The organism is Lysobacter sp. Root76 (assembly GCF_001428685.1).
Taxonomy (GTDB): Bacteria; Pseudomonadota; Gammaproteobacteria; order Xanthomonadales; family Xanthomonadaceae; genus Lysobacter.
Genome location: NZ_LMIK01000004.1, coordinates 295,065 through 406,476 on the forward strand (window position 1 = coordinate 295,065; position 111,412 = coordinate 406,476).

The window sequence follows — 111,412 nt, forward strand, 5'->3', positions numbered from 1 at the left end:
ATAGCGCTGCCCGAGCTGGGCGTAGGCCGCGTCGAACAGATTGCGGTTCTTGCGGTACTCGCCCTGCGCGGTGCTGATCCGCTGAACGAAGTCCGGACGCGCCGCATCGGTGTAGCCGTCGACCTGAAGCAGGCCGCAGATCGAGGCGATCTCGCGCTCGTACTTGTCCAGCGGCTCGATCAGGCTGCCGGTCATGCGCTGCGAGCCGAGCAGGCCGTACTTGTGCACGAATTTCTTCTTGCGCTCCAAGTCGTCCCAGGCTTCCTGTTGATGGGTCGCCGCGACCAGCCGGTAGAACGGGTCGATGACCACGTCGCTGCCCAGCTGCTTCTTGATCCGCTCCAGCTCGTCGAGCTGGCGGCTGCTCAGTCCGCCGCTGGTGTCGGCGGTCTTCTGGATGGTCTCCAGCACTTGCTGGCGGGCACGCAGCTCCTGGCGCTTCTTCAGCTCGCGCTCGCCCAGGTCAACCAGCAGGATACGTTTCATGACGGTTCTCTCGCGTTGGTAACAAAATGGGTGGAGCCGGAATGGCTGGAGCCGGATTGGACGGAGTCGAGTCGGCTGGGATGGGCGCGGCGCACGGCGTTACGCTGGTCCGCCGCGGCGCCCGCGTGCTTGCGGGACTTGCTGTTGTGTCGTTTGCTCGCCATGGGGCTCTCCTCGGCAGCGTTGCGTGGTGCGTGTGTGATGAGTGGGTCAGGCCGCGGCCAGCGCGGGTGGAACATCGGTGGACTCGTCGCCTTCCTCGCGGATCGCGCGGTCGATGCGCGCGTCCAGGGCCTGCAGCGCGGCCAGCGCGTCGACGACGCCATGACCGCAGCCTTCGACGCCGGCGCTGGCGAACGGGCGCGCGCTCTCGATCAGCACTTCGCGGGTTTCGGCGCTGTCCAGCGGCCAGGCCCGGCGCTGCGAGCGCGAAGCGAGCAGGCCGCAGATCGCGGCGACGAACGGCGAGGCGAAACTGGTGCCGCTGGCGGTCTGGTATCCCTCCAGGCCGCAGGTGAGGATGTCGCGGCCCGGCGCGCAGACCGCGACGTGCTCGCCGCGGGTGCTGAAGCTGGACGGACGGCGCTGGCTGTCGATCGCGCCGACCGCGATCACGCCTTCGTGGGCCGCCGGGTAGTACTTCTCGGTGAGGCCGGAATTGCCGCTGGCCGCGACCAGGATCACGCCGCGCGCCAGGGCGTAGCGCACGATCTCTTCGTGCGGCTTCGGCGCGTCGGCGCCCAGCGCCGACTCGGGCGTGCCGAAGCTCATGTTGATCACTTTCACGCCCAGGTCGATCAGGCGCTTCATGCCCGCGTCGATATTGTCCAGCGCGCCGACGCCGAAACGGCGCTCGTCCGCGCCCACCGCCGCGCCGAGCACGCGCACCGGGGTCAGGCCGCAAGCGCCGGCGCCGCCGGGCGGAATATCGTGGCCGCGCGCGACCAGGATCCCGGCGCAACCGGTACCGTGGCCGACTTCGTCCTGCGGACGCTCGCCGCGACGGCGGTAGTCGCCGACCAGGGTCAGTCCTCCGACCGCGGCCGGATCCAGATCGACGCTGTCGAAGCCGGCGCGCAGCCGCGACGAGAGTTCCGCGTGCTGGATCGCGACGCCGGTATCGGCCAGGCCGATCACGGTGGCCGGATCGCCGGGTTCGTAGGCCAGCGCCTGCGGCAGCCGGATCAGTTCGCGCGCCCAGGCGCGGCGCGTGTCGGCTGCGCCGCCTTCGCCGGGCGCGTCGAAGGGCGCGCGGCATAGATGATCGGCGCCGATGCGCTCGACCGTGGGCAGTTCCGCCAGCGCCTGCAGCAGCGCCGCGGCACCGGCGGGGTCGCGCAGTTCGATGCGCAGCACGCGCGCGACGCCGCTGATCTGTTCGACATCGTCGAAGCGACGCGCGCCCGCGACCGCGCGTTCGCTGCGCGGCGTGCGTGCGCTGTGCAGGCGCGCGACCCGGAACGCGCCGGCGTGATGGCGCAGCAGGCGGTCGATCGCGCCGCCGTCGATGTGCTCGGCGATCGGAGTGCCGTACTGGGTGCAGGCGCGCAGGCCGGGCACGTGCTCGGGCACTTCGCCCAGGCGCAGGGTCACCAGCAGCCGGCCGGGAACCCGCGGCGACCAGGCGGCGTTCATGGCCGGCCTCCGTTCGCGTCTTCGCTCCAGCGACCGAGATGGCCTTCGGTCAGCCGCACGTGCGCGACTTCGCCGCCGCCGAAATCGAGTTCGGCATCGCAACCGAGCTGGCTGGCCAGCGGCGCCAGCACCAGGCGGCCGTCGTCGCTCTCGACCACCGGCACCGCCTCGCCCGCGGCGCGCACCAGCGGCAGGCGCCCGGCGCGCAGGGCCGGCGCGCTCAGGTGCACGCGCTGGGTGGCGCGCGCATCGTGCTCGTCGCCGCGCTCGACCCGGGTCACGCGCGGCGCGGCGGCGCTCATCAGCGCCTGCTGCAGCCGGTTGACCGGCATCCGCGACAGGCGCGAGATCACGTCGGTTCCGGCGCTTTGCTTGAGTTCGTTGAGCTGGGTGATGGTGCGCACGCCGATGCGCTCGAGCCGGCGCTGGTCGTCTTCGCTGATCGAATCGCCGAGCGCCTCGCGCAGATTGAACTTCGGGTCCTCGGCTTTGAAGTCGATCGCGTTCTCTTCGATCATCGGTTTGGTGATCGTGGTCAGGGCGAGCTTGATCGTGCTGGCTTCGGATTCGCCGGGGCCGGCCGGGCGCAGGTAGACGTCGTCGTCGATCATCTGCACGAAGGCGCGCAGGTCCATCGACACTTCCTTGACCGCGAAGGTCAGCGGCATCTTGCCGACGCGGGCCTTGATCGCCATCGCCGCCTGGGCCTTGTCCAACTGCTCGGTCAGGGCCTGGATGAACAGGTCGAAGGGCACGCCGCTGTCGCGCAGCAGGGCCGGCATCTGCGCGCTCATGGCTGGCCTCCGCCGCAACTCCAGCTCACGGTCAGGCGCGACGGCATCGCGTTCCAGGCGTTGACCTCGCGGCTGCGCGGCAGGTCGGCCAGCAGCACGCAGCCGCCGTCGCGCAGGATCGGCCGCAGTTCCAGCGGCAGCGTCATCTCGACGTTGGCCAGCTGCACCTGCACCGGCAGACCGCGCGCTTCTGTCGCGATCAGGCCGTCATGCAGTTCGTCCAGCAGTTGCGAGAGCTCGCGCAGCATCACACGCCTCCCTCCGGTGCCGTTGTCGGTGCCGGCGTGGCAGCGGGTGCCGCAGCCGGCACGGCCGCACGCATCGCCGGCGAGTGCCGCTGCACCAAGGCGATCTTGGCCGCATCGGCCAATCGTTCCAGCGGCAGGGTTTCGCTGACGAAATTGAGCTTGACCTCGCCGAACAGATCGGCGCGGACGTTGGATTCGTTCTGGGCGTTGACCGCGACCGTCGACACCATGGTCGAGCTCTGGCCGCTGTAGCTCATCGCGCCGCGCTCGCCCCAGTTGTTGACCGACTGCGGGTCGGCGCCGACCGCGTAGCCGACCTTGGCCGCATCCTGGGCCGCGGCACGGAACATCACCTTGCTGGTGATGCTGCCGTCGCGCACCACGACCCGGCTCATGCCGAGCATGACCATGGTCGCGAGCAGTTGCTGGCGCTCGCCGCCGACCTTGAGCCGGACCTGCGGAAGCACGCGCTGCTCCAGCACTTCGGTGCTCAGTTCCTCGCCGTCGACGCCGTACTCGCTCAGCCACGCCGGCATCAGGCCCTCGGCGCGCGGCGCCAGCTGCGGCTCGCTGCGTTCGCCGCCGTCGGGCAGCAGCAGCTGCACTTCGCCGGGATAGCGGGTGGCGAGCCAGTCGCGCGCCTGATTGGGGCTGACGTTCTCTTCGGTGAACTGATCCAAGGTCTTGGCCACCGCCGCGACCAGGCTGGAGTAGCTCTCCATCTGCCGGATCGAGGCATCGACGATGGCGTCGAAAGTGCCGTGCACGAGCTGGGCCACGAAGCCCGGGAAGTCGATCTCGTTGACCATCGCACCGGCGCGGCGGGCGATGGTCTCGGTGGCCTGCGGCTTGGGCGCAGCCGCTGGCGTCGCAACTGCGCCGCCTGCGGCCGGCGCATCGGCCAGCGCGCGCGCGGGCGACGGCGCCCCGTTCCTGGGCGGAAAGATCCTGCCGCGAGTGCCGTTGTGCTCGGACACGGTGCGATCCTCAGGCCGTCGTCACCCAGCGGTTCTCGCGCTCGTAGCGGCCGTCGCCGAGCAGGCGCAATTCGATCCGCGCCGCCGGACTGCCCTGTGCGAGCCCACTGAACCGGTAATCGATGCTCAGCTTCAGCGCCGCGACGCTGCCGACATCGGCGGCGTCCTCGATGCGCGCGGTCGCTTCCACGCCGTAGGCCAGATTGGCCGGCAGGCCGGCGACGACGCGGACGTCGCCGACCGAACCCTGCGAGGCGCGGAAATCGACCGTGATCGGCAGCGGCGAGGACTGGCCTTCGATCGCCGGCCATTCGCCGAGCTCGATGCGCACCTCCAAGGCCGCGGCCGAACTCACGCTCGGCGAAAACAGCGCCGGCGACTTCAGGCCTTCGAGCTGGTCCAGGGCCCAGCGGCAGGCGCCGGCGCTGCCGCGCAGCACGTTCATGCGCGTGCCGGCGACGCGGCTGGGCTCGATCGGCTCGCGGGTTTCGCCCGACGCGCTGGCATCGCTGCCGCTGTCCAGCGCCCGCACCGGCGACGGCGGACGCGCCAGCCGCAGACCGCCGCCGTAGCCCAGCGATTGCGCGCTGGGGCTCGGCGCTTCGGGCGGCAGGTACAGCACGCGCCAGTTGCCGTAGTCGGGTTCGGCCATGTTGCCGAAGTCGGCGGCGAAGTCGGCGAACGGCAGCCAGTCTTCGTAGCCGTTGTTGGCCGGATGGAAGTCGATCGGATCGGCGTCGAAAGCGACGCGGGTGTCCCAGGGATTGAGCACCTTGACCTGCACCGAGGCCGGATCCTCGAGGTTGCCGCGGATGCCGGCGATCACCACCGCATGCGGCGCGCCCACGATCACCACCCACAAGGCGCCGCAGTCGCGCAGCCACTGCGCCCATTGGCTGGGCGTGTTGTAGACGCTGGCGTTGGACGGATGCGGGATCACGACGAAGCCGTAGCGGTCGCGCACGGCATTGAGCAGATCCCAGCCGTAGGAACTGGCGAGCGAGCCGCCGACCTGGTTGGCCAGGGTCTCGGGCGTGTACGAAGCGTTGCGTCGCCACGACAGCAGCATCGCCATCGACGCGGCCCAGCAGGCGTCCTTGTTCGGCTGCGGAACCAGCACCACCGGATAGTCGGCGCCGCCGCCGGACAGCGCGCGCACCGGACGCCCGCCGCCGAGCGCGAACGTGGTCGCGCGGCCTTCGATCCAGTCGATCTTGGTCGGGGTGATGAAACAGCCTCGGTTGAGTCCCTGCGCCGCCGGCTGGCCGGTGACGTGGACCGCGCAGACCTGGGCCTTGAGCTGGCCGCTGCTGCGATCCAGATGGTAGACCGGCGAACCGCTGGCGCCATGCAGGGTCAGGATCGGGTACTCGATCACCTCGCCGTTGCTTTGCGAAGCCGCATAGCCGCCGTGCAGGTGCTGCTTGTCGCCGTCGATCGCCGCGGTGAGCTCGGGCACCGCGTCGGACGCGCCGGAGTAACCGCAGACCACGATCGGCAGGCGATCGGACGGGGTCGCGTTGAGGAATTCGAAGTACTGCCCGTTGGGCGCGGCGATCGGCACGTTCTCGATCACCGCCAGATCGTTCTCCCAGTTGCCCGTGCCGGTGTAGCGCGGCGCGATCCGCCACGACGAACTGGGCAGGGTGCATTCGCCGAACGGCTTGACCCCGGCACCGTTCTGGCCCGGCACCACGGTCACGTTGACCTTGTTGTGCAGGTTGTGGGCGCAGGTGAGGATGCGGTTGGGGCCGATGTAGAAGCCGGTACCGCCCCAGCCGTTGCCTGCGCTGTCTGTCATCAGCAACTGGCAGATCGCCGAATGCGGGAACGCGCGGGTGTCTTCGACGCCGACGAACCATTCCTCGCGCGCCAAGCTGAAGGCGTCGTCCTGGCAGGTCAGCGCGCTCATCGGGTTGGAGGGGTCGTAGTACGGGGTGATGATTTCCTGCGCGGTCGCGTAGGCGCGACCGGGCAGGGCGAGCGCGGTCGCGCGCCCACGCCCGCGCAAGCCCTGCGTGGTCGGCGCAGGCGCGGCGGCCGCGGCCGCGGCGCGCACGCAGTCCATGTAGTGGTCCCAGTTCCACAGTCGGCTCGGGCAATCGTGGTTGTCGCGCGGCGACGCTTCCTGGTGGCCGACGATGTGCTCGCGATCGATCGGCAGGCCGTATTGCGCGCACAGCCAGGCGACCAGCGCCGACGACGCCTGGTACTGCTCTTCGGTCGGGTCCAGGCCGCGCTTGTTGGCGACGTGCTCGATGCCGATGCCGTGGGTGTTGGCGCTGCTGGCATGCCAGGCCACGTCGTTGTTGCGCACCATCTGCACGACTTCGCCGTCGCGGCCGATCACGTAGTGGGCGCTGACAGTGATGTGCTCGTTGCGCGAGTTGCGCTGGTCGGGGTTCTGGAACCAGCCGATGGTGCCGCTGATGCGCGAGCCGCCGTCGGTGATGTGGATGACGATGCGGTCGACCGTGCGCTGGGTGCGCATGCTGCGGTAGTTGCCGGTGTAGGCAGGGGCGAAACGGCTGGCGCCCGGGTACTCGGCGGTCGGCGCGTCGAACGCGCGCGCCTGCCGGTACGACTGCTCGGCGGCCACGGTCTCGTCCGGGATCGCCTCGCTGATGCCCTTGTTGTCCTGCTCGTCGTCTTCCAGCGCGAATGCGCGGGTCTGCCCGCGCCTGCTGCCGGGCATGCCCAGGGCGAAGGTGGTGGCGCGGCCTTCGATCCAGTCGATCTTGCTGGGGGTGATGAAGCAGCCGCGATTGAGCCCCTGCGCGGCCGGTTCGCCGCTGACATGGACCGCGCAGATCAGCGCCTTGAGCCCGCCGCCGCGGTCGGACAGTGTGTAGACCGGCGAACCGCTGGCGCCCATCAGCGACAGGATCGGATAGTCGATGGTCTCGGGATTGGGCTGCTCGCGCACGTAACCGCCGTGCAGGTGCTGCTTGTCGCCGTCGATGATCGTGTCCAGCTCCGGCACCGCGCGCGAGGCCGCGGAATAGCCGCAGACCACGATCGGCAGGCGGTCCGAGGGCGTCGCCTGCAGGAACTCGAAGTACTGGCCATTGGGCGCGGCCAGCGGAACGTTATCGATCACCGCCAGGTCGTTGTTCCAGTCGCCGTCGCCCGTATAGCGCGGCGCGATCCGCCAGGACGAGGACTGCACGGTGCATTGCCCATAGGGACGCCCGCTCGCGCCGTTGCGGCCGGGGACGATCTGCACGCTGCTCATGCCGTGCAGGTTATGGGCGCAGGTCAGGATGCGGTTGTGGCCGATGTAGAAGCCGGTGCCCTGGTAGCCGGATCCGTCGGGACCGGTGATCAGCAGCTGGCAGATAGCCGAATGCGGATACAGCGAGGTGTTCGGCACGCCGGCGAACCACTCCTCGCGCGCCAGGCTGAAGGCGTCGGCCTGGCAGCTCAGCGCGGTGGACGGATCGGCGGGGTCGTAGAACGGGGTGATGATCTCCTGCGCGCGCGCATGGACCTTGCCGCCGCCCAATGCCTGCGCACGCGGCGCGGCGCGACTGGCGAGCGAGAACGAGATGCCGAAACCCGCGGCCTCCTGGGCGATCCACTGGCGCTTGGCCGCGGTGATCCGGCAGCCCAGGTTGGTGGTGGCCGAATGCGCGGCCACGTGCACGCCGACCATGTGCGCGCGCGGGAAGGTGCCGCCTTCGATCCAGTACACCGGCGAGCCGCTGGCGCCGCCCAGGGTCTGCAGGTCGTAGTCGAAGGTTTCGTCGGTGGGCAGGCTGCGAATGTAACCGCCGTGCATGTGCTGCTTGTTCGGGTCGATGTTGTCGTTGACCCATTGCTCGATCGCGTCGTTGGCGTACCAGCGCGCGGAATAGCCGCAGACCACCACGCCCTCGGGACGCGACTGGGTCAATTCCTCGACCAGGTCGAAGGTGCGGTCGGCCGGCACCGCGTTGGCGGCCGGCACGCGGATCACCGCCATGTCGAAGTCGCTGTTGCCGGCGCTGTAGGACGGATGCTTGCGGCAGTCGGCCGCGGCGACGCGGAAGCGGCCGAAGGGTTCGGTGGCCGTGCTCACGCCGACACCGTTCTTGCCCGGCACGATGATCAGTTCGCTCTGTCCGTCGACCACATGCGCGGCGGTCAGCAGCAGGCAGGGGCCGATGAAGAACGCGCTGCCGTGCAGCGCCCCTTCTTCGCTGCCGTCGGGCCTGCGCACCTGGCAGATCGCCGAGTGCGGCGGCACGGCGGTGTCGGTCACGCCGAGGAACCACATCGCGCTGCTCAGGAAGAACCCGATCTGGCTGGTCAGGGCGTCGAACCAGTTGCTCGGCTGATAGTACGAGGACACCAGCAGCGAACGCGGATTCGGCGTCGGGGTGCGGTGCGTGGGAGCGTCGTAGCGCTGGCTGTAGCGTGCATAGGACTGCGCGGTCGCGGGCGCGGCATCGCCCGGCGCGGCGGCGATCGGGGCGCTCCCGTCGATCGGTGCGGCGCCGTTGCCGTTGCTGGCCGGCGCGGGCGCGGGGGACGCCGCGGGCGCGGGGCCCTGCTGCCACAGATCGTCGGAGTAGCCGTCGCTGTACGGCGCCGGTTCCACCGGCGCGGCCGCGTGCGCGCCGCCGTTGCCGTTGCTGCGGCCGTTGCCGTTGGTCTTGATCGTCGCGGCCGTGTCGAGCGCGTCGCCGCCCCAGGCCAGGCCGCCGTTGGCGGCGACACCGTAACTCGACACCGCGTCCAGGCGCGCCGTGCGCCGCAGGCCGCGTTCGGTCAGGCCGCTGAGGTTGACGTACATGTTGCCGGCGTCGGGAATCTTCACCGATACCGGGCGGCTGCGATCGCCCTCGTTGTAGGTCGCCAAGCCGAAATACAGGCGCGGCTGGCCGACGAAGCGCGCGACCACGCTCGGCGGCACCAGGTAGACCGCGTCGCCGCGGCGCGCGCCGCTGCCCAGCACGCGGCTGGAGTAGAAGTTGCTGGCCGTGCGCCGGGCGCGATTCTCGGCCTTGAGCAGGTCCGGGTCGGTGGCCAGGCCGATCTCGAACAGCGGGTTTTCGCTGCGGACCGTGAAGCCCAGCACGCTGAAGCGATCGTCGATCGATTCGCGGTTGGCTCGGATGAGTGCCATGACTGACTCCTAGCGACGCTTGCGTTCACTGATGGAAGAAGCCGCGACATCGCGACGTTCGATCGCCGGCGCGCGAGCATCCAGCGCCAGTTCGATCGGCGTTCCGCCGACGTCGTTGATGACCGAAGAAATTCGTTCCCAGAACCGTTGTTGGGCGTCGATGCCGATGCCTTCCAGGTGCGGCTTCATGAACTCGACCACCGATTCGAGATGGCGGAAGAACGCGCGCTGGCCGGACTGGACGTGCTCGACCGAACCGCGCCATTCGGCGACGGCGGCCTCGGCTTCGCCGCGCTCGCACCAGACGCGAACGATGAAGACGGCGGTACGGTCCTCGAGCAGTGCCATTGCGACGGTGCCCCTGCGGAAACGCTTGCGGCCGAGGCTGCACCGGCGCCGTCACCGCGGCATCACCGGTGGATCACGGGTGAATCACGCGATCGTCGGGGCGTGTGATGTGGCGGTGATGCGGGTGAGAGGGCATGGGGCCGCCGCCGGCTTCGGTAGTAGGCGCAGTGATGAGCGCCGCGAAGAGGGGCGAATGCGGCTGCGTGATCCGATAGCTGCGCGGCCGATGGGATGGCGATCGCGACTTACGTCGCTCCCACACGGAGCAGGGCAGATATCGCGTAGTCGACCGGGTCACAGTCCGGGCTGCGTCGCTCCCACTGTAGGAGCGACGTAAGTCGCGATCGGTACAGGCAGGTCTTCAACCAGTCCTCAACGGGCGCCCTTGCGGCCAAGCTCCCGCCCTCTCATCGCTCCAGAAACTGCAGACTCAACTGCAGCTGCGCATCCGCCGTGGCCAGACTGCGCCGCGCCGCATCGATCAATCCATAAGCGCGCATGCCCTCGTCGGCAATCATCGCCGCATATGCGGGCGCCGGCGCCGGCACCATCGGCTGGACCGCGTAGCCTACGGCGCCCTGCGCCGGCCACGGCGGCGACGCCGCCTCGCTGCCGATCGCGCTCTGGGCGATGCTCTGGTACAGGGCCATGGTCTCGCGCATCGGTTGGATCGCAAGCTCGCGCCGCAGCAGTTCGCGGCAATGCTCGAACTGGCGCAGAGCCTGCGCGCGCTGGCCGCTGAGCACGAGCAGCTGCATCAGATCGCGGTGCACATCCTCGCGCAGCGCATCGCTGTCCAGAATCGCCTGCGCATGCACGATGCCCTCGGCATAGTCGCGCCGGATCGTCGCCAGCTGCACCAGCCGCCCTAGCGCGTTCAGATAGTTGCGGCGGTGCTTCTCGCGTTCGCGCAGGGCCCAGTCGTCGGTAACGTCGAGCAGGATATCGGAGGTGTACATCGCCACGCCGCGGCGCAGGCCGTCGATGTCGGCGTCGCTGAGGCGTTCGGGCGCGCGGCTCAGGCCGGGCGTGACCAGGCGCTCGAACTCGTCCACGTCCAGCCACACCGCCGCCGGCCCGTTCAGCCCAATCGCGCCGCGCCGGTCGCAGACGATCAGGTCACCGTGCTTCAGCGGCGGTTTCTCGACCAAACGCCGCAGACGCCAAAGGGCGGTGTTGAACGAACCGGCGGTGGACGAGGACGAACGCTCGGGCCACAGGCTGGCGAGCAGTTCGGAACGGCTGAAGTAGCGGCCGCGGCCCAGGGCCAGGTAGGCGAGCAGACTCGCGCAGCGGCCGGCGATGGCGACGGCTTCGGAGGGCGCGCCGCCGCTGGCGATCGACAGCGATCCGAACAGGCAGATCCTGAACATCCCGATGCTCCGTGCTGGGCCGGCGCGACGCGCGCGGCGAGGATGGATCCGGACCGTCCCCCGTGCCCGACACCGTGGCGGCGGTATCGACGGCAACGCCGCGGAGCCAGGTCCGCGGCGCCCGACCTGTTTCGCATATCCGCCCACCGGCTGAGAAGTGCGCGCGCCGGCTGTCCTGGGACAGCCGCACTAGCCGTTAGCTGTAGCCGTAAGCCGTGATGGCCTGCCCACCGCCAGGAAAGCGATACCGGACAAGATTGGGCAAGAATCGCTTGCCGGTAAGCCGCGGCGGGCCAGGGACCGGGCGGCGCGACCAGGATGTCGACCGAAGGAGTGCTGCGTGAGTGCGTTGTCGCTGAGGATCCGCAAAGCCAGAGCGCTGGCTGCGTTGTCGCAAGCCGAACTCGCCCGCCGCATCGGCGTCAAGCGCAGCGCGGTCACCCAATGGGAGCACCCCGCCGGCACCACGCCCAGCGTCGAGCACCTGATCCAGATCGCCCAGGAAACCGTGCTGAGCTTCGAATGGCTGGCGACCGGGCGCGGCCCGAGCCGCTGCGAAGGCGCCGAACTGGCGCCGGCGGTGCTCGTCGACGACTACGCGCGCGACGAACACGAGAGCGAGGCGCTGTCGCATTTCCGCCGGCTGTCGGGCAGCCGGCGGCGGATGGCGCTGGAGATTCTGCAGATCCTCGGCCGCTAGCGTTCAGAACGCCGGCAGCACGGCGCCGCGGTACTTGGTCTGGATGAACACCTTGACCACCGGGCTGGTCAGCGCGGCGGCGAGCTTCTGCACCCGCGGATCGTTGATGTTGTCCGGGCGCGCGACCAGGAAATTGACGTAGGGCGAATTGCGGTCTTCGATGGTCAGCGCATCGCGGGTCGGATCCAGGCCGGCGTCGAGCGCGTAGTTGGTGTTGATCATGGCCAGGTCGACCTGGTCGAGCACGCGCGGCAGCATCGCCGAATCGAGTTCGCGGAAGGCCAGCTTCTTCGGGTTGTCGACGATGTCGCGCAGGGTCGCCAGCGGATCGGCGGGATCGCGCAGTTTGATCACCCCGGCCTTGTGCAACAGGATCAGGGCGCGGCTGTTGTTGCTGGGATCGTTCGGGATGGCGACGTCGGCGCCGGCCGGCAGCGCGTCCAGCGATTTGTAGCGGCGCGAGTAGGCGCCGAAGGGTTCGATGTGCACCCCGACCACCGTGGTCAGCTGGGTGCCGCGGGTACGGTTGTAAGCGTCCAGGTAGGGCTCGGTCTGGAAGTAGTTCACATCGAGCAGCTTCTGCGCGACCTGGTCGTTGGGCTGCACGTAGTCGTTGAACACGCGCACTTCCAGCTTCACGCCCTGCTTGGCCAGGATCGGCTTGACCACCTCGAGGATCTCCGCATGCGGCACTGCGGTCGCGGCCACGGTCAGCGTGTCGGCGGGCGCCTGATTGCCGGCGCAGCCGGCGAGCGCGGCCAACGCGAACGAGTACAGGGCGAGTTTCTTCATCGAGGGGATTCCGGAGGGGGATTGGGTGCCGCGGCTTCAGCGGCGACTGAAGCGTGCGACCAGGCGGTCGCCGACGCTTTGCAGCGCCTGGACCAGAATCAACAGCAAGATCACCGTGACCAAGGCGACATCGCCGTGCGAGCGCAGGTAGCCGTCGCGATAGGCCAGATCGCCCAGGCCGCCGGAACCGATCGCGCCGCCCATGGCGGTGTAGCCGATCAGGGCGATGGTGGTGACGGTGGCGCCGGCGATCAGGCCCGGCAAGGCTTCGGGCAGCAGCACGCGCAGCACGATCTGGCGGGTGTTCGCGCCCATCGCCAGGCTGGCCTCGATCACGCCGCGCTCGACCTCGCGCAGTGCGGTCTCGACCAGGCGCGCGTAGAACGGCGCGGCGCCGACCACCAGCGGCAGGATCGCGCCTCGCACCCCCAGCGACGTGCCCATCGCCGCCAGCGTCAGCGGAATCATCGCGATCATCAAGATGATGAAAGGTACCGAGCGCAGCAGATTGACCAGCAACGACAGCGCGCCGTAGAGCTTGGGCCGCGCGTGCAATTGGCGCGGCGCAGTGAGGAACAGCAGCACGCCGAGCGGCAGGCCGATCAGCAAGGTCAGCGGCAAGGCGCCGGCGAGCATCAGCAAGGTGTCGCCGCCGGCCTGGGCGATCTCGGCCCACTTGGCCGCGTCCAGGTGCGGGAACCACGCCCCGACGACCGCCCAGTTCATCGGCGCAGTTCCTCGACGTGCACGCCGGCGCGCGCGAACGCGGCCATGGCCAGTTCGGCGTCGCCGCCGACCAGCGACACGGTGAGCTGACCGTAGGGCGTGTCCTTGATCCGGTCGATACGGCCGGCCAGGATGTTGTAATCGACGCCGGACTCGCGCGCGACGCGGCCCAGCAACGGCTCGTAGGTTTTCTCGCCGAGGAAGGTCAGGCGCAGGACGCGGCCGGGCACCTGCGCCAAGTCGCGGTGCAGCTCGCCTTCGTCGACGTGCTCGGCCTCGGCGACGAAACGGCGCGTGGTCGGATGGCGCGGATGCAGGAAGACCTCGCTGACAGGACCGCTCTCGACCAGCGCGCCGGCGTCGAGCACGGCGACGCGGTCGCAGACGCGGCGGATCACTTCCATCTCGTGGGTGATCAGGACGATGGTCAGGCCGAGTTCGCGGTTGATGCCCGACAGCAGTTGCAGCACCGATGCGGTGGTCTGCGGGTCCAGCGCGCTGGTGGCTTCGTCGCAGAGCAGGATCTTGGGCCCGGTGGCGAGCGCGCGCGCGATGCCGACGCGCTGCTTCTGGCCGCCCGACAGCTGCGCCGGATACTTGTGCGCCTGTTCGCTCAGGCCAACCCGCGCCAACAGTTCATCGACGCGCTTGGCGACGTCCGCGCTGGAGGCGCCGGCGAGTTCGAGCGGGAACGCGATGTTGGCTGCGACCGTCTTCGACGACAGCAGGTTGAAGTGCTGGAAAATCATGCCGACGCGCCGGCGCAAACCGCGCAGACCATCGGCGTCCAGTGCGCCCACGTCCTCGCCGTCGACCTGGATACGGCCGCCGCTGGCCCTTTCGAGCCGGTTGATCAAGCGCAGCAGCGTGGACTTGCCGGCGCCGGAATGGCCGATGATGCCGAACACTTCGCCGGCCTCGATGCGCAGGTCGAGCGGAAGCAGCGCGGGCGTGTCCCTGCCAGCGATCCGGTACGACTTGCTGGCCTGCTGGAATTCGATCACGGAAGCTGGGGTTGAGGACGCCGGGCTCAAGCGTACCGCGTGGCGACGGTCGCCGTCGCGCACGCCGACGCATGAGCGCAGAACGATTCGTCAGTAGCGGCCGGCGCCGCCTTGTTCGCGCAGCGGTACGCGGGCGATCAAGCGCCCGCGGCCTGCGACGGTTCCAGCCCGGCGATCTGGCGCAGGGCGCGCTCGAACAGTTCCACCGGCTGGCCGCCCTGGATCAGATGGCGGTCGTTGATGATCACCGACGGTACCGCGCTGATGCCCTGGCTCTGATAGTGGCGTTCCTGCGCGCGCACTTCGTCGGCGTATTCCTGCGAGGCCAGTACCTGGCGCGCACGCGTCGCGTCCAGGCCGACCGCAGCGGCGACCTCGGCCAGGGTCTCGTGCGCGGACACGTCGCGGCCCTCGGTGAAGTAAGCGCGCAGCAGGGCATGCTTGAGCGCGCGTTCGTAGTCGCCGCCCTCGAGCGCGGCCCAATGCAGCAGGCGGTGGGCATCGAAGGTGTTGTAGATGCGGTTGCGCAGGTTGAACTCGAAGCCCAGCGCGGCGCCGCGCTGACGCAAGGCTTCGCGGTTCTGCGCGAGCTGCGCCGGGGTCGAGCCGTACTTCTCGATCAGGTGCTCGTCGATGTCCTGGCCTTGCGGGTCCATCTGCGGGTTGAGTTCGAACGGCTGGAAGTGCAGTTCGACCGCGACCTCGTCGCCCACGCGCGCGATCGCCTGCTCCAGCGACTTCAGCCCGACCGCGCACCAGGGGCAGGAAACGTCGGAAACGAAATCGATCTTGATCGGCTGGGACATGGGGGCACCGTGGGGATGCGGCCGGAACGCGGCCTCGATCGGTCCAAGATGCGGCGCAACATCCTGCCGATCAACCGCGCGAGGCGGTCATGGGTGGGCCGCTGCGTTCCAGCGGTGGTCCGCTGGCGCCGTTCAATCCAGCGCCAGGCCCAGGATGCGGTCGTCGTAGTCGCGGCCGCCGACCTTGAAGCGGCGGGTGCCCAGGGCGCGGAAACCGCAGCGCTCGTAGAAGCCGATCGCCGCGGCATTGCCCTCGTACACGCCCAGCAGCAGGCGTTTCGCGCCGGCGCTGCGCGCGTGCGCGACGGCAGCGGCGAGCAGGCGCTTGCCCCAGCCGCCGCCGTGGAAACGGCTCAGCAGATAGATGCGCTTGAGTTCGAGATCGCCGGGATCGATATCGGCCAAGGGCAACTGCGCCGGTGCGACCACCGCGTAGCCCACCGGCGCTTCGCCGGGCGCGGCCTCGGCCAGCCACAGCGCGCTGGCGGGATCGTCGAGCCAGGCGCGGTACACCGCCGCGGCATGCGCGTTCGCGCAGTGCTGGACGATGTCGGCGCCGCCGAGGATGCCGGCGAAGGTTTCCAGGAACGTGGCCTGGCCCACCAGCGCCAGCGCGGCTTCGTCGCCGGCGACGCAGTTGCGGAGTCGGAGGTCGTGGCTCATGCGGGGATGCGCAGACGCATCGCCGCTCCCTCCGTCGCGGGAGAGAGCGGCGACGTGGCCTTACTTGCGTTCGCCAGCGGTGGCGTCGCGCGCGGCGCGGAACTCCGAATCCTGGCTCCAGTTCGGCCAGCGCTTGGAGTTGGCCAGGCCGTTGCCCAGCGTGTACAGCAGTTCCAGATCGCGGGCCATGCCGGTGAAGGTCCAGCTGGCTTCCCACTGGTCGGCCGGCTGGTGGTAGCGGTCGGCGGTGTAGGCCTGCTGCGCGGCCTCGCCGGCAGCGCGGCCGCCCTCGACCTTGTCGTCGCCGGAACCGAACGAGATCGCCGGCACGCCGCGCTTGGCGAACGGGAAGTGATCGGAGCGGAAGAAGTGGCCGGCCTCGGGCTTGGCATCGGTGACGTAGCTGAGGTTCCAGCGCTGGCCGAGCGCGATCAGCTCGTCCAGCAATTCCTGCTTGGCGCTGCCGGAGGTGGTGAAGTCGCGCGAAGGGCCGGTCGGGTCGAGCGCGTCGGTGTTGATCACCGCCACGGTCTTGGCCAGCGGGTACAGCGGCTTGGACGAGTAGTACTCCGAACCCAGCAGGCCCTTTTCCTCGGCGGTCACCGCCAGGAACACCACCGAACGCTGCGGCTTGGGACCATGGGCGAAAGCGCGGCCCATCTCGATCAGCGCAGCGGTGCCGGTCGCATTGTCGACCGCGCCGTTATAGATCTTGTCGCCCTTGGCATCCGGCGCGCCCACGCCCAGGTGGTCCCAGTGCGCGCTGTAGATGACGGTCTCGTCCGGGCGCTGGGCGCCGTCGACGCGGCCAACGATGTTCTGCGAGGTGATGACTTCGCTCTTGACCGCGTAGTTCGCCGACAAGCTCGCGCCCTTGAGTTCGACCGGCTTGAAGTCGCGCGTCTGCGCCTGGCGCTTGAGCGCTTCGAAATCCAGGCCGGAACGCTTGAACAGGTCGACGGCGAAATCGCGCTGGATCCAGCCTTCCATGGTCGGGTGGGTCGCGCCCGGACGGTCGCGGACCACGTCGAACATGGTGTTGGTGTTGGAATTCTTGACCGTGGCCCAGCCGTAGGAGGCCGGATCGGTCTCGTGCACGATCAGCAGGCCGAGCGCGCCCTGGCGCGCGGCTTCTTCGTACTTGTAGGTCCAGCGGCCGTAGTAGGTCATGGCCTTGCCGCCGAAGTCGCCCTGCCCGCTCTCGAAGTCGGGGTCGTTGATCAGCACGACCGCGATCTTGCCCTTGAGGTCGACGCCCTTGAAGTCGTCCCAGTTGCGCTCCGGCGCCTTGATGCCGTAACCGGCGAACACCAGCGGCGCGTTCGCGATCGACACCGACTTGGAACCGTCGAGCGCGGCGCGCACGGCGATCTCGCCGCCCTGGGTCAATGCCTGCGACTTGCCGTCCACCGCCACCGACAGGGTCGGCACGCCTTCGATCTGCGAACGCGTCAGCGGCACCGCCTGGGTCCAGGCGCGCTTGCCGTCTTTGAGGTCGCCGCCCGGTTTCAGGCCCGCGGCCTTCATCTGCGCGACCACGTAGTCGACGGTCTTGGTCTCGCCGGCGGTGGCCGGACCGCGACCTTCGAACTCGTCCGAGGACAAGGTCTTGACCTCGTCGGACAAACGCTGGGGATCGAACTTCGGGGCTTCGGCCGCCAGGGCCGCGGACACCGACAGGGACAGCAAGGACGCAACCAGCAGTTTCATGGACGGGACGCCTGTGACCAAAGTGCGGCCGATACTAGTTGAGCGCGGATCGGCCGGTCCAGCGGCGGAAGTCAGGGTTGCAGGCCCCGGCTTTGCACTTTGTGTCGTTTCGGTGGCCGGCGCCTGGAACTGTGCGTTGTCCTGGCGCGGCTGCCGCGCATTCATCTTGTCGGGCACACTGTCGCCTCCGACGCTGCGGCCACGACCGCAGCGTCGCCCCTCCCCCTGTAGCGCCCGCCGACCGCCGCGTGAGCCCCGCCGCTCGCCGCAGCACCGCATTTCACAGACGCCGCACCGTCGCGGCCGGCCCGCGCACCCCGATGGCTGCACCGCAATGAACCCCGCTGCCCGCAACACGACCTCCCATCCCACCGCCCGGTGCGCGCGATGAGCGCGACCGCCTACGTCGCCCCGGCTCAGCGCTCGCGTTCGCTGTGGCAGGGCCGCGGCCTGATCCTGGCCGGCATCGTGCTGTCCGCGTTCACCCTGCGCACCGCGGTGACTTCGCTGACGCCGCTGCTGGACAGCCTCGGCCGCGACTTCGGCTTCGGTCCGACCATGACCGGCGTGTTCGGCATGGTGCCGACCGCGGCGTTCGCGGCATTCGGCGTACTCACGCCGGCGATCGCGCACCGCCTCGGTCTGGAACGCGCGGCACTGTCGGCGATGGCGCTGGCCGCGCTGGGCCTGCTCGCCCGCGCATTCGCCGGCGACACCTGGCAGTTGCTGGTCGCCTCGGCGGTGGCGCTGTCGGGCATGGGCATCGGCAACGTGGTGCTGCCGCCGCTGGTGAAGCGCTATTTCGCCGATCGCGTCGGCGCGGTGAGTTCGCTCTACATCACCGTGCTGCAGTTGGGCACGATCCTGCCGGCGCTGGCGGCGGTGCCGCTGGCGCAGGCCGCGGGCTGGCGCACATCGCTGGGGTCGTGGTCGCTGGTCGCGGTGGCCGCGGCATTGCCGTGGATCGCGACGCTGTGGATGGAACGCTACGGCCGCTCGGCGCAAGCGCGCGCGCTGAGCGAGGCGCACGACCACGCCGTCACCGGCGCGGACGAAGCGCCGGAATTGAGCGCACCCGCGCCGCGCGGCCGGCCCTGGCGCTCGTCGGTGGCCTGGGGCATGGCGCTGATGTTCGGCATGACCTCGCTGATCACCTATTCGATGTTCACTTGGCTGCCCAAGCTGCTGGTCGAAGCCGGCGGCAGTCCGGCGCTGGGCGGCAGCATGGTCGCGCTGTTCTCGACCCTGGGCCTGATCGCGGCGCTGGCGCTGCCGGCGCTGGCGGTGCGCATCGCCAATCCGTTCCCGGTGGTGCTGGCCTGTGTGGTCATGTACCTGGGCGGCTTCGCCGGGCTGCTGTGGGCGCCGATGTCGCTGACCCTGCTCTGGGTGGCGATGCTGGGCCTGGGCCCGAGCACCTTCCCCTTGTCGCTGACCTTGATCAACCTGCGCACGCGCACCCAGGCCGGTTCGGCCGCGCTCTCGGGTTTCATGCAGGGGCTGGGTTACAGCATCAGCTGCATCGGACCGCTGCTGTTCGGCTGGCTGCACGAGCGCAGTCACGGCTGGCTGCTGCCGTTCGGTTTCCTGACCCTGTGCCTGGTGGTGCTGACGATCGGCGGTTATCTCGCCTGCCGGCCGCGCATGCTCGAGGACAGCTGGTAAACGCAACGGGGAAACGCGTCCGGCGACGCGACGCTTCGCAAAAACACGACGGGATCGCGCCGCGATGCGGCGCGATCCGGGTCGGCCTTAGTCCTTGTCGGCGCCGATCACGCGCCCGGTCTTGGGATCGATCTTGAGTTCGACGTCGCGGCCGGCCGGATCGTCGGCCTCGGCGTTCCAGATGCCGTCCTCGTAATCGACGTCGTGCACATTGGTGTAACCGGCCACGGCCAGGTGCGCGCGCACGTCGGCTTCGCTGAGGTTGGCGACCTGCTCGTCCGGAAACACGCGGCCGGTCTTGGGATCCAGGCGCACGTCCACGCGGTTGCCTTCGGCGCTGCGCGCGTCGGCCTTCCAGACGCCGTCGCGGAACTTGATGTCGTTGACGTGGGTATAGCCCTGGTCGGTCAGCGTGGCGCGCACCTGTGCTTCGGTCAGTGCATCCTGCGCCTGCACGGCGCCGGATACGGCCAGCGCGAACGCGAACGCAGCGCCGCTCAGTACGGTGACTCGCTTCATGACAACCTCCTGTGGGGACGGTGTCCGAGTCTTGTCACACGCACGCCAACCGACGGTGAACATCGCCCATTCAGTCGCGCTGCTTCACGACGCATGCACGCGACGCTAACGAAGGCATCGCGCGAACGTGAATTCGATCGCGACAGCGCGGTATCGCGAGCGCCTATTTTTCGACCGGATATACCGAGGCGATCGGGCAGCTGATCCGCGACAGCGCGCCGCCGCTGCGCGCGATGCCTTCGCCGGCGCGCATTTCCGGCACCACCGCGACCACGTCGCCGGGATTGCCGCAGACGGCGCTGATACCCATGCCCGAACGCAGTTCGATGGTGGTGGCATCGAACAATTCCGGGCAGCTGTGCGCGAGTTCGACCCGGTAGTAGCGATGGCCACCGGAGCGCTGCGGCGAGACTTCCACCACCAGGCCCTTGCCGTCCTCGTTCCAGCCGCGCATGTAACGCGGGTTGAGGCAGTACGACACCGAGCCGCCGAAGCCACGGCGCTTTTCGGCGCGCACCTCGACCGTGTCCAGCGTGGCGACATCGCCGTGGCGGCGGTGACTGGCCAGCGCCAGCGCGGCGTAGTCCTTGGCATCGATCTCGGCGACCGCGGCCACCGGGCACAGACGCTGCCCGCTGCGCACGTACTCGTTGCCGGTGCCGCAGACCCAGCCCTCGCGCGCGAGCACGCTGGCCTGCGCATCCGCGCCCGCGGCCGGGCACTCCTCTTTCAGATCGACGCGAAAACGGCGGCCGTCGTTCTGCAGTACCGCCAGGGTGCGCTCCGACGCCTGCCGCACTTCGCCCATCGCGCGCGCGTCCAGGCAATGCGCCGCGGGCGCGGGTGCGCGCGTGGACGCGGCCGCCGCGGTGACGGCACAGATTGCGGTGGCGAGGAAAACAGCGGCAGGCAGGCGCATCGCGATTCCGTGTCGTGAGCCGGCGCGCTCCGCCGGCTTCCGGATTAGACGCGAATTGCGGCGACCGGCGCCAGCGCGCGCGTCGCCCGCCTTTCGGACAGACGCGCCGGACGGTGCCGGCCGCCCGTCGGATTTAAATGTCGATCGTCATGAATATTGCTAGCATCGCCCGACCAGGCCCGTACGCGGTCCGGCGGAGCCCAGCCATGAAAGTCAGCCGCGAACAGGCCGCCGAAAACCGCGCACGCATCGTCGGCGCCGCCGCCCGGCTGTTCCGCGAACGCGGCTACGACGGCATCGGCATCGCCGAACTGATGCAGAACGCCGGCCTCACCCACGGCGGCTTCTACGGCCATTTCGACTCCAAGCAGGACCTGATGGCGCAGGCCTGCGAGCACGCCGTGAGCGGGTCTCTGGCCTACTGGACCCAGCTGATCGAGCGCGATCCCATGCACGCCCTGCGGAACATCGCCGCCGCCTACCTGTCCACCGCGCACCGCGACCAGCCCGGGCGCGGCTGCACCTTCGCCGCCTTGGGCGCCGACGCCGCACGCCTGCAGCCGCCGGTGCGGCGCAGCCTGGGGCGGGCGCTGAGTTCTTACCTGGAACTGCTGACGCCGCTGCTGCCGGGCCGCAGCCGCGCCGCGCGTCGCGAGCGCGCGCTGGCGACCCTGGCCAGCCTGGTCGGCGCGCTGGTGCTGGCGCGCGCGGTCGACGATCCGGGCCTGTCGCAGGAAGTGCTGCAGGCGGTATCGGCTTCCATCCCCTCCCGCTGACATCCCCACTATCGGAAACCCCCGTGATGACCGTGAATGTGTTCGAACTCGAAACCCTGCGCGGCCTCAACGGCCTGGACACCCTGCGCGCCCTGCTCGCCGCCGGCCGCCCGCCGCCGATCGGCGAGACCCTGGGCTTCATCCTCACCGAGGTCGACGAAGGACGCGCGGTGTTCGCCGGCACGCCCGGCCCGCACGCGTACAACCCCTTGGGCGTGATCCACGGCGGCTACGCCGCGACCCTGCTCGACTCGGCCTGCGGCTGCGCCGCGCACAGCGCACTCAGCGCCGAGCAGGCCTATACGACGCTGGAGCTCAAGATCGCCTATCACCGCGCCATGACCTCCGACACCGGTCCGGTGCGCGCCGAAGCCAAACTGCTGTCGATCGGCAAGCGCGTCGCCTTCGCCGAGGGCAAGCTCACCGATGCCCAGGGCCGCCTGTACGCCTCGGCGACTTCGACCCTGCTGGTGTTCGAACGCAAGGCCTGAACGAGGATCGCGCATGCACACCGACACCCCCGACGACGGCCTGTACCTGGACGACCTCGCGGTCGGCCAGCGATTCGAAACCGCCACCTGCACCGTCAGCGAAGCGCAGATCAAAGCCTTCGCGCGCGAGTTCGACCCGCAGCCCTTCCATCTCGACGACGAAGCCGCGCGCGCAAGCCTGTTCGAAGGCCTGGCCGCGAGCGGCTGGCACACCGCGGCGATCACCATGCGCCTGCTGGTCGATCGGGGCATACCCGCAGGCGGCCTGATCGGCGCCGGCGCCGAGATCGCCTGGCCGCGCCCGACCCGGCCGGGCGATACCCTGCAGGTGCACAGCGAGATCGTCGAAGTCGCGGCGTCGCGTTCGCGTCCGGACCGCGGCCTGGTCGTGGTCCGCAACGAGACCCGCAACCAGCGCGGCGAAGTCGTGCAAGCCTTCACCGGCAAGCTGATCGTGTTCCGACGTCCGAATGCCGCCGCGTAGGCGACGACGCCCGCAGCGGATTTGCGCCGAACCGTGCCTTGCGGCCATGGCGCGCAGCGTCGGCGCGCGCTAACGTCCGCGGGTCGCACACGCCGGAACCGCCATGCAGGACCTGACCCAAGGCTCCATCCCCAAGCACGTCGTGCGGATGGCCGCGCCGATCATGATCGGCATGCTGTTCCAGACCCTGTATTTCCTGATCGATCTGTACTTCGTCGCGCGCCTGGGCGATGCCGCGATCGCCGGCGTCGGCGCGGCCGGCAACGTGCAGTTCATCGTGATGGCGCTGACCCAGATCCTGGGCGTGGGCACGATGGCGCTGATCTCGCACGCGGTCGGGCGCAAGGACCGCGAGGACGCCAACCTGGTGTTCAACCAGAGCCTGCTGCTGGCGCTGACCTGCACCGCGGTCACCCTGGTCGGCGGCTACGCGCTCGGCGGCGCCTATATGCGCACGCTCGGCGCCGATGCGGCGACCACCCAGGCCGGCATCGATTACCTCTACTGGTTCCTGCCCGGCCTGGCGCTGCAGTTCGCCCAGATCGCGATGGGTTCGGCGCTGCGCGGCACCGGCATCGCCAAGCCGACCATGGTCGTGCAGATGCTGACCGTGGTCCTCAACGCGATCCTGGCGCCGGTGCTGATCGCCGGCTGGCTGACCGGCAAGCCGATGGGCGTGGCCGGCGCGGGCCTGGCGACCTCGATCTCGGTCGCCGCGGGCGTGGTGATGATGGCGCTGTACTTCGCGCGCCTGGAAAAGTATGTCGGCTTCGACCCCAGCCAGTTCCACGCCCGGCTCGCGGTGTGGAAGCGCATCCTGCGCATCGGCCTGCCACCGGGCGGCGAGTTCGCGCTGATGTTCGTCTACATGGCGGTGATCTATTGGGTGATCCGCGGCTTCGGCGCCGAGGCCCAGGCCGGTTTCGGCATCGGCCAGCGGGTGATGCAGGCGATCTTCCTGCCGGCGATGGCGGTGGCCTTCGCGACCGCTCCGGTGGCCGGTCAGAACGTCGGCGCGCGCCGGCCCGAGCGGGTGCGCGCGACCTTCCAGGCCGCGGTCGCGATCGGCACCGTGCTGATGCTGGGCCTGACCGCGCTGTGCCAGTGGCGGCCGGACTGGCTGGTCGGCGCCTTCACCCAGGAAACCACGGTGATCGCGGTCGCGGTGCAGTTCCTGAGCATCATTTCCCTGAACTTCGTCGCCTCGGGGCTGATCTTCACCTGCTCGGGCATGTTCCAGGCCCTGGGCAACACCCTGCCCGCCTTTCTCAGCAGCGCCAGCCGCCTGCTGACCTTCGTGGTGCCGGCGGTGTGGCTGTCGAGCCAACCGGGCTTCGAGCTGCACCAACTGTGGCTGGTGTCGGTGGCCTCGGTGACCCTGCAGGCCATCCTCAGCGCGGTATTGCTGCTGCGCGCGCTGCGCCGGGCCACGGTCACGATGACGGCGGCCGCGCCGGCTTGAGTCGCGCGCCGGCCTGAGTCACAAGCTGGACAGCGCCCAGGCCAGGACCCCAGAAAACAAAAAACCCGGCCGAGGCCGGGTTTTTCGTTTCGGATCGCGCCCGGAGGCGCGGCCCGATAAGCGGTTCAGACCGCCTGCACCGATTCAGCCTGCAGGCCCTTCTGGCCCTGGGTGACGGTGAAGGAGACCTTCTGGCCTTCCTGCAGGCTCTTGAAGCCCTGCGACTCGATCGCGCGGAAGTGCACGAACACGTCTTCGCCGTTCTCACGGCTGATGAAGCCGAAGCCCTTGGCATCGTTGAACCACTTGACCGTACCGAATTCACGGTTCGACATTTTGCTTGCTCCTTGAAACGTAATGGGAATTGCCGCCTAAGCGGCCGTGATGCTGGTTGCAAGGAGGAAGCCAGGTGCAACGATGGGCGGATCTGGGATCTACGGCATCGGGCCACGGTTCATGGTGACCCTTGACGAACACAGCACTCGATACCCTAGTTCGCTCCTGAGCGGATTGCAATACCTTCGCCGTAAAATTTGTCGCCCGTTCAGCTGAACAGGGACGGGAAGCACCGTTTCCGCGCCCTCCACCCCACTCAGAGCGGGCTTGCGTACCATCTGGGGCACCACCGCCGTCCGGAGCCCGCGATGACCGCCTTCGACCTGACCCCGCCCAGCGACGCCCAGCGACACGAACTCACCGAAGGCCTGAGCGGGGAGGAGCGCGAGGTGCTGCTGCACCACGGCACCGAGGCCCCGTTCTGCGGGGTGTTCCTCGACAACAAGCTCGACGGAGTCTACACCTGCCGGTTCTGCGGCTTGCCGCTGTTCCGCTCCAGCACCAAGTTCGACTCCGGCACCGGCTGGCCCAGCTTCTTCGCCCCCTACGACCCGGCGCACGTCAGGGTGGTGCGCGACACCAGCTACGGCATGGTCCGCGAGGAGATCGTCTGCGCGCGCTGCGGCAGCCACCTCGGCCATGTGTTCCCGGACGGCCCGCCGCCGACCGGCGAGCGCCACTGCCTGAATTCGGTCTCGCTGGCCTTCAGCCGCAACGGCGAGGCCCTGCCCGATCCGCTCCAGCGCGGCGGCGCCGAGGCCGATCCGGCGGGCTGAGCCGGGCCTGCCGCCGGCTCAGAACGCGTCGCTGCCCGGCCGCGCCTCGATCCCGAGCGCGGTCGCCAGCATCTGCAGGCCCTCGTCGTCGCGGCGCAGCGCGATCCAGCCGGCATAGCTGTCGCCGCCGGTGTTCCAGGTCCACAGGGTGTAGCCGTGCTCGCGCAGGCGGTCGTGCGCGGTCGCCATCAGCGCCGGGATGTCGGTGCCGTCCAGGAACTCCGGATCGGCGGTGTCGTCGGTACCCCAGTCGATGCGCAGGTTCCAGCGCGCGGCCAGCTCGTTGATGCTGTCGATGAAGGATTCGCTGTCCTTCCAGTCGACGTAGTAGCCGGCCTTCCAGTCGATCGCGTCCTTGATCAGCCATATCGGCTCGTCGGTTTCGCCGCCGGCCTCGTTCAGCGCCTCGCGGTAGTCGGCGAACTGCTGCAGCGCCGATTCCTCGTCGCCGGGGTTGATCAGCAGCAACAGCTGCCAGACCAGGGCTTCGGATCCGGCTTCGTCGAGGTCGCTGTCGTAACCGTCGCCGTAATCGTCGCCGTCGTAGTCGTCGTCGGGTGCGTTCATGGGCGCGTCGCGTCGGGTGGGGGCGGGCAGGATGAGGCTTGGCCGCGGCCTTGGAAAGCCGGGCCGCGCCTGCCCGGATTCTGCGAGGTCGGCGGCGCCGGGTCCACCGCGCTTCACCTGCGCTTGCGCGGTGCGCGACTAGAGTCGGCGCATACCGACCGAGGCCGCCGCCATGTCCCGCAACGCCGACCATGTCTATTCCGCGCCCGCCGACATCGCCCGCCTGGAAGCGCGCATCGCCAGCCTGCGCGACGACGCCCGAGTCGAACTGAGCCTGCACGACGGCCGCGTGCTGCGCGGCGTGGTCGCGGCCCTGCCGAGCCTGCAGTCGTTCTACGGCCCGGGCGACGTCGAAGGTCTGAACGGGGTGCTGCGGCTGGAAGAGCCGCTAGGCGGCGACGCCAGCCGCGTGCACGACCTGTGGCTGGACGAGATCGACGCGATCCGGCCGCTGACCGCGCTCGAGCTGCAGCGACCGGCCTGAGGCGACCGCGGCCGGCGCGGCGCGTATCCTGTGCAGCCGGCGCCGCCCCGTGCGCGCCGCGATCCCAGCCCGCGCCCTGCGCCGGTACCACCTGCCTCAGCGATGCCGACGATGACCGATACCCCGCCCGACCGCCTGTCCAACGACCCGCGCAGCCCCTTCCACGACGATTCCCTGCTCGAGCGCGGCATCGGCATCCGCTTCAACGGCCAGGAGCGCCACAACGTCGAGGAATACTGCGTCAGCGAAGGCTGGGTGCGGGTGCCGGTGGGCAAGGCCCTGGACCGTCGCGGCAATCCGATGACGGTCAAGGTCAAGGGCGAAGTGGTCGCCTACTTCCTGACGCCGGCGAAGGAATAAGTCCGTACGCGACCGCCCTGCCGGGGCGGTGGCGAGCGCGACGGCCGCGTTGGGCGGCCGTGCGCGGTGTTTCCGGATTGCGCCGCGGACGCTGGTTTCGCGGTTGCGGCTTACGCCGCTCCTATCCTAAAGCGCCGCAGCCTCGCGCGAACCTCAGCGCGATTCGACCGCCGCCGCGCGCTTGCCCAGTCCCAGCGCGTAATACAGCACCACCAGCAGGATCAGGAAGGCCGGGCCCACGAACAGGGCGATGCGGGTGTCGGGGAAGTAGGCCATCAGGCCGACCACCAGCACCAGGAAAGCCAGCGCGATCCAGGTGCCGACCGGATACAGCGGCATCTTGAACTCCAGGCCGTCGCGCTGCGCCGGGCTCAGGCCGGCGCGGAACTTGCGGTGCGACAGCAGGATCACCGCCCAGGTCCAGATCGCGCCGAAGGTCGAGATCGAGGTCACCCAGACGAACACCTTCTCCGGCACCAGGTAGTTCAGCAGCACGCCGAACAGCAGCACCGTCACCGACACCAGCACCGCCTTGCGCGGCACGCCGCCGGCCGAGGTCTGGGCGAAGGTGCGCGGCGCCTGGCCCTGCAGGCCCAGGTTGTAGAGCATGCGCGCGGTGCTGAAGATGCCGCTGTTGCACGACGACAGCGCCGCGGTCAGGACCACGAAGTTGATGATGCCGGCGGCTTCGCGGATGCCCAGGCGCTCGAAAGTCATCACGAACGGGCTGCCGGTGGTACCCAGCTCGTTCCAGGGATAGATCGACAGGATCACGAACAGCGCGCCGACGTAGAAGATCACGATCCGCCAGAACACCGAGTTGATCGCGTCCGGGATCGACTTCTTCGGGTTCGCGGCCTCGCCCGCGGTCAGGCCGATCATCTCCACGCCCAGGTAGGCGAACATCACCATCTGCAGCGACATCAGCACGCCCTTGGCGCCGTTGGGGAAGAAGCCCCCGTGCGACCACAGGTTGGAGATGCCGGTGGCGACGCCGTGGTTGCCGAAGCCGAACACGATCATGCCCAGGCCGCCGACGATCATCAGCACGATGGTCACGACCTTGATCATCGCGAACCAGAATTCGAACTCGCCGTAGGCGCGCACCGCGATCAGGTTGACCGAGCCCATCGCCGCCAATGCCGCCAGCGCCCAGGCCCACTGCGGCGTGCCCGGGAACCAGATCTGCATATAGATGCCGACCGCGGTGATCTCGGCCACGCAGGTCACCAGCCACAGGAACCAGTAGTTCCAGCCGGTGAGGTAGCCCGACAGCGGGCCCAGGTAGTCCTGCGCGTAGCGGCTGAACGAGCCGGCGACCGGGTTGTGCACGGCCATCTCGCCCAGCGCGCGCATGATGATGAAGATCGCCGCGCCGCCGAGCAGGTAGGCGAGCAGGATGCCGGGACCGGCCAGCTTGATCGCGTTGGCCGAGCCCAGGAACAGGCCGACGCCGATCGCGGCGCCCAGCGCCATCAGGCGGATATGGCGCTCGCCCAGGCCGCGATGTAGGTCTTGCGGTTCGCTCTGCATTGCCACGGTCTCCTGGCCACGCGCCGGGCGCGGGCCTGCGGTTGCGCGGCGCGGCGCGCCGACTGCTCGCAACCCTACGCGATGCCGGCCCGCAGGTGTAGGGGCGGCGGCCGCGTTTCCGCCCCGCCCCGCCCGGCGCCGCGTCCCGATCCGCGTCCCGATCCGCGTCAACCGGCGCCGCGCTCCTGCGTTGTCATGACGGACCCCGAGGGAGAGCGCGGCATGGGCACTCGCGAAAGCGTGAGCGCGGTCAATCGTTTCGGCCTGGGCGCGGCGCCGGGCCAGTTGGCGCGGATCGCCGACCCGCGCGGCTGGCTGCACGCGCAGTTGCGCGGCGACGGCGCGCAGGCGCAGTTCGCCGACCTGCCCACCAGCCTGGACTACGTCCGCCGCGAGGCCGACTACTACCGCGAACGCCGGGCCGCGCGCCGCCAGGGCGAGGGCGCCGATGAGGTCGCCAATTTCGGCCAGCGCTTCCGCGACGACCAACTGCGCGAGTTCGGCCGCCGCTACCGGGTCGCGGTCGCCAGCGAACGCGGCTTCGTCGAGCGCCTGGTGCGGTTCTGGTCCAACCATTTCGCGATCTCGATCGACAAGCGCGCCGCCTCCCTGTACGCCGCGCCGATGGAGCGCGAGGCGATCCGCCCGCACCTGCTGTCGCGCTACGCCGATCTGCTGATCGCGGTCGAATCGCACCCGGGCATGCTGCGCTACCTCGACAACGTGCGCTCGGTCGGCGGCGATTCGCCTTATGCGCAGCGCGCGCGCCGGCGCATGGCGCGCGCGGACGCGCAGGCGCCCAAGCGCGAGGTCGGCCTGAACGAAAACCTCGCGCGCGAGATCCTGGAGCTGCACACCCTCGGCGTCGACGGCGGCTACGCCCAGGCCGACGTGACCGAGCTGGCGCGCGCGATCACCGGCTGGGGCGTGCCCCTGCCGCGCGAACTCGCGGCCGGCGACGCGCGTTCGGCGTTCGTGTTCCGCGCCGCCGCGCACGAAGGCGGCGCGCGCAGCGTGATCGGGCGCCGCTATACCGAGGGCGGACTGGAACAGGGCCGCGCGATCCTGAGCGACCTGGCGGTGCATCCGTCCACCGCGCGCCATCTGTCGTACAAGCTTGCCCGCCATTTCGTCGGCGACGCGCCGGCGCCGGCGCTGGTCGCGCGCCTGAGCGCGGCCTGGCAGCGCAGCGGCGGCGACCTGCCCACCGTCTATGCGGCCCTGATCGACGCGCCCGAGGCCTGGAGCGAGGACGCGCGCAAGTTCAAGACGCCGGACGATTTCGTGGTGTCGGCGCTGCGCGTCAGCGGCGCCACCCCAGGCGAGAAACCGCGCGCGCTGATCGGCCTGCTCGCACGCATGGGCCAACCGCCGTTCACCCCGCGCTCGCCCGCCGGCTACGCCGACGAGGCCGCCGAATGGAGCGGACCGGACGCCTTGTGGAAACGCGTGCAGGCCGCGCAGAGCCTGTCCGAGTCCGCGCCCGAGGTCCGCGTGGACGCACTCGCGACCGCCCGCGAGGTGTTCGCCGATCGTGCCGACGCCGACACCCTGGACGCACTGCGGCGCGCCGAATCCCCGCGCGACGGACTGGCGCTGCTGTTCGCCAGCCCTGCCTTCCAATGGAGAAGCTGAGATGAGACTGAGCCGACGCCATTTCATCGGAGCGGCCGGCGCGGTCACCGCGCTCAGCCTGTGGCCGGGCCTGAGCGCGAGCGCCGCCTCCGCCGACACCCGCCTGCTGGTGGTGCTGCTGCGCGGCGGCGTCGACGGCCTGCATGTGCTGCCGCCGCGCGACGACGCGGCCTACGCGCGCCTGCGTGGCGCCTTGGTCCCGCAGGATGCGCGCCCACTGAACGGCGACTTCGCCCTGCACCCCTCGCTGGCGTTCGCGCACACGCTGTACGGCCGCGGGGAACTGCTGCCGGTGCTCGCGATCGCGCCGCCGTATCGCCAGCGCTCGCATTTCGAAGCCCAGGACTGCCTGGAGAACGGCACCGCCAGCGCCAGCGGCGCCGCCACCGGCTGGCTCAACCGCTGCGCCGAATCCCTGCGCGGCGGCGAAGCGCTGTCGGTGACCGCGGTGATGCCGCTGATCATGCGCGGCCCCGGCGCCGTCACGACCTGGTCGCCGCCGTTGCCCGAGGACGTCAATCCGATCCTGCTGCAGCGTCTGCAGCCGCTGTACGCGGCCGACCCGCGCCTGTCGGGCGCGTTCGCGCGCGCGCTCGACAACGCATCAGGAAACCAGGGCACCGGCATGGCCGCCGGAAACGCGCGCGGCGGCCGCTTGCCGCAGGCCATGGCGGCGGCGGCGAAGTTCATGGCCGCCGCCGATGGCCCGCGTCTGGGCTTCGTCGAGGATTCGGGCTGGGACACCCACAGCAACCAGGCCGCGGTGCTGACGCGCAAGCTCGGCGAACTCGATGCCGGCCTGCGCGCCTTCCAGGACGGCGCCGCGCCGATCTGGGAGCGCACGGTCGTTGCGATCGTCAGCGAGTTCGGCCGCACCGCCGCGGTCAACGGCACCGCCGGCACCGACCACGGCACCGGCGGCCTGGCGCTGCTGGCCGGTGGCGCGGTCAAGGGCGGCCGCATCGCCGGCGACTGGCCGGGACTGGCGCCCGGCGCGCTCAACGAAGGCCGCGACCTGCGCGCGACCAGCGACCTGCGCGGCCTGTTCAAAGGCCTGTTGGCCGCGCACCTGCGGGTGCCCGAGAACGCGCTGGAAAACCACGTGTTCCCGGACAGCCGCGCGGTGCGGGCGATGGATGGTCTGCTGACCTAAGCCGCCGCCGCGACGGCGGCGGCGATCAGATCCAGTACAGCAGCAGGATCACCACCAGCAGGTACAGCGCCACCGCGATGCCGCCCAGCAGGACGCTGCCGCCGCCGAAGTACAGGAACACCGCGTAGCCCAGCGCCGACAGCGCCGCCAGCAGTCCGACCCACACGAACGCGCACAGGGTGGACACCACAGCGAGCAGCGCGTTCTTGCTCTTGGCCGCCTCGAAGGTGCGCAGACTAGAACGGTCGCCGTCGACCACGTAGGCGCCGATCGCGCCGAGCTTGGCCGGATCGTCGACCGCCACGCCGGTGGAATGCGCGCCGCGCGAGTACTCCAGGTTGTCCACCGCCGCGGTCATGCCGGACGCGGCGAAGCCGTCGAAACCGGCGCCGCCGAGATCCAGCAGCCCCTTGCGGTTGTCGAGCCGGAAAAGATCCGCCAGCTGCTGGAACATCTTGGGGAAGATCGCCACCACCCAGTCGCGGGTGGCGACCACGTTGACCACGCTCTCGACCCGGCCGGCATCGACCAGCTCGACCCAGGGATAGCCGTACGGCATGACGCTGCCGGCGAAGAACACCCGCCGCACCCGCACCGTCACATAACGCAGCAGCGCGCTGGCCAAGATGTAGGTGCCGTTGCTATGGCCGACGTAGTCCATCGACTCGGCGTTCGGATAACGCGCCAGGTGTTCGGTGTAGCGGTCCATGAAATCGCGCACGTTGCGCTGGCGGTCGAAGGGCAGCAGGAAGCGCGCCATCGGGAAGCGGCCGTACTTGGCACTGAACACCGCGACCTTCTCGCCGCTGGTCTCGTAGCGGCGCCGGACCTCGTCGCGGACCTTGTCGGTCCACTCGCCCAGGTCGCGGATGCCGTGCATGACGTAGACCAGGCGGGTGACGTCGCGGTCTTCCTTGAACTCGACCAGGTCCGGTTCGAGCTCGTCGAGCTTGCCCAGCAGCGCCAGCGCGATCGCCTTGCGGCGTTGTTCGACTGCCTGGCCGCCGGCCGCCTCCAGCGCACCGCCGATTTCCGCGTGCCCGGTCTGCGCCAGGGTCTTGAACACGGTGCCGGCGGTGGCGACCAGGTCCTGGCCGTCCTCCTTGGACACCACGTCGTCCTCGCTGCCGATGATCTGGATCACCTGCGGAAAATGCAGCTGCCCCTGCAGCACCGCTTCGGAGCGGGCCAGGCGCACCCACTGCACGCGCGTGTCGGCGATGAAGGGCGAGCCGCGATGCATGGCCGAGATCAGCCGACCGATCCCCAGGGAATGGCCGACGACCTGGCACAGGCGGATATAGAGGTAGGTCGGCCAGGACATCAGCGCGGGGCGCGGCTCCACGCTCCAACCGCGATTCATGCCCGCCAGCAGAACCAGGCGCTCGGTCCTGTCCACCCATTCGCGCTTGCCGCGGCGGCCGTAGGCGCCGCGATCCTGCTCCTCGCCGTAACCCCACACCAGCGCTTTGCGCAGCAGCGAGGCGCCGGCGCTGTAGCCGATCAGGATCACGCGCCGGTACCCGCCGCGCTTGCATTCGGCGTGGATGCCCTGCTCGATCACGTCGGCGATCGCCAGCGCGTCGGCGTTGCTGGTGTAGCCGCGCACCCAGCCGCCGCGATAGTCGACGATCAGGCGGTCCGCGTCCGGCAGGGTCTGTGCGATCAGATCCAGCGCGCCGCCGAAATTCCGCAGGCCGGGCATGCCGTGCACGGCGACGACCAGGGTGTCGGCTGGGCCGGACGCGGCCGGTTGCAGGCTCAACACGGTGTCGAGCGGTCGCACCAGCCAGCCGGCGATCATGCGCACGCCGAACCAGAACAGGCCGAGCACCGCCAGCAGGCTCAGGCCCGGCCACACCATCGACCACAGGTTCAGCACTACGTGCATGTCCGCCCCTCCTCCCTAAGGACTCGCGCAACCGGGACCGTGGTTCAGCCCCGTCCTCCCACCACCAGGCTCTTGTCCTGATTGCCGTCGCGGTAGGCGATGGTCAGCGTGGCGGCGCGGGCGCGGCCGTCGTTGACCGAAGCCGGCAGTTCGCTGGCGAGCAGACTGGCCGCCGCGCGGATCAGGACGGTCTGCTCGAACACGCCGCGCAGCATCGCGAAGTTGTCGTCGAAGTCGTTCCAGTCGCCGCGCACGTCCAGCAGGTCGGTCATGCGTGTCGCGCCGCTGCGCAGGCGTTCCCAGCGGTTCCAGAAGCGACGATGCTCGATATCCGAGCGCAGCAGCACCTGGTAGACGGTCCACGGCGTTTCGCCGATCGACTCCTGCCCGGCCAGGCCGCCGCCGTAATCGCGCAGGCTCATGGCGATCAGTTGCTTGAGCGCGGTGCCGCTGGCGTCCGGGCGGCGGCGGTAGCCCTCGAACAGCGGCGCATAGACCGCTTCGCGGCTGGCGCAGCTCGCGCGCGCCGATTGCTTGGCGTACCAGGGCAGCGCGCGCGCCACGTGGCGCGCCCAGGCCGCGTCGTCGGCCTGGGCGAACACCCGCATGGCCTGGCGCAGGCCGTGGTCGCTGAGCATCAGGCTCAGGCGCGGCTTGCACTCGCCGGCGGCGCCGAGCACGCCGTGCAGCTGCGCGTGCAGCGCCGGCGCCGCGGCCGCATCGATCACGCCCCACAGCACCGCGTCGTCGACCACCCGCGGCAGTTCGCTCGCGGTCTTGATCCGGCTCTCCTCCCACCACAGCTGCAGGCCGCACTTGAAGTCGCGCGCAGCGGTCTGTTGCGGCGCGCGCGCCTCCTCCAGGTCGGCTTTGAAGGTAGCGCCGTAGTCGGTATTCCAGGTGTTGGCGTTGGCGCTGTACTGGGTGCTGCCCAGATAGGCGCGGGTCAGCGCTTCCCCGGCCGGCGACACATAGCGGCGGCTGACGAAACGGTCCTTGCGCTCCTGCTTGCTCTTGAGGTTGAACCAGGTGCCGACGCCGAGGCTGAAACCCCAGGCGCGCACGCGCTCGACGGTCTTCTGGTGCAGGTAGAAGTCCAGCGCATAGCCGGAGCCGCCGTAGTTCAGCACGCGGGCGAAGTCGAAGGCCAGCAGCGCGCCGTGCAGGCGCGACAGCGCCTCTTCCGACAATGTGGCTTCGAGCAGCGAAGCCTCGCTGGCCAGGCGCGTGTACTCGTAGGTGAAGCCCAGGGCGACCTTGGTCTTGGCGATCTGGGCGATGCGCTCGCTGAGCAGCGCGGTGAGTTCCTGCAGCTTCTTCTTCAGCGGCTGCAGCGGGTTCAGGTCTTCCAGGCCGAAGCGCTCGGCCAGCGCGGTGACGATGGGCTGGTATTGCTCGGGGATCCGGTCCAGCGAGGTCGCATCGTCGATCGCCTTCAAGGCGGCGGTCGGCGCATCGAGCACGCCGGCCATGACCGAGCTCAGCACCTTCTCCACCGCGGCGGGGTCGGCGAACTCGATCTGGACGCCGGCCTTGGCCTCGAAACGATCGTCGTGGACCACGCTCTTGCGCAGCGCGACCCGGAACGCGCGCTCGCCGGAGGCCTTTTCGCGCACGAAACACAGGCTGAAATCGTCGTCGACGGTGGCGGTGAAGCTGGCACCGGCGCTGGCGCCGATGTTGACCAGGAAGGCACCGGTCTGGCTGGCGCCGAGCACGTCGGCCAGGCCGTGCAGCGACGTCGAGAAGATGTCCGACCAGCTCACGCTGAGGGTGGCGGTGAGTTTGCCGCGCGCCTTCAGCGCGACCGCTTCGCCGACCTCCAGCGTGGCGATGTCGGACGCGGACAGGACGCTGGCGATTTCGTCGATGTCGGACAGGATCGCGTCGCCGATGCGGTCGCCGGCGTCGTGGCGCTTGTAGCAAAGCAGGCGCAGCGAGCGATCGCCGGCGATGCTGCCGCCGGCGGTGCCGATCTTGCCGGTGGCCTTGGCCGTCGCGGAGGCGGCCAGCGAATACTTGAGCCAGGCGCTGCCCGCCTGGAACGCGAGCTGCGGGCGCCAGTCGGTGGTCGCCTTGGCCGGATCGGACGCGTCGGCGCGGCTGCCGATCACGCCGTCTTCGTCGGCGTCGTCGGCGCTGTTGTACAGGTGGATCGCGGCCGCGGCGGAGGCGCCGAATACCGCCTTGATGCTGCCGCTCTGCGCGGTGGTGTCCACGCCCTTGGCGTAGTCCAGCAGTTCGGTCTTGACCGATGAATCCTTGAGCGGCTTGGCGGCGACGCCGGCCAGCTTCTCGACCAGATCGGGAATCGCGATCTTGCTCATTGACGGCCTGTCCTTGCGGTCGGGTAGGAGTACGTCCGGACCTCTGTCCGGGAGACGGTAAGCGCGGGCGCCGGACGCTTCCCCAGCGGGCCGACTGTGACCGAGTATCCACCGATTCCGTGGCCGCTGTCACCGAGCGTGCGCAACCCATGTCGTCGCGCCGACGGCCGCCGCGCGCGGCGACCGCCAGCGAGGATCATGCGCGTCGCGTTCGCACACCGGCCTCCTGCAAGCGCTGCAGGTAGTAGTCCGGTTCGATCAGGGTATCGGGGAAGTACAGTCCCGGCGCGACCGGCGCGCCACCGGCCAGACCCAGCAGACGCTCGACGCCGAGCGCGATGCTCAGCGCGGTCAGCGGCGCCTGCCCGGCCGGGTGCACCAGCTCGTGGCGCACGCGCAAGGGCTCGCCGTCGTGGCCGGTGCCTTCGATCGAGATCGCGATTTCGGTCGAGTACGCTTCGCCGCGGCGGCGACTGGCGGTAACGCCCAGGCCCATGTCGAGGCGGATCCAGCGGGCGTCGGTCGCGGCCGCCAGACTGACCACGTCCAGCGGCGAGTACGCGGCGGCCTGCACCGTCTCGCCGTCGACGCTGACGATGTCGCGCACCGCTTCGTCGCCGCGCAGCCAGCGCCATTGCCCGTCTTCCAGCACCTGCGCGCCGGCGGCGGTGGTCAGGCGTTCGTAGTCGGCGTAGGCGGCGGGACCGCCCATGTCCTGTTCGTCGAGCAGGGCCGAGAGGTCGAAGCGCTCGATCCGGGCGAATTCGCGCGCGTAGTGCAACGCAGGCAGGGTCGCGGCGCCGGCCAGCCAGTGGCTGGCGAGCAGGATCGGCGCGCCGGCCGGGGTGCGGATGTAACGCGCGACTTCGGGCGCGATTTCGAACGAACCGCTCGACGTGCTCAGGTAAGGCAGGCCGTGCGCCTGGGCGTACTTCAGGGTGTTCAAACTCGCGTCCTTCACGAACACGATCACGGCGCCGTAGCGCGCGGTCTCGGGCAGGCCGAGATCGGCGCGTTGCAGATCGATCGCAGTCGCCTCGGCGCCGCCGACCGCAGCGGCGACCGCTTGCGCCTTGGCGAGGTCGCGGCCGCCGATCGCGATCGGCAGCGCCGGGTGCAGGCGGCGCAGGGCCTGCGCGGCCTGACTGCCGACGACGCCGGAGCCGCCGACGATCAGGACCGGGGCGAGTGGGTGTGCGGACATGGGTGGACTCCTGGGTTCGGGGGGTTGCCGCTACGGCGACAAACTACGATTGGTAAGTTACGATTGGTAATGTACGCTCGCCGCAGCGCCACGGCAGCCCGCCACCCGGCGGTACAGCGTTCCATGAGCGAGACGACCACCCGACGACTTCCCAAGGCCGAACGGCGCGAGCAGTTGCTCGACACGGCGTTCGCGATCGTGCGCGAGCAAGGCAGCGACGCCCTGACCCTGGCCTACCTGGCCGAACGCGCAGGCGTGAGCAAGCCGATCGCCTACGAGCATTTCCAGACCCGCTCCGGTCTGCTGATCGCGCTGTACCGGCGCATCGACGAACGTCAGGCCGCGGCGCTGGAACTCAGCTTCGAGCGCCTGCCGCGCAGGCTCGCCGACGCGGCACGCGTGCTCGCCGAGGCGTATCTGCGTTGCTACACCACGGCCGGTCCGGAGTACCCGGCGATCGCCGCCGCACTCAAGGGCGACGAAGCGATGGAACGCGAACACCAGCGCCTGATCGACGACTACGTCGCGCGCTACCGCGAGGCCTTGGCGCCCTATTCCTCGCTATCGGCGCAGGAATTGCATCTGCGCTGCGTGGGCATCATCGGAGCCGGCGATGCGATCGCGCAGGAATGGCAGCGCGGCCGCGTCGACGAGGCCACGGCGGCGGCGACGCTCGCCTCGCTGATCCAGCGCTGGTTGTCGGCCAAGGCCTGAGCGCGGCTCAGACGGCGCGCGCAACCACGCACAGCGCCGGTTGTATCTGGCCTATCGGCCGCATCGGCGCGCGATCCACCCGTTCGATCGCATACGCCTCGCGCTCCAGGTTCTGCCTCAGCACGGCTTCGATCTTGATCAGGGCATCCGCGCTTGGCGGCTGATAGGCCAGATACAACCGGCCCTGCGGCGCGAGCAGCCCGCGCAGGCGCGACAGCTCCGGCGCGGCGCCGGTCCAGAACAGGTTGAGGTTGACCGCGACGATGCGTTGGTAGGCTTGGCCGGGCTCGGTCTTCGCGAGCTCAGCCTTGGCAAAATCGGCCTTGGCGAAATCGGCCTTGGCGAAATCGGCCTTGGCAATATCGGCGACGCGGAAACTCGCCGCCCCCGAAGCCACCGCATCGGAGTTGCGCCACACCGCCGCGGCGATCGCGCTAGAGGAACGGTCGATCCCGAGATAACGCCCGCGCGACAGCCGCGGCAGCAGCAGCGCGGCCAGCGTGCCGTTGCCGCAGCCCAGTTCCAGTACCGCATCGGCGGGCTGCGGATCGAGCAGGTCCGCCATCCAGCTCAAGCGTTCCGGGACGCGCCCGGCACCACTCATGCGGACATCGCCGCGCCGACATCCGCGCCCGTGCGCATCGGAGCCGGCTGCTTGGAAACCGGGCGCATCGCAGCGTCGCTGCGCCGTATCGACAGCCGTGTCATCGTCGTCCTCCGCGATCGGATCCGCAGCTTAGCCAGCGCGGCGCCGGCGCGCATGGGCCGGCCCGCCGTATCTCTCGATTTCCGCTTGTGCTGGTCGCCGCATCGGACCACCTGAATCTAGACCTGCGCCTGCGTTCGGGCGAAAGCGTGCGCCGCCGAGCGCTCAGGGGCTGGCGACCGGCGGATCCTCGTCGCTGCGCACGCGTGCGCGGCCGGCGCGTTTGGCGCTGTACAGACCGTTGTCGGCGCGCTTCAGCAGGCTTTCGGCGGTCTCCTCGCCGGCCGGCAGCGCGGTGGCGATGCCGATGCTCACCGTGACCATGCCGTGTTCGCTGGCCGAATGCGAGATGCCGAGCGCGCGTACCGCGCGTTCGACGTTCTCGACCGCGATCCGCGCGCCCTGCAGATCGACCTCCGGCAAGAGGCAGGTGAATTCCTCGCCGCCGGTACGCGCGACCAGATCGCCCGGTCGCGCCAGGCTGCGTTCGATCGCCGCGGCGACCTGACGCAGGCAATCGTCGCCGGCGAGATGGCCGTAGGTGTCGTTGTAGGCCTTGAAGTGGTCGATATCGATGATGCCGGCCGACAGCGGCTGGCCGCCGCGGCGGCAGCGCTGCCATTCGCGCACCAGGCGCTCGTCGAACTGGCGCCGGTTGGCGACGCCGGTGAGGCCGTCGACCCAGGCCATGCGCCGCAGCAGGTCCGACTGGTGCTTCAGCGTCAGATGCGCGCGCACGCGGTTGCGCACGGTCAAGGCATTGATCGGCTTGGTGATGAAGTCGACCCCGCCGGCATCCCAGCACGCGGCCTCCTCGGCCGGATCGTCCAGGCTGGTGACGAAGATCACCGGGATGCTCTGGGTTTTAGAATCGGCCTTGAGCGCGCGGCAGACCTCCAGACCGCTGAGGTCGGGCATGACCACGTCCAGCAACACCAGGTCCGGCGGAGTCTGCTGGCAGAACTCCAGGGCCTGGGCGCCGTTGGTGGCCATGAACACGTCGTGGTCGGGCGAAAACACCTCATACAGGGCGCGGATGTTGATCGGCTGGTCGTCCACGACCAGCAATCGCGCACGTCGCGAAGCGGTCGCCGTTCCTGGCAAGGCTTCTACGTCGAACAAAATCACGCTCATATCCTTGTCATTCCGATCGGGCCAGCAGGCGGCCGCAGAGCTCGGCCGCCGTGGCGAAGTCGAACTGGGCCAGGGCAGCGGCCATCTGCCGATGCTCGCCCGGGTGATGGCGGGCCAAGCCCGCTTCCAGAGAGTGGAATACGTCCAACGCGCCCAGGTTGGAGGCGATCAGCAGGTCGCGCAGGCGCTGCAGGGTCGGTCGCGGCAGCGGCGCGGCGTCGGCATCGGGCGGCGGCTGCTCGGCGTCCAGCGCTCCCAGGCGCTCGCGCACTTCCGCGGCGGCGTCATTCAAGGCGCCGCGCAAGGCGCCCAACTGCAGGGTCCGCAGCCAGTCTTCGCCGGCGCCGGCGATGGCTTTTTCCTGCAGTTCGGCCAACTGCGCCAGGCGCATCGCGCCGACCGTGGCGGCCACGCCGCGGAGCGTATGCAGCTCGCGCATGGCGTCTTCGCGCCGCTTGGAACGCAGTGCGGTCGCGAGTTCGCCCATGATCTGGGTGCCGCCGTCGGGGAAGCCGCGCAGCACGTCGGCGTAGACGTGGCGCTTGCCGCCGAAGCGGGCCAGCGCGGCTTGCCAATCCAGAACGGGAGGCTCGCCATTCGCAGACTTCGCGGTCTTCGTCGGCTTGGGGGATGCCGGGGCGGGTCGCTCGTCGTTCGGCGGCTCCGCGCTGGGCAGCATCGCCAGCGATGCGGCCTCGTTGGCTGCCGGCGGCGGCGGTGCCGGCTGTGCGGACGCGGTGGCGGGTTCGGACTCCGTAGATGCGAATTCAGTGGATGCGGAATCAGTGGATGCGGATTCCGCGGGCGCGGATAGCGTGGGGCCCGATTCCGCGGGCTTGGGTTCCGTCGTCGCCGGCTCGGCAGGCGTGGACCTTGCCGGGACCGGCGGCGCCACGACGTCGTCATTGGACGCAGGCTGGACCGGCGCTCGCGCGCCCTCGCCGGTCGCAGGCCGGATCGGCGATGCGGCCGCGTCGTTCGACGCGGGCGGCAATGTCGGCGGCGCGCCGTTCGCCGCGCTCCCGGTCCAATGCAGCAGGCGTTCGACCAGGGTGTCCAGATCGAAAGGCTTGCCGAGGTGGTCGTTCATGCCTGCGGCCAGGCAGGCTTCGCGGTCGGACGGCAGCACGTTGGCGGTCATGGCGATGATCGGCAGCTTGTTCAGGCCGAGATTGCTGCGGATGCGCCGGGTCGCGGTGTAGCCGTCCATGTCCGGCATCTGGATGTCCATCAGCACGACGTGGTACTTGCCGCCCTGGCCGCCCAGCATCTGCAAGGCCTTGGCGCCGCCGCCGGCCACGGCCACGCGCGCGCCTTCGCTTTCGAGCAGATCGGTCACCACCTGCTGGTTGGTCGGGTTGTCCTCGACCACCAGCAGCGACATGCCGGCCAGGCGATTGCGCGAGGCCTGCAGCGGCGCCGGATCCGGCAGCGGCGGCGGCAGGCCCTGGCCGGAGCGCGCGTCGGCGACCGCGTCGATCAGCATCGCCACCGTCACCGGCTTCATCAGGAAACCGTCCAGCACCGTCTGTTCGCGGCCCAGGCGCTCGACCAGCATCTCGCGGCCGTGCGCGGTGACCATCACGATCAGCGGGGCCTGCGTGCCGCCGATCAGCTCGCGGATGCGGCGGCCGGTCTCCCAGCCGTCCAGCCCCGGCATGCGCCAGTCGAGGAAGATCACCTCGTAGGGCGGACCTTCGCCGGCGGCACGTTCGACGAACTCCAGCGCTTCCTCGCCGCTGCGCGCGGCGTCGGCCTTCCAGCCGATCGACTGCACCATCGCCAGGATCGCGTTGCGCGCGCTGTCGTTGTCGTCCACCACCAGCGCGCGCAGTTCGCGCAGCCGTTCCGGCGGCCCGGCCGCGGCCTGGGACGGCTCGCTGGGCAGGTCCAGGGCGATGTCGAAGAAGAAGCGGCTGCCGCGGCCGCGTTCGCTTTCCACGCCCAGCTCGCCGCCCATCAGGCGCACCAGGCGCTGGCTGATCGCCAGGCCCAGGCCGGTGCCGCCGAAGCGGCGGGTGGTCGAGGCCTCGGCCTGCGAAAAGCCTTCGAAGATCGCGGCCAGCTTGTCCTCGGCGATGCCGATGCCGCTGTCGCGCACTTCGAACGCCAGCGACACCCGGCTTTCGTCGCGCGCGGACACGCGCACCATCAGCACCACTTCGCCGTAGTGGGTGAACTTGATCGCGTTGCCGACCAGGTTGATCAGCACCTGCTGCAGGCGCAGCGAATCGCCGACCACGCGTTGGGGCACGCGTTCGTCGATGTCGAACACGATCTCGATGTCCTTGTCGCCGACGTTGGCGCTCAGGATCACCGAGATGTCGCGCAGCACCTGCTCCAGCTCGAACTCGTGCGACTCCAGAGTCTGCCGGCCGGCTTCGATCTTGGAGAAATCGAGGATGTCGTTGAGGATGCCGAGCAGGGTCTTGGCTGCGGTCTCGGTCTTGTTGACGTAGTCGAACTGGCGCAGGTCCAGGCTGGTCTTCTGCAGCAACTGCAGCATGCCCAGGATCGCGTTCATCGGCGTGCGTATCTCGTGGCTCATGTTGGCCAGGAAATCGCTTTTGGCCTTGCTCGCCGCCTCCGCCGCCGCGACGGCATCGACCATCGCCGCCTCGGCGGTGCGCTGCACGGTGATGTCTTCGGCGATCGACCAGGTATAAGGCCTGCCGTCGATGCGCAGCGCCACGCCGTTCAAGCGCACCGGCACGCGCCCGCCGTCCCGGCGCACGAACTGCTTCTCGTAAGGGCCATAGCGGCCGCTGCTCTGCAGGGTGCGCAGGACCGCCCTCTCCTGCTGCTCGTACTCCTTGGGCGTGATCTTGCCCTGGTCGAGCGTACGCAGTTCCTGGTCGGTGTAGCCGGTCAGGGTGCGGAACTCTTCGTTGAACTCGACGAAGCGGCCGCTCTCGTCGGTCAGGGCGATGCCCAGCGGCGACAGTTCGAACAGGCCGCGCAGCTTGCGCTCGTTGGTCTCCAGCGCGGCTTCGCGGCGCTTGCGCTCGCGCAGGTCGACGGCGATGCCGAGGTAGCCGACCACTTCGCCGTCGCTCTTGCGCAGGGCGCTGACGTTGAGCAGCACCGGGATGCGCTCGCCGCTCTTGGTGATGTAGGTCCACTCGTTGGAATCGGGCTCGATCCGCGCCTTGGCCACGAACACCTCGAAGCCCGGATCGATGCGCCGGCTCAGTTCCATCTGCAGCGCGTGCGCGCGCTCGGCCATTTCGATCGGGTCGTGGAACAGCGCCGGGGTTTCGATCCCGACCACTTCGTCCGCGGCGTAGCCCAGGATCGCCTCGGCCGCGGGATTGAACAGGGTGATCCTGCCTTCCGGGTCGGAGGCGATGATGGCGTAGCCGGCGTTGGCCAGGATCGCGCGCTGCAGCGCCGAGTAGGCCTGCAGCTCGGCGGTGCGCTCCTCGACCTGGTGCTCCAGCGTCGCGTTGAGCTGCATGATCTCGGCCTGCGATTCCTTGCGCTCGGCGATGTCGCGCAGGGTCGAGGCCACGCCGACCACGCGCCCGCTGCCGCTGCGGATCGGCGCGGCGGAAATCTCCACGTACAGCAGCGAGCCATTCTGGTGGCGGCGGATGGTCTCGATCGCAACCGCTTCCTCGCCCGCCAGAGCACGCTGCAGGATCTGGCCGTCCTCGCGTATGCGTTCGAACGGCACCACCAGTTCGACCAGGGAGCGCCCGATCGCCTCCTCGGCCTTGTAGCCGAACATCTGCTCGGCGGCGCGGTTCCACTCGGTCACGCGGCCGTCGGGCGAGGTGCCGATGATGGCGTCGTGCGAGCTTTCCACGATCGCCGCCAGGCGCGCGCTCTGCGCGATCGAGCGGCGCTTGCGTTCGTTCGCGCCCAGGAACACGTACAGCATCACCGCCAGCAGCGCGCCCAGGGCGGCGATCGACGCGGCCACGCGCAGCGGCTGCGGCAGGTCCAGCGCGGCGATGGTCGCCGGCTGGGCTTCGACATCCAGGCGCCACTGGCGCCCGTACATCGGCAGCACCTGCGAGCGCGAGCGGCTTTCGTCGATGCCGTCGGCGGCACCGTCGGATGCGTAGATGCGCTCGCTGCGCGCCGGGTCGGTGACGTCGGTGAGGGCGAAGCCGTAGTCGGCATGGGTCGCGCCGAAGTCGGCCAGGATCTCGTCGGTGACCAGCGGCGCGTAGACCCAGCCGATGCCCGCCGCTTCGGCCTGCGCCGGAGCGCGGTTCTGCGTGCCTTCGTACACCGGCAGCAGGAACAGCATGCTGCGGTTGGGCTTGCCCTTGGCCTGGACCAGGGTGATCGGTCCGGTCAGGGTCGGACGGCCGCTCTTGAGCGAGGCCAGCGCGGCTTCGCGGCGATTGCGCTCGGAGGCGATATCCAGGCCGAACGCGACGCGGTTGCCGGCTTCCGGTTCGATGTACTTGATCAGGAACTTCTCGCCCTTGTGCGGGGCGAGCTGCTGGACCTTGACGTCGCGCAGGCCTTCGGCGCGCAGCCCGGCCAGGAACGAGGATTCGCGACCGGCCGGCACCCGCACGATGTAGCCGAAGCCGCGCGTGCCGGGGAATTCGTGCGCGACTTCGCGCGACTCCATGTAGCGGTGGAAACGTTCGCGATTGATCGATCCGCCGGCGCCGATGACCGCGCCGCGCGCCCCGCGCAGGCCGTACTCATAGGTCTGGAAACGCACGGCCAAGTCGGCCGCCGCGTTCTGCACCAGGCGGTCGAGCAGGCGCTGGGTGCGCTCCTGGTTCCCGGAATGCTGGCGCAAGCCCACCATCACCGCGCCGGCCAATCCCAGCAGCAGTACCAGCAGCGCCAGACGGGCAGGGCTACGCAGACGACGGATGGGCTTCCCCTCCCAAGACGGACTAGCCGACGTTAGCAGAGGCGTCGTGGAGATTCCGAGTGGGAATGCGCGGATTCAGCTTCGCCATCGGCTTTCACGCCTGCGCGCGCGCTGCACGACGGGGTGCGCATGAGGCCCAAGCGACGCGCATGGTCGGCGACCGATAGTCAAGCGACCGCTTTACAATTGCCGGGGCCGGTCTAAACTCAAGCGCATGCTTGACTATTCACCGAACCTGGACCGGGTGTTCCACGTCCTCGCCGACCCGACCCGGCGCGCGATGATCGAGCGCCTGGACACCGGTCCCGCCACCGTCAGCGAGCTGGCGCAACCGCTGGCGATGTCGCTGGCCGCCGTGGTGCAGCATCTGCAGGTGCTCGAGGACAGCGGCCTGGTGCGCAGCCAGAAGACCGGCCGGGTGCGCACCTGTCGGCTCGACCGCGACGGCCTGGGCGCGGCGCAGCGATGGATCGATCAGCACTCCAGCGAAGTCCGGCTCGAACGCCCCGCCCCCTACCTCGCCGCCACGCCCCGGCCGGCGCCGGAACCCGCGCGCAAATCCGCCGGCCGCAAGCGCCGGCAACCCTGACCGCCGCCGACCCCGCTCGCGACAGCCTCGCCGTCGACGTATCGATGCTTGAACACGATTCTGCCGGCCGGGTGCCTTGCGGTGCGGATACGGTGGCTGCACATTGTCGGCCTCCCTTCCGCCACGAGTACCCGCATGAAGTTTCTGGTGATGATCTACAACGACCACAGCCTGCTCGGCGAGATCCCCGCCGCCGAGGCCGACACCATGATGCGCAACTGTCTGAGCCACGCCGACGAGCTGCGCGACCAAGGCTACCTGCTGGACTCGCAACAGCTCGAAGCGCCGGTCACCGCCAAATCGGTGCGCGTGCGCAACGGCCGCACCACGATCACCGACGGCCCCTTCGCCGAAACCAAGGAATACCTGGGCGGCTTCAACCTGATCGAAGCCGAGAACATGGACGAGGCCCTGCGCATCGCGGCCGAATTCCCCTGGGCCGACTCCGGCTGCATCGAAGTGCGCCCGGTGCGCGATCTGGGCGAAGTTCGGCGCCGGGTCGGCGCCTGAGTTCTTAGTTGTTGCGGTCGCAGCAGGCGCTGCGACCGCGTCTTGCCGCTTCCTGCCCTGATTGCGTTTGCAGGCCGATCAGGCTCCGGCGCCCTGCTTGGCGCCGCCGGCGTCGCGCTCCAAGGTGCGCTTCATGGTGTGCAGGGCCACGTCGATCATCCCGGCGACCTGCGCCGTCAGTTCGTTCGGCAACAGGTCGGCGATCCACACCAGGCGGGTACCGCCGTTCTCGGTATACGCCTGCACCGAGGCGTTGTAGTGGCGGAACGGGTCGCCCACCACCGCCCAGGCCACGCGCCGGCGCACCGGATCGACGTCCAGGATCGGCTCGCTCACGCGCAGGCCGTTGCCGAAGGTCACCATGCGGGTATCGCCTTCGAGGCGGCAGTCGGTGACGAAGCCCGGCACCAGCCGCTCGTGGATGCGCCCGACATCGCGCAGGGCCTGCCAGACGAACTCCGCGGGCGCGTCCACCCAGATTTCCTGCTGGATCGATGCCATGCACGCTCCTGCGCCGACGCTACGGCATATGGGGGAGCGCCGATTTTGAACCGCGGCCGGTTACGGCGTTGTCCAGGCACGATCCAATCGACGTGCAGTCTCGGCTGTTGCGACAGCGCGCCGGCAAGCTGTCCGTCTCCTCGTCAGGGAGATCTCCGGGGCGGCACGCGGATGGGCCCGCGCGCCGTCCCGGATTTTTTTATGCGATCCGGGGCTACGGCGCGCCCTTCACCACCACGCCCGCACGCATCACCAGCACCGGTTTCTCGGTCGCGCGGATGTTCTCGATCACATCGCCGGGCACGGCGACGATGTCGGCGGCCTTGCCGGCTTCGAGGGTGCCGGTGTCCTTGTCGATGCCCAACAACTTGGCCGAACCCTGGCTGCTGGTCATCAGCGCCGCGGCCGGGGTCATGCCCATGTCGACGTAATCGCCGAACTCGCGCGCGTTGAGGCCGTGCGGGAACACCGCCGAGTCGGTGCCGTAGGCGATCGGCACGCCGATCTTCAGCGCGTGACGGAACATCTGGGTGTGGGCCGCGGCCGCGGCGCGCGCCTTCTCGCCGATCTTGGGCGGATAGGTATCGGCCTTCTCGTTCACCCACAGCTGGGTCATGCGCGTGGGCACCAGGTAGACGCCCTTGTTCTTCATCAGCTGCAAGGTACCGGGGGTCAGGAAGCTGCCGTGTTCGATCGAATCGATGCCGGCCTCGACCGCGAGCCGCGCGGCGACGTCGCCGTGGCTGTGCGCGGCGACCTTGCGGCCCCAGTTGTGGGCCTCGCTAATGATCGCGTCGAGCTCGGCGGGGGTGAGCTGCGGCACGTCGACCGGATCGGATTCGGACAGCACGCCGCCGGAGGCGCAGATCTTGATCACGTCGGCGCCGTACTTCATCTGCTGGCGCACCGCCAGGCGGCACTCCTCGGCGCCGTTGCACACGCCTTCCAGCGGACCGGCCGGGCGAACGCGGTCCGGCGGCGCGTTGACGCTGTCGCAATGGCCGCCGGTGGATCCCAGGGCATGGCCGGCGACGATCAGGCGCGGGCCCTGCACCAGGCCGGCGTTGATCGCATTGCGCAGGCCGATGTCGACGAAGTCCGGCGCGCCCAGTTCGCGCGCGCTGGTGACGCCGGCCATTAATGCCGCCTGCGCATTGCGCTGGGCATGGAAGGCCTGCTCGGTCGGGAAGCGCAGCATGCTCTCGTAGAACCCCTGCGCCCAGTTTTCGCTGTGGTCGGACGCGAGATGGGTGTGGGCGTCGATGAAACCGGGCAGCAGGGTCGCATCGCCCAGATCGATCACCTGCGCATCGACCGGAACCGTGGCGTCGCGGCCGACGCCGACGATGCGGTCTCCGCGCACCACCACCACGCCGGGCGAGACGAGTTGCCCGCTGCGACCATCGAACAGGTGCGCGGCCTTGAGCACGTAGATCGGTACGCCATTCTGCGCCTGCGCGCCCGGCGCCAGACTCAGACCCAAGGACAATGCAGCGGACAACGCGGCGTTGCGTAGCTTCATACCAGCCTCTCCCCAGAGCGTTAGGTGAGGCCGAGTGTAGGGCTTGCTGCGACGCGGGGTATGGGACCTTCGGATGACCTGCGCCTCATTTCGGCGCTCGCCCGCTCCCTGTCCCGCATACGGGAGAGGGAGCGGGACTTCATCGGAGCTCGATCAGTTCGCAGCGTCGGACTTGCGCAGCAGATCGCGCATCGCTTCGGCGGTGGCGGTGGCCGACTGCGGGTTCTGGCCGGTGACCAGGCGACCGTCGACGACGACCTTCGAAGTCCAGTCCGGCGCGGCCTGATGCAGCGCACCGCGTTCGCTCAAGGTGCTGGCGAGCAGGAACGGCACCACCTTCTCCAGTTTCACCGCGCGCTCCTCGTCGTCGGTGAACGCGCTGACGCGCTTGCCGGCGACCAGATAGGTACCGTCGCTGAGCTTCACGTTCACCAACGCGGCGGGACCGTGGCAGACCGCGGCGACGATGTCGCCGGACTCGTAGATCTCGCGCGTCACCCGCTGCACCGCCGGGCTGTCCGGGAAATCCCAAACCGCGCCGTGGCCGCCGGCGTAGAACACCGCGGCGTACTTCTTGCTGTCGACCTGATCCAGGCGCGCGGTGTTGCGGATCGCGGCGCGGAAGCCGGCGTCGTTCCAGTAGCGCGCATTGGTGGCGTCGTCGAGCTCGACGCCGTCCACCGGCGGCTCGCCGCCCTGGATCGAGGCGAACTCGACCGCGATGCCGGCGGCGTCGAACACGGCCAGCGGATGGGTGACTTCGCCCAGGTAGAAACCGGTGGGCTGGCCGGTGCTGCCCTTGGTGCCGTGGCTGGTCAGGACGATCAATACCGGCTTGCCGGCGGGAGCCGGCACGGAGCCGGTGGCGGTGGCGGCCAGGCCGAACAGGGCGGCGGCGAACAAAGCGGTCATGGCGGGGATCCTGGTTGAGGAAGGTCGGCGGGGCGACCCGGTGCAGGCACTCTATTCCTGCCACTCATGGCGATAAACTCGCTTCAGGACAAATTACTCGTGCGCAGATCGCAAGAATGAGCCGCCACTACGACCACCTCGCCGATGTCGAAGCCTTCGCCACCGCGGTCGAGCGCGGTTCGCTGACCGCCGCCGCGACCGCGCTGGGCACCACGCCCTCGGCGATCAGCCGCGCCATCGCCCGCCTGGAAACGCGCCTGGGCGTGCAACTGCTGCGACGCACGACCCGGCGCCTGGGCCTGACCGACGCCGGCCGCCTCTACCTCGAACAATCCCGCGCCGCGTTCGCCCTGATCGACGACGCCGAACGCGCGATCCAGGGCCAGGGCGGCGAACTCGGCGGCAGCGTGCGCCTGAGCGTGCCGACCACCTACGGCCACTACCGCCTGCCGGCGAAGCTGCAGGCGTTCGCGCAACGCCACCCAGGCGTGCGGATCGAGTTGAGCATCGCCAATCGCAATGTCGACCTGATCGCCGAGGGCTACGACCTCGCGATCCGCCTCGGCGATCTGCCCGACAGCGGCCTGGTCGCGCGCAAGCTGGAAGACGCGCCGACCTGCCTGGTCGCCTCGCCCGATTACCTGCGGCGCGCGGGCGTGCCGCAGCGCATCGACGACCTGGCGCAGCACCTGTGCCTGTCGTTCCTGATGCCCAGCACCGGCCGTCCCTTCGCCTGGGTGCTGCGCGAGGACGGCCATGATCGCGATTGGACGCCGAACGGCCAGGTGCTGGTGTCCGACGACCCGATCGGCATGGTCTCGCTGGCCGAACAGGGCATGGGCATCTGCCATAGCTACGACTTCATCGTCGGCGAGCGTGTGCACGCCGGCCGCCTGGTCGAAGTGCTGCCGCAGTCGCGCGGCCGTACGCGTGCGTTCTCGCTGATTTACGCCCCGCACCGGCAGCTGTCGGCGGCGGCGCGCGCCCTGATCGACACGCTGAGCGCGAGCTGACACGCCGCAAGGCCGGCATTTGCGGGCGTTCGCGCGCGGGCGGACAATTCCGCCATCGCCCACAGGCGCTTTGTCGCGGAGCCACCCATGATTCTCCGTCCTGCATTGCTCGTCACCCTGCTCGCGCTGTGCCTTGCCGGCGGCGCCGAAGCCAAGAGCCGCAACGTCACCGACCCCGACGCGCCTCGCGCGCTGCCCGAACAAGGCCCGGTCGATGTGCGTTGGGGCAACCCGGCGCAGTTCACCGAGATCCGATACAGCGGCAACTCCAGCGAAGCCAAGCGCGGCAACTGGGTCGAGGACATCGCCCAGCACCTGCGCAAGCGCGCGCAGACCCGCCTGCCCGCCGGCGAGCGCCTGGAAGTCGACATCCTCGACATCCGCCGCGCCGGCAATTTCGAGCCCTGGCGCGGCGCCGCCTTCGACGACACCCGCTTCATCCGCGACATCTACCCGCCGCGGATCACGCTCAGCTTCCGCCGCATCGGCGCCGACGGCCAGGTCATCGCCGAAGGCGAGCGCAAGCTCAGCGACATGGGCTTCCTCAGCAGCGCCAACACGCTCAGCAACAGCGACCCGCTGCGCTACGAGAAGTTGCTGCTCAACCGCTGGATCGACCGCGAGTTCAAGCGTCCGGGCGTGTGAAGTCCGGGCGGAGGCCGCGGCCTTGGGGTAGGAGCGGCGTAAGCCGTGATAGCCCCATCCGGACCCCGACGACTCCGCCTCGGGCGCGATGCGCGCCTAGCGCCGCAAGCCCTCGACGAATTTCCGCAACGCGGCATTGAACGCCTCGGGCTGATCCACGAACACGCCGTGCCCCGCATCGGCCACGACCTCCAAGGTCGCGCCCGGCACCTGCGCCGCGGCTGCCTTCTGCGCGGCCAGCTCATCCGAACCCGAGGCCGCCACGATCAAGGTCGGCCGGTCGAACTTCTTCAGCGCGCTGCTGCGATCGACGCCGTACATATCCGCCACCAGCATCGCCACGCCGGTGCTCACCGGCGTGCGCAATGCCGTATCGACGCGGTGTTCGAGCTTCTGCGCCGGCAAGGGCTTGACGAAAATCGCGCCCATCATGCCCTGCAGGTACTCGCGCGGATGCGCGGCGTAGACCGCCATCATCTCCAGGAAGCGCCGCGCCGCCTGCGGATCGGACTGCGCGCCGGCCGCACCGCGCGACACCGCCGCGTCCACCAGCACCAGGCCCGCGACACGGCCGGTGCCGTAGCGGCCCACGTAGGCGGCGATGTCCTGCACGCCCTGCGACCAGCCGATCAAGACCACGCCCTTGAGGTCTTGCGCGGCCAACAGCGCTTCGATGTCGCCGGCCCGCACCTCCGGCGTATTGCCGCCACCGCTCTGCTGCGACGCGCCCTGCGACCGCGGGTCCATCGCGATCACTCGATGCCCGCCGGCGAACGCCGCCAGCTGCGCCTCCCAGATCGTGTAGTCCATGCCCCAACCGGGCACGAACACCAGCGCCGGAGCCTCGCCCGCTCGCTCGTTGTCGACGTAGTGGATGCGGGTGCCGTCGCTGGAGGTCAGCGACTGCCCCGGCCATGGCTCGGCGGCTGCGGCTGCGTTCGCGGTCAGGGCCGACAGCATCGACAGCGCGCCGGCCATCGCCAGGCTGCGGCCGGACCGCCAGGTCATGGATTTCTTCATCGCTGCGGACTCGCCCAGGTCGGAGGAAGGTGGCCGCGATGATGGCAGCGCCTCGGGGCGGAGGAATGTGCCGGGAGTGCGGGTTCGGCCGCCGTTGCGATCCGATGCGTTAGGCCGATCACCACCGCACGGGCCGGCGCCTCGGCGACCGGCCGCGGTGGTGCATCCAGGCGAACGACGGTCGCCGGCGAGCCCGGCGACCGTCGAGGCGGACCGCTTAGGCGCTCTGCGCCGCGCTCGGATCGGCGTCCGGGTCCATGTAGAACACTTCCCACTGGTGGCCGTCCGGGTCTTCGTAGCCGCGCTGATACATGAAGCCGTAGTCCTTGGCTTCCGGCGACTTGGCGCCGGCCGCGATCGCCTTCTCGACCAGCGCGTCGACGCCGGCACGGTCCTCGGCGTTGATGCTGAGGATGGCCAGCACGTTCTTGCCGGCATCGCCGATCGGCTTGCTCACGAAGGTCTGGAAGAACGGCTTGACCAGCAGCATCACGTAGATGTCGTCGGAGACGATCATGCAGGTCGCGTTCTCGTCGGTGAACTTGGCGTTGAACGAGTAACCGAGCTTGGTATAGAAGGCGACGGAGCGGTCCAGGTCCTGGACCGGGAGGTTGACGAAGATCTTGGTAGCCATGACGAATCCTTGAGGGTGGAGGGTAGATTGGCGGGCTAAATACGGGGTCGTTTCCGGCCTGCTCTTCTTGACGACGAAGCAAGGCGCCCGTGATCGACACGCGCCGCGAAATTATTTTTCGGCCGGCCGGAACTCGTCCGCCGGGTCCAGATGCGGCTGCAAGACCTCGGCCATCCACTGCATGAACACCTGCACGCGCCGCGGCAGATTGCGCCGGTTGGCGTACAGCAGCGACACCGGCATGGGCTCGGCGCACAGCTGCGGCAGCACCTCGATCAGTTCTCCCCGCTCCAGGTAGGGCTGCAGCCCGATCAGCGGGGCCTGGATCAGGCCCAGGCCGGTCAGGCAGGCGGTCCGGTAGGCCTCGACGTTGTTGACGGTCAGCACGCCGGCCATGGGCAGGATGCGGTAGGCCGCGCCGTCCCAGTATTCCCAGCCGTCGGGCCGCCCGCCCAGGCTGGTCACGTAATGGACCAGGCGGTGCGAGGCCAGGTCCTCCAGGCTCCGCGGCACGCCGTGTCGCTGCAGATAGCCGGGGCTGGCGCAGTTGGCCACGCGGAACTGGCCCAGCGGCCGCGCGATCAGGGCGCTGTCGCCCAGGTTGCCGACCCGCACCACGCAGTCGAAACCTTCGCGCACCAGGTCGACGCGGCGGTCGGCGCTGCTCAATTCCAGCTCCAACTGCGGATGCTGGGCCAGAAACTCGGGCAGGAGCGGGATCACCACGCTGTGGGCCATGCCGCTGGGCATGTCCACGCGCAGACGGCCGCGCAGCGACTGCGGCGCCTGCTGGAACATGCCTTGCAGCTCGTCCATGTCGGCCAGCAGGTCCTTGCAGCGCTCGTAGAAGGCCTGTCCGTCCTGGGTGGTCTGGACCTTGCGCGTGGTCCGGTGCAACAGACGCGTGCCGAGCAGGTTTTCCAACTGCTGCACCGCGGTCGAGGCGCTGGCCTTGGGCAGCCCCAGGCTGTCGGCGGCGCGGGTGAAGCTGGCCAGCTCGGCCACGCGGACGAAGACGTGCATGGCCTCGATCTGGTTCATCGCGGGCTCCCGGCGGCGGCCTATTGTTCAGCAATGGCGAACAGATAAATCGAATTATGCAGATTTATCAGCCGATGTCGCGCCAATAGAGTGGCCCCCACACCACCCCCGAGGACTCCGCCATGACCACCACCCCCATCGCCATCATCACCGGCGGCAGCCGCGGCCTGGGCCGCAACACCGCGCTCAAGCTCGCCGCCTACGGCAACGACGTCATCCTGACCTACCGCAGCAACCGCACCGAAGCCGACGCGGTCGTCGCCGCGATCCAGGCCCAGGGCCGGCGCGCGGTCGCCCTGCAGCTGGACGTCGGCGACAGCCGCAGCTTCGACGCCTTCGCCGCCCAGGTCCGCGACGCGCTCGCCACGCACTGGCAGCGCGATCGCTTCGACCACCTGATCAACAACGCCGGCATCGGCACCCACGCCGCGCTGGCCGACACCACCGAAGCGCAGTTCGACGAACTGGTGAACATCCATTTCAAGGGCGTGTTCTTCCTCACCCAGAAACTGCTGCCGCTGATTGCCGACGGCGGCCGCATCGTCAATGTCTCCACCGGCCTGACCCGCTTCGCCCTGCCCGGCTACGGCGCGTACGCATCGATGAAGGGCGCGATCGAAGTGCTGACCAAGTACATGGCCAAGGAACTGGGCCCGCGCGGCATCGCGGTCAACGTGGTCGCCCCGGGCGCGATCGAAACCGACTTCGGCGGCGGCACCGTGCGCGACAACGCCGAGGTCAATGCCTATGTCGCCTCGCAGACCGCGCTCGGCCGGGTCGGTCAGCCGGACGATATCGGCGGCGTGTTCGCGTCCCTGCTGGCGCCCGACAACCGCTGGATCAACGCGCAGCGCATCGAGGCATCGGGCGGCATGTTTCTTTGAATTTGGTGTCGGTTAAGTAATCCTCCCCCTGTAACCGGTTACGTCGGCGCGAGGCTGCGCCGGCGTTCCGGCCAGGGTTAAAGGAACCTTAAACACGAATGCCCGGAACTCTCGACGCAGGTCGCGTTTGGCACATGATGCAGCTGCATCGATGACCCAATGCGATTACAACGCATGGCAACGAACGCCATCCGAGAACCGGGAGAATCCGCATGAAACGCATATTGCTGGCCACCGCGCTTGCGCTGACCGTCCTCGCCTCGCCGGCGATGGCCGATGGCCGCGGCAAGGGCCATGGCCACGGACACGACAAGCACCAGGACCGCGACGACCGTCACGATCGCTACGACCGCCACGACGACGATCGCTACGACCGTCGCGACCGCGGCGACCGCGGCGACCGTGGTTACGACCGCCGCTATTACTACAGCTACGACGGCCGCAATCATCCGCCGGGCCGCCACAACGGCTGGCACAAGGATTACCGCCGCGGCCAGCGCATCGACGTGGTCTACATGCAGCCGCGCTACTACATCGACGACTACCCGCGTTACCACCTGGCCCCGCCGCCGCGCGGCCACCGCTGGGTGCGCATGGACGACGGCCGCATGATCCTGATCGCGGTCGCCACCGGCATCATCGCCGACGTGCTGCTGCACCATTGAGCCCGTCGCGGCGATCGCGCCGCTGACCCGTCTCACGAAGAATCCCGCTACGGCGGGATTTTTCGTTTCCGGCTTCCGTCGGTCGCTCAGTTCTTCACACCGGCATACCGTCACGGCCTTACCCAGCCTCGTCGAACACGCGTTGCACGTCTCGGGCGCGATCGCCTGACTGCGCTCCCTACGGCTTGGTTCTGGTCGATTCGAAGCGCTTAAACTTCGCGCCAAACCGAATACCGGCCCGACTTCGCCTGCCTTATGCTTTCGACGCGCGGCCACGATGGCCGCACTCAGGGGAACCCGCCGGTGAAGATCCTGCTCGCGACTGCATTGCTGTTGCTCGCCTCGACTGCGCATGCCTGCATCAACGAGGTCGGCACCGACCGTAGCGGCCGGCGCTTCGCACCGGATTGGTATCTAGGCGAGGATTTCACCGAGCCGATGCGCAAACGCGATGGCCGCGAATACGCTTTGAAGCGCGCGACCGAAACGATCGCCGCGGCGCGCAAGCAGCCCAGCTTCGCGTCCTTGACCAATCTCGGCGTGTTGTTGATCTACCAGGGCCAGTACCCGTTGGCGATTCGCCACTTTCTCAGCCTCGAGCGCCGCTATCCGGGTCATCATGAAACCGCGGCCAACCTGGGCACCGCGCTCGAACTGGCCGGGCAGGACCACGTCGCGTTGCGCTGGATCCGCCTGGGCATCCAGCGCAACGCCAATGAACACCTGCGCACGGAATGGCTGCACGCGCGCATCCTTCAAGCCAAGATCGCCGCGGCGCGCGAGCCGGATTATCTCCAGCGACATTCCATCGCCGGGCTGCGTTTCGAAGCCAAGCCGGCACCCGCGCTGCCGGCGGTTATGCCGGCCGGCAACGACGGCCAGCCCGTGAAACCCTGGGAACTGGACCGGTCGCTGAGTTATCAACTCATGGAGCGCACCCAGTTCGTCCCGGCGCCCGATCCGGTCGTGGCCAACCTGCTCTCCGACTGGGCGACCCTGAACCTGGCCGGCGGCCCGTTGGAGAACGCCGACGCGCTGTACGAACTGGCGGTGGACTACGGCGCGCCGCGCGATGCGTTGATGCGCGAACGCCAGGCCTACATCCGCAAGACCATCGCCCGGGCCCAGGAACCCGAGGATGCCGCTGGCGACTACAGCTGCGCCATCTGCTGGCCTAGGGGCCAATGACGGCGGCGCGCCGCTCCAGTCACCCTTCCTCGCGCTGCGCCAACCGCTGCTCGATCGCCGCGCGCAGCGCCGGATCGTCCGGCACGCGAACTCCGAGCTCTTCGCGCAGCACCGCGATCACCGCGTCGGCATCGGGCAACTCGCGGCGCTCGCTGGGCGCGCCGTTGCGATGGAGCGCGTAACTTCCGGCATTCAAGGTCTTGCGGATGCCAGGACCGGTGCGCGCGGCGAACAGCTGCCCCAGGAACGGCGAGTCCGGGTGCGTGCACACGTACCAATTGCCGACCACATGGTCGATCTCGGCCGCTGGCGTCAGGTCGAACACGTACAAGCCGCGCCACTGGCCGCCGACTTCGGCGCGCAATAGATAATCGCCGTTGTGTCGGGTCAGGTGGTAGTCCTCGTGCGCCGTGGCCTGCACCTCGTCGCTGTCCAGATCCAGCGGCGCGGTCGGCACCAGGCCGCCGAACCCGACATCGACGAGGTAGCGCACCTCGTCGACGGTCACCAACAGCATGCGATGCGTGCGCGCCGGCAACGCGTCTTCCGGCCCGCCCATCACCACACGCCCGGTCAGGCTGCGCGCGTCGTAGCCCAGGTCCTGCAACAAGGCCTGGAACAGCCGGTTGAGTTCGTAGCAATAACCGCCGCGGCCGTCGTGCAGCAGCTTGCGTTCCAGCGACGGCAGATCGACCGGAACCGGCATGCGCAACAGCGTGGACAGGGTCTCGAACGCGAACGCCGCGGTATGGCGCTGCTGCAGCTCGCGCAACGTGTCCAAGGTCGGCGCAGGCGCCGCGGCGTAGCCGAGGCGCTTCAAGTAGATGTCCAGATGTTGCAATTGCGGTGGCATCAATTGGTCTCGTTCTTCTACAGGCCATCACGCTACGGCCTCAAGTGTGCTTGAGGTCAAGCGCTCGGCATCGCCACCGACGCAGCGGTGCGGTCGCGTTTCAATCCGCGCCGGCCAACTCGATCAGCTTGGCGACGGTGTTCATGTTGCGCGCCGTGCCCGCGCGCGCGGCGGGGATCACCAGTTTGGAGTCGGCCATGCCGTCGCCGTAATGCACGTAGATCTCGCGCTCGCCCAGCGCGATCCGCTCCTCGCGACGATGCCGGACCGTGTCCAGCGCGTCGGCCGCCGGCGGATCGTCGAGGAAGATCGCCACCACCCGATTTGGCGCACCTTCGGCGAAGGGATTGCCGGCCAGCACCCGCGCCAGATCGGCGCCTGAGCGCACCACCACGCCGACCGGCTTGCCCGCGTACTCGGCCAATCTCGCTTCCAGCGCCTGCTTGACCTGGACCGCGCTCTTGGGGCTGCGCAACACCACGTTGCCGCTGGCGATGTAGGTGCGCACGTCCTGGAAGCCGGCCGCGACGCACATCTCGCGCAGTTCGGCCATGGGCAGTTTTCCGGTGCCGCCGACGTTCACAGCACGGAGCAAGGCGATATAGGTGGGCATGCGCACAGCTTACGAGAAATCGCCGAGCCGACTATGCCGATCCTGACCATTCGTTATTTCCGATGACGGGATAGCGGCCTTCGCCGCATTCACCGCGCAGCCGTCGATGCCCTGGAGCGACGTCGCGAAGCCGGCGTCCTCCGCGGCGTCGGCGCGGCCGGATCGAGCGCCGCGTGCAACTGCGAAGCCTGCGCTTCCAGGTACTGCCACAGCCGTTGCGCGACCGGGCCCTGCGGGCGGTCGCGACGGCGCGCCGCCACCAGTTCTTCGACCCGCCCGGGGAGGTGCCGCCCGGCGATCGACAGCAGTCGGCCGTCGCGCAGCTCGTCCTCGATCAGGAACCGCGGCATGTGTCCCCAGCCCAGGCCCTGCACGATGATTTCCTTCTTCATCAGCTGATCGCCGACCGTGCACTGCGGCGCGCCCTCGATCACGAAGTAGTCGCGCGGCGGCGAATGCCGCGCGGTGTCGCGCATCACGCACTGGGTGTACCCGCGCATGCGCTCGGGCGTGACCGCGCGCGGCAGCGGCGTGGGCAACAGCCCGGCCCCCACCACCGGCAGCATCGGCACCTTGCCCAGGTCCAGCCACTCCAGGCGCGAGTCGCTCTTGTCGATGCGGTGCAGGATCAGATCGGCGTCGCCATCGAACAAACGCTCCCACGGCCCGGTCACCGCTTCGAAATGCAGATGCAGGCGCGTGCTCGGGCACTGCGCGAAGAAGCGTCCGAGCAAACCCAGCGCTTCCGGCCGGGGGCACAGGTCGCCGATCACTACGTGCAGTTCGCTCTCCTCGCCCATCGCCAACTGCGCCGCGTGCGTGCGCAGGCCGTCGAGCTCGCGCAGCAGCGACTGCGCGCGCCGGTGGAACGAGCGTCCCGCGTCGGTCAGGCCTACGCGGTAACCGCTGCGGTCGAGCAGGCTCAGGCCGAGCTGCCGCTCCAGCTTGGCGACCGCGGCGAACACCGCCGGGTGCGAGCGGTTCAAAGCCGTGGCCGCGGCCTGGAAACCGCCGACCTGGACCACGGCGTCGAAGCATTGCAGGTCGTGCAGGGTGAATTCGGCCATGTCGTATTTTCTGACAAAGACTGTGCGAACTTTGTTATATCAAGCCCGACCGTCCCTCACTAGCCTGCTCTCCACGGCGAACCCGCCGTCACCCCACGAGAGCCACGACCATGAGCGACACCCAGTTCGTCAATGCCGGCGACGGCACCCGCATCGCCTACCGCCTCGACGGCGATCCCAGCCTGCCCGTGCTGGTCCTGTCCAACTCCATCGGCACCACCCTGCACATGTGGGACGCCGAAGTGCCGGCGCTGTCCCGGCACTTCCGCGTGCTGCGCTACGACACCCGCGGCCACGGCGGGTCCGGCGTTCCGACCGGCGCCTATTCGCTGGATCGCCTGGGCCGCGATGTGCTCGAATTGATGGATGCGCTGGATATCGAACGCGCGCATTTCCTCGGCCTGTCGCTGGGCGGCTTCATCGGCCAATGGCTGGGCGTGCATGCGCCCGAACGCATCGACCGCCTGATCCTCAGCAACACCTCGCCCTACCTGGGCCCGGCCCCGCAATGGGACGAGCGCATCGCCGCCGTGCAGGCGGCGCCGGACATGCGCGACACCGCCGAGATATTCCTGGCCAACTGGTTCCCCCAGCGCATGCTCGATGCCAACCCGCCCGTCGTCGACCGCTTCCGCGCCATGCTGCTGAACACCGACCGCCAGGGCCTGGCCGGCTCCTATGCCGCCGTGCGCGACGCCGACCTACGCCGCCCTATCGCTGTAATCCCCAATCCCACCCTGGTGATCGCCGGGCAGTACGATCCGGTAACCGCGGCCAGCCATGGCGAGCTGATCGCGGCGACGATCCCGGGCGCGAAGCTGGTGACGCTGCCGGCGGTGCATTTGGCCAATGTGGAGCTTCACCAGCAGTTCGTGGCGATGACGCTGGAGTTCCTGCAAGCGCAGCCGTAGGCGGCCGCACCACTTGGCCGCGACCTCATTCGCCCTTGCGCACGATCCGGACGATGCGCGGACTCTGCGCATCCATGAACATGAAGCAGCGGCCAAACAAGGCCTTCTTCCCGACGTCGTCGAAGACGTTCTGGCCGAGCGGCGTCATCAGCACTTCATGCGTGGCCAGTGCGCGCAGGTGATTGCGCTCGATCTGCGCCCAATACAGTTGCGCGACCTCCTCCAGGACCAGGTTGGCCGCGGGGTGGTTGTACCTCACCAGGACGTCGCCACCCTTCATCGGCGTCGGATTCATGTCCGGGTGGTAGTGGTAAATCTTGGACAGGACATCCATGGCGTAGGCGCCGGCATCCTCGTCGGACAAGTCGTCCGGGAGGATGACGCTGGTTCCATGCGTAAAGACCGCCAGGTCGCATTTGCCGTTGGTGTAGAAACGCAACCGCTCGACCATCTTATCCAGCGGCAGCGCCATATCCGGCCGCCAGTCCGGAGCGGGCGGGAAGCGCTCGGGTGGCCGCGAGAGCGGCGCGTTCTTCTTGAATATGCCGAACATGGCGCCTTTGCGTTTCCCAAGCTGGACGGTCCAGGCGGCCACGTTACCGCATCTCCCCGAGAGCGCGAAGGCGATTCGGACGTGCCGCATCCAATGTATGGAAAGCGCCCTTATACTCGCCCACTTGCGGCCCACGTCTCGGATTTCGTGGCCTGGCCTCCCCCGCCGCAACACGGATGTTTCTTGCGGATATCACTGGAGGCTGCATGTCTACGCTATTGACCGACCCCGCCCTGCGCGCGGACGAGCCCGATTGGGACGCGATCATCGACAACCCCTACCACGCCGGTCCGCTGGTGCGGGTCGGCCGCGTCGGCAATTGGTGGCTGGTGGTGGGGATGCGGCTGGGACTGGACGATGCTTTGCATCGCGTGGCCGCAGTCAAGACCGAGCGCGACAACGAAGACCGCCTGCTGATCTTCGCCGACACCATCACCGCGCAGCATGCGGCCGACGCGCCCATCCTGTGCCGCGAGTTCGAGCATATCGTGGTGATGGCGCGGCGCCTGGAGGCCGGCGCGCAATTGCTGCTGGAGAAGCGCGGCTGGGAGATCACCTTCCGCCTGGGCCTCTATGTCGGCGCCCTCAGCCCCGCGACCCAGAAGATGAGCGTGGAGCGCTGGATGAAGTGGAACGACTCCAGTTGGGTCGAGCACGAAGTCCGCGGCAAGCGCGACCTGCCCAGCCCGCTGACGCCGCGGCAGGTGGTGGTCAGCACGTATCCGCTGGACGAGAAGAAGCCGCTGCCGTTCACCGAGGAAGCGATCGACCTCAACGCGCTGCCGCTGCCGGGCTGCACCAAGCTGCTGGACCGCATGCTGTTCGCCGCGCAAGCGCTGGGCATGGAGGGCAAGGGCGAGCTCGCGCTGGAGCTGCTGTCGCGAATGGAAGGTCTGATGGCCTTGGTGCCGAACCAAAGCGCCTGGGACACCGTATCGCTGGGCTGCCGCTCCGCCCAGGAACTGCTGCGCCCGGTGCGTTTCGATCCCGAACAGATACCGTACCTGAGCGCCTCGTTCTACGGCGAGATCGCCAAGGACCACGTGCCCGCCTTGCAGGCCTACGCCGGCACCTTCGCCCGCCTCAGCGACCGCAGCTACGAGCTGGACGCGCGCAAGAAGGCGGCCAAGCTGGTGCTGGGCGAAAAGGACGACGCCGGCTCGTTCCAGAAGCTGGTGAGCCAGCAGTTGGCCGAGAACCTGCGCCTGGCCACCGCCAACGTCAAACGCGCGCAGGATTCGATAGAACCGCAAAGCGGCAACGTGCGCCGTGCCGAAGCCGAGTTCAAGCGCGGCATGGACGCCTGGAAAGCCGCCAAGGAACGCGAAGCCGCGCTCGCGATCGTCGGCGCGGTGTTCTCGTTCGTGTCCGGCGTGGCTTCGATGTTCGGCGGCAATGCCGCCGGCGCGGCCGGTGCCGCCAAGGCCGCGGCCGATGTCGCCAGCACCGCCGCCAAGCTGGCCGAGATCATGAAAACCCTGGTCAAGGTGGGCAAGGCGATCGAGAAGGTCGTCACCATGTGCTTGGCCATCGTCGCCGCGGTCGACAAGATCGACAACGCCAAGAAGTTCGCCGACGACCTGTCGGCGCTCACCCGTGAGTCGCTGTCCGACGACGCCAAGGGCGCGCCGTCCGCCGGCGCCTATTGGGATCAGCTGTGGGTCGAAGTCGAGACACAACTGGCCCCGGCGATCAAGGAAGGCATCGGCGGCGCCGAGGAGTATCTGAAGGAACTCAAGATCCTGGTGATCTACGGCCGCGCCCTGACCACCGCGCAAGCCGCGCTGCCGCCGCTGGTGCAGGAAATCGCGCGCGCCAAGCTGCAGTCGGAGATCGCGCGCCGCCAGTACGACGCCGTCGCCCGCGAGATCGAAGGCCTGAAGAAGGAAGAGATGCTGTCGGGCCAGGCCATGATCGTGCTGTGGGGCAATTACCGCGCCGTGCAGCGCTCGATGCTGGTCGCGTTGGGCCAGTTCGACGCGGCCTACCGCTACTGGGCGCTGAGCGATCCGCTGCCGCCGCGCGACAACCACCGCGGCATCGCCGACCTGGCCGGCGACCTGGTCGCCATCGCCGACCTGAAGAAGATGCAGGCGCGCGCCTTGGACAGCTTCCGCCCGATGCCGCAGCCTTATACCCGCAACAAGTACGCCCTGCCCGCCAGCGCGCGCGAGGCCTTGCTCGGCGGCCAGCGCGTGGAACTGCGCTTCACCCCCAGCCGCGGCCCGCTGTCAGGCTGGGGCCGCATCAGCCGTGTGCGCGTCGGTGAAATCTTCGTCTGGGTGGAATGGGTCGAGGGCCGACGCCCGAGCAAGGGCGAGATCGAATTCACCGTGCGCACCAGCGGCGCCTACGACGACCGCAAACTGGTCGCCGGCCAGGTCCAGGACTTCCACTTCCACGGCGCGCCGGTAAACCTGACGTTCCGCTACGACCTGGCCAACGTCCCCACCGACCCCGCCCTCGACTGCATCCGCGTACGCGCCGCGATCGCCGAGGAATTCCGCACCTCGTACCCCGAGCCGACGCTGTACACCGATTGGATCCTGTCATCGCCGAAGGTGGAGGCGGGCGACACCGATACGCTGGACCTGGGCAAGCTGAAAGCGGCTATCGCGAATGTTCGGCTGGAGTTTTCGGGGACTTTCATCAAGGACCCCGATAAAGCATATTGAGCGAACCTTTGATCCGCCTGGGAAGCCGGTCAAGCCGGCTTCCCATCCATATCGATAGACGCGCGACGCGGCCTCAGAGGCCGAAGACAACAGGCGTATATGGTGAACCCGTACCAACCTCCCGCTTATACCCCGCGTTCGTCCGCCGGCAACGGATTTAGATGGAAACGCACGATCGCCTGGGCTCTTCTGATCTATGCAGCGGTAATGACCGTGGGCTTCTTGAGTGGGATGACCATGGCCCGGTGGGATATCTATGGCAGCACCATTGAGGAAGCCGTTGAGCGTGCCCGCCTTGTTCGCCGCATCGTCTACGGCGTGGTGAGCGCTTTCCTCTATTGGCGATTCGCCGCAGCCATTTCCGGCCAGCGCGCGCTGCACATTGCCGTCGCCTTCCTGGTGGTGCAGTTGATAGACATCGGGGTTTCGACTCTCATCTTCGGCGACTCTATCCAAGAGTGGTTCGATCTGTGGTCGCTGGGCCGCAGCCTTCTCGCTGCAGCCGCTGGTCTGGCTATCGCCAGCATTAGGTTTAAACCGTCCGATACGTCGGGACGTTGAATACGCCACCCCATGCCGCTCTTGCCTGGGGCCGCGTACCGGTGAAATATGCCCCATGGCGCGACAGGAGGTCGCATGCTTCAGGACATCATCAAGACCGGCGGCGCGGCGCTGCTTTCGATCGCTCTGAGCTGCCCCGCCTGGGCGGCGGGCGCACCGCCTGCCTCCCAGACCGCCAAGGCCATGGCATCGGCCTATGTGGCCGACTTCAAGGACATGCTGCGCGATCAGGAAGACATCAGCCCGCCCGAGCGTGCGTGCATCGAGCGCATCCCCGACACCGCCGTGTTGGATGCCATGCAGGACGTCATCGCCGCGACTTTGAACCCGAACGAGCTTGACCAGCTGGAGCGCTTCTACGCCAGCCCCGAAGGCCAGCGCGTATTCGCCATTTACCGTCGCTGGGGCGATAAGGAGAATCCGCCCAGCGACGCCGAGCTGGAAGAGATCCTACCGCTCATAAAGTCGAAGACTCAGACCAAGCTGTTCGACGCCACCTCCTTTCAAAGCCTCGGCTCCATAAAGGTCATGGACGCGTTCTACCCGGTGCTGGCGCGCTGCTCTCTGTCGGGTTGACTATGCATTCGGGCGCTTGGGTGCGGTGGCTGACGCAGGCCGCCCGCTCATGCACCCCATAGCCTGCGCGCCTCCTCCGCGATCACCTCCGGAAACTCCTCCTGGAAGAACAGCTTCGCGAGTGGCACGCGGCGGATGCCTTGCGAGTTCGGGAAGGTGCGGTCCAGGTACTCGGCATCGCCCTGATCGAAGATGTCGTCCGCCGCGCCCCACACGATGCGCACCGGGACCTGGCTGCGCCTGAGCTCGGCCTCGATGCCCGCCAAGGGGTTGGGCGACAGCGCGACGTGGAAGGCGTGGTACTGCGCGCGGCGCAGCGGCGTGGCGACCAGCGGGGTGACGTAGTAGTCGATGGTCTCGTCGGCGAAGCGGCTGGGGTCGGCGAACACGGCGGCGCCGAAAGTGGCGCGGGCCTTGGGTTTGTCGGTCAGCCATTCGGCGGTGGCGTCGGCCAGGGTGCCGGCGCGGGCCATATCGAGAACCGGCTGGATCTTCGGCGGCGGGCTGTCGGGTTCGACGTCGCAGTTGGTCAGCAGCAGGCTGCGTACGCGCTTGGGGTGGCGGATCAGGAACAACTGGGCGACGGCGCCGCCGCTGTCGCTGGCGACGATGTCGACCTGGTCGGCGCCGAGCCGGTCGAGCGTGGCCGCCAGCATCGCGGTCTGCGCGTGGGCGTCCAGCGCCTGGTGCTCGGGCACCTCGGAGTAGCCCAGCCCCATGAAATCGAGCGCGATGCAGCGGCGGTACGCGGACAGGCGGTCCAGGGCCCCGCGCCATTGGTAGCCGTTGAGCGGGGCGCCGTGCAGGAACACGGCGGCCGGGCCGCGGCCGTGCTCGACGTAGGCGATGCGGCCGAACGGGGTCTGCGCGTAGCGACGCAGCGCGCGGTAAGCGGCCGCGTCCAGCGGCGCGGCGCCGGCGGCACCGGCGAGGCCGCTGCGGGTCGCCGCCAGCGGCGCGCAGGCGCCGGCCACACCGGCGGCCAGGGCGGCCGCGCCCAATTGGATGAATTGCCTGCGTTGCATGTGCGGTGTCCTGTACGGGGAGGGTCTGCCCGCCATGCTGGCGAGGGCGCCCGCTCGGCGCGCGCACAAACGGCCGCGCGCGGACACGAAAGGATGATTTTCGGCACTGGTCCGGGCCCGGCGCGGGGACGAGGATCGGCCCATGAGCGACCGCCCCGCCTGTTACCCCTCCCCTCCGGCTGCGCTGCTGTCGGGCGGGCCGGACCGTGCGCCCCTGCTGGACGTGCTGACCACGCCCGTGCCCCATGGCGTGTTCGACTCGCCGGTGGATGGGCGCCACGTGCTGTGCCTGCACCTGGGTGAGCCGGTGCCGGTGTCGTACCGCATGGACGGGCACCAGCGCCAGGGCGTGCGCCTGCACGGCCAGTTCTGCGTGGTGCCGGCCGGATCCAGCACGCGCTGGGTGGTGTCGCAGCCGGCGCGCTCGCTATTGCTGCGGCTGACGCCGACGCTGTTGGGCGAAACCTCGCAAGCGATGGGCTTGGGCACCGGCGGCGCGATGCTGGCGCCGTCGATCCATATCCGCGACCCGCAGATCGAGCGCATCGGCTGGATGATGCAGGCCGAGGATCACGACGCGTATCCGGGCGGGCGTTTGTTTACCGACAGCCTGGCCACCGCGCTGGCTGCGCGTTTGCTCGCCTTGCAATCGCGCCGATCGCTGTCGGCCGACAAACCCGGCCGCGCCCTGCCGGCCTGGCGCCTGCGGCGCGTGCAGGAATACATTGAAGCGCACCTGGATGAACCGCTGTCGCTGGCCGAACTGGCGGCGGTCGCGGGCTATAGCGCCTCGCATTTCAAGGCCTTGTTCAAGCAGGCCACGGACGTGCCGGTGCACCGTTACGTGTTGGAGCGTCGGGTCGAACGCGCACGCCATTTGCTGGAGCAAGGCGAGCAACCTATCGCCGAGATCGCGCTGGCGGCCGGGTTTTCGCATCCCAGCCACATGGCGCGTTGCCTGCGGCGCGCGCTGGGGCTCAGCCCGTCGCAATTGATGCACGATGCGGCTGTCGTCCGCCGCATCGCGCACTGAGCCTTAGACGGTGCGCTCCAGCTGACTCGATAGTCGGTTCTCGGCTCCGTGCAGCGACCTTAAGCTTTCTGATGAACCGCTGGATACGCTCAGCGAACGAGCCGCTACGACAGGCAGCCATACGAAAATTCCCAGGATGGAATCTGCAGCCTGAGACCCTACCGACACTCGATCATTCATAAATTCAACTCAAATCCATCACACGGTCGGGCCGCGACGGTGCGACTCCTGCGTCGGAGCCGCAGCATCTTGCTGCGGCATCTGTGTCTGCGCGGAAAGTTGCGTTTGCGCGCGTTCCATTTGCTCGAGACGCTGCAATGATTCGCTCATCGGTGTACGCACGGCCGTTTCCGTCGACATATGCGCGAGCCTATGCGCGGGATCGGTCAATCCGCCCTCCACTACAATCACGCGCGCACCCGCGGGCTCGGTCGCGGTGGGGCCACTAAGCAGAACGTGATCCACTCCTCCGAAGCCATTGCTTTTGGCAAGGCACGCCACACTGGCGCTCATGCAATCGCTGGCAGGGCTATGTGGATGGCCCAAACTGGCATCTAGACGTCGCACCGCGTCTTGCGATTGGCGCAGCAGGGGATGCGTCTCAGGCAGCGTAGCGTCCGCGCGCGTTCGCGGCATCTCTCCCCTGTCCGTGTGATCGGGCATATCCCGCTCGCGACGCGTGTCCCCGGCGCTTTGCATGGGCGTGCCGTTGCGGTTCCACCCCTCACGTGTCTGCTCGAAGGTATCGCCGTTTGGGCTCACCACGGTGATCCCGCCATTCCGATCCATCGTGACGCGCGACATCTCCAAACGCGCATTGGCGTTGGCTCCGCTGATGGTGACCGCCTCTGTCGGCGTGCCTTGATCGACGCGGGCGAAGATGCGTGCACCACTTGCAGGATCGCGCATCATGGCATCCAGTAGTTGCACATCTGGATTGCGGTTGAACTCGCCCGTCAACGATACATTGCCGCGGGTGTGCACCTGATCACTCCACGCCTGGCTGAGTCGGCCGTCGCCCAACTCTAGATCATTCATCAGACGAACACCCGCCAGGGCGTTGTCGCGACCGGAGACGATTGCGCTGCGCGCACTAGCCTTGAGCCCATCGATGCCCTGGCTGCCGATCCAGTCGCGAGTCTGGGCGGAGGTTTGTTCGCCGCTCTGGAGATGGCGAATCAGGTCGCCGCCTCGATTTTCGTTCTGGTTGTACAGCTTGCTGGTCATCGCCACGATCTCGGCCGCTTGCGCCGGATCGCTCGCGCTCAAGGTCTGCAGCCAGGGTATTTGCGACAGCGGCTCACCGACCTTGTCCCACTTCTTCTGAATCTGCTGCTGGCTGAGCTCATCGACAAAAGCACGCCCGGGGTCCGAGCGCAGATAGCCGTTGAGCCGGGTCAGTTCTTCGCTGGTTAGCGCGTTCCCGGTTTGACCGCGGGTCTGCAAACGGGTGGTGAGCGAGGCGACTTCGCGATCGCTGAATCGGTCTTCGGCGTTGGCCCAGGCCTGATAGCCCGCCATCAAATCGTTGACCTTGTGGCCCCGGTTGGCCTGACCGAAATCCCATTGCACCGCGCCTACGGACCAACCCGAATTGCCGGTACGGTGCGAGAGCTGGTACACCGCCAGGGTGTTGGTTTCGCTGGCGCGCCCCACCGCGTTATAGGCGATGGCTTCGAAGGTGCTGCGTTCCAGCGGGTTATAGGTGTGATCCGTCACGATACGCCTCCTTCTATTTGAGCGCGGCAGCCAGTGTCTTCAATTCGGCGATACGGGCTTTGGTCCGTTCGACACGGCAAGCCTCGGTCAGATCCGGCGCCTCGCGGCGCGACATGCCCTGGGCGAACGGCTCCAGCAAACAGTCTGCATCGCGGTACGCACCCCAAGCGGCATCAGAGTCCTTTAGATAGACGGCCAGATCATCCAGATAAGCAGCGTCGTCTTCCAGGTATGAGGCATAGCTGCTTCGGGCCTTGAGCAGAATGTCCTGGCGGAGCTGGGTACGTTGCAACTCCAATGCCTGCATCTCCTTGTAAGGCTTACATGCATTAGGTCGAATTCGCTCGCAGTCCGCTATTTCGTCGTCTGACTTCTTCGCGAAGCAGGATTCACGTGCGCCCAATCCGCCGATCGCGAAACAGTCGTCGCCCGCTTCGGATGAAGCACTCTTTGGCGCCTTCTCGGCACTCGCGCTATACGCCGAGTTCGGCACGGATGCGCAACCAAGTATCAGACTGAAGACCAGCGCGCTCGACATCAATCCTCTTAAACGAAACCGTCTTCTCGCCATCGCCATCTGACGCTCCTTTGCGATCTGATCATTAGCTGCAATTACGGACCTGGATGATCCGTCCTGTCTGGACCACCCAACTACGACGACATGAACAAGTATCCGACAAAGCGGTTTCGAAGCAGTCGATCACTGGCAGCGTTCATACCTACGTGATTGACTACTGTCCACTATGGTCAACGTTCCGTTCTTGTAGCCACTGAGAACGTAAACTTCTTGCAGTTCAAATACGCTTCCATCGAAGCGGGTCTCGGAGATCATCCTCCACGCAAGAGGATCCTTGGATATCTGAACGATACGTAGCGGCTTGTTCCAATGCTCGTAGCCGGTCAACTTAGTTGCGGCCACTTCGAAACGCGTGTCGCTGTCGCCAATGTCGGGATTCTTGCAGTCCTCGTCTTCGCCTAGCCACACCCCATGCAACGCCGCCGGATATCGCGCGGCGGGCGCTTTCCCCTTGGCTATGGCGCTGGTGCAGGCCATGCAGAGAACGCCGGCTAGCGCGGCGGCAACTGCTTTTTCCACCTTGATTTCCATGCGGCGCTCCCTGCGTTTTTCCGGCACTAGGATACGTCCGCTCAATGCCCCGCCGTCAACGGCGCACGCGTTGTGCCGTATGAGAGATGAACTGCACATATCGCCCGCAACTGAATGTTGCGACCGGTCGCGTCGATTGAGCCAAACCGAGCAGTTCAGCAACAAAAAAGGCGGCCTTTCGGCCGCCCCTGTTCGTGTCGCTTTCCCGGACTTTATTTCCCAGCGCTTTTCCGCGCAGTAGCGAGCGCCGAAGCACTCAGAACCCCTCGGTTCTCCGCCAACTTCAACAGCTGCGCCTCGATCTGCGACGCGCTGGTCGATGCAGTGGCAGTGACGGCGGACGCCTTGGCTTGCGCACTCGCTTGCCGATTTTCCGAGCGCAGGAAGCGGCCTTTCACGGTGTATTCGATGCCCGTCCCCGCTGGATCGACGGCTTCCACTCGGATGCCGTTGTAGCCCAGCGCCGACGGCAACTCCGTCGATCGCACGCCCGCGCCGGTGGCCAGCGCGCCGGACAGCTGCGACTGCAGCGAGCGGATGGTCTTGGCTTCGGTGATGGTGATGGTGGGGTTGGGGCGGCCGGAGTAGACCAGGTAAGTCACGCGCAGCGCGGACGGCGCGGGGGCTTCGGGTGTCTGCGCCCAGGCGCTGCCGGTCAGCAACAGCAACAGGAGTGCGCGCAGCGTCCAGGCTTTCATCGCGGACCTCGGATTGGAAGATGAAGGAGTCATCGGATTTCCTCGTGGCCGCCGGCCTGCACGCTGTCGGACCACAAGCGGAAGTAGCCGCAGAAGTCGGTGTAGGGGCCGCGGTCGGCGTACTCGGGGTCGTAGATCGGCGAGCCGGAGTTGTCCAGATTGGTCGCGGCCGTCTGCCCAGGCTTGTGGCTCCACGTGCCGAAGGCGTCACGGCGGTACCAGTGGTAGTCCTCCCCGGGCGCGACCACCAAGGCCACGGTGGTCTTGTAGCCGGGGTCGTACGGGTCGGTGATGGGTTCCAGGCCGTCGCGGACGGCGGCGGCGTGGACCACGGCGCAGCTCATGCCCACGGCGGTCTGCCCCGACGCGCGCCCGGGTTGGGCGAAAGTGTTGGTGCGCTTGTTGTTGGCGTAGTTGTAGCAATTGTTGCTGATGATGGCGGCGCCGCCGTTCCAGCTGTTGGGCTCGTACAGCGGATAGCCCGGCGCCATCACCGTGGCGATGTCGTCGATGGACAGCGCGCGGTTGTAGAGGTTGAGCTCGTCCACGCGGCCGTTGAACAGGCTGGTGCCGTCGTAGCTGCTGCCGATCAACAGCGGCGCATCGGTGTTGCTGTAGATGTCCTGTTGCAGCGTCCAGGTGCCGGCCTCGTTGCCGTCGATGTAGAACTGCACCGTGCCCGTGCTGCGCGCCACCGCCACGGCGACGTGGTGCCAGCGGTCGGGCGTGAGCGCCATTTCGGCCAGGGACGAATACGGAATCTTGGTGGGCGCGCCGGTCAGACGCAGCGTCAGCCGCCGAGCGCTGGAGACGGCGAACACGTAGCCGCCCCCGTTGCCGCGGTTGTCCAGCAGGGTCTTGTTGCTGTTGGTGGCGGCGATGCGCACGTAGGCGCCGAAGCTGAAATCGCCCGTGTCGAAACTCAGCGCCGGCGAGTACGGCACCGAGTAGTACTTGCCCCCGGCCAGGCTGGCGCCGCGGTTGGCCCAGCCCCAGGACGTGGTGTTCGCGCCCACGGCGGTGGCGTTATGGCCGTGGTTGGTGACGTCGGTGGCCACCGTGCTGATGGTCTGGAAGTTCCACCCGGCCACCGACCAACCGGTGACGACAGGCGTGGGTTGCGAATGGCTGGAAGCGATGGGCAGCAGCGCGCCCACGATGAGTGCGCAAAGCACGGCCTTACCGTTCATGCGATGTCCTTATCCCCTGAGTCCGTGAGGCCGGCCGCGTGCGGCGCCTGGCCCGGTCCAGCCGCTGTGCCGGCCGTTGCCGCATCTTGTGGCCGGGCGAAACGGAAATGCAAGGCGGGGGCGCAGTGGCGGCGGGCGACGACCCGCACGACCGACGACGGCCTAGCCCGCTTCGACCCGCGCGCAGTACGCCGCGTAGGTCCGCTGCCACGCGGGCCGGGCCAGGCAGCGGTCCCGGTACGCCATCACGCCCGGGTACGGTGCGATCAAGGTCGGGTCTTTGATGCCCGCCGACAGCACGTGCGCCATCAGGATGTCGGCGACGCTGAAGTCATCGGTCGCCACGTAGTCGCGGTCGGCGAACCAACGCTCCAGGTGGCCCATCCGCAGGTGCACCCAGTCCACCAGGAACTGGCGCGGCTTGGGGTCGCTGCCATCGGCCGTCCAGTCGTGCACCATCAGGGCCAGCAGCGGCATCTCGATCGAGTTCATCGCCGCGAAGCACCAGCGCAGCACCTGCGCCTCGCCGGCCAGATCGCCGGGGATCAGGCGGCCGGACTTCTTCGCCAAATACACCACGATGGCGGCGGATTCGGACAGCACCACACCGTCATCGTCGATCGAGGGGATCTGCTCGAACGGGCTGAGCCGGCGATAGGCCTCGGTGTTGAGGTCATGCGCGGGGTGGTCCATGCCGACCACCTCGAACGGCAGCTGCATCTCTTCGAGCGCCCACAGCACGCGCAGATCGCGGGTGTGGCCGCGCGCGCCGGCGTTGACCTTCGAGAACCCGTAGAGCTTGAGCATGGCGACGCTCCTTCGTTGAAGCTGCGTTGCTGCGGAGCGTAACGGCATTCCCGTGATGACGCATCGTGCGCCCCTCGTCTGGGCCGCCTGGCCCGGCGTCATCGCAGGCGACGGCTGCGCCAGCCGATGAACGCACGCAGTGAAACCTTCTGCGCTACGCACTAAAGCGAGGCATAGAGCTTAGCGGCCTCCCTTTGAACCTCCGCCTTAAGTTCGTTGGCCTTATCTTGATGCGCCCTGAGCTCCTGTGAACTGGGCAAGATCATGCTTTTCATCATGGTGTTTCTGAAGTCCGTGATCGTGGCGATCGTGCCCTTCAGACTTGAGAAGCTGTCTTGCGCATTGAGCAGGCTAAAACGAGCAGCCGCGATATGCGCCTGATCTGCGCTCTCCAGTAGCAAGGCGTCTGGCTCCCTTATTTTTGCGTGCGTTTCCGGCGCGATCTGGATCGGCACTCCATCCGCGTCCTCGACGATCCACTCCAGTCGCGAGATGAAATGCGAGTGCGTACTGAAGAATTTCTCCGTCAGGTCCACCGCCTCTTCGACCGTCTTGATCTTGCGGGCCCGCATCTCCTTCTCTCTGTCGTTCCTGTAGTTCATGCGCAGCGCAACTACCGAGAACAAACCTCCGATGATGGCGCCAAGCCCGATCTTTGCCACCGAATCGATTACTTCCACCCAGGTCATAGCGAGCCCTTATAGCGGTTGAATTTTCGCCCCCGATCGCGGATGGTCGAGGGTCCAAACGAGCTCAGACCCGACCCCGCTCCGCGGTCGTCACCCCTCCATGGTCTTAGGGCCCCACCCTGGGCGGCCATGAGGAACGCGCCGACACGTCTGCGCGCCTTAGCGCCGTTGCGCCCTCCCGGCGCCGGTCGGCGGCCGCCCCCATATCGACGGGCGGCATGGAAAGGCGTATCACTCCCGACCAGGGGGGCCATGGAGGCGATCGGTGGACAGCCAATGGATCAAGCCGAAGGCGGACGCGACCGCACCCACCGTCGTGTTTGTGCACGGCATCATGTCGGACGGCGCCAGCGGCTGGAAAAACAAGAAGACCGGCGCCTATTGGCCGCAGCTGGCCGCCGATGAGCTGAGCGACGCCGGCGTCTACGTCTTCAGTTACCACAGCCAGTTCTTCGGCGGCCGCTTCCGCGTGACCGACGCCTCGGACGCGCTGTGGGACGAACTCAAGCGCCACAACATCCTGCAATCACGCATTGTCGTGTTCGTGTGCCACAGCATGGGCGGCATCGTTACGCGGCGCCTGCTGGTGCAACGGCAAGGCGAGATCGCCGAGCAAGGCACCGTCATCGGTTTGTTCCTGGTGGCCTCGCCCTCGGCCGGCTCGCGCTGGGCGAACTTCTTCTATCCCGTCATCAATCTGCTCAGGCACGCGCAGGCGCAGATCCTCAAGGCCGGCGAGGACAACCAGTGGCTGACGACGCTGGGCACCGACTTCCGCAACCTGATCGCCCAGCCCAAACCGATGATCCGCGGCAAGGAACTGATCGAAGAACGCATCGCCTATGTGTGGTTCCTGCCGTGGATACGGCCGGTGGTCAGCCGGGACGAGGCCGACCGCTACTTCCCCCACTCCAGGGTGATCCCACGTTCCAACCACTCGTCCATCGCCAAGCCCGCTAACGCCCAGGCCGAACAGCACCTGCTGCTGACGGAGTTCGCGAACGAGCTGGTGCGCATCAGCTTCAGCACCACCTTGGAGCTGCCGGCCGGCATGACGTTTCGGCAAGCCGTCGAAACCTTCGCCGGCCTGGAGGGATGTACCACGCAGTATCCCGGGCTTAGCCAGGCCCAGCTCAAGACGACGATCCAGCAGGACGCCGAGGTCGGCGGCCCCGACATCGCGGCCGTGGTCGAATGCATGGTCGCCGTCTACTTCGGCAGCGCCGCGCCGACGTTCCGCGTGACCGTTCAGGAGTGTGTTATCACCGTAGAGGGAGCGCCATGAAGCGTCACTGCCAATGCCCCAGCCCGCCGGGCGGCTCGGTCACCTGCGACGCGCATCAGGTCGCGTACTGCAAAGTGGTGGCCGGCATCGTTTCCTCGGGTTGCCTGACGCCGCCGGAGGAGGAGGCGTACGCCGTGCGCGACCCCGAGCGAAACCTGTTAGCGCTGTTGCGGTGGACATTGGATGAGATCGACTTCTCCATGACCGGAAGCGACTTCACGGACGAATCACTACTGGACGTCCTCATCGGCCCGGGCACGTACACGCAATGGTTGGATCAGATCCGCGCGGGCACCCCACTGCAACTCGAAGGCTGGGTGCGAGTGAACGGCGAGTTCCAGCCATCGAAACTGGCGATCCGGGTACCCGAGCAGTACGGCGACCCGCGCCAGGTGGAACAGTACGGGTACGCCCCTGCATGACGCGTCGCGGTGTGCTGGGCCACCCGTCGCCTTAATGAACCTGACCGCTTTTCGCGGGTATCCCGAGCCGATACGCGCTGTCCGGCTGCATCTTGGGTCGGGCAAGCGGAACTGCATGGGGGCTCGGTCCGCAGGCGCCGCAGCGAGGTCTGGCTGTCTGTCTGGCGGCCGGGGCATGCGCGTTGGCGGTAAACCGGTGATTCCCGACCGTCGGGGTGCAAAGACCCGGCCTCGAATCCCGACGGGCCGGGGGCCGGGCCGGCGGGGTGCGGTCGCCGCTTGCGAACGGGCGATCGCGTGGCCGGCAGGAGCCGCCCGCCAGCGAGACGGCCAGGCCCGGGTGTCACCCTCGCCGTCGCGCACACGTTGACCTTGGGGCTGGCCTGGGCGATGGCGTGGTCCAGCACGCCCTTGATGCGGGCCAGGTCTGCGTCGTCGGTGCATTTGACGTCGTCGATCAGCCGCGCGGCTTCGATGACGTCGGCGCCGTCGCTGGCGGTGACCGGCGGGCGGTTGTCGGCGGGCGGTGGCGCGGCTTGCACGCAGGCGGCCAGGAGCATCAGCGAGAGAACGATAAAGCAACGTGCGACGACCATGTCTGCATCCTTTGCTTGTGGAAAAGGGTGGCTGAACCGCGCCCTTTCCGGGGTCCATCGTGGTGTTACACGCCCAGCGGATCGGGCTTCTCCACATCGATTTTGTACCGCTTAATCGCCCGAACCACATCCTTGCCCGTCATCTTGCCTTCCACCGCCAGCGCCGCGCCCCGGTATGGGCAACGCAGCAGTCGACCTTGACGTTACTTTTGAGTGACAGGCGCTGTCGTCCACTCCAAGGTTTTCAGCATCTTCTCGATCTGCTCCAAGGCCGCGCGATCCCCTTGCGGATAGGAGCCACCCACCGCCAGAAAGAAGTCGCCGTCGGGGACGACCCACATCACGGCTGACACGGCGAGCGCATCGCCGCTGGTGGTGGGTACGGTGTAGTCCATTGCGATGCGGCGGCTGCGGCGGCCCGCCACCACCACGTCCGTCGCCGGCGAGAGTTGCGCATCGGGGTACGCCTCCTTGATGCCCGAGGCCAGCTTGATCACGCCTTCTGCCGTCGGCTCGGGCATGCCCGCGAAGGAGTTGAGCATGATGTTGAGGGAAGGGTTAATGCCTTCGTGATGCCCCGCGTACTGAGCGATCACCACGGCGGGCTCGGTGTGGGCGATGACCTGCCGCTTGTATGCCTCGCTACCGAAATCCAGGCGCTCGAGGCGTTCGGCCTTTTGCTCGGCCGTGGCGAAGTGCCAGCTGTCCGGCTTGGTCAGGCGCAGGCCTAGCTCGACATTCTCGTAGAGGTTGCCGGATGGGTCGGCTGCGATGCCGGCGCTTATCGAGCAGAGCAGCAACAGCGTTGCTGCGATGAACTTCCTGACCATCCGCTTTCCTTAGCTTGCTCTGACTGCACTTAGCAAGAAGGCGACCTTGCGGCCGCCTTCTGCTTTCCAGCTCAAACCCCCAGGGGGTTGGGCTTCTCCACATCGATCTTGTACTGCTTGATCGCCCGAGCCACATCCTTGCCCGTCATCTTGCCTTCCGCCGCCAGTGCCGCGATGGCGGCGTGCGCGATGTAGTACCGATCGACCTCGAAGTGACGGCGCAGGTTCGCGCGCGTGTCCGAGCGGCCGAAGCCGTCGGTGCCCAGCACGGTGTAGCGCATCGGCACGAAGGCGCGGACTTGTTCCGGGTACATGCGGATGTAGTCGGTCGCGGCGATGGCCGGGCCCTGGCGGCCTTCCAGCAGCTCGGTGACGTAGGGCTTGCGCGGGGTTTTGGCTTCGGGGTTGAGGCGGTTCCAGCGCTCGGCGTCGGTGGCGTCGCGGGCGAGTTCGTTGAAGCTGGGGCAGGACCAGATGTCGGCGGTGACGCCGAAGTCCTTGTCCAGCAGTTCGGCGGCGGCGATGGCTTCGCGCAGGATGGTGCCGCTGCCCATCAGCTGGACGCGCAGTTCGCCCTTCTTGGGCTTGCCGGCGTCCTGCAGCAGGTACATGCCCTTGATGATGCCGTCGGCGCTGCCTTCGGGCATGTCGGGGTGGGTGTAGTTCTCGTTCATCAGGGTGAGGTACCAGTACTCATCCTGTTGTTCGGTGAGCATGCGCTGCATGCCGTGCTGCAGCAGGGTCACCACCTCAAAGCTGAAGGTGGGGTCGTAGCTGCGGCAGTTGGGGATCAGGCCGGCCTGGACCATGCTGTGGCCGTCTTCGTGCTGCAGGCCTTCGCCGTTGAGGGTGGTGCGGCCGGCGGTGGCGCCCAGCAGGAAGCCACGGGCGCGCATGTCGGCGGCCTGCCAGGCGCTGTCGCCGATGCGCTGGAAGCCGAACATCGAGTAGTAGATGTACAGCGGCAGCATCTGCAGGTCGTTGGTGCTGTAGCTGGTGGCGGCCGCCAGCCAGGACGAGAACGCGCCGGCTTCGGTGATGCCTTCTTCCAGGACCTGGCCGGTGGTGTCTTCGCGGTAGTACATGAGCTGGTCGCGGTCGACCGGCTTGTACTTCTGGCCGTGCGGGGCGTAGATGCCGAGCTGGCGGAACAGGCCTTCCATGCCGAAGGTGCGGGCTTCGTCGGCGACGATGGGCACCAGGCGCGGGCCGACCTGCTTGTCGCGCAGGGCGATGTTGAGGGCCTGCACGAAGGACATGGTGGTGCTGATCTCGCGCTCGCCGGTGCTCTTGAGCAGGCGGTCGAAGGCTTCGAGCTTGGGCACTTCCAGCGAGGTGCTGGCCTTGCGGCGGCGCTGCGGGAGGAAACCGCCCAGGGCCTTGCGGCGCTCCAGCATGTATTCGATTTCCGGCGATTTTTCGCCGGGGTGGTAGAAGGGGACGGCGCCGTCCTTCAACTGCTCGTCGGTGACGGGGATGTTGAAGCGGTCGCGGAACAGGCGGACGGCTTCGTCGTCCATCTTCTTGGTGCCGTGGGTCGGGTTGAGCGATTCGCCCGAGGCGCCCATGCCGTAGCCCTTGACCGTCTTGGCCAGGATGACGGTGGGCATGCCCTTGGTGTTCACGGCCTCGTGATAAGCGGCGTAGACCTTGTGCGGGTCGTGGCCGCCGCGGTTGAGGCGCCAGATGTCGTCGTCGGACAGGTTGGCGACCAGCGCGGCGGTTTCCGGGTACTTGCCGAAGAAGTTGTCGCGGGTGTACTTGCCGCCGAAGGCTTTGCAGTTCTGGTATTCGCCGTCGACGGTTTCCATCATCAGCTGGCGCAGGCGGCCGCTGGTGTCGCGGGCCAGCAGCGGGTCCCAGTAGCTGCCCCAGACGGTCTTGATGACGTTCCAGCCGGCGCCGCGGAACTGGCCTTCGAGTTCCTGGATGATCTTGCCGTTGCCGCGCACCGGGCCGTCGAGGCGCTGCAGGTTGCAGTTGATGACAAAGACCAGGTTATCGAGGCCTTCGCGGCCGGCGACGGAGATGGCGCCCAGGGATTCGGGTTCGTCGGTCTCGCCGTCGCCCAGGAAGGCCCAGACCTTGCGGTCGGACTTGGGCATCAGGCCGCGGCCTTCCAGGTACTTCCAGTTGCGGGCCTGGTAGATGGCGCTGATCGGGCCCAGGCCCATCGACACGGTCGGGACCTGCCAGTAGTCCGGCATCAGCCAGGGGTGCGGGTAGGAGCTGATGCCGCGGCCGTCGACTTCCATGCGGAAGTGGTCAAGGTGCGATTCGCTGAGGCGGCCTTCGAGGAAGGAACGCGCGTAGATGCCGGGCGAGCTGTGGCCCTGGATGCCGATGACGTCGCCGGGATGGTCGGCCGAGGGGGCGCGCCAGAAGTGGTTGAAGCCGACGTCGTACAGGGTGGCCGCCGAGGCGAAGCTGGCGATGTGGCCGCCCAGGTCGCCGGGCTTGCGGTTGGCGCGCACGACCATGGCCATGGCGTTCCAGCGGATCAGCGAGCGGATCCGCCATTCCATCGCGGCGTCGCCGGGGCTTTTGGCCTCCAGGTGCGGCGGGATGGTGTTGATGTATTCGGTGGTGGGCTGGAACGGCAGGTGCGCGCCGGCGCGGCGCGTGACTTCGACCATGCCTTCGAGCAGCTGGTGGGCGCGCTCGGCGCCGTCGCGGGCGATGACGGCCTGGACGGACTCGACCCATTCCTGGGTTTCGGCGGGATCGGGATCGTTCTGCAGCAGGTCGTGCAGGGAGCTGGCAAGCGGCTGGTTCATCGATATCGCGGCCCCGTGGCCGCGCCTCGGAAGTGGGGGCGATTAGAGTTCGGAGTCTAACAAATGGGGGCGGTTGCGGCCTTGCTTGGGGTGTCGGACACGGTGGAATGGCGTGTTTCGGAGGTGGGTAGGCGCGGGGCGGGCGCGGGGCGGGTGCGGGCGGCGTGGGCGGGTGGGGTTCGATCGCGGCTTACGCCGCTCCCACAACGGCTAGGAGCCCGCTCGCGCTTCCTGTGGGAGCGGCATAAGCCGCGATCGGCCACCTGCGTCGCGGCGAAATCCGACACGGATACAGGCAGTAGTCCGATCCATGCCGGGCCACTGGCTCGGCAGGCTGGTGCCATGCGCCCGACACCCCGTTCCCTCCCCCACAGCGGCGACCTGCGCCGCGGCCGGCGTTCGGAGCCCGGGCGGGTTTACCTGATCACGTTCACCACCCATGGGCGACAGCCGCTGTTCGTTGAGGAAACGCTGTCGGCGGCCACGGTGGAGGCGCTCCTGGACCGCCGTCTCTGGATGCGGTCGAGGCTGCTGGCGTGGGTGCTGATGCCCGACCACTGGCACGGGCTGGTGGAGCTGGGGCCGTGGGAGACGCTGCCGGATCTGATGCGGCAACTGAAAGCGAATACGTCGCGGCGGGTGCGTGCGGTGGAGCCGGGCTTGTCCGGGGTGTGGGCACCGGGCTACCACGACCGTGCGTTGCGGCATCAGGAATCTTTGATCGACGCGGCGCGGTACGTGGTGCTGAACCCGGTGCGGGCGGGATTGGTGCGCCGGGTGCGGGACTATCGGTATTGGGGGGCTGTTTGGGCGTGAGGGTGCGCGATCGCGGCTTACGCCGCTCCCACAGGAAGCTGGGAGCGATGCTGTCTGTGGGAGCGGCGTAAGCCGCGATGAACCAGATACGCCAACGAGGTTCCGATGGAGCGATATTCTCGGTCGACGGCGTGTCCCTGGCTTCAGGCCGGCGCGCGATGCAGCAGCACGATGCCGGCGACGATCAGGGCGACGCCGCCGATGCGCAGGGGGTTGAGGGTTTCGCCGAAGACGGCGGCGCCGAGCAGGACGGTGCCGGCGGCGCCGATGCCGGTCCACACCGCGTAGGCGCTGCCCACGGGTAACGCGGTCAGGGCGCGGCCCAGCAGGTAGACGAAGGCGGCCAGGGCGATCAGCGACAGCACGGTCCAGCCGGGCCGGGTGTAGCCCTGCGACAGCTTCATCGACGCCGCCCAGGCGACGTCGATGAAGCCGGCGGCGATCAGCAGCAGCCAGGCGGTGCTGAGTTTCATGCGGCGACCTGCGCCTGCGGCGCGCGCTCGGCCTGCAGGGCTTCGGCCACGCTGGGACGGGCGCGGATGCGTTCGAGGTAGGCGGCCAGGTGCGGGGTGTCGTCCAGCGGCAGTTTCAGCGCGCGCGACCAGTCGGCGATGGTGAACAGGTAGGCGTCGGCGATGCTGAAGTCGTCGCCGAGCAGGAAGGCATGGCCGGCCAGGTGACGGTCGACCAGGGCCAGGCGCGGCGCCAGGCGTTCGCGCGCGACCGCGCCGGGCTGGTCGCCGTACTCGGGGTGGAACAGCCAGGGGCTGTAGGTCTTGTGCAGCTCGGTGGCGATGTAGGTCAGCCAGCTCAGCAACTCGGTGCGGCGCGCTTCCGGCGCGATCCGGCCGCTGGGGTCCAGGCCGCCGAGGTGGCTGAGGATGGCGACGCCTTCGCGCAGCAGGCGGCCGTCGTCGAGTTGCAACACCGGCACGTAGCCCAGCGGGCTGAGTTGGCGGAAGTCGCGGCCGTCGGCGACCAAGACCGGGTTGGGGCCGATGCGCACGCGCTGCAGTTCGACCGGCAGGCCGAGTTCGCGGATGACCAGGTGGGCGGCGAAGGAGCAGGTGCCGGGGGTGTAGTAGAGCTTCATGGCGGAGTCCGATGCGTGAGGGGAACGGGAGCCGTTACCCTGCGCGCAGGCCCGCGCCGCGAGTACCGGCGCCACGACAAGGATTACTTGCGGATGCGACACGATCGGCTGTCCCTGGAGGATCTGGAACTGGTGCGCGCGATCGGCGCCAGCGGCAGTCTGAGCGGCGCGGTGCGCTTGCTGGAGGTCGATCATTCCAGTGCGTTCCGGCGCCTGGCCGCGATCGAGGCGCGCGCGGGCGCGGCGCTGTTCCGGCGCAGCCGCCGCGGCTACACGCCGACCGAGGCGGGCGAGCTGGTGATGGTCGCCGCGCAGCGGATGCTGGCGGATGCGGAGCACCTGTCGCGGCAGTTGGCCGGACAGGATGCGCGCGCGGAGGGGCGTATCCGCATCACGATTCCCGACACCTTGGCGGCGGTCGCGGCGCGGATGTGCGCGGAATTCCGGCGTGCGCATCCGGCGCTGCGTTGCGACCTGATCGTGGCCAATGCGTTTTCGAGCCTGCAGCAGCGCGATGCCGACGTAGCCCTGCGCGCCAGCGAGGCGCCGCCGGAGGGCTTGTCGGCCAGGCGTTTGGCGAGCATCGCGACCGCGGCCTATGCCGCGCGGGGTGCCGGCGACCGCAGTCCGATTCCGGGCGGTGACTGGGTCGGGTTCGATGAGGCGCTGGCGCATCTGGCGTCGGCGCGCTGGTTGCAGCGGCAGGTGCCGGAGGCGCGCATCGCGATGCGGGTCAATTCGCTGCCGGCGGCGCTGGCGGCCTGCCAGGCCGGGCTCGGACGGGCCTTGTTGCCGTGCTATTTCGCCGACGAGGCCAAGGGCTTGAAGCGCTTGTCCGAGGCCTTGCCGGATGTGCGCACGGAGTTGTGGTTCGCGACGCATCCGGATCTGCGGCGGTCGGCGAAGGTGCGGGTGCTGCGGGAATTCGCGGTGGCCTGGATGGGACGGGAGTTGGGATAGAGGCTTGGGCGCGTTGCCGTGACGACGGCGGCATCGCTTTCTGTGGGAGCGGCTGCTGGCTCTGGGGTAGGAGCGGCGTGAGCCGCGACCTGCGCGGGCAGCCGGAGGCGTGTGATGGCCTGAGGTGCGCGGTGGCCGATGGTGCGTGGTCGCGACTTACGTCGCTCCTACCCCACGACAGGCGGCTGTTGCCACCGCTGCGTCGTTGCAGTCTGTGGGAGCGGCGTGAGCCGCGATTGCGCGGCTTCGGATGGGACGAAATCGCGGCTTACGCCGCTCCCACAGGAAGCCAGGGACCGACATAACAGGAAGCAGGGGCTGGCCTTGGGATAGGAGCGGAGCAGGCAGTGACCTGCGCGAGCGGCCGAAGGGACGTGGTCGCGACTTACGTCGCTCCTACCCCACAGCAGGCGGCTGTTGCCACCGCTGCGTCGTTGCGGTCTGTGGGAGCGGCGTGAGCCGCGATTGCGCGGCTTCGGATGGGACGAAATCGCGGCTTACGCCGCTCCCACAGGAAGCAGCAGGGACCGAGCTTGGGATAACAGGAAGCAGGGGCTGGCCTTGGGATAGGAGCGGAGCAGGCCGTGACCTGCGCGAGCGGCCGGAGGGACGTGGTCGCGACTTACGTCGCTCCTACCCCAAAGCGGTAGCGGGCCTTGTATGGAGCTCAGGCCTGGTGCAGGCCGAACCAGCTGCGCGGGAGCAGCAGCTTCAGCGCGCGCTCGGCGCTCTTGCGGCGCAGGCCGGGCTGCAGCAGGCCGCGCAGCACCGGGCCCAGCCAGTGGCGGCGCTTGTGCTTGAGGATGGCTTCGCGGGCGTCGGCTTCGATGCGGTACATCGCCAGCACGTTGCGGGCGTCGCGCAGCGGGCGGCCGCGCAGTTCGGGCATCTGCCGCAGGCAGTGTTCGAGGTCGGCGGCGGTGCCGCGGTAGAACTGCACGGTGCGTTCGTAGCGACGGCGCACCGCGACTTCGGGCGCTTCGTCGCGGGCGAACACGCAGCCGCTGACGCTGCCGGGGTGGCGGCGGTACTGCAGCAGCGGTTGGCGCAGGCACAGCGACTGCCCGAGCAGGGCGCCGCGCAGGCTCAGGGCGTTGTCTTCGATCGGACCGAGCAGCGGGCCGAAGCGGTCGTAGACCTCGCGCCGGAACGCGAGGGTGGCGCCGAGCAGGCCGATCAGGCGGCCCACGCGCACGTAGTAATCGAGCTCGTAGCGCTCCGGGCGGCGCCGGAAGCGGATGTCGATGCGTTCGCCGTCGGCGTCGATGCAGTCGAAGTCGCTGCCCAGCACCATCGCCTCGGGCGCTTCCGCGAACGCGCGCAGGATGGTCGCGACGCGTTCGGGGTAGGCGATGTCGTCGCCGGCCATCATCACCACGACCTCGCCGCGCACCAGCGCCATGGCGTCGTTGAAATGCGCGGCGACGCCCAGGTTGCGCGAGGTGCGGCGCACGCTGACGTCGTGGATGCCGCGGTACTCGGCGACGATCTGGCGGGCGATCTCGAAGGTGCCGTCGTCGGAGCAGTCGTTGGAGACGACGATTTCGCAGGGCACGGTCTGGGCGAACGCGCCCGCCAGTGCCGCGCGGATGTAGCCGGCGTCGCGGTAGCACAGCAACAGCACGCTGACCGCGGGTCTGACCGCGGTCGTCGGCGTGATGCAGGCGCCCCCCTCGCCCATGTCAGCGCTGCGCTATGGCCCGGTAGTCCGCGCAGCGCGGATCTGCGCATCGACGGCAGCGATCGCGGTCATGTTGACCACGCGGCGCGGCGTCGAGGCCGGGGTGAGGATGTGCGCCGGCTTGTCCAGGCCCATCAGGATCGGGCCGATGGCGACGCCGTCGGTCATCACCCGCACCATGTTGTAGGTGATGTTGGCGGCGTCCAGGTTGGGCAGCACGAACAGGTTGGCGCGGCCGTGCAGGGTGGTGTTGGGGAAGATGCGCTGGCGCAGCAGGTCGTCCCAGGCGGTGTCGGCCTGCATCTCGCCGTCCATCTCCAGCTTGGGCATGCGCTGGCGGATGATCTGCCGGACCTTGCGCATCTTCGCCGCCGACGGGTTGTCGTGGCTGCCGTAGTTGGAGTGCGACAGCAGCGCAACCTTGGGCTCGATGCCGAACAGCTTGAGGCGGTAGGTCGCCTGCAGGGTGGCTTCGGCGATCTGCTCGGCGGTGGGATCGACCTGGACGTGGGTGTCGAGGAAGAACCACGCGCCCTGGTCGTTGATCACGCCGGTCATGGCCGAGGTGCCCTGCACGCCCGGGTCGAAGTCGAAGATGCTGCGCATGTAGCCCAGCTTCTTGTGGAAGCGGCCGACCAGGCCCGAGATCATCGCGTCGGCTTCGCCGCGTTCGACCATCAGCGCCGCGATCAGGGTCGGGCGCGAGCGCAACAGGTTCTTGGCCGCGGCCGGGGTCACGCCGCGGCGCTCGGTCAGGGCGTGGTACTGCTGCCAGTAGTCGTTGAAGCGCGGATCGTCGTTGATGTTGGTCAACTCGAAATCCACGCCTTCGCGCATGCGCAGGCCCAGGCGCTCGATGCGGGTCTGGATCACGTCCGGGCGGCCGATCAGGATCGGCTTGGCCAGGTCTTCGTCGATCACGGTCTGGACCGCGCGCAGCACGGTCTCTTCCTCGCCTTCGGCATAGACCACGCGCTTGCGGTCGGCGCGGGCGCGGTCGTAGACCGGCTTCATCAGCAGGCCGGTGCGGTAGATGTACTGGCTCAGCTTTTCGTTATAGGCCGCCACGTCGGTGATCGGGCGCGTGGCCACGCCCGATTCCATCGCCGCGCGCGCCACCGCCGGCGCCAGCATCACCAGCAGGCGCGGATCGAACGGACGCGGGATCAGGTAGTCGGGGCCGAAGGTCGGCACGTCGCCGCCGTAGGCGCTGCCCAGGTCGGACGATTCCATGCGCGCCAGCTGCGCGATCGCGCGCACGCAGGCCAGCTTCATCTCTTCGTTGATGACCGTGGCGCCGACGTCGAGCGCGCCGCGGAAGATGTAGGGGAAGCACAGCGCGTTGTTGACCTGGTTCGGGTAGTCCGAACGGCCGGTGGCGATGATGCAGTCCGGCCGCACGGCCTTGGCGTCTTCCGGCAGGATTTCCGGATACGGGTTGGCCAGCGCCAGGATGATCGGCTTGTCGGCCATGGTCGCGACCATCTCGGCCTTGAGCACGCCGCCGGCCGACAGGCCCAGGAAGATGTCGGCGCCGGCGACGATGTCGGCCAGGCTGCGCTTGTCGGTGTCGCGCGCGTAGCGCTCCTTGTCCGGGTCCATCTTGCCGCGGCCGGTGTAGAGCACGCCATCGCGGTCCACCGCCAGGATGTTCTCCGGCTTCATGCCCAGGGCGACCAGCATGTCCAGGCAGGCGATGCCGGCCGCGCCGGCGCCGCTGGTGGCCAGCTTGACGTCTTCGATCTTCTTGCCGACCACTTCCAGGGCGTTGTAGACGGCCGCGCCGACGATGATCGCGGTGCCGTGCTGGTCGTCGTGGAACACCGGGATCTTCATGCGCTCGCGCAGCTTGCGCTCGACGATGAAGCACTCGGGGGCCTTGATGTCTTCGAGGTTGATGCCGCCGAAGGTCGGTTCCAGCGAGGCGATGATGTCGACCAGCTTGTCCGGGTCGCGCTCGTCGATCTCGATGTCGAACACGTCGATGCCGGCGAACTTCTGGAACAGCACGCCCTTGCCTTCCATCACCGGCTTGCCGGCGAGCGGGCCGATGTCGCCCAGGCCGAGCACGGCGGTGCCGTTGCTGATGACCGCGACCAGGTTGCCGCGCGCGGTGAGCTCGCTGGCGGCGTTGGGGTCTTCGACGATGGCCTCGCAGGCGTAGGCCACGCCCGGCGAGTAGGCCAGGGCGAGGTCGCGCTGGGTCACCATCGGCTTGGTCGCGGTGACCTTGATCTTGCCGGGCGGGCTCAGGCGGTGGTAGTCGAGCGCGGACTGCTTGAGATCGTTATTGGTCGGCGAGTTGTCGGACATCGGTTTTTTCAGACCACGGGCGCGGGCTGTCGATTCTAGCCGTATTCCCGGGACCGCCGCTGACGCCCGCGTATGGCTGTATGGTCTTGCATGCGGCCAGCGCACACAATGCGCGACCGGAGGCGCAATGAACCCCAATCCCCCGCGGTCCTGGCCGCAATGGACCCTGCCGATCGCGGCCCTGGCGGGCGTGCTGCTGGCCCAGGCACTGCTGGTGTTCAATCCCGGCTATTACAGCCACGACGAGTTGCAGTGGGCGGCCTTCGCCGGCCAGCATCCGGGCTGGCATTTCCGCGATTACCTGTGGTCGGACGTGCAGTCCTTCCAGTACCGGCCGCTGACGTTCTCGCTGTGGCTGTGGCTGTCCGAGCATTTGTTCGCGCGGCCGATGCTCTTCCACGGCCTGATGGTGACGCTGGGCGGGCTCAATGCGGCGATGCTGGCGGTACTGCTGCGCCGCTTCGGCGTGGCCGCGCGGCCGGCGCTGGGCGGCGCGCTGGTGTTCGCGCTGGGACCGTTCGCGGCCCTGACCCACGGCTGGGTCGGCACCCTGGCGGACCTGATCTGGGTCGGCTGCGCGCTGCTGATCGCCCTGCTGGCGCAACGCGAACGGCCCGGTTGGATCAGCTGGGTCGCGGTATTCGCGCTGACCTCGCTGGCGCTGCTGGCCAAGGAGGCCGGCATCGTGATCCCGGCCCTGCTCGGTCTGGGCTGGCTGTTCCTGGGCCGCCGCCGCGAATGGCTGATCGCGGCCGTGGTCGCGGGCCTGCCGGTCTCGATCTATTTGGCCCTGCGCATCGGTGTGTTGCTGTTCTCGCCGCGCGAAGCCGTCAACTACGGCTGGAGCTTCGCCTTCATCCCCGAGCGTTGGATCGAGTACCAGCTGTATCCGCCGATCGCGACCAAGATGGCGATCGCCGGCACACTTTCGCGCGGCCTGGGCGACGGCCGGGTCTGGCTGGCGATCCTGGTCTGGCTGGCGACGGCGGCGGCGCTGTGGCGAGTCGGCGCGCGCTGGTGCCTGGGCTGGCTGCTGGCCGGCACCGCGGCGCTGGGGCCGGTGATGATCCTGGCCGAATCGGCCAATCAGTACGGTTACGGCTACGCCGCCGCGACCGCGGCGGTATGCGCGGCGGCCTGGCCGCGGATGCGGCGCTGGGGCCGGGCGGTGCTGGTGATCTCGGCGCTGTTGAGCGTCTGGCACGGCGTCAACGTGATGCGGCGCATGCACGAGGTCGGCAGCATCCAGGCGGTGTACTCGCCGGCGCTGGCGCGTGCGGTGGCGCAGGCCCCGGCCGGCGGCGGCGTCCGCCTGAAGCTGGCCGATGTCGACCAGGAGTGGATTTACCTGCGGCTGTCGCACGAGATTCCGAGCTATGCCGGGGTCGAGATCGGCGAGCGGGTGAGGCTGGTCGCGGCCGGCGAGGCGGCGGATTACGAGATTCAGCGCGACGGGTCGCTCAAGCCGCTGCCTTGAGCGCTGCGCGCGCGGTGGTGCGGTGCGCCTGCGGCTTGCCGCAACCTAGGGGCTGCCCTTAAAGCAGAGCGCTCAACCGACCTCGCGGAAATCGCCTTCGGCCATCTGGTCCAGGCGGATCCGGTTGGCGAACAGCGAGAACGCGAGCATGCCGGCCAGGCCGTTGGCGCGCTGGATCCACGGCGGCATCCAGCGCGGCGGCTTGATCGCGCCGTCCTGGAACAGCGGCTCGAAGCGCTGCACGTCGGCCAGGGTCATCTTGCCGGCGAACAGCCAGCGGCACAGATGCAACTTGCCGCTGCGCAGGGCCCAGCGGAAGAAGGTGTGCACGCCGACCAGGCCGCGCAGGTAGACGGTGTCCTTGGTGAAGGCCGCGCCGCCGTGGGTCGGCACGCCGCGGAACACGCGCTGGGCCGAGGCGAAGCTGTCCTCTTGGGATTGGCCGGCGTCGAGGAAGTAGCGGAACACCTGGATGAAGTCGGCGCCGTCCAGGGCCATCGCCACCGCTTCGATGCGCAGGCTCAGGCGCTTCATGCGGCCGATGTCGATGCTGCCGGTGATCTGCTCGGCGAAGGTCGCCAGGCCTTCCTGGGTCGCGGTGCTGCGCGGCGAGGCCAGCGCCAGGCTCGGCAGCACGTGCTGTTCGCGGCCGTTGAGCGCGGTCAGCGAGTGCACGAAGGCTTCGTGCTGCAGCAACTGGTCGCGGTCGTAGTCGCTGAAGGCCGCGCCGCTGCGCAGGCGGATGCGGGTGGCGCCGGCGGCGGCCTTGGCGATCAGGTCCGGGTCCAGGGTCACTTCGATCACGCGGCCGTCGAAGTAGTCGTCCAGGTCGCGCTGCAACTGCAGATGCAGGGCGGTGGCCGAGATCTTGACCGTCTCGGCCGGCGACATCAGCTCGTGGTCGAGCTCGTCGGCGATCGAAATGAAATGGCGCGCGGCCTCGCGCGTGCTCGGCCCTTGACCGGGCAGCGGTTCGTCGGGCTTGCCGAACAGCTCGATCGACAGCGCGGTCACGCGCGTGCTGCCCAGCGCTTCCAGCAGTTCGGCGGCGGTGCCCCAGCTGCGCGCGGACTCGCCCAGGTACTGGCCCAGCGGATGATCGGGGTCGGCCTCGGCGGCGATCGCGGCCAGCTCGTGCCGGACCTCGCTGAAATCGAGCTTGGGGTAGACGATCTGCGGCAGGGCGGCGTTGCCGCGCGCGTAGTCGGCCAGGAACTGCATTTCCAGTCCGGCCGGCCAGCTGGCCAGGGTCAGCAGCTTGATCTCGCGCGCGGCGCGGACCATGCGCGCGTCCAGCAGCGCGTGGTGCTGGATGTCGGCGGGCAGACCGGGCGGGAGGCTGCTCATGGGCGGCTCAGTGCTTGCCGTACTTTTCGTCCAGGCGCTTGTTCAGCGCCTTGCCCAGGACTTTTTCCTGCGAGTTCTGCGCGCGCCGGTTGGCGAGCTTGTTGGCGGCGCCGGCGACTTCGTCGCGCAGCTTGACGTAGCTGGCGAAGCGGCGCGGATCGAGCTTGCCGCTTTCGATCGCCGCGCGCACCGCGCAACCGGGCTCGCGTGCGTGCGAGCAGTCGCGGAACTTGCACTGTTCGGTCAGGGCTTCGATGTCGCTGAAGTTCTCGGCGACGTTTTCCTCGCCGGTGGGCTTGAGCTCGCGCATGCCCGGGGTGTCGATCAGGCAGCCGCCGGTGGGCAGCGGAATCAGCGCGCGGTGGGTGGTGGTGTGGCGGCCGCGGTCGTCGCTGCTGCGCACCGCGCCGGTCTTCATGCGCTGCGTCCCGAGCAGGGTATTGGTCAGGGTCGACTTGCCGGCGCCGGAGGAGCCGACCAATACGGCGGTGCGGCCGGGCCGCAACCAGGGATTGAGCGCGGCGACCGAGTCCGGGTCCTTGGCGTTGACCGCGCGCACGGCGATGTTCTGCGCAGCCAGCTCGATCAGGGTCGCCATCGCCTCGGGCAGGGTCTGGGGGTCGGCGGCCGCGGCCAGGTCGGACTTGGTCAGCACGATCACCGGCTCGGCGCCGCCGCTGACCAGCATCAGGTAGCGCTCGATCCGGCGCGGGTTGAAGTCCGCGTCCAGGCCGCAGACGATGAATACGGTGTCGACGTTGGCCGCGATCAGCTGCTGCTTGTAGTGCTCGCCGGCGGCGCCGCGCTTGATCGCGGTACGGCGGGGCAGCAGGGCGACGATCTTGCGGTTGCCGCCGTCGGCGCCCTCGATCAGGACCCAGTCGCCCACGCCCGGGCGCTGCTCGGGCGGGAAGCGCGGGCGCTGCCATTCCGGCAGGGATTCGACCGGGAAACCGCTTTCAGGGCCGTCGGCGACCACATAGCCGCTGCGGTGCTGCTCGATCACCCGCACCGGGCGGGCCGCCGGATGGGCCGCCAGCGCCTCGCGCCAGCTCGGCTCGGTCGGCAGCGACTCCCCGTCCGGCAGGGGCCAGCCGATCGCCAGCAGCGCGGTGAGTTCGGGGGTCAAGACAGGGCGGACGGGCTGTGCATGGCCGGATTCTACATAGGCGGCCGCGTCGGCGACGCCGCGATCGCCGCCGCGGATCGCTACGCAGCGCACAGAAGGCCGCGCCGCGGCGGCTGTTTCGGCACGCCGATTCGGCTAGTCTGGCGGGTATTCCGCTCAAAATACCGCCCCCGCAATGTCCCAGCCCCCCTTGAAGACCCGCGAACGCCTGTCCGAAGTCCGTTACGAAATCCGCGGCGAACTCGCTCGGCGCGCCCGCGAACTCGAGGCCCAGGGCCGCAAGCAGATCAAGCTCAACATCGGCAACCCCGGCGCGTTCGGTTTCCGCGCTCCCGAGCATCTGCAGCGCGCGATCGCCGAGCGCATCGCCGACACCGACCCCTACACCCACCAGCAGGGCCTGCCGGCCGCGCGCGAAGCCATCGCCGCGTTCCACAAGCAGCGCGGCACGCCCAACGCCTCGCCCGAGCGCGTGTTCGTCGGCAACGGGGTCAGCGAACTGATCGACCTCAGCCTGCGCGCCCTGCTCAATCCCGGCGACGAAGTGCTGCTGCCCTCGCCCGACTACCCGCTGTGGTCGGCCGCGACCATCCTCAACGACGGCCGCCCGGTGTATTACCGCTGCCAGCCGGAAAACGGCTTCCTGCCCGATCCGGACGAGATCGAGCAGCTGATCTCCAGCCGCACCCGCGCGATCGTGCTGATCAACCCCAACAACCCGACCGGCGCCGCGTATCCGCGCGAGCTGATCGAGAAGATCGTCGCCATCGCCGCGCGCCACAAGTTGCTGCTGATGTGCGACGAGATCTACGACTCCATCCTGTACGACGGCGCCCAGTTCACTCCGGTCGCGCCGATCGCCGGCGACCTGCCCTGCCTGAGCTTCGGCGGCCTGTCCAAGGTCCACCGCGCCTGCGGCTGGCGCGTGGGTTGGGCGGTGCTGTCCGGCGACCCGGTCGCCAGCGGCGACTTCCACCACGCCATGGACCTGCTCGGTGCGCTGCGCCTGTGCGCCAACGTGCCGGGCCAGTTCGCGATCGAAGCCGCGCTGCACGGCGAGGACACCATCACGCCGCTGTGCGCGCCGGGCGGCCGGCTGTACGAAGCGCGCCGCGCGGTGATCGAAGCGGTCGAGGCCAGCAAGCATCTGCAACTGGTCGCACCGGCCGGCGCGCTGTACGCCTTCCCGGCCGTGGTCGGCGCCGCCGCGCAGGGCTTCGACGATCACAAGTTCGCGCTGGAACTGCTGGAAACCGAGGACGTGCTGGTGGTGCCGGGCTCGAGCTTCAACGTGCCCTATCGCAATCATTTCCGGGTCACCCTGCTGCCGCAGCCGGAGGATTTGCGCGAAGTCTTCCACCGCATCGAGCGCGTGCTCGACCGCCATGCCGAACGCGCGGCGCAGAGCCAACGCGCCGCCGTCGCCTGAGCCGCGCCGTGGCCGTGCCGTTGCCGCTGCAGCCCTACCTCGCGCTCGGCGACAGCTACACCATCGGCGAGGCCGTGGAGGAAGCAGGACGCTGGCCGGTGCAACTGGCCCGCGCCCTGCGCGAGGAAGGCGCGACCCTGGCCTGGCCGCGCATCATCGCGACCACCGGCTGGACCACCGACGAACTGAGTTCTGCCCTGGACGCGGCCGAGCCGCTGGGCCGCTGGGAGCTGGTCAGCCTGCTGATCGGCGTCAACAACCAGTACCGCGCGCGCAGCGTCGCCAACTATGCCGGCGAGTACCGCGATCTGCTGCAACGCGCGATCCGCTACGCCGGCGACCGCCCGCAGCGCGTGCTGGCGATGTCGATACCGGACTGGGGCGTAACCGCGTTCGGCCGCAACGACGCGCGCGGCACGGCGACCATCGGCGCCGAGATCGACGCCTTCAACGACGCCGCGCGCGCACTGTGCGAGCGCCAGGGCGTGGCCTGGGTCGATATCACCCCGGTCTCGCGCGAACTCGGCGGCCAGGTCGCGATGCTGGCCGAGGACGGCCTGCATCCGTCGGCGGCGATGTACACGCAGTGGACGCAACTCGCGCTGCCGGTGGCGCGGCGCCTGCTCGCCGACGGCGCGCGTTGAAGCGAAGCGGGCCGCGATTTCCGTCGCGGCCGGCGCCGATGCCACACTGCACGCACGCGGCGACCGCGACCAGAGCAAACCAGCAGCGATGAACGACGCGACACAAGCGATGGCCAATGGACAGGCGATGCGGATCGCACGCGCGTTCCTGCCCGAGCATCCGCTCGGCAACCGCTGGGACTACTACTACAGCCGCGCCAAACTCGGCAGCGACCCGCTTTACCCCGGCGTCAGCGCGGCCCTGCGCGGCAGCCGCGCGCCCTTGCTGGACCTGGGCTGCGGCCTGGGCCTGCTCGCGCACACGCTGCGCGCCGACGGCATCCATCTGCCTTATCGGGGCGTCGACAGCGACGCCGGCAAGATCCGCCGCGCCACGCGCGCGGCCGCGCGCGCGGGGCTGCACGAGGCCCGCTTCGATACCGTCGACCTGGCCCGCGAAGTACCCGAACACCGCGGCAGCGTGGTGATACTGGATGTGCTCCAGTTCATTCCGGTCGATGCCCAGGCGCGCGCCATCGACGCCATGATCGCGATGCTGACCCCGGGCGCACGCCTGGTGATCCGCACCGGCCTGGCCGACGGCACCGGCCGCGCCCGGATCACTCACGTCGCCGACGTATTTTCGCGCGCCGTGGGCTGGATGAACGCGATGCCGCGCTACTACCCCGACGGCGACGCCTTGCGCGCACGCCTGCGCGAGGCGGCGCTGGAGGTGGAATTCACGCCGCTGTTCGGCAAGACGCCGTTCAACAATTGGCGGATCGTGGCGAGCAAGCCGGAGTAACGGCGGGGACGCCGCTCGGCTTCCTGTGGCAACGACGTGAACCGCCGGCTTCCTGTGGCAGCGGCGTAAGCCGCGAGCTTCCTGTGGGAGCGGCGTGAGCCGCGATTTCGATCCAGCCGAAGTGGCGCGATCGCGGCTTACGCCGCTCCCACAGAAAGCGTCGTCTTGGCCTTGGGGTAGTCGTCTTGGCCTTGGGGTAGGAGCGGCGTGAGCCGCGACCTGCGCATTCAGCCGGAGGCGCGTGGTCGCGACTTACGTCGCTCCTACCCCACTGCAGATGCGCAATCGCGGCCGCAGCGGCTGTTGCTTAGATAGCCTGCGGCAGCGTGCAGCGATAGCCGAGTGGGAGCGGCGTAAGCCGCCCTTTCGACCCGGCCGAAGCGGCGCGATCGCGGCTTACGCCGCTCCCACAGAAGGCACCGTCTTGGCTTTGGGGTAGGAGCGGCGTGAGCCGCGACCTGCGCATTCAGCCGGAGGCGCGTGGTCGCGACTTACGTCGCTCCTACCCCAGAGCAGGAATGCGCAATCGCGGTCGCAGCGGCTGTTGCTTAGATAGCCTGCGGCAGCGTGCAGCGGTAGCCGAGCTCGTTCAGCCGTTCCAGCAGCAGGCGCATCGTCTCGACATTGCGTCCATGCCCGGCGCCCTCGTGCATCAGCACGATCGCGCCCGGCGCCAGATTCGATTCGATCCGCGCCAACACCCGCTGCGGATCCGCCGCCACCGCATCGAAGCCGCGTGCCGACCACGCCACTCGGGCCAGACCATGCCGCCGCAGCGCCGCCGCGACGAAGGGGTTGGCCATCCCGACCACCGCACGGAACCAGCGCGGCGCGCGTCCCGTCAGCGCGGTCAGCGTCGCCTGCGCGTCGGCGACCTCCGCCGCCATGCGCCGGGGCGGCAGCGCCCAGAACCAGGCCGCGGGGTGGCTGTGGCTGTGGTTGCCGATGTCGTGGCCGCGGCGCGCGATCTCGCGTACCAGTTCCGGCTGCGCTGCGGCGCGGCGGCCGACCAGGAAGAAAGTCGCCTTGGCGCCGTGGGCGTCGAGCAGGTCCAGCATCGCCCGGGTGTCGGCCGAGGGGCCGTCGTCGATGGTCAGCCAGACCTCGCGCCGGTCGCCGTTCAGCCGCGACAGCACCGGGCTGAACAGGCGCGATTGCGGCCGCAGCGTGGCCCAGATCATCAGGCCATGGCTGAGCAGCAGCGCCGCCAGCCCGATCCGCCAGCCCAGCCCCCACCACAGCGCGATGACCGCCAGTTGCGAGGCGCCGAACAACCAGGCCCAGGCCCAGGGGCGGCGCGGCGGTCGATGCGGGGCGGAGACCGGAATCATGGACCGCATCTTAGCGGAGCGCCGTCCGGGCCTTGCGGCGCGCACGGCCCGCCCCCATGTCGCCGATACCTCACGTCCGGCGTCACACCATGTCCCTCGACCCCGCGCTGCGCACGCGCATCGACACCCTGCTCCAGTCCAACCGCGTCGTACTGTTCATGAAGGGCGCGCCGAACGCGCCGCAGTGCGGCTTCTCGGCCAAGGCCTCCGGCGCGCTCAATGCGCTGCTGCCGCAGGGCTACGCCCACGTCGACGTGCTGTCCGACCCGGAAATCCGCGAAGGCATCAAGCAGTACGGCGAGTGGCCGACCATCCCGCAGCTGTATATCGACGGCCAGCTGGTCGGCGGCAGCGACATCATCGAGCAGATGGCCGGCAGCGGCGAGCTGCACAGCGCGCTGGGCTTGCCCGCGCCGGACCGCAGCCCGCCGAAGCTGAGCATCAGCCCGGCCGCGGCGCAGATGCTGCGCGACGCGGTCGCCAACGCCGGCGACGGCTACGCGGTGCAGTTGGAAGTGGACGCGCGCCACAACGTGCGCCTGCAGTTGGCGCCGATCGACGCCAACGCGGTCGCGGTGGACGTCGAAGGCGTGCGCGTGCAGACCGACTGGGTCAACGCCCGCCGCGCCGACGGCGTGTCGATCGACTGGGCCGACGACGAACGCGGCCGCGGCCTGGTCATCACCAATCCGAACGCACCGCCGACCGTGCGCGCGATCGCTCCCGCCGACGCCCAGGCGCGCGTGCGCGAAGGCACGCTGCGCCTGATCGACGTGCGCCCGGCCGACGAGCGCGCGCAGGCCTCGGTCAACGTCGCCTACGACAGCTTCGATGCCGGCGTGGAAGCGCTGGAGGGGCTGCCCAAGGACGCTCCGCTGGCCTTCCTGTGCCATCACGGCGGTCGCAGCGCCCAGGCGGCGGAGCATTTCCGCCAGCTCGGCTTCCGCGAGATCTACAACGTCGAAGGCGGCATCGATGCCTGGGCCGACATCGACGGATCGATCCCGCGTTACTGAGCCGTCATCGGTTCGAGCGAAAACGGCCGCGGAATCCGCGGCCGTTTTTTTGCGAATCCGCGTTGCGGCGGATCGGGTCGGCATGGCACGAACCGTCGCCCGCTGAGGGAACGGGGTGAACCGCGATTTCGACGCAGCCGTAGCGATCCGATCGCGACTCACGTCGCTCCCACAAAAAGCCGGCGCGAAGCCTTGGGGTAGGAGCGGCGTGAGCCGCGATTTCGACGCAGCCGAAGYGACGCGATCGCGACTYACGTCGCTCCCACARAAAGCCGGYGCGAAGCCTTGGGGTAGGAGCGGCGTGAGCCGCGACCTGCGCAGGCGACCGCAGCGACGTGGTCGCGACTTACGTCGCTCCTACCCCGAAGCAACGTGAGCCGCGACCTGCGCAGGCGACCGCAGCGACGTGGTCGCGACTTACGTCGCTCCTACCCCGAAGCAAAACGCGACGGGAACGTTGCCGCCTTCTGTRGGAGCGGCGTGAGCCGCGATTTCGACGCAGCCGAAGCGACGCGATCGCGACTYACGTCGCTCCCACAAAARGCCGGCGCAAAGCCTTGGGGTAGACGCCTCAGCCCTTGAAGCCGCCGTTGTCGAGATAGGCCTGCTCCTCGACTGTGCTCTGCCGGCCCAAGGCCTGGTTGCGGTGCGGGAAGCGGCCGAAGCGCTCGATGATCTGCAGGTGCTGCAGCGCCCATTGCGCCGGGTCGGGGGCGCCCGCGCTGACCGGCAGCGTGCGATACAGCTCGACCGATCGGCGCTGGTCGTCCAGCGATTCGGAATGCTCGAACGGCAGATAGAAGAACGCGCGCAGCGCCGGATCGGTACGCTGATCGTCGCCGCGCGCGATCGCCTGGGTCGCGAACGCGCGCGCCAGCGGATCGGTGGCATAGGCGTGTGCGCTGCCGCGGAACACGTTGCGCGGGATCTGGTCGAGCAGGATCAGCAAGGCCAGGGCGCCGACCTCGCCCTGCTGCATCCAGTCGTCGTGGGCGCGGCAGGCGGCGCGGAAATGCGCTTCCAGGAAACCGGCACGGCAACGCGCATCGAAGCCGTCGTCGCGCTCGAACCAGCGCACGTAACCGGCGTCGCGCCAGAAATTGACGACGTCCTGGGCGGTCGGTTCGGTCATGGCATGGCCTCGCGGGTGGGAATGGGGAGCGCACGGTAACAGGTCGCGTGCGAAGCGTGCGCGATGCGCCCGGACACAGCGTTCCGCGACTCAGGCATCGTCGTCGCCGAGCTGGGTCTCGAGTTCGGTGATCCAGGCCGTGGTGATGCTCTCCAGCGTCACCGCGTGGATCAGGGGCCGGATCGAGCCGGTCGAGTAGGACTGCGAGATGAAACGCGCGTAGCGTTCGCGAAAGCCGAGCCAGGCGCGGTGCGCCTCCTCGAAGGTGGCGCGGCCGTCGCCGTCGAGCTGGCGGCGCAGGTGTTCGACCAGTCCCTGCAGACGCGCGTCCACTTGCTCGAACTCGGCGATCGCCTGCCGGTTCATGTCGTTCTGGCTCACGCCGTCGTCGTCGCTCTGGCGCGCGACTTCCTCGGCCTTGCTGAAGTAGTTGTCGGCCAGGCGCGCGGCGGTCTCGGCCTTGCCGATCAGGCGCGTCTCGAAACGACGCAGGTCGTCGAGGCTGGTGTTGCTGCCGTCCAGTCCCTGCTTGAGCGCGAGCAGTTTCTGCCCGCGCTCGATCGCATCGACGGTGCTGCGGCGCTCGACCCGACGCTGGACGAAATAGAACGTCCAGGTGAGGGTGGCGCCGATGAGGAGATAGATGACCTGTTCCATGGCGGTGTCCCGAAGCTGGACGCCAGTGTGCCCGGAGGAGGTCTCAGGGGGTGCGATGTGGGGTGCGCGGAGTCGCAGATTTGGCTAGATGAACGCTGTTTCTGCGATTTTCGGCGGCGCGGAGCACCGGCCATCCGGGCGGCGGCGCCTCCGATAATCGAGGCACCATCCTGTTGCGATTCGCTTCCAACTTCAGATGGTGAACTTGCGACGAACCTCGGCTCGCTCGTCATCGCCCCCGACAACCGCTGTTGCTGTTGCTGTTGCTGTTGCTGTTGCTGTTGCTGTTGCTGTTGCTGCGGCATTGAAATCCAGTGCCCCGCACTCGCCCGACCCCACTCAGACCCGAAGGGCGGCGCGCAGGACGCGCGCCGTTTTTCGAGGAACAGGATGTTCCTTCGAAAAATCCCCGCGCCACCTCCGATCTCGCCTAGCAAGAGAAAGTGACCCGCATGCGCAGCAGGCGGAAGCCGTTGACTTGAGAATCGAAACCTTCGTCGAACCTCGGAATTCGCAATCGCGGCTTACGCCGCTCCCACAGAAAGCAGAAAGCGAAGCCGATCCCGCATCGAAACTCATGCAGCGGCCAGAGGTCGTGGTCGCGGCTTACGCCGCTCCTACCCAAAAGATGGAGCGGGCCGTCGACGGGCCAAGCGATCGCGGCTTACGCCGCTCCCACAGAAAGCAGAAAGCGAAGCCGATCCGCATCGAAACTCATGCAGCGGCCAGAGGTCGTGGTCGCGGCTCACGCCGCTCCTACCCCAAGGCTAGAGTGGAACAGGCGCGGCCGCCGGACTGGCGATCGCGGCTCACGCCGCTCCCACAGAAGGCAGAAGCGGCGAATCGGAAGCGGAACCCCATCGGAAGACGAAGTTCGCGGTCGCGGCTTACGCCGCTCCCACAGTAGGCAGAAAGCGGAAGGAGGATCCGAAGCGAACCTCCCCCACCCAGCCGGCCAAAACTACTCGTCGAACCGCAGATGCCGCACCGACTTGCCATGCCGCCGGATCAACTTCAGCGCTTCGATGCCGACGTTGATGTGATTGTCCACGTACTCCGCGCTGACCTTGGCATCCGAAGCTTCGGTTTTCACGCCTTCCGGAATCATCGGCTGATCCGACACCAGCAGCAGCGCGCCGCACGGAATCCGGTTGGCGAAGCCCGCGGCGAAGATCGTCGCCGTTTCCATGTCGATCGCCATGCAGCGCATCGCGCGCAGACGTTCCTTGAAGGCCTCGTCGTGTTCCCAGACCCGACGGTTGGTGGTGTAGACCGTACCGGTCCAGTAGTCGTGGCCGAGGTCGCGGATCATGGTCGAGACCGCGCGCTGCAGCGCGAACGCCGGCAGCGCCGGGACCTCCGGCAGCAGGTAGTCGTTGGAGGTGCCCTCGCCGCGGATCGCGGCGATCGGCAGCACCAAGTCGCCCAGTTCGTTCTTGCGCTTGAGGCCGCCGCACTTGCCCAGGAACAGCACCGCCTGCGGCATGATCGCCGACAGCAGGTCCATCATGGTCGCCGCGTTCGGGCTGCCCATGCCGAAGTTGATCATGGTGATGCCGTCCGCCGTGGCGCTGGGCATCGGCTTGTCCAGGCCGACCACTTCGGCGCCGGTGAGGCGGGCGAAGGTGTGCAGGTAACCGCCGAAGTTGGTCAGCAGCACGTGCTGGCCGAACTGGTCCAGGGGCACGCCGGTGTAGCGCGGCAGCCAGTTCTCGACGATCTGTTCTTTGTCTTTCACGGTCGACAGCCTTTTCTAGTTGTTGTGTGCCTATTGTGGCACCGCCCATGACTATCGTCAGGGTTGGCGGCACCCGGGGGGCCGGCTAGGGTTCGGGGCTGTGCTTGCCGTCTCTTTGGGGAAAACCATCATGCTTCGACCCTTGCTGGCCGGCTGCGGCCTGGCGCTGCTGGTCGGCGCCGTGCACGCGGCGCCGCCCGCGCCGGCGTCCGGCTCGCGCTACACCCAGGACCCGTATCCCAGCACCTACCGGCCGATCGCCTCGGGCCCGGTGCTGCTGCAGCACGCGACCGTGCTGACCGGTACCGGCCAGCGCCTGAACGACGCCGACGTGCTGATGCAGGGCGGCAAGGTGGTCGCGGTCGGTACCGGCCTGGACGCGCCGGCCGATGCCGCCCGCGTCGACGCGCGCGGCAAATGGATCACCCCCGGCCTGATCGACGTGCACTCGCACCTGGGCGTGTATTCCAGCCCCGGCGTCAGCGCCCATGGCGACGGCAATGAGATGACCAGCCCGGTCACCCCCAACGTCTGGGCCGAGCATTCGGTCTGGCCGCAGGACCCGGGCTTCGCCGCGGCCATGGCCGGCGGCATCACCACCATGCAGGTGCTGCCGGGCTCGGCCAACCTGATCGGCGGCCGCGGCGTCACCCTCAAGAACGTGCCGGCCACGACCTACCAGGCGATGAAGTTCCCGGGCGCGCCCTGGGGCCTGAAGATGGCCTGCGGCGAGAATCCCAAGCGCGTCTACGGCGGCCGCAACACCTCGCCGGGCACGCGCATGGGCAACGTCGCCGGCTACCGCGCGGCCTTCATCGACGCCAGCGAGTACGTGCGCAAGAACACGCCCAAGGCCGAGCAGCCCAAGAAGAAGCGCAGCTGGTGGCAGAGCTCGTCCAACGGCAACGGCAACGGCAATGGCGCCGCTGCCGACAGCGACAAGGACGCTGGCGGCAAGCGCGACCTCAAGCTCGACACCCTGGCCGGCGCGATCAAGGGCGACATCCTGGTCCACATCCATTGCTACCGCGCCGACGAGATGGCGACCATGCTCGACCTGGCCAAGGAGTTCGGCTTCAAGGTCAGCGCTTTCCACCACGCCGTGGAGGCGTACAAGATCGCCGACCGCCTGGCCGCCGAAGGCGTCTGCGGCGCGCTCTGGGCCGACTGGTGGGGCTTCAAGATGGAAGCCTTCGACGGCATCCAGGAAAACATCGCCCTGGTCGACCGCCCGCAGAACAGCTGCGCGATCGTGCACTCGGATTCGCAGGAAGGCATCCAGCGGCTCAATCAGGAGGCGGCCAAGGTGATGGCGCACGCCAAGCTCGTCGGCATCGACATCCCGCCTGAGCGCGCGATCCGCTGGCTGACCCAGAACGCCGCCAAGTCGCTGGGCGTGCTCGACCAGACCGGCACCCTGGAGCCCGGCAAGATGGCCGATGTGGTGGTCTGGAACGGCAATCCCTTCAGCGTCTACGCCAAGGCCGAACAGGTCTACGTCGACGGCGCGCGCATCTACGACCGCAACGACCGCAATCGCCAGCCGACTTCGGACTTCCTGCTCGGCCAGGGCGCACGCGCCGCCGGAGGTGCGCCGTGAGCCGCGCCAAGGCCGCGCGTCGCGGCCCGACGCGTCGCTGCGCTGCGCTGTTGGCCGCCTGCGCGCTCGCCCTGCCCGGCGTCGCCTTCGCCCAGAACGTGCTGATCCGCAACGCCACCGTCCATACCGCCACCGCGCAAGGCACGCTGCAGGGCGCCGACGTGCTGATCGGCAACGGCCAGGTGCGCGCGATCGGCAAGGGCCTGGCCGCTCCGGCCGGGACCCAGATCGTCGAAGCCGAGGGCCGGCCGCTGACGCCGACCCTGTTCGGCGGCATCACCGAGATCGGCCTGGAGGAAGTCTCCGGCGAGAAATCGACCGTCGACCGCACCGTGGCGCTCGGCGCCGAGACCAAGGAAATGACGGTGCGGCCGGAGTTCGACGTGACCCTGGCCTACAACCCGGAGTCGGTGCTGATCCCGGTCACCCGTATCGAAGGCATCGGCTGGACCCTGCTCGGCGCGGGCACCGCGACCGGCGGTTCGATCGTGGCCGGCCAGGGCGGCGTCATGCGCCTGGACGGCGGCCCCGACCCGATCGGCGCGCGCGTGCTGTTCGTGAAGCTCGGCGGCGACGCCGCCGGCCTCAGCGGCAATTCGCGGGCGGCGCAGTGGATGATCCTCGACCAATTGATCGCCGAAGCGCGCGGCCGCATCGGCCCCGACGCCAACGTGGCGCTGCTGACGCCGGCCGGGCGCGCGACGCTGGCGCGCTACCTCGGCGGCGGCGGCCGGGTGATGGTCGGCGTGGACCGCGCCGCCGACATCCGTCAGCTGCTGCGCTGGTCGGCGCGCCACGGCGTGCGCATCGCCATCGCCGGCGGCGCCGAGGCCTGGAAGCTCGCGCCGCAGCTGGCCGCGGCCAAGGTGCCGGTGTTCGTCGACCCGCTCGCCAACCTGCCCGGCGACTTCGACCAGATCGGCGCGACCATGGAAAACGCCGCGCGCCTTCGCGCGGCGGGCGTCGCGGTCGGTTTCAGCCAGAGCGGCGACGCCTCGCACAACGCGCGCAAGATCCGCCAGCTCGCCGGCAACGCGGTCGCCGCCGGTCTTCCCTGGGACGACGGCCTGGCCGGCCTCACCCGCGTGCCCGCCGAAGCGCTCGGCGTCGCGGGCGAAGTCGGCACGATCGCGCCGGGCCGCCGCGCCGACGTGGTGCTGTGGAGCGGCGACCCGCTCGAAGTCAGCAGCGTCGCCCTGCAGGTATGGATGAACGGCCGCGCGATCGAGATGCGCAGCCGCCAGACCGAACTGCGCGATCGTTATATGCGTCCCGAAAACGGTTTGCCGCGCGCGTATCCGGCGCCGTCGGGGCGGTAAGCGGCTATCGATGCAGCGGGCCGCGATGCGGTTCGCTGCATTGGCTGTGCTTTGCGATGGCGCTCCGCGCCGAGCGCTCGTTCTTGCGTAGGGTGCGGTGACAACCGCACCGAACGACGCCGCATCCGACATGGCGCGATGCGGTTCGCCGTGCTCACCACATCCTACTGCGGCGTGGCCCCCTCTCTGGCGCCGAAACCGGCCTAGACCGGCCCGTTGATGACCGCCTCGATGGCGTGGCCGTCGGGATCGATCAGGAACGCTGCGTAGTAGTGAGGGCCATAGTCCGGGCGCAGACCCGGCTGGCCATTGTCCGCGCCTGCGACCGCCAAGGCCGCCGCATGGAACCGGTCGACCGCCGCGCGCGACGGTGCGGCGAACGCCAGATGAAATCCCGGTCCCGGCACGGCCGAGCCGGGGCGGAGCTTGAGACAGAGCTTGTCCTCTCCGTCCTCGACCCCGTAGCCGATGGCGGTATCGTCTTCAAACACACGCCTGTAGCCCAAGGCGCCCAGCGCGGCGTCGTAGAACGCGCCCGCCTTCTGCAGGTCGGCGACGGCAATGGAAAGGTGATGCAGCATGGAAACGGGCCTGAGGTTTGATGCAGCCGAGTCGTGCAGCGCTTCCGTGAATCGCTAAGGCGCAGTCCGCCGCAATCGGAACACGTCTCACCGCATAGGGAATATCGCGTCCAGAGCTTGAATCCGGCAGCACCGCGCAGGAGTCCGCGCGCGCGGCATCAGACCAACGTCGTAACGACGCTGGCCAAGTAGCACGCCAGCGAGAGGCCGATGCCGATCAGCGGACTGCTGAACCAGTACATCTTGGCCGTCACGAAAAGCCCGCCCAGGGTCAGAAAACCCACCGTCAGCAGGTACGGCGAGGAGAACAGCAGGCCGCCGTGCGCCACCGCCAGGTAACCGTAGATCAGGCCGTACAGCATCGCGGCCATGCTGTGGCTGATGTTGAACCCGATCCAGCAGTCCCACATCGACGTTTGCCGGGTGATGCCCGGCGAAACCTCGCGCATGCGCGCCTCCAGCGCGGGATCGCGCGGCCTGAGCTTGGGCCCGACGAAGGTCAGAACCAGATGCAGCGTACCCAGCGCAAGCAATACCACCGCGCTGGCAACCATCAATACCGTAGTTAGCACAAGCTCTTCCTTAGCAGATCCGCATCGGGCCGACTCGCATCGAAGCCGAACCGGCTTGAATGAACCGTCGCATCGCAGGTCAAGGTTTAGCGTAGACCATGGCGATTAGGTCTGCGAACCCAAGCCAATCGGGCCACGAACGGCTCAGGCCCGCATAGAGGGCCGGCCTGCGCCTTCGGCAAGCAGATTACTCGCCTATGGTCGGATAATCGATGATCCACAGCCATGCGCCGTCTTCCTGTCGCCGCGCGACCTTGGAACACAGGGTGCCATTGGGGTAGCGGCGCCAATCATTGCTTAAATGCCCTTAGCATCGGCATAGGCGATCCAGGCGCCGCAGATCGCGACGAAATAGAGCAGGCCTGCGATCGAAAACACTTGCGACCGGCGCAGTTGCGGATGGCGCCGCCCTACGTCCGCGGCATACGCCAATAAACCCATCCTGCCGATGCTGCGGCCGTCCTTATTGGCTTGCTCGACGATCAGCATGAAGTGATGGATGGCGAAGACGAAGGGAAGCCAGAGAACGGCCTGGGCGATCGCAACCACCAGGGCCACCGGATATCCAAACGGTTCGGCGCCGAAAGCTTTGACGAGCACGGGCTGCACGTCCGCGGAAAATGCAGTGCCGACGATCAGGACGTATATGAGGGCCGGAAGGACATAGCTCGTTTTGCTTCTTTGAGTCATCGACGACGATCCTCGAATTGTCAGGCTTCGCCATGCCCGGAGGCGCCGCGAGCTTTTGCATACATCTCTCTTCCAATCGAGATAACCGCGGCCGTAATACTCCCCCTCTTGAACTAATTCTAATTGCCGAACAACGCTTCCGTCAGAGACCGCGCGACACCGCTGTGCCAGAGCCAGCCGACCGCCGCGAGATTGGCCACCACGGTGAACCAGAAAACCGACTGGAACGACGCCTTTACGGTCTTGTGGCGCGATTGTTGCTGGGCGATGAGCGCGCCGGGCCAGCCGCCGAGCATGTCCACGAAATGCAAGGTGCTTTCCGGAGTGCGGCGCATGCCCTTGCCGGCGGCGGCCTTGTCGACTGTGTACATGACGTAGGACAGGCAGCTGAGGAGTGCGTACCCCGCTGCAATCACGGCGGGAAGGACGCCCAGCAGCGTTACGGCCGCGGCCGCCAGCAGAAAGATGATGCCGATGGCCGCCCTCGGCACCGGCTTGGATGGCTTTCGTTTTTCGATCTTTTGGCCAGCGAATCGTACCTCTATCGCATTCGTTCGGCCTCGACCGTCTTTTTCCGTCGAGTACGAGATCAGGTCGCCGTCCACCGGGCGACGCGACCCGAACTGGAACGCCTTGATATGAACGAAGGCGCGGTGTCCGCCGCCATGCGGCACGACAAAGCCATAGCCCTTGTCTTCGTTCCAATCCGAGAGTCGCCCTACCAGTCTCATAGGAGGTCCAATGCCTGGCCAAATCGTGAGTCACTTCGCCCGGGTTCCCATCGCCTGAGAGCGTGGGAAGGTTGAGTGCTTGCTGGTAGAGGCTGGAGAGGTGCTGGAGCGCAACCGTCGCCTCGTTCTCGTGCGAGAAAGAGCCTCCCTCGGCCCAAGCGCAGAACCGTTCTGCAGCCTCCGCAAAATGTTGAACCCGCTGAATCATCTACGCAGGACCCGTGACTTGAACCAAGCAACATCGCGAAGCGGCTTGGGATAGTGTGCCGCCGAGTTATCGCGTCATGAAGGACCGTCTAGGGAACCTTCTCCGTCGTGGCGCATTCCGCCGCCACCAAGCTTAGCGCCCTGTTCTTCGCTGCCGCCAGTTCGACACGAAGGTCGAGGCCCGACCAGGTATCGTTGAACTGCTCGACTTTGAGCAAGCGACGTTCCAGCTCAGCGAATTGCTCGTTTATCGTTTCGGCCGACTCAGCGCACGCGCCCTGCTTGAGCCCTCGTGCGACTTGGGCACTGTCGTTTTCGAACACGGCAATCTGTCGTTCATAGCAGGCGCCCAGGATGTTTCCGCATCCGCCGAATGAGCACTCCTTGCGGGCCTGCTCGGATTCCTTGAGGCAAGCTTGATATTCGTCCGCCGCAGCGGATCGGAGCTCCCCTGCATGGACTAGGCCGGCGGGTGCAGCGAGCACGATGGTCAGTAGTAGCTTCTTCATGACCACCTGTCGCTTACGCCTCGACCTGGGTGCGATCGTTCTAGGTGTGCCATTGGACTCGATTGAGCTTGGCCGGGGCTAAGCTGCGCCGGCTTGAATGAAGTAGCGGGCACTGTAAGCGGACCCAGAGAGGCGGTAAACACGCACCGCAGCGCGCCCGTCAAACCGCGCTCGCCTGCGCATCCAGCAACACCACCCGATTGCGTCCCTCGTGCTTGGCCCGGTACATCGCTGCGTCGGCGCGCTGGATCAGGGTCGCGGCGCTGTCTTCGGGGCCGCACTCGACCACGCCGATGCTGAGTGTCAGCGCGACCTTGACGCCCTTGACCTCGCAGCAGCGGCGCTCGACCTTGCGCCGGATCTGTTCGGCGGTATCGAGCGCGACCGCGTTGCCGACGCCCGGCAGCAGCAACAGGAACTCTTCGCCGCCGATGCGGCCGAGCTGGTAGATCGGCATGGTCTCGGAATGGATGCTCTCGGTGACCGCGCACAGGCAGGCGTCGCCGACCGGGTGGCCGTAGGTGTCGTTGATGGCCTTGAAGTGGTCCAGGTCCAGGAACAGCACCGACAGGGGCTGGCGCTTGCGGCGCGAGTCGGCCACGGCGCGGTTGAGGCGGGTGATGATGCCGGCGCGGTTGAGCACGCCGGTCAGAGCGTCGTGTTCGGCGTGCAATTGGGCCACGTCGCGTTCGCGGCGGAAGGTCAGCATGCGGTCGGCCAGGCCCAGCACCAGCACCACCGCGGCGAAGGCCTGCATCACCGGCAGGCCGTATTCGAGCAGCGACGTCAGCGGCACGCCGGCGCTGAGCTGCATGGCGCGCGCGGTCGACACCACCACCAGCGGGACCCAGGCGATCAGCACGAAACCGGCGTGGCGGCCGCCGCGCAGCCAGACCGTGCCCAGGGTCGCCACCGCCAGCAGGTTGGCCAGCATCAGCAGGCCATTGCCCAGCAGCGGGAACCAGGCCTTGTTCGCCGGCCACGGCGACACCAGCCCGACCAGCAGCAGCAGCAGCGGCAGCCAGGCGCCGACGATCAGCAATGCGCGGGTCAGCCAGGGCGCGCGCGGGCGCAGCTCGGCGAACTCGATCAGGAACAGCACCGTGACTATCGTCGAGGAGGTGGCGACGAACCAGATGCCGGCGACACCGAACCGCCCCAGCCAGGCCAGGATCGGCAGCGTGTAGGCATCGCCATAGGCGCACAGCACGTACAGCAGCTGCAGCAGCATGCTGGCCGAGAACAGCAGATAGACGCGCTCGCGCAACTGCGCCCAGAACAGCAGCACCACCAGCGACACGCCGACCAGGATGCCCATGCTCAGCCAGAGCATGCGCACGTGGCGGTGGTCTTCGACCGCGTAGTCGGCGCTGGAACGCACCGCGATCTGCAAGGGGTAGCGCGCGCCCTCCACGCCCACGTACACCGGCCCGGCGGCGCTCAGCGGAAAGGCCAGCGCGCGCCGCGAATGGCTGGGCTCGGCTTCGGGGTCGAAGATGCTGGCGTGGCGGGCGCGGTAGTCGGGCGGGGCCAGCACGGTGATGCGGGCGCTGTAGGGGTGGTAGATCAGCAGCACGCGCGGCTCTTCCGAAGACTCCGGGCGCAGGCGCCACCAGCCGCGGCCGCTCTGGGCGCCGGCCAGCTGGAGGGTGGAAGGCTGGGTCTGGTAGGCAGAATCGGGCAGCGCGCGCAGGGCCTCGGCCGAGGCCGGCGGCGCTTGCGCCAGGCGTTCGACGCGCACGATGCCGACCGCCCACGCCGGCACGCAGACTGTGCACAACACCAGCCAGGCCGCGATCCAGATCCGTTTCATCGGGCTCCCCGCGTCCGCCCCAGTGTCGGCCGCGCCGGTGCGCGCCACAAGCCCCTGCGCGACGTATGCTGGCGGCATTTCGCCCCCGGCACGCAGGAAGCTACCGATGTCATCGTTGTCATTGCCGCCACTGATCCTGGCCGCCGCGATCGCGCTGCAGCCGCCCGGGCAGTTTCACGGCGACGAGCCGGTCGCCCGCGACGGCGAAACCTGGCTGGCGCTGCGCGCCTCGGCCGAAAGCGCCTCGCTGACCCCGACCCGGCTACGGGTGCAAGCCAGCGAGGACCCGATCCTGGACGCGCCCGGCCAGACCAGCGGCCGGCGCGTGTCTTCGGCGCTGGAACCGGACCCCGACGCCGAGGGCGCCCAGGTCGTAGCCTACCTGCGCGGCGGCGCGCTGGCCGCGGGCGCGGTGAGCCCGGCCCGCATCCTCGAACGCAGCCAAGGCGTCGCTCCGCCGGGCTATCGCATCGACCTCGCCGGCCGGGACCATCGCATCCGCACCCAGTGCACGCCCAAGCGCGGCAGCCAGGCCTACGCACGCGACTGTGCCGTGGTGCTGGTCGCGCCCGACGGGGCGGAACAGGTGCTGATGCGCGTGGAAGGCCGGCGCGAGGCGGACCTCCTCCTGCTCGGCGACGACGCCTCGCCGGAGCTGCTGTTCGCCGGCGACCTCGATCGCGACGGCCGGCTCGACCTGATCTTCGATGTCAGCGATCACTACAACGTAACGCGACCGACGCTGTTTCTGTCGTCGCAGGCCAGGGACGGCGAACTGCTGCACGCGGTGTCCACCTACGAATCCGTCGGCTGCTGAAGCCGCCCGTCCCTGTTCCGGAGCAAGACCCCATGACCCTGCCTCCCGTCGACTTCAACTGGCTGGCGGTGATCGCCGCCGCCGCGTCCGCGTTCCTGCTCGGCGGGATCTGGTACGGGCCCTTGTTCAAGAAGGCCTGGTGCCGCGAGGCCGGAGTCGATCCGGATTCGGCGCCGCGCCATCCGGCGCGGATCTTCGCCGTCGCCATCGTCTGCAGCCTGCTGTCGGCGGTGATCTTCGCCGCGATGATGCCCAGCGGCGCCGGCGCAGCCGACGGTTTCGGGCTCGGCTTCGTGGTCGGCCTGTTCTTCGTGGCGATGAGCTTCGGCATCAATTACGCCTTCGCCCAGCGCAGCCTCAAGCTGTGGATGATAGACAGCGGCTACCACATCCTGCAGTTCATCCTGTACGGGGTGATCCTGGGCGCCTGGCGCTGAGGGCCGCGGACATGACGAGCATCGACTGGTACTTCGATTTCATTTCGCCGTTCTCCTACCTGGCCTGGCAGAAAGTGAAGGCGCTGCCGGCGACGACCGCGTCGCTGCGGCCAGTGCCGATCGTGTTCGGCGCGGTGCTGGCCGCATGCGGCCAGAAGGGCCCGGCCGAGATCCCGGGCAAGCGCGAATTCACCTACCGCCACGTGCTGTGGCAGTCGCGCCAGGAAGGGGTGACGCTGCGCTTCCCGCCCGCGCATCCGTTCAATCCGCTGCCGGCGCTGCGCCTGTGCGTGGCCGCCGGCGCCACCGCCGAAGCGGTCGACGCGGTGTTCGACTGGATCTGGGGCCAGGGCCACGCCGGCGACAGCCTGGAGGCGCTGGCGCCGCTGGCCGCCGCGCTGGGCGTGGACCCGGCCGCGATCGGCAGCGACGCCACCAAGGCCGCGCTGCGCGCCAACACCGAGGCCGCGATCGCCGCCGGCGTCTACGGCGTGCCGACCCTGGTCTTCGACGGTGCGATGTTCTGGGGCAACGACGCGCACGCGTTCGCCCTGGCCGCGCTGCACGATCCGGGCGTGCTCGACGACCCGGAGATGCGCCGGGTCGGCACGCTGCCGGCGGCGGTCCAGCGCCAAGGCTGAACGCCGCGCCGGAGCCGTTCAGGGGCGTAGACACACCCTTGTCGCATGCCGGGTATGCTGCCGGTCACAATTCGAACGTCTTGGCGCCAACACCCGGGGGGGGACTATGCGCATCGGACTCGTCGTCGACTCGGCTTGCGATCTGCCGTTGGAGTACCTGCAGCAGCACGATATCCATCTGCTGCCGATCACCGTGCGGATCGGAGAGGCCGTGCTGGCCGACCACCGCAACGAACAGGCCACCCTGCACTTCCTCAACACCCACCTGGGCGAACGCGGCTTCGAGGCCGAGACCACGCCGTTCACCGTGCAACAGGTGCGCGACCTGTTCGTGAGCCAGCTGGCGATCGACTACGACTACGTGTTCTGCATGACCATCACCCGGACCCGCAGCCCGGTCTACGACAACGCCAACCAGGCCAGCTTCGCGATCCTCAACGATTACAAGCCCATACGCAGCGCCGCCGGCAACAACACCCCGTTCGCGCTGCGGGTGATCGACACCCAGAACCTGTTCGCCGCCCAGGGCATCCTGCCGGTCGAAGCCGCGCGCCTGCGCGACGCCGGCGAGGGCGCGCCCAAGATCCGCGCACGCCTGGAAAATCTGGCCCTGCACACCCACGGCTATCTGATTCCTCGCGATCTCAACTACATGCGCCAGCGCACCCGCATCCGCGGCGACCGCAGCGTGAGCTTTCTCAGCGCGACCCTGGGCACGGCGCTGGACATCAAGCCGGTGCTGCATTGCAACCGCGGCGAAACCGGGCCGGTGGCCAAGATCAAGGGCTACGACGCGGCCGCGCAGAAGCTGTTCGACTACTGCGGCAAGCGCGTGCGCGAAGGGCTGATGACCCCGACCATGTGCCTGAGCTACGGCGGCGAGCTCGCGGAAATGCGCGCCCTGCCCGGCTACGAGCGCCTGCGCGAGGTCTGCGCCGAACACAACGTCGAGCTGTTCGAGAGCGTGATGAGCCTCACCGGCATGGTCAACATCGGCAAGGGCGCCGTCGCCGCGGGCTTCGCCGCCGAGGGCGGCAGCAAGTTCGACGCCTGAGCCGCGCCCGACGCGCGCCCCAGGACGCAGCGCCGCGGCGGCGTGCCGGATCGGGCTGCTGCGCCCAAACACGACTTTATGCCTAGGGTCATGCGCGGCCGTGCGGGTTAGGCTCGGGACCTCGTCCGCTCGAACCCGACTCGATGCCCAGCCACCGCCTGCTCGTCCTTGCGCTCGCCAGCGCCCTCGCCGCCGCTCCAGCGCTCGCCCAGAACCCGCCCGCGCCGCAGCCCACACCACCGCCGCAGCCCGCGCCGCAGGACAAGGACCAGGCCGACAAGCCGCGCGACCAGCTCGAACAGGACGCCCTGGACCCGGCCGGCAACGATCCGGCGCACGCCTCGGCCCAGACCGCCAAGGGCGCGAGCAAGCCCGGCGAAGCCAAGGACGAGAAGAAGTGGGACGTCTCGGCCGCGCACGGCCCGACCAAGAGCGTGCGCTTCGAAACCGACGAAGGCACCTGGATGGACGTGGACGTTTCGCCCGACGGGCGCGAAGTCGCGTTCTCCCTGCTCGGCGACCTCTACCGCCTGCCGATCGCCGGCGGCGCCGCCCAGCGCGTGACCAGCGGCCCGGCCTGGGATGTGCAACCGCGCTGGTCGCCCGACGGCCGCGAGCTGGCTTTCACCTCCGACCGCGGCGGCGGCAACAACCTCTGGCGCATCCGCAGCGACGGCAGCAACGCGGTGCAGGTGACCAAGGAAGACTTCCGCCTGCTCAACAACCCGGCCTGGACCCCGGACGGCCGCTTCCTGATCGGCCGCAAGCACTTCACCGGCGAACGCTCGCTGGGCGCCGGCGAGTTGTGGCTGTACCACACCGCCGGCAGCGGCGGCCTGCAGCTGACCAAGCAGAAGAACGACCAGCAGGACCTGGGCGAACCGGCGGTCTCGCCCGACGGCCGCTACGTCTATTACTCCGAGGACGTCAGCGACGGCCCGTCGTTCCAGTACAACAAGAACGTCCACGACACGATCTACGCGATCAAGCGCCTGGACCGTCAGACCGGCGACAGCGAAACCCTGATCTCCACCCCCGGCGGCGCGGTGCGGCCGCAGCCCTCGCCCGACGGCAAGTCGCTGGCGTTCGTGAAGCGCGTGCGCGACAAGTCGGTGCTGCACGTGATGGACCTGGCCAGCGGCGAAGTGCGCCCGGTCTGGGACGGCCTCTCGCACGATCAGCAGGAAGCCTGGGCGATCTTCGGCCCCTACGCCAACTTCGACTGGACGCCGGACTCGCGCGCGGTGGTGATCTGGGCCCAGGGCAAGCTGTGGCGCGTCGACATGGCCAGCGGCAAGGCGAGCAATGTGCCGTTTACCGCCCAGGTCGATCAGACCGTGACCGCGCCCTTGCGCTTCGAACAGACCCTGGACGAAGGCCGCTTCACGCCGAAGATGATCCGCGACGTCGCCACCAGCGCCGACGGCAAGACCCTGATCTTCCACGCCGTCGGCCACCTCTGGCGCAAGCGCCTGCCCGACGGGGCGCCCGAGCGCCTGAGCCGCGACGAGAGCCATTACGAGTACCAGCCCAGCTTCAGCGCCGACGGCCGCAAGCTGCTGTACACGACCTGGTCCGACCAGGACCTGACCGCGATCTACGTGGCCGACGCCAACGGCGGCGGCGCGCGCAAGATCAGCCGCGAGCCGGGCTTCTACTACGGCCCGCGCTTCTCGCCGGACGGCCGCCGCATCGCCTACGCCAAGAGCGGCGGCGGCGGCCTCACCGGCAGCCTGTGGTCGCGCGATCAGGGCATCTATGTGATGCCGGCCGACGGCGGCGCCGCGGTGCGCGTGGCCGAGAGCGGCGAATCGCCGCAGTTCAGCGCCGACGGCAGCCGCGTCTACTACCTCACCGGCGGCGGCCTGAAGAAGAAGCTGATGTCGGTCGGCCTGCACGGCGAGGATCCGCGCGAGGTCTACAGCCTGAAGTACGTCGACGCGGTCAGCATCAGTCCGGACGGCAACTGGATCGCCTTCACCGAACTGTTCAACGCCTACGTCGCGCCGCTGGTCGCCACGGGCAGCGCGGTCGAACTGTCCAAGGACAGCAAGGCCATGCCGGTGACCCAGGTCAGCGCCGATGTCGGCAGCTATCTGCACTGGAGCGCGGATTCGAAGTCGCTGCACTGGATGGTCGGCGACCGCTACCACTCGCGCGACCTGCGCCAGAGCTTCGCCTTCCTGCCCGGCGCACCCAAGGACCTGCCCAAGCCGAGCAACGACGGCGGCATCGCGGTCGGCCTGAGCGTGGCGGTGGATGCGCCCAAGGACACCGTCGCCTTCACCCACGCCCGCATCGTCACCATGCGCGACGCGGAGAAGACCCAGGAGGTGATCGAGGACGGCACCCTCGTGGTCCGCGGCGACACCATCGTCGCGATCGGGCCTTCGTCGTCGGTGGCGATCCCGGCCGGCGCGCGCAGCATCGACGCTAGCGGCAAGACCATCGTGCCGGGCTATGTCGACGTGCACGCGCACGCCGCGCACTTCGGCCAGGGCGTGGTGCCGCAGCAGAACTGGGCCTACTACACCAACCTCGCCTTCGGCGTGACCACCATGCACGACCCCTCGGCCACCACCGAGTTCGTGTTCTCCGAGGCCGAACTGGTCAAGACCGGGCGCATGGTCGGCCCGCGCGTGTTCTCCACCGGCACCATCCTGTACGGCGCCGACGGCGACTTCAAAGCCGTGGTCAATTCGCTGGAGGACGCGCGCAGCCACCTGCGCCGGATGAAGGCCAACGGCGCGTTCTCGGTCAAGAGCTACAACCAGCCGCGCCGCGAACAGCGCCAGCAGATCGATCAGGCCGCGCGCGAACTGGGCATGCTGGTGGTCGAAGAAGGCGGTTCGACCTTCCACCACAACATGACCATGGTGCTGGACGGCGTCACCAGCGTCGAACACAACCTGCCGGTCGCGCCGCTGTACAAGGACGTGATCGAACTGTGGCGCCAGACCGACGTGCGCAACACCCCGACCCTGGTGGTGAGCTACGGCGGCACCTCGGGCGAGTACTGGTGGTACGCGCGCGACAACGTCTGGGAAGACAAGAAGCTCAACCGCTTCTTCCCGCGCGAGACCCTGGACGCGCGCTCGATCCGGCGCGAGATCGCGCCGGACTGGGATTACTGGCATATCGAGGTCGCCAAGTCGGCCAAGAAGATGCGCGACGCCGGCATCAAGATCCAGGTCGGCGGCCACGGCCAGTTGCAGGGCCTGTCGCCGAACTGGGAGATCTGGTCGCTGACCCAGGGCGGCTTCAGCAACTTCGAAGCGCTGCGCGCCGCCACCATCGACGGCGCCGACCTGCTCGGCCTGTCCAAGCAGCTGGGCTCGCTGGAAACCGGCAAGCAGGCCGATCTGGTGGTGCTCAACGACAATCCGCTGCAGAACATCCGCGCCACCGCCGACACGCGCTACGTGATGGTCGACGGCCGTTTGTTCGACGTCGACGCCGACATGGCCGAGATCGGCAATCGCGGCGAGAAGGCGCCGAACTTCTACTGGCAGCGCCACCGCGATGGCCAGACCTTCGGCGTCGAGTTCGGCCCGACCGCGGTCTGCCATTGCCCGAAGGGCCACGGCGCGCACGTGCACCTGGATTGAGGCGCGGCTAGTGCGGCGGCGCGGCGCCGGACGCGCCGATCCGCCGCGCCAGGAACAGCCATTCGCCGGGGCTCGGGTCGGGATCGCCCGGTTCCGCCGGATCGGCGAGCGCCTGCAGCCTCAAGCCGCAGGCGCCCAGCAAAGCCGGCAGTTCGGTGCGGTCGCAGCCCCATAGGAAGGGTTCGCCGCGGCGTCGCAGCCAAGGGCGAACCCAGGCGTGCTCGCGGCGGAATCCTGGCAGGCCGTCGCGGGTTTCCATCGCGGTGGCCACGATGGCAGGGCTCGCCAGCTCTTGTGCCAGGCGACTCAACAGAGCCCGCGCCTGCGGCCACGATAGATACATCAATACGCCCTCTGCGACGCACAGGGTCGGGCGGCCGGCGTCGAATTCGGCGCAGTCGCGCAAGGTCGCCAGCGGATCGGCGTGCATGAGGTCGGTCGCCAGCAGGTGCAGACGCGGCGGATGCAGGCTCAGCTGTTCCAGCGCCCGGCGCTTGATCGCGACGCTGACCTCGCGGTCGAGCTCGAACACGTGCAGGTCGGGATGCCTCCGCGCCAACGCGCAGCCCAAGCCGTCGTAGCCGGCGCCGATCAGCAGCAGCTGCGCGCTGCCATCGATGCAGGCCTGTCCCGCCCACTGCGCGATGCGGCGCTTCCGCCACGCGTAGTGCGCGCGCAGGCCCGGCAAGAGCAGGCGCTCCAGCGGCGCCAGCAGGATGCGTCCGGGCGCGCTGTCGACCAGCCTCAGCAAGCCCGGACCACCGCCCCCGCACAGGCGCAGACAGGCGCGCGCGATCGCCGCATCCTCGGCGCCGGGATC

General features: G+C 68.6%; 101 protein-coding genes and 1 pseudogene (2 of these 102 only partly in view). 40 read left to right on the plus strand and 62 right to left on the minus strand.

Going from position 1 to position 111,412, the window contains the following annotated elements; translation table 11 throughout:
* The 8 genes from ASE10_RS06450 to ASE10_RS06485 form a co-directional block, all read right to left on the minus strand.
* Positions 1 to 486, minus strand: the 5' portion of a protein-coding gene (locus tag ASE10_RS06450) for a hypothetical protein (RefSeq protein WP_055904617.1). 1,614 nt of this gene lie to the left of the window's left edge; the window shows 486 of its 2,100 coding nt (coding positions 1–486); the start codon lies at positions 484 to 486; the stop codon falls past the left edge of the window.
* 210 nt (positions 487 to 696) lie between these two features.
* On the minus strand, positions 697 to 2,121 hold the full coding sequence (locus ASE10_RS06455) for a S8 family serine peptidase (RefSeq protein WP_055904619.1): 1,425 nt from the start codon (positions 2,119 to 2,121) through the stop codon (positions 697 to 699).
* Positions 2,118 to 2,915, minus strand: coding sequence for a hypothetical protein (locus tag ASE10_RS06460; RefSeq protein ID WP_055904623.1), 798 nt, complete (start codon positions 2,913 to 2,915; stop codon positions 2,118 to 2,120). The genes ASE10_RS06455 and ASE10_RS06460 overlap by 4 nt, the downstream gene beginning before the upstream one ends.
* On the minus strand, positions 2,912 to 3,163 hold the full coding sequence (locus ASE10_RS06465) for a hypothetical protein (protein WP_055904626.1): 252 nt from the start codon (positions 3,161 to 3,163) through the stop codon (positions 2,912 to 2,914). Before ASE10_RS06465 ends, ASE10_RS06460 begins: the two co-directional genes overlap by 4 nt.
* On the minus strand, positions 3,163 to 4,140 hold the full coding sequence (locus ASE10_RS06470) for a hypothetical protein (protein WP_055904629.1): 978 nt from the start codon (positions 4,138 to 4,140) through the stop codon (positions 3,163 to 3,165). Before ASE10_RS06470 ends, ASE10_RS06465 begins: the two co-directional genes overlap by 1 nt.
* A 10-nt stretch (positions 4,141 to 4,150) precedes the next feature.
* Positions 4,151 to 9,250 (minus strand): N-acetylmuramoyl-L-alanine amidase, encoded by a 5,100-nt coding sequence (locus tag ASE10_RS06475; RefSeq protein WP_055904632.1) that lies wholly within the window; start codon positions 9,248 to 9,250, stop codon positions 4,151 to 4,153.
* 9 nt (positions 9,251 to 9,259) lie between these two features.
* On the minus strand, positions 9,260 to 9,598 hold the full coding sequence (locus ASE10_RS06480) for a hypothetical protein (RefSeq protein ID WP_055904635.1): 339 nt from the start codon (positions 9,596 to 9,598) through the stop codon (positions 9,260 to 9,262).
* Positions 9,599 to 10,005: 407 nt separating this feature from the next.
* Positions 10,006 to 10,971 (minus strand): BTAD domain-containing putative transcriptional regulator, encoded by a 966-nt coding sequence (locus tag ASE10_RS06485; protein ID WP_055904638.1) that lies wholly within the window; start codon positions 10,969 to 10,971, stop codon positions 10,006 to 10,008.
* 340 nt (positions 10,972 to 11,311) lie between these two features.
* On the opposite strand from ASE10_RS06485, the gene ASE10_RS06490 reads away from it, so the two are divergent.
* On the plus strand, positions 11,312 to 11,671 hold the full coding sequence (locus tag ASE10_RS06490) for a helix-turn-helix transcriptional regulator (RefSeq protein WP_055904642.1): 360 nt from the start codon (positions 11,312 to 11,314) through the stop codon (positions 11,669 to 11,671).
* A 3-nt stretch (positions 11,672 to 11,674) separates the two neighbouring features.
* On the opposite strand, the pseudogene ASE10_RS06495 reads toward ASE10_RS06490, so the two are convergent.
* The 6 genes and pseudogenes from ASE10_RS06495 to ASE10_RS06520 all read right to left on the minus strand — a co-directional run.
* Positions 11,675 to 12,391, minus strand: a pseudogene (locus ASE10_RS06495) (MetQ/NlpA family ABC transporter substrate-binding protein); the annotation flags it as partial.
* 108 nt (positions 12,392 to 12,499) lie between these two features.
* Positions 12,500 to 13,189 carry a methionine ABC transporter permease gene (locus ASE10_RS06500; protein WP_055904648.1) on the minus strand — a complete coding sequence of 230 codons (690 nt, stop codon included), beginning with the start codon at positions 13,187 to 13,189 and terminating at the stop codon, positions 12,500 to 12,502.
* Positions 13,186 to 14,193, minus strand: a complete 1,008-nt coding sequence (locus ASE10_RS06505) for a methionine ABC transporter ATP-binding protein (RefSeq protein ID WP_055904650.1) — start codon at positions 14,191 to 14,193, stop codon at positions 13,186 to 13,188. The genes ASE10_RS06500 and ASE10_RS06505 overlap by 4 nt, the downstream gene beginning before the upstream one ends.
* 137 nt (positions 14,194 to 14,330) lie before the next feature.
* A complete protein-coding gene (locus ASE10_RS06510; protein ID WP_055904653.1) occupies positions 14,331 to 14,999 on the minus strand; it encodes a DsbA family oxidoreductase in 669 nt (222 codons plus the stop codon).
* A 132-nt stretch (positions 15,000 to 15,131) separates the two neighbouring features.
* Positions 15,132 to 15,662: a GNAT family N-acetyltransferase gene (locus ASE10_RS06515; RefSeq protein WP_055904656.1), complete on the minus strand. Its 531-nt coding sequence runs from the start codon at positions 15,660 to 15,662 to the stop codon at positions 15,132 to 15,134.
* A 60-nt stretch (positions 15,663 to 15,722) separates the two neighbouring features.
* The gene (locus ASE10_RS06520; RefSeq protein ID WP_055904659.1) at positions 15,723 to 17,372 is read right to left on the minus strand and encodes a M28 family metallopeptidase; all 1,650 of its coding nucleotides are present in this window, start codon (positions 17,370 to 17,372) and stop codon (positions 15,723 to 15,725) included.
* Positions 17,373 to 17,759: 387 nt separating this feature from the next.
* Between ASE10_RS06520 and ASE10_RS06525 the strand changes: the two genes are divergently transcribed.
* Complete coding sequence (locus ASE10_RS06525; protein WP_055904662.1) at positions 17,760 to 19,037, plus strand: MFS transporter; 1,278 nt, start codon at positions 17,760 to 17,762, stop codon at positions 19,035 to 19,037.
* A gap of 87 nt (positions 19,038 to 19,124) precedes the next feature.
* Here the strand turns inward: ASE10_RS06525 and ASE10_RS06530 are convergent, their stop codons facing one another.
* Together ASE10_RS06530 and ASE10_RS06535 are read right to left on the minus strand one after the other, a co-directional pair.
* Positions 19,125 to 19,556, minus strand: a complete 432-nt coding sequence (locus tag ASE10_RS06530; RefSeq protein WP_056305992.1) for a PepSY domain-containing protein — start codon at positions 19,554 to 19,556, stop codon at positions 19,125 to 19,127.
* Positions 19,557 to 19,719: 163 nt separating this feature from the next.
* Positions 19,720 to 20,475 carry a hypothetical protein gene (locus ASE10_RS06535; protein ID WP_056305995.1) on the minus strand — a complete coding sequence of 252 codons (756 nt, stop codon included), beginning with the start codon at positions 20,473 to 20,475 and terminating at the stop codon, positions 19,720 to 19,722.
* Between the two features lie 206 nt (positions 20,476 to 20,681).
* Between ASE10_RS06535 and ASE10_RS06540 the strand changes: the two genes are divergently transcribed.
* The 4 genes from ASE10_RS06540 to ASE10_RS06555 all read left to right on the plus strand — a co-directional run bounded on the left by ASE10_RS06540 (position 20,682) and on the right by ASE10_RS06555 (position 23,688).
* A complete protein-coding gene (locus ASE10_RS06540; RefSeq protein WP_056305997.1) occupies positions 20,682 to 21,251 on the plus strand; it encodes a TetR/AcrR family transcriptional regulator in 570 nt (189 codons plus the stop codon).
* A gap of 26 nt (positions 21,252 to 21,277) precedes the next feature.
* A complete protein-coding gene (locus tag ASE10_RS06545; protein WP_055904674.1) occupies positions 21,278 to 21,742 on the plus strand; it encodes a PaaI family thioesterase in 465 nt (154 codons plus the stop codon).
* Positions 21,743 to 21,755: 13 nt separating this feature from the next.
* The gene (locus ASE10_RS06550; protein ID WP_056306000.1) at positions 21,756 to 22,226 is read left to right on the plus strand and encodes a MaoC family dehydratase; all 471 of its coding nucleotides are present in this window, start codon (positions 21,756 to 21,758) and stop codon (positions 22,224 to 22,226) included.
* A gap of 103 nt (positions 22,227 to 22,329) precedes the next feature.
* On the plus strand, positions 22,330 to 23,688 hold the full coding sequence (locus ASE10_RS06555; protein WP_056306002.1) for an MATE family efflux transporter: 1,359 nt from the start codon (positions 22,330 to 22,332) through the stop codon (positions 23,686 to 23,688).
* Between the two features lie 125 nt (positions 23,689 to 23,813).
* Here the strand turns inward: ASE10_RS06555 and ASE10_RS06560 are convergent, their stop codons facing one another.
* Complete coding sequence (locus ASE10_RS06560; protein WP_055904688.1) at positions 23,814 to 24,023, minus strand: cold-shock protein; 210 nt, start codon at positions 24,021 to 24,023, stop codon at positions 23,814 to 23,816.
* A 309-nt stretch (positions 24,024 to 24,332) separates the two neighbouring features.
* On the opposite strand from ASE10_RS06560, the gene msrB reads away from it, so the two are divergent.
* The gene (gene msrB / locus ASE10_RS06565; RefSeq protein WP_056306004.1) at positions 24,333 to 24,800 is read left to right on the plus strand and encodes a peptide-methionine (R)-S-oxide reductase MsrB; all 468 of its coding nucleotides are present in this window, start codon (positions 24,333 to 24,335) and stop codon (positions 24,798 to 24,800) included.
* An 18-nt stretch (positions 24,801 to 24,818) separates the two neighbouring features.
* On the opposite strand, the gene ASE10_RS06570 is transcribed toward msrB, so the two are convergent.
* The gene (locus ASE10_RS06570; RefSeq protein ID WP_056306007.1) at positions 24,819 to 25,367 is read right to left on the minus strand and encodes a hypothetical protein; all 549 of its coding nucleotides are present in this window, start codon (positions 25,365 to 25,367) and stop codon (positions 24,819 to 24,821) included.
* A gap of 172 nt (positions 25,368 to 25,539) precedes the next feature.
* Here ASE10_RS06570 and ASE10_RS06575 point away from each other — a divergent pair, with 172 nt between their 5' ends.
* Both ASE10_RS06575 and ASE10_RS06580 read left to right on the plus strand, forming a co-directional pair.
* Positions 25,540 to 25,851 carry a DUF3247 family protein gene (locus tag ASE10_RS06575; protein WP_055904696.1) on the plus strand — a complete coding sequence of 104 codons (312 nt, stop codon included), beginning with the start codon at positions 25,540 to 25,542 and terminating at the stop codon, positions 25,849 to 25,851.
* Positions 25,852 to 25,962: 111 nt separating this feature from the next.
* On the plus strand, positions 25,963 to 26,211 hold the full coding sequence (locus ASE10_RS06580) for a DUF3297 family protein (protein ID WP_055904699.1): 249 nt from the start codon (positions 25,963 to 25,965) through the stop codon (positions 26,209 to 26,211).
* 153 nt (positions 26,212 to 26,364) lie between these two features.
* Here ASE10_RS06580 and ASE10_RS06585 read toward each other — a convergent pair whose 3' ends face one another.
* Complete coding sequence (locus ASE10_RS06585) at positions 26,365 to 27,744, minus strand: amino acid permease (protein ID WP_055904702.1); 1,380 nt, start codon at positions 27,742 to 27,744, stop codon at positions 26,365 to 26,367.
* A 222-nt stretch (positions 27,745 to 27,966) separates the two neighbouring features.
* On the opposite strand from ASE10_RS06585, the gene ASE10_RS06590 reads away from it, so the two are divergent.
* A complete protein-coding gene (locus ASE10_RS06590) occupies positions 27,967 to 29,379 on the plus strand; it encodes a DUF1800 domain-containing protein (RefSeq protein WP_056100555.1) in 1,413 nt (470 codons plus the stop codon).
* A 1-nt stretch (position 29,380) separates the two neighbouring features.
* Positions 29,381 to 30,532, plus strand: a complete 1,152-nt coding sequence (locus tag ASE10_RS06595; RefSeq protein ID WP_056100558.1) for a DUF1501 domain-containing protein — start codon at positions 29,381 to 29,383, stop codon at positions 30,530 to 30,532.
* 25 nt (positions 30,533 to 30,557) lie between these two features.
* Here ASE10_RS06595 and ASE10_RS06600 read toward each other — a convergent pair whose 3' ends face one another.
* The 3 genes from ASE10_RS06600 to ASE10_RS06610 all read right to left on the minus strand — a co-directional run bounded on the left by ASE10_RS06600 (position 30,558) and on the right by ASE10_RS06610 (position 35,954).
* On the minus strand, positions 30,558 to 32,423 hold the full coding sequence (locus ASE10_RS06600; protein ID WP_056100561.1) for a hypothetical protein: 1,866 nt from the start codon (positions 32,421 to 32,423) through the stop codon (positions 30,558 to 30,560).
* Between the two features lie 44 nt (positions 32,424 to 32,467).
* A complete protein-coding gene (locus ASE10_RS06605) occupies positions 32,468 to 34,750 on the minus strand; it encodes a hypothetical protein (RefSeq protein ID WP_056306009.1) in 2,283 nt (760 codons plus the stop codon).
* A gap of 196 nt (positions 34,751 to 34,946) precedes the next feature.
* Complete coding sequence (locus ASE10_RS06610; protein WP_056100567.1) at positions 34,947 to 35,954, minus strand: hypothetical protein; 1,008 nt, start codon at positions 35,952 to 35,954, stop codon at positions 34,947 to 34,949.
* Positions 35,955 to 36,077: 123 nt separating this feature from the next.
* On the opposite strand from ASE10_RS06610, the gene ASE10_RS06615 reads away from it, so the two are divergent.
* Positions 36,078 to 36,668 (plus strand): TetR/AcrR family transcriptional regulator, encoded by a 591-nt coding sequence (locus ASE10_RS06615; protein WP_056306011.1) that lies wholly within the window; start codon positions 36,078 to 36,080, stop codon positions 36,666 to 36,668.
* A gap of 7 nt (positions 36,669 to 36,675) precedes the next feature.
* Here ASE10_RS06615 and ASE10_RS06620 read toward each other — a convergent pair whose 3' ends face one another.
* From ASE10_RS06620 to ASE10_RS06630, 3 genes are all read right to left on the minus strand, one after another.
* Positions 36,676 to 37,233: a class I SAM-dependent methyltransferase gene (locus ASE10_RS06620; protein ID WP_056306014.1), complete on the minus strand. Its 558-nt coding sequence runs from the start codon at positions 37,231 to 37,233 to the stop codon at positions 36,676 to 36,678.
* 306 nt (positions 37,234 to 37,539) lie between these two features.
* Positions 37,540 to 38,508 carry a diguanylate cyclase gene (locus tag ASE10_RS06625; RefSeq protein ID WP_055904726.1) on the minus strand — a complete coding sequence of 323 codons (969 nt, stop codon included), beginning with the start codon at positions 38,506 to 38,508 and terminating at the stop codon, positions 37,540 to 37,542.
* Between the two features lie 7 nt (positions 38,509 to 38,515).
* Positions 38,516 to 43,276 (minus strand): PAS domain S-box protein, encoded by a 4,761-nt coding sequence (locus ASE10_RS06630; RefSeq protein ID WP_162255251.1) that lies wholly within the window; start codon positions 43,274 to 43,276, stop codon positions 38,516 to 38,518.
* 292 nt (positions 43,277 to 43,568) lie between these two features.
* On the opposite strand from ASE10_RS06630, the gene ASE10_RS06635 reads away from it, so the two are divergent.
* Together ASE10_RS06635 and ASE10_RS06640 are read left to right on the plus strand one after the other, a co-directional pair.
* Complete coding sequence (locus tag ASE10_RS06635) at positions 43,569 to 43,943, plus strand: metalloregulator ArsR/SmtB family transcription factor (RefSeq protein WP_056100578.1); 375 nt, start codon at positions 43,569 to 43,571, stop codon at positions 43,941 to 43,943.
* A 135-nt stretch (positions 43,944 to 44,078) separates the two neighbouring features.
* Entirely contained in the window at positions 44,079 to 44,453 is a 375-nt protein-coding gene (locus ASE10_RS06640; protein WP_055904730.1) for a YciI family protein, read from the plus strand.
* A 78-nt stretch (positions 44,454 to 44,531) separates the two neighbouring features.
* Here ASE10_RS06640 and ASE10_RS06645 read toward each other — a convergent pair whose 3' ends face one another.
* The 3 genes from ASE10_RS06645 to ASE10_RS06655 form a co-directional block, all read right to left on the minus strand.
* Complete coding sequence (locus ASE10_RS06645; protein ID WP_056306018.1) at positions 44,532 to 44,954, minus strand: SRPBCC family protein; 423 nt, start codon at positions 44,952 to 44,954, stop codon at positions 44,532 to 44,534.
* Between the two features lie 214 nt (positions 44,955 to 45,168).
* Entirely contained in the window at positions 45,169 to 46,476 is a 1,308-nt protein-coding gene (locus ASE10_RS06650) for an amidohydrolase family protein (protein ID WP_082559742.1), read from the minus strand.
* A gap of 153 nt (positions 46,477 to 46,629) precedes the next feature.
* The gene (locus ASE10_RS06655; RefSeq protein WP_082559743.1) at positions 46,630 to 47,388 is read right to left on the minus strand and encodes a type 1 glutamine amidotransferase domain-containing protein; all 759 of its coding nucleotides are present in this window, start codon (positions 47,386 to 47,388) and stop codon (positions 46,630 to 46,632) included.
* A gap of 116 nt (positions 47,389 to 47,504) precedes the next feature.
* Between ASE10_RS06655 and ASE10_RS06660 the strand changes: the two genes are divergently transcribed.
* Both ASE10_RS06660 and ASE10_RS06665 read left to right on the plus strand, forming a co-directional pair.
* On the plus strand, positions 47,505 to 48,401 hold the full coding sequence (locus tag ASE10_RS06660) for a LysR family transcriptional regulator (RefSeq protein ID WP_055904739.1): 897 nt from the start codon (positions 47,505 to 47,507) through the stop codon (positions 48,399 to 48,401).
* Positions 48,402 to 48,488: 87 nt separating this feature from the next.
* Positions 48,489 to 49,046: a DUF3016 domain-containing protein gene (locus tag ASE10_RS06665; protein ID WP_055904742.1), complete on the plus strand. Its 558-nt coding sequence runs from the start codon at positions 48,489 to 48,491 to the stop codon at positions 49,044 to 49,046.
* A 96-nt stretch (positions 49,047 to 49,142) separates the two neighbouring features.
* Here ASE10_RS06665 and ASE10_RS06670 read toward each other — a convergent pair whose 3' ends face one another.
* The 3 genes from ASE10_RS06670 to ASE10_RS06680 form a co-directional block, all read right to left on the minus strand.
* The gene (locus ASE10_RS06670; RefSeq protein WP_056306019.1) at positions 49,143 to 50,054 is read right to left on the minus strand and encodes an alpha/beta hydrolase; all 912 of its coding nucleotides are present in this window, start codon (positions 50,052 to 50,054) and stop codon (positions 49,143 to 49,145) included.
* 229 nt (positions 50,055 to 50,283) lie between these two features.
* Entirely contained in the window at positions 50,284 to 50,700 is a 417-nt protein-coding gene (locus tag ASE10_RS06675) for a VOC family protein (protein WP_055904748.1), read from the minus strand.
* Positions 50,701 to 50,811: 111 nt separating this feature from the next.
* Positions 50,812 to 51,741, minus strand: coding sequence for a LysR family transcriptional regulator (locus tag ASE10_RS06680; protein WP_055904751.1), 930 nt, complete (start codon positions 51,739 to 51,741; stop codon positions 50,812 to 50,814).
* Positions 51,742 to 51,863: 122 nt separating this feature from the next.
* Here ASE10_RS06680 and ASE10_RS06685 point away from each other — a divergent pair, with 122 nt between their 5' ends.
* From ASE10_RS06685 to ASE10_RS06695, 3 genes are all read left to right on the plus strand, one after another.
* Positions 51,864 to 52,625 carry an SDR family oxidoreductase gene (locus ASE10_RS06685; RefSeq protein WP_055904754.1) on the plus strand — a complete coding sequence of 254 codons (762 nt, stop codon included), beginning with the start codon at positions 51,864 to 51,866 and terminating at the stop codon, positions 52,623 to 52,625.
* Positions 52,626 to 52,837: 212 nt separating this feature from the next.
* Positions 52,838 to 53,290 (plus strand): RcnB family protein, encoded by a 453-nt coding sequence (locus ASE10_RS06690; protein WP_056306021.1) that lies wholly within the window; start codon positions 52,838 to 52,840, stop codon positions 53,288 to 53,290.
* Between the two features lie 303 nt (positions 53,291 to 53,593).
* The gene (locus ASE10_RS06695; protein ID WP_056100602.1) at positions 53,594 to 54,478 is read left to right on the plus strand and encodes a hypothetical protein; all 885 of its coding nucleotides are present in this window, start codon (positions 53,594 to 53,596) and stop codon (positions 54,476 to 54,478) included.
* Between the two features lie 19 nt (positions 54,479 to 54,497).
* Here ASE10_RS06695 and ASE10_RS06700 read toward each other — a convergent pair whose 3' ends face one another.
* The 3 genes from ASE10_RS06700 to ASE10_RS06710 all read right to left on the minus strand — a co-directional run bounded on the left by ASE10_RS06700 (position 54,498) and on the right by ASE10_RS06710 (position 57,011).
* Complete coding sequence (locus ASE10_RS06700) at positions 54,498 to 55,331, minus strand: arylamine N-acetyltransferase (RefSeq protein ID WP_056306024.1); 834 nt, start codon at positions 55,329 to 55,331, stop codon at positions 54,498 to 54,500.
* Positions 55,332 to 55,431: 100 nt separating this feature from the next.
* Complete coding sequence (locus tag ASE10_RS06705) at positions 55,432 to 55,944, minus strand: DUF1697 domain-containing protein (protein WP_055904766.1); 513 nt, start codon at positions 55,942 to 55,944, stop codon at positions 55,432 to 55,434.
* A gap of 89 nt (positions 55,945 to 56,033) precedes the next feature.
* Complete coding sequence (locus ASE10_RS06710; RefSeq protein ID WP_056306026.1) at positions 56,034 to 57,011, minus strand: LysR family transcriptional regulator; 978 nt, start codon at positions 57,009 to 57,011, stop codon at positions 56,034 to 56,036.
* Between the two features lie 110 nt (positions 57,012 to 57,121).
* On the opposite strand from ASE10_RS06710, the gene pcaD reads away from it, so the two are divergent.
* Complete coding sequence (gene pcaD, locus ASE10_RS06715) at positions 57,122 to 57,922, plus strand: 3-oxoadipate enol-lactonase (RefSeq protein WP_056306028.1); 801 nt, start codon at positions 57,122 to 57,124, stop codon at positions 57,920 to 57,922.
* A gap of 25 nt (positions 57,923 to 57,947) precedes the next feature.
* Here the strand turns inward: pcaD and ASE10_RS06720 are convergent, their stop codons facing one another.
* A complete protein-coding gene (locus ASE10_RS06720) occupies positions 57,948 to 58,517 on the minus strand; it encodes a hypothetical protein (protein ID WP_157481082.1) in 570 nt (189 codons plus the stop codon).
* A gap of 164 nt (positions 58,518 to 58,681) precedes the next feature.
* Between ASE10_RS06720 and ASE10_RS06725 the strand changes: the two genes are divergently transcribed.
* The 3 genes from ASE10_RS06725 (at position 58,682) to ASE10_RS06735 (ending at position 62,287) form a co-directional block, all read left to right on the plus strand.
* Positions 58,682 to 61,150, plus strand: a complete 2,469-nt coding sequence (locus ASE10_RS06725; protein WP_157481084.1) for a hypothetical protein — start codon at positions 58,682 to 58,684, stop codon at positions 61,148 to 61,150.
* A gap of 102 nt (positions 61,151 to 61,252) precedes the next feature.
* Complete coding sequence (locus ASE10_RS06730) at positions 61,253 to 61,711, plus strand: hypothetical protein (RefSeq protein WP_157481086.1); 459 nt, start codon at positions 61,253 to 61,255, stop codon at positions 61,709 to 61,711.
* 75 nt (positions 61,712 to 61,786) lie between these two features.
* Positions 61,787 to 62,287, plus strand: coding sequence for a hypothetical protein (locus ASE10_RS06735; RefSeq protein ID WP_055904786.1), 501 nt, complete (start codon positions 61,787 to 61,789; stop codon positions 62,285 to 62,287).
* 47 nt (positions 62,288 to 62,334) lie between these two features.
* Here the strand turns inward: ASE10_RS06735 and ASE10_RS06740 are convergent, their stop codons facing one another.
* Positions 62,335 to 63,312, minus strand: a complete 978-nt coding sequence (locus tag ASE10_RS06740) for an alpha/beta hydrolase (protein ID WP_056306033.1) — start codon at positions 63,310 to 63,312, stop codon at positions 62,335 to 62,337.
* Positions 63,313 to 63,454: 142 nt separating this feature from the next.
* Between ASE10_RS06740 and ASE10_RS06745 the strand changes: the two genes are divergently transcribed.
* Entirely contained in the window at positions 63,455 to 64,345 is an 891-nt protein-coding gene (locus tag ASE10_RS06745) for an AraC family transcriptional regulator (protein ID WP_056306035.1), read from the plus strand.
* A gap of 198 nt (positions 64,346 to 64,543) precedes the next feature.
* On the opposite strand, the gene ASE10_RS06750 is transcribed toward ASE10_RS06745, so the two are convergent.
* The 7 genes from ASE10_RS06750 to ASE10_RS06780 form a co-directional block, all read right to left on the minus strand.
* Complete coding sequence (locus ASE10_RS06750; protein ID WP_056306037.1) at positions 64,544 to 66,064, minus strand: XVIPCD domain-containing protein; 1,521 nt, start codon at positions 66,062 to 66,064, stop codon at positions 64,544 to 64,546.
* A 13-nt stretch (positions 66,065 to 66,077) separates the two neighbouring features.
* A complete protein-coding gene (locus ASE10_RS19540) occupies positions 66,078 to 66,641 on the minus strand; it encodes a lysozyme inhibitor LprI family protein (RefSeq protein WP_082586062.1) in 564 nt (187 codons plus the stop codon).
* A gap of 123 nt (positions 66,642 to 66,764) precedes the next feature.
* A complete protein-coding gene (locus ASE10_RS06760; RefSeq protein WP_056306041.1) occupies positions 66,765 to 67,172 on the minus strand; it encodes a hypothetical protein in 408 nt (135 codons plus the stop codon).
* 212 nt (positions 67,173 to 67,384) lie between these two features.
* Complete coding sequence (locus tag ASE10_RS06765; RefSeq protein WP_056306043.1) at positions 67,385 to 67,870, minus strand: hypothetical protein; 486 nt, start codon at positions 67,868 to 67,870, stop codon at positions 67,385 to 67,387.
* Between the two features lie 29 nt (positions 67,871 to 67,899).
* A complete protein-coding gene (locus ASE10_RS06770; protein WP_056100656.1) occupies positions 67,900 to 69,060 on the minus strand; it encodes a LamG domain-containing protein in 1,161 nt (386 codons plus the stop codon).
* Positions 69,061 to 69,222: 162 nt separating this feature from the next.
* Positions 69,223 to 69,867 carry a glutathione S-transferase family protein gene (locus ASE10_RS06775; RefSeq protein WP_056306045.1) on the minus strand — a complete coding sequence of 215 codons (645 nt, stop codon included), beginning with the start codon at positions 69,865 to 69,867 and terminating at the stop codon, positions 69,223 to 69,225.
* Positions 69,868 to 70,028: 161 nt separating this feature from the next.
* Positions 70,029 to 70,556 carry a hypothetical protein gene (locus ASE10_RS06780; RefSeq protein WP_056306046.1) on the minus strand — a complete coding sequence of 176 codons (528 nt, stop codon included), beginning with the start codon at positions 70,554 to 70,556 and terminating at the stop codon, positions 70,029 to 70,031.
* 265 nt (positions 70,557 to 70,821) lie between these two features.
* On the opposite strand from ASE10_RS06780, the gene ASE10_RS06785 reads away from it, so the two are divergent.
* Positions 70,822 to 71,841: an alpha/beta hydrolase gene (locus ASE10_RS06785; RefSeq protein ID WP_056306048.1), complete on the plus strand. Its 1,020-nt coding sequence runs from the start codon at positions 70,822 to 70,824 to the stop codon at positions 71,839 to 71,841.
* The gene (locus ASE10_RS06790) at positions 71,838 to 72,263 is read left to right on the plus strand and encodes a hypothetical protein (RefSeq protein ID WP_056306050.1); all 426 of its coding nucleotides are present in this window, start codon (positions 71,838 to 71,840) and stop codon (positions 72,261 to 72,263) included. Before ASE10_RS06785 ends, ASE10_RS06790 begins: the two co-directional genes overlap by 4 nt.
* 799 nt (positions 72,264 to 73,062) lie before the next feature.
* On the opposite strand, the gene ASE10_RS06795 is transcribed toward ASE10_RS06790, so the two are convergent.
* Both ASE10_RS06795 and aceE read right to left on the minus strand, forming a co-directional pair.
* Positions 73,063 to 73,689: a hypothetical protein gene (locus ASE10_RS06795; protein WP_056306052.1), complete on the minus strand. Its 627-nt coding sequence runs from the start codon at positions 73,687 to 73,689 to the stop codon at positions 73,063 to 73,065.
* 71 nt (positions 73,690 to 73,760) lie between these two features.
* Positions 73,761 to 76,466 carry a pyruvate dehydrogenase (acetyl-transferring), homodimeric type gene (gene aceE, locus ASE10_RS06800; protein WP_056306055.1) on the minus strand — a complete coding sequence of 902 codons (2,706 nt, stop codon included), beginning with the start codon at positions 76,464 to 76,466 and terminating at the stop codon, positions 73,761 to 73,763.
* Between the two features lie 342 nt (positions 76,467 to 76,808).
* On the opposite strand from aceE, the gene ASE10_RS06805 reads away from it, so the two are divergent.
* Positions 76,809 to 77,282: a transposase gene (locus ASE10_RS06805; protein WP_082559749.1), complete on the plus strand. Its 474-nt coding sequence runs from the start codon at positions 76,809 to 76,811 to the stop codon at positions 77,280 to 77,282.
* Positions 77,283 to 77,425: 143 nt separating this feature from the next.
* Here ASE10_RS06805 and ASE10_RS06810 read toward each other — a convergent pair whose 3' ends face one another.
* Both ASE10_RS06810 and ASE10_RS06815 read right to left on the minus strand, forming a co-directional pair.
* Positions 77,426 to 77,755 carry a multidrug efflux SMR transporter gene (locus ASE10_RS06810; RefSeq protein ID WP_055904855.1) on the minus strand — a complete coding sequence of 110 codons (330 nt, stop codon included), beginning with the start codon at positions 77,753 to 77,755 and terminating at the stop codon, positions 77,426 to 77,428.
* Positions 77,752 to 78,375 (minus strand): glutathione binding-like protein, encoded by a 624-nt coding sequence (locus ASE10_RS06815; protein ID WP_055904858.1) that lies wholly within the window; start codon positions 78,373 to 78,375, stop codon positions 77,752 to 77,754. Before ASE10_RS06815 ends, ASE10_RS06810 begins: the two co-directional genes overlap by 4 nt.
* Before the next feature lie 93 nt (positions 78,376 to 78,468).
* Between ASE10_RS06815 and ASE10_RS06820 the strand changes: the two genes are divergently transcribed.
* Positions 78,469 to 79,335: a LysR family transcriptional regulator gene (locus ASE10_RS06820; protein ID WP_082559750.1), complete on the plus strand. Its 867-nt coding sequence runs from the start codon at positions 78,469 to 78,471 to the stop codon at positions 79,333 to 79,335.
* 667 nt (positions 79,336 to 80,002) lie between these two features.
* Here the strand turns inward: ASE10_RS06820 and ASE10_RS06825 are convergent.
* Together ASE10_RS06825 and ASE10_RS06830 are read right to left on the minus strand one after the other, a co-directional pair.
* Positions 80,003 to 81,016: a glycosyltransferase gene (locus ASE10_RS06825; protein ID WP_055904861.1), complete on the minus strand. Its 1,014-nt coding sequence runs from the start codon at positions 81,014 to 81,016 to the stop codon at positions 80,003 to 80,005.
* 12 nt (positions 81,017 to 81,028) lie between these two features.
* Positions 81,029 to 83,329 (minus strand): NADP-dependent malic enzyme, encoded by a 2,301-nt coding sequence (locus ASE10_RS06830; protein WP_055904864.1) that lies wholly within the window; start codon positions 83,327 to 83,329, stop codon positions 81,029 to 81,031.
* Positions 83,330 to 83,456: 127 nt separating this feature from the next.
* Here ASE10_RS06830 and ASE10_RS06835 point away from each other — a divergent pair, with 127 nt between their 5' ends.
* Positions 83,457 to 84,806 (plus strand): hypothetical protein, encoded by a 1,350-nt coding sequence (locus ASE10_RS06835; protein WP_055904868.1) that lies wholly within the window; start codon positions 83,457 to 83,459, stop codon positions 84,804 to 84,806.
* A gap of 72 nt (positions 84,807 to 84,878) precedes the next feature.
* Here the strand turns inward: ASE10_RS06835 and ASE10_RS06840 are convergent, their stop codons facing one another.
* On the minus strand, positions 84,879 to 86,153 hold the full coding sequence (locus ASE10_RS06840) for a flavohemoglobin expression-modulating QEGLA motif protein (RefSeq protein ID WP_055904871.1): 1,275 nt from the start codon (positions 86,151 to 86,153) through the stop codon (positions 84,879 to 84,881).
* A gap of 7 nt (positions 86,154 to 86,160) precedes the next feature.
* Positions 86,161 to 87,282: a ribosome small subunit-dependent GTPase A gene (gene rsgA / locus ASE10_RS06845; protein WP_055904920.1), complete on the minus strand. Its 1,122-nt coding sequence runs from the start codon at positions 87,280 to 87,282 to the stop codon at positions 86,161 to 86,163.
* Positions 87,283 to 87,457: 175 nt separating this feature from the next.
* Here rsgA and ASE10_RS06850 point away from each other — a divergent pair, with 175 nt between their 5' ends.
* The 3 genes from ASE10_RS06850 (at position 87,458) to ASE10_RS06860 (ending at position 90,139) form a co-directional block, all read left to right on the plus strand.
* The gene (locus ASE10_RS06850) at positions 87,458 to 88,711 is read left to right on the plus strand and encodes a pyridoxal phosphate-dependent aminotransferase (RefSeq protein WP_055904874.1); all 1,254 of its coding nucleotides are present in this window, start codon (positions 87,458 to 87,460) and stop codon (positions 88,709 to 88,711) included.
* Between the two features lie 8 nt (positions 88,712 to 88,719).
* On the plus strand, positions 88,720 to 89,355 hold the full coding sequence (locus ASE10_RS06855; protein WP_235565845.1) for an SGNH/GDSL hydrolase family protein: 636 nt from the start codon (positions 88,720 to 88,722) through the stop codon (positions 89,353 to 89,355).
* A gap of 109 nt (positions 89,356 to 89,464) precedes the next feature.
* A complete protein-coding gene (locus ASE10_RS06860) occupies positions 89,465 to 90,139 on the plus strand; it encodes a methyltransferase domain-containing protein (protein WP_055904926.1) in 675 nt (224 codons plus the stop codon).
* Between the two features lie 548 nt (positions 90,140 to 90,687).
* On the opposite strand, the gene ASE10_RS06865 is transcribed toward ASE10_RS06860, so the two are convergent.
* Positions 90,688 to 91,470, minus strand: a complete 783-nt coding sequence (locus ASE10_RS06865; protein WP_055904877.1) for a polysaccharide deacetylase family protein — start codon at positions 91,468 to 91,470, stop codon at positions 90,688 to 90,690.
* Between the two features lie 89 nt (positions 91,471 to 91,559).
* On the opposite strand from ASE10_RS06865, the gene grxD reads away from it, so the two are divergent.
* On the plus strand, positions 91,560 to 92,486 hold the full coding sequence (gene grxD / locus ASE10_RS06870) for a Grx4 family monothiol glutaredoxin (protein ID WP_055904881.1): 927 nt from the start codon (positions 91,560 to 91,562) through the stop codon (positions 92,484 to 92,486).
* 571 nt (positions 92,487 to 93,057) lie between these two features.
* Here the strand turns inward: grxD and ASE10_RS06875 are convergent.
* The 3 genes from ASE10_RS06875 to ASE10_RS06885 form a co-directional block, all read right to left on the minus strand.
* Positions 93,058 to 93,618 carry a DUF924 family protein gene (locus ASE10_RS06875; RefSeq protein ID WP_055901763.1) on the minus strand — a complete coding sequence of 187 codons (561 nt, stop codon included), beginning with the start codon at positions 93,616 to 93,618 and terminating at the stop codon, positions 93,058 to 93,060.
* A 90-nt stretch (positions 93,619 to 93,708) separates the two neighbouring features.
* Positions 93,709 to 94,275, minus strand: a complete 567-nt coding sequence (locus ASE10_RS06880; RefSeq protein ID WP_055901768.1) for a lysozyme inhibitor LprI family protein — start codon at positions 94,273 to 94,275, stop codon at positions 93,709 to 93,711.
* 961 nt (positions 94,276 to 95,236) lie between these two features.
* Entirely contained in the window at positions 95,237 to 96,013 is a 777-nt protein-coding gene (locus tag ASE10_RS06885) for an AMP nucleosidase (RefSeq protein WP_055901770.1), read from the minus strand.
* 130 nt (positions 96,014 to 96,143) lie between these two features.
* Here ASE10_RS06885 and ASE10_RS06890 point away from each other — a divergent pair, with 130 nt between their 5' ends.
* Entirely contained in the window at positions 96,144 to 97,613 is a 1,470-nt protein-coding gene (locus tag ASE10_RS06890; protein WP_055901771.1) for an amidohydrolase, read from the plus strand.
* Positions 97,614 to 97,660: 47 nt separating this feature from the next.
* Entirely contained in the window at positions 97,661 to 98,932 is a 1,272-nt protein-coding gene (locus ASE10_RS06895) for an amidohydrolase family protein (protein WP_157481103.1), read from the plus strand.
* 203 nt (positions 98,933 to 99,135) lie between these two features.
* On the opposite strand, the gene ASE10_RS06900 is transcribed toward ASE10_RS06895, so the two are convergent.
* From ASE10_RS06900 to ASE10_RS06925, 6 genes are all read right to left on the minus strand, one after another.
* Positions 99,136 to 99,513, minus strand: coding sequence for a VOC family protein (locus ASE10_RS06900; protein ID WP_055901777.1), 378 nt, complete (start codon positions 99,511 to 99,513; stop codon positions 99,136 to 99,138).
* 158 nt (positions 99,514 to 99,671) lie between these two features.
* The gene (locus tag ASE10_RS06905; RefSeq protein WP_055901780.1) at positions 99,672 to 100,085 is read right to left on the minus strand and encodes a hypothetical protein; all 414 of its coding nucleotides are present in this window, start codon (positions 100,083 to 100,085) and stop codon (positions 99,672 to 99,674) included.
* Between the two features lie 297 nt (positions 100,086 to 100,382).
* On the minus strand, positions 100,383 to 100,775 hold the full coding sequence (locus ASE10_RS06910; protein WP_055901782.1) for a hypothetical protein: 393 nt from the start codon (positions 100,773 to 100,775) through the stop codon (positions 100,383 to 100,385).
* Positions 100,776 to 100,894: 119 nt separating this feature from the next.
* Complete coding sequence (locus ASE10_RS20965; protein ID WP_056100739.1) at positions 100,895 to 101,506, minus strand: DUF1294 domain-containing protein; 612 nt, start codon at positions 101,504 to 101,506, stop codon at positions 100,895 to 100,897.
* A 296-nt stretch (positions 101,507 to 101,802) separates the two neighbouring features.
* Positions 101,803 to 102,222 carry a hypothetical protein gene (locus ASE10_RS06920; RefSeq protein ID WP_055901785.1) on the minus strand — a complete coding sequence of 140 codons (420 nt, stop codon included), beginning with the start codon at positions 102,220 to 102,222 and terminating at the stop codon, positions 101,803 to 101,805.
* A 160-nt stretch (positions 102,223 to 102,382) separates the two neighbouring features.
* A complete protein-coding gene (locus ASE10_RS06925; protein WP_056306059.1) occupies positions 102,383 to 104,035 on the minus strand; it encodes a diguanylate cyclase in 1,653 nt (550 codons plus the stop codon).
* A gap of 106 nt (positions 104,036 to 104,141) precedes the next feature.
* Between ASE10_RS06925 and ASE10_RS20545 the strand changes: the two genes are divergently transcribed.
* The 5 genes from ASE10_RS20545 to ASE10_RS06950 all read left to right on the plus strand — a co-directional run bounded on the left by ASE10_RS20545 (position 104,142) and on the right by ASE10_RS06950 (position 110,592).
* On the plus strand, positions 104,142 to 104,852 hold the full coding sequence (locus tag ASE10_RS20545; RefSeq protein ID WP_162255253.1) for a hypothetical protein: 711 nt from the start codon (positions 104,142 to 104,144) through the stop codon (positions 104,850 to 104,852).
* A 32-nt stretch (positions 104,853 to 104,884) separates the two neighbouring features.
* Positions 104,885 to 105,289 carry a DUF1761 domain-containing protein gene (locus ASE10_RS20550; RefSeq protein WP_055901793.1) on the plus strand — a complete coding sequence of 135 codons (405 nt, stop codon included), beginning with the start codon at positions 104,885 to 104,887 and terminating at the stop codon, positions 105,287 to 105,289.
* A gap of 11 nt (positions 105,290 to 105,300) precedes the next feature.
* Positions 105,301 to 105,930 (plus strand): 2-hydroxychromene-2-carboxylate isomerase, encoded by a 630-nt coding sequence (locus ASE10_RS06940; RefSeq protein ID WP_055901796.1) that lies wholly within the window; start codon positions 105,301 to 105,303, stop codon positions 105,928 to 105,930.
* Positions 105,931 to 106,036: 106 nt separating this feature from the next.
* Positions 106,037 to 106,984: a DegV family protein gene (locus tag ASE10_RS06945; protein WP_055901800.1), complete on the plus strand. Its 948-nt coding sequence runs from the start codon at positions 106,037 to 106,039 to the stop codon at positions 106,982 to 106,984.
* A 143-nt stretch (positions 106,985 to 107,127) separates the two neighbouring features.
* Positions 107,128 to 110,592: an amidohydrolase family protein gene (locus tag ASE10_RS06950; RefSeq protein WP_082559601.1), complete on the plus strand. Its 3,465-nt coding sequence runs from the start codon at positions 107,128 to 107,130 to the stop codon at positions 110,590 to 110,592.
* Positions 110,593 to 110,599: 7 nt separating this feature from the next.
* On the opposite strand, the gene ASE10_RS06955 is transcribed toward ASE10_RS06950, so the two are convergent.
* Positions 110,600 to 111,412: the 3' portion of a class I SAM-dependent methyltransferase gene (locus ASE10_RS06955; protein WP_082586063.1), read on the minus strand. It continues 60 nt past the right edge of the window; only the last 813 of its 873 coding nucleotides appear in the window; the start codon falls outside the window, past its right edge — the gene reads right to left on this strand; the stop codon is at positions 110,600 to 110,602.

What these genes read in the sequence shown, in the direction of transcription:
- ASE10_RS06455 (WP_055904619.1), bottom strand. Translation starts at nt 2,121, where the DNA reads ATGAACGCCGCCTGGTCGCCGCGGGTTCCCGGCCGGCTGCTGGTGACC.
- ASE10_RS06460 (WP_055904623.1), bottom strand. Translation starts at nt 2,915, where the DNA reads ATGAGCGCGCAGATGCCGGCCCTGCTGCGCGACAGCGGCGTGCCCTTC.
- ASE10_RS06465 (WP_055904626.1), bottom strand. Translation starts at nt 3,163, where the DNA reads ATGCTGCGCGAGCTCTCGCAACTGCTGGACGAACTGCATGACGGCCTG.
- ASE10_RS06475 (WP_055904632.1), bottom strand. Translation starts at nt 9,250, where the DNA reads ATGGCACTCATCCGAGCCAACCGCGAATCGATCGACGATCGCTTCAGC.
- ASE10_RS06480 (WP_055904635.1), bottom strand. Translation starts at nt 9,598, where the DNA reads ATGGCACTGCTCGAGGACCGTACCGCCGTCTTCATCGTTCGCGTCTGG.
- ASE10_RS06485 (WP_055904638.1), bottom strand. Translation starts at nt 10,971, where the DNA reads ATGTTCAGGATCTGCCTGTTCGGATCGCTGTCGATCGCCAGCGGCGGC.
- ASE10_RS06500 (WP_055904648.1), bottom strand. Translation starts at nt 13,189, where the DNA reads ATGAACTGGGCGGTCGTCGGGGCGTGGTTCCCGCACCTGGACGCGGCC.
- ASE10_RS06510 (WP_055904653.1), bottom strand. Translation starts at nt 14,999, where the DNA reads ATGTCCCAGCCGATCAAGATCGATTTCGTTTCCGACGTTTCCTGCCCC.
- ASE10_RS06515 (WP_055904656.1), bottom strand. Translation starts at nt 15,662, where the DNA reads ATGAGCCACGACCTCCGACTCCGCAACTGCGTCGCCGGCGACGAAGCC.
- ASE10_RS06520 (WP_055904659.1), bottom strand. Translation starts at nt 17,372, where the DNA reads ATGAAACTGCTGGTTGCGTCCTTGCTGTCCCTGTCGGTGTCCGCGGCC.
- ASE10_RS06525 (WP_055904662.1), top strand. Translation starts at nt 17,760, where the DNA reads ATGAGCGCGACCGCCTACGTCGCCCCGGCTCAGCGCTCGCGTTCGCTG.
- ASE10_RS06530 (WP_056305992.1), bottom strand. Translation starts at nt 19,556, where the DNA reads ATGAAGCGAGTCACCGTACTGAGCGGCGCTGCGTTCGCGTTCGCGCTG.
- ASE10_RS06535 (WP_056305995.1), bottom strand. Translation starts at nt 20,475, where the DNA reads ATGCGCCTGCCTGCCGCTGTTTTCCTCGCCACCGCAATCTGTGCCGTC.
- ASE10_RS06540 (WP_056305997.1), top strand. Translation starts at nt 20,682, where the DNA reads ATGAAAGTCAGCCGCGAACAGGCCGCCGAAAACCGCGCACGCATCGTC.
- ASE10_RS06545 (WP_055904674.1), top strand. Translation starts at nt 21,278, where the DNA reads ATGACCGTGAATGTGTTCGAACTCGAAACCCTGCGCGGCCTCAACGGC.
- ASE10_RS06550 (WP_056306000.1), top strand. Translation starts at nt 21,756, where the DNA reads ATGCACACCGACACCCCCGACGACGGCCTGTACCTGGACGACCTCGCG.
- ASE10_RS06555 (WP_056306002.1), top strand. Translation starts at nt 22,330, where the DNA reads ATGCAGGACCTGACCCAAGGCTCCATCCCCAAGCACGTCGTGCGGATG.
- ASE10_RS06560 (WP_055904688.1), bottom strand. Translation starts at nt 24,023, where the DNA reads ATGTCGAACCGTGAATTCGGTACGGTCAAGTGGTTCAACGATGCCAAG.
- msrB (WP_056306004.1), top strand. Translation starts at nt 24,333, where the DNA reads ATGACCGCCTTCGACCTGACCCCGCCCAGCGACGCCCAGCGACACGAA.
- ASE10_RS06570 (WP_056306007.1), bottom strand. Translation starts at nt 25,367, where the DNA reads ATGAACGCACCCGACGACGACTACGACGGCGACGATTACGGCGACGGT.
- ASE10_RS06575 (WP_055904696.1), top strand. Translation starts at nt 25,540, where the DNA reads ATGTCCCGCAACGCCGACCATGTCTATTCCGCGCCCGCCGACATCGCC.
- ASE10_RS06580 (WP_055904699.1), top strand. Translation starts at nt 25,963, where the DNA reads ATGACCGATACCCCGCCCGACCGCCTGTCCAACGACCCGCGCAGCCCC.
- ASE10_RS06585 (WP_055904702.1), bottom strand. Translation starts at nt 27,744, where the DNA reads ATGCAGAGCGAACCGCAAGACCTACATCGCGGCCTGGGCGAGCGCCAT.
- ASE10_RS06590 (WP_056100555.1), top strand. Translation starts at nt 27,967, where the DNA reads ATGGGCACTCGCGAAAGCGTGAGCGCGGTCAATCGTTTCGGCCTGGGC.
- ASE10_RS06595 (WP_056100558.1), top strand. Translation starts at nt 29,381, where the DNA reads ATGAGACTGAGCCGACGCCATTTCATCGGAGCGGCCGGCGCGGTCACC.
- ASE10_RS06600 (WP_056100561.1), bottom strand. Translation starts at nt 32,423, where the DNA reads ATGCACGTAGTGCTGAACCTGTGGTCGATGGTGTGGCCGGGCCTGAGC.
- ASE10_RS06605 (WP_056306009.1), bottom strand. Translation starts at nt 34,750, where the DNA reads ATGAGCAAGATCGCGATTCCCGATCTGGTCGAGAAGCTGGCCGGCGTC.
- ASE10_RS06610 (WP_056100567.1), bottom strand. Translation starts at nt 35,954, where the DNA reads ATGTCCGCACACCCACTCGCCCCGGTCCTGATCGTCGGCGGCTCCGGC.
- ASE10_RS06615 (WP_056306011.1), top strand. Translation starts at nt 36,078, where the DNA reads ATGAGCGAGACGACCACCCGACGACTTCCCAAGGCCGAACGGCGCGAG.
- ASE10_RS06620 (WP_056306014.1), bottom strand. Translation starts at nt 37,233, where the DNA reads ATGGCGGACCTGCTCGATCCGCAGCCCGCCGATGCGGTACTGGAACTG.
- ASE10_RS06625 (WP_055904726.1), bottom strand. Translation starts at nt 38,508, where the DNA reads ATGAGCGTGATTTTGTTCGACGTAGAAGCCTTGCCAGGAACGGCGACC.
- ASE10_RS06635 (WP_056100578.1), top strand. Translation starts at nt 43,569, where the DNA reads ATGCTTGACTATTCACCGAACCTGGACCGGGTGTTCCACGTCCTCGCC.
- ASE10_RS06640 (WP_055904730.1), top strand. Translation starts at nt 44,079, where the DNA reads ATGAAGTTTCTGGTGATGATCTACAACGACCACAGCCTGCTCGGCGAG.
- ASE10_RS06645 (WP_056306018.1), bottom strand. Translation starts at nt 44,954, where the DNA reads ATGGCATCGATCCAGCAGGAAATCTGGGTGGACGCGCCCGCGGAGTTC.
- ASE10_RS06650 (WP_082559742.1), bottom strand. Translation starts at nt 46,476, where the DNA reads ATGAAGCTACGCAACGCCGCGTTGTCCGCTGCATTGTCCTTGGGTCTG.
- ASE10_RS06655 (WP_082559743.1), bottom strand. Translation starts at nt 47,388, where the DNA reads ATGACCGCTTTGTTCGCCGCCGCCCTGTTCGGCCTGGCCGCCACCGCC.
- ASE10_RS06660 (WP_055904739.1), top strand. Translation starts at nt 47,505, where the DNA reads ATGAGCCGCCACTACGACCACCTCGCCGATGTCGAAGCCTTCGCCACC.
- ASE10_RS06665 (WP_055904742.1), top strand. Translation starts at nt 48,489, where the DNA reads ATGATTCTCCGTCCTGCATTGCTCGTCACCCTGCTCGCGCTGTGCCTT.
- ASE10_RS06670 (WP_056306019.1), bottom strand. Translation starts at nt 50,054, where the DNA reads ATGACCTGGCGGTCCGGCCGCAGCCTGGCGATGGCCGGCGCGCTGTCG.
- ASE10_RS06675 (WP_055904748.1), bottom strand. Translation starts at nt 50,700, where the DNA reads ATGGCTACCAAGATCTTCGTCAACCTCCCGGTCCAGGACCTGGACCGC.
- ASE10_RS06680 (WP_055904751.1), bottom strand. Translation starts at nt 51,741, where the DNA reads ATGAACCAGATCGAGGCCATGCACGTCTTCGTCCGCGTGGCCGAGCTG.
- ASE10_RS06685 (WP_055904754.1), top strand. Translation starts at nt 51,864, where the DNA reads ATGACCACCACCCCCATCGCCATCATCACCGGCGGCAGCCGCGGCCTG.
- ASE10_RS06690 (WP_056306021.1), top strand. Translation starts at nt 52,838, where the DNA reads ATGAAACGCATATTGCTGGCCACCGCGCTTGCGCTGACCGTCCTCGCC.
- ASE10_RS06700 (WP_056306024.1), bottom strand. Translation starts at nt 55,331, where the DNA reads ATGCCACCGCAATTGCAACATCTGGACATCTACTTGAAGCGCCTCGGC.
- ASE10_RS06705 (WP_055904766.1), bottom strand. Translation starts at nt 55,944, where the DNA reads ATGCCCACCTATATCGCCTTGCTCCGTGCTGTGAACGTCGGCGGCACC.
- ASE10_RS06710 (WP_056306026.1), bottom strand. Translation starts at nt 57,011, where the DNA reads ATGGCCGAATTCACCCTGCACGACCTGCAATGCTTCGACGCCGTGGTC.
- pcaD (WP_056306028.1), top strand. Translation starts at nt 57,122, where the DNA reads ATGAGCGACACCCAGTTCGTCAATGCCGGCGACGGCACCCGCATCGCC.
- ASE10_RS06725 (WP_157481084.1), top strand. Translation starts at nt 58,682, where the DNA reads ATGTCTACGCTATTGACCGACCCCGCCCTGCGCGCGGACGAGCCCGAT.
- ASE10_RS06735 (WP_055904786.1), top strand. Translation starts at nt 61,787, where the DNA reads ATGCTTCAGGACATCATCAAGACCGGCGGCGCGGCGCTGCTTTCGATC.
- ASE10_RS06740 (WP_056306033.1), bottom strand. Translation starts at nt 63,312, where the DNA reads ATGCAACGCAGGCAATTCATCCAATTGGGCGCGGCCGCCCTGGCCGCC.
- ASE10_RS06745 (WP_056306035.1), top strand. Translation starts at nt 63,455, where the DNA reads ATGAGCGACCGCCCCGCCTGTTACCCCTCCCCTCCGGCTGCGCTGCTG.
- ASE10_RS19540 (WP_082586062.1), bottom strand. Translation starts at nt 66,641, where the DNA reads ATGGCGATGGCGAGAAGACGGTTTCGTTTAAGAGGATTGATGTCGAGC.
- ASE10_RS06760 (WP_056306041.1), bottom strand. Translation starts at nt 67,172, where the DNA reads ATGGAAATCAAGGTGGAAAAAGCAGTTGCCGCCGCGCTAGCCGGCGTT.
- ASE10_RS06765 (WP_056306043.1), bottom strand. Translation starts at nt 67,870, where the DNA reads ATGAAAGCCTGGACGCTGCGCGCACTCCTGTTGCTGTTGCTGACCGGC.
- ASE10_RS06770 (WP_056100656.1), bottom strand. Translation starts at nt 69,060, where the DNA reads ATGAACGGTAAGGCCGTGCTTTGCGCACTCATCGTGGGCGCGCTGCTG.
- ASE10_RS06775 (WP_056306045.1), bottom strand. Translation starts at nt 69,867, where the DNA reads ATGCTCAAGCTCTACGGGTTCTCGAAGGTCAACGCCGGCGCGCGCGGC.
- ASE10_RS06780 (WP_056306046.1), bottom strand. Translation starts at nt 70,556, where the DNA reads ATGACCTGGGTGGAAGTAATCGATTCGGTGGCAAAGATCGGGCTTGGC.
- ASE10_RS06790 (WP_056306050.1), top strand. Translation starts at nt 71,838, where the DNA reads ATGAAGCGTCACTGCCAATGCCCCAGCCCGCCGGGCGGCTCGGTCACC.
- ASE10_RS06795 (WP_056306052.1), bottom strand. Translation starts at nt 73,689, where the DNA reads ATGGTCAGGAAGTTCATCGCAGCAACGCTGTTGCTGCTCTGCTCGATA.
- aceE (WP_056306055.1), bottom strand. Translation starts at nt 76,466, where the DNA reads ATGAACCAGCCGCTTGCCAGCTCCCTGCACGACCTGCTGCAGAACGAT.
- ASE10_RS06805 (WP_082559749.1), top strand. Translation starts at nt 76,809, where the DNA reads ATGCGCCCGACACCCCGTTCCCTCCCCCACAGCGGCGACCTGCGCCGC.
- ASE10_RS06810 (WP_055904855.1), bottom strand. Translation starts at nt 77,755, where the DNA reads ATGAAACTCAGCACCGCCTGGCTGCTGCTGATCGCCGCCGGCTTCATC.
- ASE10_RS06815 (WP_055904858.1), bottom strand. Translation starts at nt 78,375, where the DNA reads ATGAAGCTCTACTACACCCCCGGCACCTGCTCCTTCGCCGCCCACCTG.
- ASE10_RS06820 (WP_082559750.1), top strand. Translation starts at nt 78,469, where the DNA reads ATGCGACACGATCGGCTGTCCCTGGAGGATCTGGAACTGGTGCGCGCG.
- ASE10_RS06825 (WP_055904861.1), bottom strand. Translation starts at nt 81,016, where the DNA reads ATGGGCGAGGGGGGCGCCTGCATCACGCCGACGACCGCGGTCAGACCC.
- ASE10_RS06830 (WP_055904864.1), bottom strand. Translation starts at nt 83,329, where the DNA reads ATGTCCGACAACTCGCCGACCAATAACGATCTCAAGCAGTCCGCGCTC.
- ASE10_RS06835 (WP_055904868.1), top strand. Translation starts at nt 83,457, where the DNA reads ATGAACCCCAATCCCCCGCGGTCCTGGCCGCAATGGACCCTGCCGATC.
- ASE10_RS06840 (WP_055904871.1), bottom strand. Translation starts at nt 86,153, where the DNA reads ATGAGCAGCCTCCCGCCCGGTCTGCCCGCCGACATCCAGCACCACGCG.
- ASE10_RS06850 (WP_055904874.1), top strand. Translation starts at nt 87,458, where the DNA reads ATGTCCCAGCCCCCCTTGAAGACCCGCGAACGCCTGTCCGAAGTCCGT.
- ASE10_RS06860 (WP_055904926.1), top strand. Translation starts at nt 89,465, where the DNA reads ATGGCCAATGGACAGGCGATGCGGATCGCACGCGCGTTCCTGCCCGAG.
- ASE10_RS06865 (WP_055904877.1), bottom strand. Translation starts at nt 91,470, where the DNA reads ATGATTCCGGTCTCCGCCCCGCATCGACCGCCGCGCCGCCCCTGGGCC.
- grxD (WP_055904881.1), top strand. Translation starts at nt 91,560, where the DNA reads ATGTCCCTCGACCCCGCGCTGCGCACGCGCATCGACACCCTGCTCCAG.
- ASE10_RS06875 (WP_055901763.1), bottom strand. Translation starts at nt 93,618, where the DNA reads ATGACCGAACCGACCGCCCAGGACGTCGTCAATTTCTGGCGCGACGCC.
- ASE10_RS06880 (WP_055901768.1), bottom strand. Translation starts at nt 94,275, where the DNA reads ATGGAACAGGTCATCTATCTCCTCATCGGCGCCACCCTCACCTGGACG.
- ASE10_RS06890 (WP_055901771.1), top strand. Translation starts at nt 96,144, where the DNA reads ATGCTTCGACCCTTGCTGGCCGGCTGCGGCCTGGCGCTGCTGGTCGGC.
- ASE10_RS06900 (WP_055901777.1), bottom strand. Translation starts at nt 99,513, where the DNA reads ATGCTGCATCACCTTTCCATTGCCGTCGCCGACCTGCAGAAGGCGGGC.
- ASE10_RS06910 (WP_055901782.1), bottom strand. Translation starts at nt 100,775, where the DNA reads ATGACTCAAAGAAGCAAAACGAGCTATGTCCTTCCGGCCCTCATATAC.
- ASE10_RS20965 (WP_056100739.1), bottom strand. Translation starts at nt 101,506, where the DNA reads ATGAGACTGGTAGGGCGACTCTCGGATTGGAACGAAGACAAGGGCTAT.
- ASE10_RS06920 (WP_055901785.1), bottom strand. Translation starts at nt 102,222, where the DNA reads ATGAAGAAGCTACTACTGACCATCGTGCTCGCTGCACCCGCCGGCCTA.
- ASE10_RS06925 (WP_056306059.1), bottom strand. Translation starts at nt 104,035, where the DNA reads ATGAAACGGATCTGGATCGCGGCCTGGCTGGTGTTGTGCACAGTCTGC.
- ASE10_RS20545 (WP_162255253.1), top strand. Translation starts at nt 104,142, where the DNA reads ATGTCATCGTTGTCATTGCCGCCACTGATCCTGGCCGCCGCGATCGCG.
- ASE10_RS20550 (WP_055901793.1), top strand. Translation starts at nt 104,885, where the DNA reads ATGACCCTGCCTCCCGTCGACTTCAACTGGCTGGCGGTGATCGCCGCC.
- ASE10_RS06940 (WP_055901796.1), top strand. Translation starts at nt 105,301, where the DNA reads ATGACGAGCATCGACTGGTACTTCGATTTCATTTCGCCGTTCTCCTAC.
- ASE10_RS06945 (WP_055901800.1), top strand. Translation starts at nt 106,037, where the DNA reads ATGCGCATCGGACTCGTCGTCGACTCGGCTTGCGATCTGCCGTTGGAG.
- ASE10_RS06950 (WP_082559601.1), top strand. Translation starts at nt 107,128, where the DNA reads ATGCCCAGCCACCGCCTGCTCGTCCTTGCGCTCGCCAGCGCCCTCGCC.